This window comes from Alteromonas sp. ABH2_165 (assembly GCF_056159945.1).
The window spans coordinates 807241-922583 of the sequence record NZ_JBSWWF010000001.1 but is presented as its reverse complement, the minus strand read 5'-3'; the positions used below and the strand labels follow the sequence as shown (position 1 = coordinate 922583).

General features: G+C 46.7%; 103 protein-coding genes, 6 tRNA genes and 1 pseudogene (2 of these 110 only partly in view). 56 read left to right on the top strand and 54 right to left on the bottom strand.

Features of this window, described 5'->3' with window-relative positions:
- From uraH to ACXAFQ_RS04070, 5 genes are all read left to right on the top strand, one after another.
- Nucleotides 1-240, top strand: the 3' portion of a protein-coding gene (uraH, locus tag ACXAFQ_RS04090) for a hydroxyisourate hydrolase (RefSeq protein WP_474818281.1). Its footprint begins 84 nt before the window's first position; the window shows 240 of its 324 coding nt (coding positions 85-324); the start codon falls outside the window, past its left edge; its stop codon occupies nucleotides 238-240.
- A complete protein-coding gene (gene guaD / locus ACXAFQ_RS04085) occupies nucleotides 240-1556 on the top strand; it encodes a guanine deaminase (RefSeq protein ID WP_474818279.1) in 1317 nt (438 codons plus the stop codon). The genes uraH and guaD overlap by 1 nt, the downstream gene beginning before the upstream one ends.
- 3 nt (nucleotides 1557-1559) lie before the next feature.
- Nucleotides 1560-2795, top strand: a complete 1236-nt coding sequence (locus tag ACXAFQ_RS04080) for a urate hydroxylase PuuD (RefSeq protein WP_474818278.1) — start codon at nucleotides 1560-1562, stop codon at nucleotides 2793-2795.
- Between the two features lie 305 nt (nucleotides 2796-3100).
- Nucleotides 3101-3313 carry a transcription antiterminator/RNA stability regulator CspE gene (gene cspE / locus ACXAFQ_RS04075; protein WP_474818277.1) on the top strand — a complete coding sequence of 71 codons (213 nt, stop codon included), beginning with the start codon at nucleotides 3101-3103 and terminating at the stop codon, nucleotides 3311-3313.
- Nucleotides 3314-3652: 339 nt separating this feature from the next.
- Nucleotides 3653-4216 (top strand): hypothetical protein, encoded by a 564-nt coding sequence (locus tag ACXAFQ_RS04070; protein ID WP_474818276.1) that lies wholly within the window; start codon nucleotides 3653-3655, stop codon nucleotides 4214-4216.
- 118 nt (nucleotides 4217-4334) lie between these two features.
- On the opposite strand, the gene ACXAFQ_RS04065 is transcribed toward ACXAFQ_RS04070, so the two are convergent.
- The gene (locus tag ACXAFQ_RS04065) at nucleotides 4335-6632 is read right to left on the bottom strand and encodes a FepA family TonB-dependent siderophore receptor (RefSeq protein ID WP_474818275.1); all 2298 of its coding nucleotides are present in this window, start codon (nucleotides 6630-6632) and stop codon (nucleotides 4335-4337) included.
- Nucleotides 6633-6981: 349 nt separating this feature from the next.
- Between ACXAFQ_RS04065 and ACXAFQ_RS04060 the strand changes: the two genes are divergently transcribed.
- Together ACXAFQ_RS04060 and ACXAFQ_RS04055 are read left to right on the top strand one after the other, a co-directional pair.
- The gene (locus ACXAFQ_RS04060; RefSeq protein ID WP_070123598.1) at nucleotides 6982-7965 is read left to right on the top strand and encodes a putative oxygenase MesX; all 984 of its coding nucleotides are present in this window, start codon (nucleotides 6982-6984) and stop codon (nucleotides 7963-7965) included.
- Nucleotides 7966-7989: 24 nt separating this feature from the next.
- Entirely contained in the window at nucleotides 7990-9018 is a 1029-nt protein-coding gene (locus tag ACXAFQ_RS04055) for a methionine synthase (protein ID WP_474818274.1), read from the top strand.
- Nucleotides 9019-9101: 83 nt separating this feature from the next.
- On the opposite strand, the gene ACXAFQ_RS04050 is transcribed toward ACXAFQ_RS04055, so the two are convergent.
- From ACXAFQ_RS04050 to ACXAFQ_RS04035, 4 genes are read right to left on the bottom strand one after another with little or no spacing between them, the layout of a single operon-like run.
- Complete coding sequence (locus tag ACXAFQ_RS04050) at nucleotides 9102-10112, bottom strand: ABC transporter ATP-binding protein (protein WP_474818273.1); 1011 nt, start codon at nucleotides 10110-10112, stop codon at nucleotides 9102-9104.
- A complete protein-coding gene (locus ACXAFQ_RS04045; protein ID WP_474818272.1) occupies nucleotides 10112-11632 on the bottom strand; it encodes an ABC transporter permease in 1521 nt (506 codons plus the stop codon). The genes ACXAFQ_RS04050 and ACXAFQ_RS04045 overlap by 1 nt, the downstream gene beginning before the upstream one ends.
- Complete coding sequence (locus ACXAFQ_RS04040; RefSeq protein WP_474818271.1) at nucleotides 11629-12666, bottom strand: extracellular solute-binding protein; 1038 nt, start codon at nucleotides 12664-12666, stop codon at nucleotides 11629-11631. The genes ACXAFQ_RS04045 and ACXAFQ_RS04040 overlap by 4 nt, the downstream gene beginning before the upstream one ends.
- 9 nt (nucleotides 12667-12675) lie before the next feature.
- Nucleotides 12676-13488 carry a hypothetical protein gene (locus tag ACXAFQ_RS04035; RefSeq protein ID WP_474818270.1) on the bottom strand — a complete coding sequence of 271 codons (813 nt, stop codon included), beginning with the start codon at nucleotides 13486-13488 and terminating at the stop codon, nucleotides 12676-12678.
- On the opposite strand from ACXAFQ_RS04035, the gene ACXAFQ_RS04030 reads away from it, so the two are divergent.
- The 3 genes from ACXAFQ_RS04030 to ykgO all read left to right on the top strand — a co-directional run bounded on the left by ACXAFQ_RS04030 (nucleotide 13487) and on the right by ykgO (nucleotide 14711).
- A complete protein-coding gene (locus ACXAFQ_RS04030; protein WP_474818269.1) occupies nucleotides 13487-13702 on the top strand; it encodes a hypothetical protein in 216 nt (71 codons plus the stop codon). The genes ACXAFQ_RS04035 and ACXAFQ_RS04030 overlap by 2 nt on opposite strands.
- A 620-nt stretch (nucleotides 13703-14322) precedes the next feature.
- Nucleotides 14323-14583: a type B 50S ribosomal protein L31 gene (locus tag ACXAFQ_RS04025; RefSeq protein WP_474818267.1), complete on the top strand. Its 261-nt coding sequence runs from the start codon at nucleotides 14323-14325 to the stop codon at nucleotides 14581-14583.
- 2 nt (nucleotides 14584-14585) lie between these two features.
- Nucleotides 14586-14711: a type B 50S ribosomal protein L36 gene (ykgO, locus tag ACXAFQ_RS04020; RefSeq protein WP_474818266.1), complete on the top strand. Its 126-nt coding sequence runs from the start codon at nucleotides 14586-14588 to the stop codon at nucleotides 14709-14711.
- 108 nt (nucleotides 14712-14819) lie between these two features.
- On the opposite strand, the gene ACXAFQ_RS04015 is transcribed toward ykgO, so the two are convergent.
- The 4 genes from ACXAFQ_RS04015 to sdhC all read right to left on the bottom strand — a co-directional run bounded on the left by ACXAFQ_RS04015 (nucleotide 14820) and on the right by sdhC (nucleotide 18408).
- A complete protein-coding gene (locus ACXAFQ_RS04015; RefSeq protein WP_474818265.1) occupies nucleotides 14820-15758 on the bottom strand; it encodes a sensor histidine kinase in 939 nt (312 codons plus the stop codon).
- A complete protein-coding gene (locus tag ACXAFQ_RS04010) occupies nucleotides 15751-16893 on the bottom strand; it encodes an FIST N-terminal domain-containing protein (protein ID WP_474818264.1) in 1143 nt (380 codons plus the stop codon). The genes ACXAFQ_RS04015 and ACXAFQ_RS04010 overlap by 8 nt, the downstream gene beginning before the upstream one ends.
- A 784-nt stretch (nucleotides 16894-17677) precedes the next feature.
- Nucleotides 17678-18022: a succinate dehydrogenase, hydrophobic membrane anchor protein gene (gene sdhD / locus ACXAFQ_RS04005; protein ID WP_474818263.1), complete on the bottom strand. Its 345-nt coding sequence runs from the start codon at nucleotides 18020-18022 to the stop codon at nucleotides 17678-17680.
- Between the two features lie 5 nt (nucleotides 18023-18027).
- On the bottom strand, nucleotides 18028-18408 hold the full coding sequence (sdhC, locus tag ACXAFQ_RS04000; protein ID WP_474818262.1) for a succinate dehydrogenase, cytochrome b556 subunit: 381 nt from the start codon (nucleotides 18406-18408) through the stop codon (nucleotides 18028-18030).
- A gap of 170 nt (nucleotides 18409-18578) precedes the next feature.
- On the opposite strand from sdhC, the gene ACXAFQ_RS03995 reads away from it, so the two are divergent.
- Complete coding sequence (locus tag ACXAFQ_RS03995; protein WP_474818261.1) at nucleotides 18579-18953, top strand: hypothetical protein; 375 nt, start codon at nucleotides 18579-18581, stop codon at nucleotides 18951-18953.
- Between the two features lie 34 nt (nucleotides 18954-18987).
- On the opposite strand, the gene ACXAFQ_RS03990 is transcribed toward ACXAFQ_RS03995, so the two are convergent.
- The gene (locus ACXAFQ_RS03990; RefSeq protein ID WP_474818260.1) at nucleotides 18988-19596 is read right to left on the bottom strand and encodes a LysE family translocator; all 609 of its coding nucleotides are present in this window, start codon (nucleotides 19594-19596) and stop codon (nucleotides 18988-18990) included.
- 217 nt (nucleotides 19597-19813) lie between these two features.
- Here ACXAFQ_RS03990 and ACXAFQ_RS03985 point away from each other — a divergent pair, with 217 nt between their 5' ends.
- From ACXAFQ_RS03985 to ACXAFQ_RS03975, 3 genes are all read left to right on the top strand, one after another.
- Nucleotides 19814-21235 (top strand): aminotransferase-like domain-containing protein, encoded by a 1422-nt coding sequence (locus tag ACXAFQ_RS03985; protein WP_474818259.1) that lies wholly within the window; start codon nucleotides 19814-19816, stop codon nucleotides 21233-21235.
- 144 nt (nucleotides 21236-21379) lie between these two features.
- Nucleotides 21380-22582: a DUF6607 family protein gene (locus tag ACXAFQ_RS03980; RefSeq protein ID WP_474818258.1), complete on the top strand. Its 1203-nt coding sequence runs from the start codon at nucleotides 21380-21382 to the stop codon at nucleotides 22580-22582.
- 81 nt (nucleotides 22583-22663) lie between these two features.
- The gene (locus tag ACXAFQ_RS03975) at nucleotides 22664-23548 is read left to right on the top strand and encodes a dienelactone hydrolase family protein (RefSeq protein WP_474818257.1); all 885 of its coding nucleotides are present in this window, start codon (nucleotides 22664-22666) and stop codon (nucleotides 23546-23548) included.
- A gap of 143 nt (nucleotides 23549-23691) precedes the next feature.
- On the opposite strand, the gene ACXAFQ_RS03970 is transcribed toward ACXAFQ_RS03975, so the two are convergent.
- From ACXAFQ_RS03970 to ACXAFQ_RS03945, 6 genes are all read right to left on the bottom strand, one after another.
- Complete coding sequence (locus ACXAFQ_RS03970) at nucleotides 23692-27243, bottom strand: ABC transporter permease/M1 family aminopeptidase (RefSeq protein WP_474818256.1); 3552 nt, start codon at nucleotides 27241-27243, stop codon at nucleotides 23692-23694.
- Nucleotides 27244-27254: 11 nt separating this feature from the next.
- Entirely contained in the window at nucleotides 27255-28142 is an 888-nt protein-coding gene (locus ACXAFQ_RS03965) for an ABC transporter ATP-binding protein (RefSeq protein ID WP_474818255.1), read from the bottom strand.
- A gap of 146 nt (nucleotides 28143-28288) precedes the next feature.
- Nucleotides 28289-28849, bottom strand: coding sequence for a DUF3237 domain-containing protein (locus ACXAFQ_RS03960; protein ID WP_474818254.1), 561 nt, complete (start codon nucleotides 28847-28849; stop codon nucleotides 28289-28291).
- Nucleotides 28850-29107: 258 nt separating this feature from the next.
- Nucleotides 29108-30733 carry an amidase gene (locus tag ACXAFQ_RS03955; protein ID WP_474818253.1) on the bottom strand — a complete coding sequence of 542 codons (1626 nt, stop codon included), beginning with the start codon at nucleotides 30731-30733 and terminating at the stop codon, nucleotides 29108-29110.
- Nucleotides 30734-30844: 111 nt separating this feature from the next.
- Nucleotides 30845-30921: transfer RNA gene (locus ACXAFQ_RS03950), tRNA-Val, on the bottom strand.
- A gap of 182 nt (nucleotides 30922-31103) precedes the next feature.
- A complete protein-coding gene (locus ACXAFQ_RS03945; protein WP_474818252.1) occupies nucleotides 31104-33761 on the bottom strand; it encodes an ATP-binding protein in 2658 nt (885 codons plus the stop codon).
- A gap of 309 nt (nucleotides 33762-34070) precedes the next feature.
- On the opposite strand from ACXAFQ_RS03945, the gene ACXAFQ_RS03940 reads away from it, so the two are divergent.
- The gene (locus tag ACXAFQ_RS03940; RefSeq protein WP_474818251.1) at nucleotides 34071-35186 is read left to right on the top strand and encodes a mechanosensitive ion channel family protein; all 1116 of its coding nucleotides are present in this window, start codon (nucleotides 34071-34073) and stop codon (nucleotides 35184-35186) included.
- Nucleotides 35187-35210: 24 nt separating this feature from the next.
- On the opposite strand, the gene ACXAFQ_RS03935 is transcribed toward ACXAFQ_RS03940, so the two are convergent.
- Nucleotides 35211-36422 (bottom strand): MFS transporter, encoded by a 1212-nt coding sequence (locus ACXAFQ_RS03935; protein ID WP_474818249.1) that lies wholly within the window; start codon nucleotides 36420-36422, stop codon nucleotides 35211-35213.
- A gap of 543 nt (nucleotides 36423-36965) precedes the next feature.
- On the opposite strand from ACXAFQ_RS03935, the gene ACXAFQ_RS03930 reads away from it, so the two are divergent.
- Nucleotides 36966-38705, top strand: coding sequence for a GGDEF domain-containing protein (locus tag ACXAFQ_RS03930; RefSeq protein ID WP_474818247.1), 1740 nt, complete (start codon nucleotides 36966-36968; stop codon nucleotides 38703-38705).
- Nucleotides 38706-38748: 43 nt separating this feature from the next.
- Here ACXAFQ_RS03930 and ACXAFQ_RS03925 read toward each other — a convergent pair whose 3' ends face one another.
- Together ACXAFQ_RS03925 and ACXAFQ_RS03920 are read right to left on the bottom strand one after the other, a co-directional pair.
- Nucleotides 38749-39831 carry a patatin-like phospholipase family protein gene (locus tag ACXAFQ_RS03925; RefSeq protein ID WP_474818246.1) on the bottom strand — a complete coding sequence of 361 codons (1083 nt, stop codon included), beginning with the start codon at nucleotides 39829-39831 and terminating at the stop codon, nucleotides 38749-38751.
- Between the two features lie 80 nt (nucleotides 39832-39911).
- On the bottom strand, nucleotides 39912-40277 hold the full coding sequence (locus ACXAFQ_RS03920; RefSeq protein ID WP_474818245.1) for a VOC family protein: 366 nt from the start codon (nucleotides 40275-40277) through the stop codon (nucleotides 39912-39914).
- A 295-nt stretch (nucleotides 40278-40572) separates the two neighbouring features.
- Between ACXAFQ_RS03920 and ACXAFQ_RS03915 the strand changes: the two genes are divergently transcribed.
- From ACXAFQ_RS03915 to ACXAFQ_RS03905, 3 genes are all read left to right on the top strand, one after another.
- Nucleotides 40573-40959, top strand: coding sequence for an ACT domain-containing protein (locus ACXAFQ_RS03915; protein WP_474818244.1), 387 nt, complete (start codon nucleotides 40573-40575; stop codon nucleotides 40957-40959).
- Nucleotides 40960-40965: 6 nt separating this feature from the next.
- Nucleotides 40966-41466 (top strand): PTS glucose transporter subunit IIA, encoded by a 501-nt coding sequence (locus ACXAFQ_RS03910; RefSeq protein ID WP_474818243.1) that lies wholly within the window; start codon nucleotides 40966-40968, stop codon nucleotides 41464-41466.
- A gap of 97 nt (nucleotides 41467-41563) precedes the next feature.
- Nucleotides 41564-42634, top strand: a complete 1071-nt coding sequence (locus ACXAFQ_RS03905) for a zinc-binding metallopeptidase family protein (protein ID WP_474818242.1) — start codon at nucleotides 41564-41566, stop codon at nucleotides 42632-42634.
- A 51-nt stretch (nucleotides 42635-42685) separates the two neighbouring features.
- Here ACXAFQ_RS03905 and ACXAFQ_RS03900 read toward each other — a convergent pair whose 3' ends face one another.
- A complete protein-coding gene (locus tag ACXAFQ_RS03900) occupies nucleotides 42686-43429 on the bottom strand; it encodes a proteasome-type protease (RefSeq protein WP_474818241.1) in 744 nt (247 codons plus the stop codon).
- A 181-nt stretch (nucleotides 43430-43610) separates the two neighbouring features.
- On the opposite strand from ACXAFQ_RS03900, the gene ACXAFQ_RS03895 reads away from it, so the two are divergent.
- The 6 genes from ACXAFQ_RS03895 (at nucleotide 43611) to ACXAFQ_RS03870 (ending at nucleotide 48426) form a co-directional block, all read left to right on the top strand.
- Nucleotides 43611-45065, top strand: coding sequence for a circularly permuted type 2 ATP-grasp protein (locus tag ACXAFQ_RS03895; RefSeq protein WP_474818240.1), 1455 nt, complete (start codon nucleotides 43611-43613; stop codon nucleotides 45063-45065).
- Nucleotides 45066-45986, top strand: coding sequence for an alpha-E domain-containing protein (locus tag ACXAFQ_RS03890; protein ID WP_474818239.1), 921 nt, complete (start codon nucleotides 45066-45068; stop codon nucleotides 45984-45986).
- Nucleotides 45987-46140: 154 nt separating this feature from the next.
- A complete protein-coding gene (locus tag ACXAFQ_RS03885; RefSeq protein WP_474818238.1) occupies nucleotides 46141-46485 on the top strand; it encodes an ArsC family reductase in 345 nt (114 codons plus the stop codon).
- Nucleotides 46485-47612: a succinyl-diaminopimelate desuccinylase gene (dapE, locus tag ACXAFQ_RS03880; RefSeq protein WP_474818237.1), complete on the top strand. Its 1128-nt coding sequence runs from the start codon at nucleotides 46485-46487 to the stop codon at nucleotides 47610-47612. The genes ACXAFQ_RS03885 and dapE overlap by 1 nt, the downstream gene beginning before the upstream one ends.
- On the top strand, nucleotides 47609-48286 hold the full coding sequence (locus ACXAFQ_RS03875) for a M15 family metallopeptidase (RefSeq protein WP_474818236.1): 678 nt from the start codon (nucleotides 47609-47611) through the stop codon (nucleotides 48284-48286). The genes dapE and ACXAFQ_RS03875 overlap by 4 nt, the downstream gene beginning before the upstream one ends.
- On the top strand, nucleotides 48283-48426 hold the full coding sequence (locus ACXAFQ_RS03870; RefSeq protein ID WP_474818235.1) for a DUF2897 family protein: 144 nt from the start codon (nucleotides 48283-48285) through the stop codon (nucleotides 48424-48426). Before ACXAFQ_RS03875 ends, ACXAFQ_RS03870 begins: the two co-directional genes overlap by 4 nt.
- Before the next feature lie 26 nt (nucleotides 48427-48452).
- Here ACXAFQ_RS03870 and ACXAFQ_RS03865 read toward each other — a convergent pair whose 3' ends face one another.
- The 4 genes from ACXAFQ_RS03865 to ACXAFQ_RS03850 all read right to left on the bottom strand — a co-directional run bounded on the left by ACXAFQ_RS03865 (nucleotide 48453) and on the right by ACXAFQ_RS03850 (nucleotide 51604).
- The gene (locus ACXAFQ_RS03865) at nucleotides 48453-48776 is read right to left on the bottom strand and encodes a heavy metal-binding domain-containing protein (RefSeq protein WP_070123568.1); all 324 of its coding nucleotides are present in this window, start codon (nucleotides 48774-48776) and stop codon (nucleotides 48453-48455) included.
- Nucleotides 48773-49189 carry an HIT domain-containing protein gene (locus tag ACXAFQ_RS03860; protein WP_474818234.1) on the bottom strand — a complete coding sequence of 139 codons (417 nt, stop codon included), beginning with the start codon at nucleotides 49187-49189 and terminating at the stop codon, nucleotides 48773-48775. The genes ACXAFQ_RS03865 and ACXAFQ_RS03860 overlap by 4 nt, the downstream gene beginning before the upstream one ends.
- Nucleotides 49182-50219 (bottom strand): succinylglutamate desuccinylase, encoded by a 1038-nt coding sequence (gene astE / locus ACXAFQ_RS03855; protein WP_474818233.1) that lies wholly within the window; start codon nucleotides 50217-50219, stop codon nucleotides 49182-49184. The genes ACXAFQ_RS03860 and astE overlap by 8 nt, the downstream gene beginning before the upstream one ends.
- A gap of 74 nt (nucleotides 50220-50293) precedes the next feature.
- Nucleotides 50294-51604 carry a putative bifunctional diguanylate cyclase/phosphodiesterase gene (locus ACXAFQ_RS03850; RefSeq protein ID WP_474818231.1) on the bottom strand — a complete coding sequence of 437 codons (1311 nt, stop codon included), beginning with the start codon at nucleotides 51602-51604 and terminating at the stop codon, nucleotides 50294-50296.
- 300 nt (nucleotides 51605-51904) lie between these two features.
- On the opposite strand from ACXAFQ_RS03850, the gene iolB reads away from it, so the two are divergent.
- Nucleotides 51905-52720 carry a 5-deoxy-glucuronate isomerase gene (gene iolB / locus ACXAFQ_RS03845; RefSeq protein ID WP_474818230.1) on the top strand — a complete coding sequence of 272 codons (816 nt, stop codon included), beginning with the start codon at nucleotides 51905-51907 and terminating at the stop codon, nucleotides 52718-52720.
- 99 nt (nucleotides 52721-52819) lie between these two features.
- Here iolB and ACXAFQ_RS03840 read toward each other — a convergent pair whose 3' ends face one another.
- From ACXAFQ_RS03840 to ACXAFQ_RS03795, 10 genes are all read right to left on the bottom strand, one after another.
- A complete protein-coding gene (locus tag ACXAFQ_RS03840) occupies nucleotides 52820-53755 on the bottom strand; it encodes a DMT family transporter (protein ID WP_474818229.1) in 936 nt (311 codons plus the stop codon).
- Between the two features lie 66 nt (nucleotides 53756-53821).
- Entirely contained in the window at nucleotides 53822-54835 is a 1014-nt protein-coding gene (gene iolG / locus ACXAFQ_RS03835) for a bifunctional inositol 2-dehydrogenase/D-chiro-inositol 1-dehydrogenase (RefSeq protein ID WP_474818228.1), read from the bottom strand.
- A gap of 20 nt (nucleotides 54836-54855) precedes the next feature.
- The gene (locus ACXAFQ_RS03830) at nucleotides 54856-55752 is read right to left on the bottom strand and encodes a sugar phosphate isomerase/epimerase family protein (protein ID WP_474818227.1); all 897 of its coding nucleotides are present in this window, start codon (nucleotides 55750-55752) and stop codon (nucleotides 54856-54858) included.
- A gap of 37 nt (nucleotides 55753-55789) precedes the next feature.
- Entirely contained in the window at nucleotides 55790-56617 is an 828-nt protein-coding gene (locus ACXAFQ_RS03825) for a TIM barrel protein (protein ID WP_474818226.1), read from the bottom strand.
- Between the two features lie 50 nt (nucleotides 56618-56667).
- Complete coding sequence (locus ACXAFQ_RS03820; RefSeq protein WP_474818225.1) at nucleotides 56668-58173, bottom strand: CoA-acylating methylmalonate-semialdehyde dehydrogenase; 1506 nt, start codon at nucleotides 58171-58173, stop codon at nucleotides 56668-56670.
- Between the two features lie 40 nt (nucleotides 58174-58213).
- Nucleotides 58214-59104, bottom strand: coding sequence for a myo-inosose-2 dehydratase (iolE, locus tag ACXAFQ_RS03815; protein ID WP_474818224.1), 891 nt, complete (start codon nucleotides 59102-59104; stop codon nucleotides 58214-58216).
- A gap of 25 nt (nucleotides 59105-59129) precedes the next feature.
- A complete protein-coding gene (gene iolD, locus ACXAFQ_RS03810) occupies nucleotides 59130-60983 on the bottom strand; it encodes a 3D-(3,5/4)-trihydroxycyclohexane-1,2-dione acylhydrolase (decyclizing) (protein ID WP_474818223.1) in 1854 nt (617 codons plus the stop codon).
- Nucleotides 60984-61015: 32 nt separating this feature from the next.
- The gene (locus tag ACXAFQ_RS03805; protein WP_474818222.1) at nucleotides 61016-62926 is read right to left on the bottom strand and encodes a bifunctional 5-dehydro-2-deoxygluconokinase/5-dehydro-2-deoxyphosphogluconate aldolase; all 1911 of its coding nucleotides are present in this window, start codon (nucleotides 62924-62926) and stop codon (nucleotides 61016-61018) included.
- A gap of 249 nt (nucleotides 62927-63175) precedes the next feature.
- Nucleotides 63176-63868 carry a Fe2+-dependent dioxygenase gene (locus ACXAFQ_RS03800; protein ID WP_474818221.1) on the bottom strand — a complete coding sequence of 231 codons (693 nt, stop codon included), beginning with the start codon at nucleotides 63866-63868 and terminating at the stop codon, nucleotides 63176-63178.
- Nucleotides 63865-65610 (bottom strand): purine-cytosine permease family protein, encoded by a 1746-nt coding sequence (locus ACXAFQ_RS03795; RefSeq protein ID WP_474818220.1) that lies wholly within the window; start codon nucleotides 65608-65610, stop codon nucleotides 63865-63867. Before ACXAFQ_RS03795 ends, ACXAFQ_RS03800 begins: the two co-directional genes overlap by 4 nt.
- A 457-nt stretch (nucleotides 65611-66067) precedes the next feature.
- Here ACXAFQ_RS03795 and ACXAFQ_RS03790 point away from each other — a divergent pair, with 457 nt between their 5' ends.
- The 3 genes from ACXAFQ_RS03790 (at nucleotide 66068) to ACXAFQ_RS03780 (ending at nucleotide 70878) form a co-directional block, all read left to right on the top strand.
- Nucleotides 66068-68920, top strand: a complete 2853-nt coding sequence (locus tag ACXAFQ_RS03790; RefSeq protein ID WP_474818219.1) for a TonB-dependent receptor — start codon at nucleotides 66068-66070, stop codon at nucleotides 68918-68920.
- 111 nt (nucleotides 68921-69031) lie between these two features.
- Entirely contained in the window at nucleotides 69032-69973 is a 942-nt protein-coding gene (locus tag ACXAFQ_RS03785; RefSeq protein WP_474818218.1) for a sugar phosphate isomerase/epimerase family protein, read from the top strand.
- A gap of 32 nt (nucleotides 69974-70005) precedes the next feature.
- Complete coding sequence (locus ACXAFQ_RS03780; RefSeq protein WP_474818217.1) at nucleotides 70006-70878, top strand: MurR/RpiR family transcriptional regulator; 873 nt, start codon at nucleotides 70006-70008, stop codon at nucleotides 70876-70878.
- Here the strand turns inward: ACXAFQ_RS03780 and ACXAFQ_RS03775 are convergent.
- Nucleotides 70875-71753, bottom strand: a complete 879-nt coding sequence (locus ACXAFQ_RS03775) for a LysR substrate-binding domain-containing protein (RefSeq protein WP_474818216.1) — start codon at nucleotides 71751-71753, stop codon at nucleotides 70875-70877. The genes ACXAFQ_RS03780 and ACXAFQ_RS03775 overlap by 4 nt on opposite strands.
- A gap of 110 nt (nucleotides 71754-71863) precedes the next feature.
- On the opposite strand from ACXAFQ_RS03775, the gene ACXAFQ_RS03770 reads away from it, so the two are divergent.
- Nucleotides 71864-72778, top strand: coding sequence for a DMT family transporter (locus tag ACXAFQ_RS03770; RefSeq protein ID WP_474818215.1), 915 nt, complete (start codon nucleotides 71864-71866; stop codon nucleotides 72776-72778).
- 35 nt (nucleotides 72779-72813) lie between these two features.
- On the opposite strand, the gene ACXAFQ_RS03765 is transcribed toward ACXAFQ_RS03770, so the two are convergent.
- From ACXAFQ_RS03765 to seqA, 4 genes are all read right to left on the bottom strand, one after another.
- Complete coding sequence (locus ACXAFQ_RS03765; protein ID WP_474818214.1) at nucleotides 72814-73434, bottom strand: hypothetical protein; 621 nt, start codon at nucleotides 73432-73434, stop codon at nucleotides 72814-72816.
- A 240-nt stretch (nucleotides 73435-73674) separates the two neighbouring features.
- Nucleotides 73675-76164 carry a glycogen/starch/alpha-glucan phosphorylase gene (locus tag ACXAFQ_RS03760; protein WP_474818213.1) on the bottom strand — a complete coding sequence of 830 codons (2490 nt, stop codon included), beginning with the start codon at nucleotides 76162-76164 and terminating at the stop codon, nucleotides 73675-73677.
- 237 nt (nucleotides 76165-76401) lie between these two features.
- Nucleotides 76402-78054 (bottom strand): phosphoglucomutase (alpha-D-glucose-1,6-bisphosphate-dependent), encoded by a 1653-nt coding sequence (pgm, locus tag ACXAFQ_RS03755; protein ID WP_474818212.1) that lies wholly within the window; start codon nucleotides 78052-78054, stop codon nucleotides 76402-76404.
- 45 nt (nucleotides 78055-78099) lie between these two features.
- Entirely contained in the window at nucleotides 78100-78684 is a 585-nt protein-coding gene (gene seqA / locus ACXAFQ_RS03750) for a replication initiation negative regulator SeqA (protein ID WP_474818211.1), read from the bottom strand.
- 203 nt (nucleotides 78685-78887) lie between these two features.
- Between seqA and ACXAFQ_RS03745 the strand changes: the two genes are divergently transcribed.
- From ACXAFQ_RS03745 to ACXAFQ_RS03735, 3 genes are read left to right on the top strand one after another with little or no spacing between them, the layout of a single operon-like run.
- Nucleotides 78888-79805 (top strand): AAA family ATPase, encoded by a 918-nt coding sequence (locus ACXAFQ_RS03745; RefSeq protein ID WP_474818210.1) that lies wholly within the window; start codon nucleotides 78888-78890, stop codon nucleotides 79803-79805.
- 24 nt (nucleotides 79806-79829) lie between these two features.
- Nucleotides 79830-80789 (top strand): DUF58 domain-containing protein, encoded by a 960-nt coding sequence (locus tag ACXAFQ_RS03740; protein ID WP_474818209.1) that lies wholly within the window; start codon nucleotides 79830-79832, stop codon nucleotides 80787-80789.
- Nucleotides 80786-82801, top strand: a complete 2016-nt coding sequence (locus tag ACXAFQ_RS03735; protein ID WP_474818208.1) for a transglutaminase TgpA family protein — start codon at nucleotides 80786-80788, stop codon at nucleotides 82799-82801. The genes ACXAFQ_RS03740 and ACXAFQ_RS03735 overlap by 4 nt, the downstream gene beginning before the upstream one ends.
- 542 nt (nucleotides 82802-83343) lie before the next feature.
- Here the strand turns inward: ACXAFQ_RS03735 and fusA are convergent.
- The 5 genes from fusA to ACXAFQ_RS03710 form a co-directional block, all read right to left on the bottom strand.
- Nucleotides 83344-85431 carry an elongation factor G gene (gene fusA, locus ACXAFQ_RS03730; RefSeq protein WP_474818207.1) on the bottom strand — a complete coding sequence of 696 codons (2088 nt, stop codon included), beginning with the start codon at nucleotides 85429-85431 and terminating at the stop codon, nucleotides 83344-83346.
- Nucleotides 85432-85596: 165 nt separating this feature from the next.
- Nucleotides 85597-86673: a 23S rRNA (cytidine(2498)-2'-O)-methyltransferase RlmM gene (rlmM, locus tag ACXAFQ_RS03725; RefSeq protein WP_474818206.1), complete on the bottom strand. Its 1077-nt coding sequence runs from the start codon at nucleotides 86671-86673 to the stop codon at nucleotides 85597-85599.
- Complete coding sequence (locus tag ACXAFQ_RS03720; protein ID WP_474818205.1) at nucleotides 86666-87046, bottom strand: DUF423 domain-containing protein; 381 nt, start codon at nucleotides 87044-87046, stop codon at nucleotides 86666-86668. Before ACXAFQ_RS03720 ends, rlmM begins: the two co-directional genes overlap by 8 nt.
- Complete coding sequence (locus ACXAFQ_RS03715) at nucleotides 87039-87674, bottom strand: alpha/beta family hydrolase (RefSeq protein WP_474818204.1); 636 nt, start codon at nucleotides 87672-87674, stop codon at nucleotides 87039-87041. The genes ACXAFQ_RS03720 and ACXAFQ_RS03715 overlap by 8 nt, the downstream gene beginning before the upstream one ends.
- Nucleotides 87664-88563, bottom strand: coding sequence for a transcriptional regulator GcvA (locus ACXAFQ_RS03710; RefSeq protein WP_070123543.1), 900 nt, complete (start codon nucleotides 88561-88563; stop codon nucleotides 87664-87666). The genes ACXAFQ_RS03715 and ACXAFQ_RS03710 overlap by 11 nt, the downstream gene beginning before the upstream one ends.
- Before the next feature lie 214 nt (nucleotides 88564-88777).
- Between ACXAFQ_RS03710 and ACXAFQ_RS03705 the strand changes: the two genes are divergently transcribed.
- A complete protein-coding gene (locus ACXAFQ_RS03705) occupies nucleotides 88778-89041 on the top strand; it encodes a hypothetical protein (RefSeq protein ID WP_474818202.1) in 264 nt (87 codons plus the stop codon).
- Nucleotides 89042-89118: 77 nt separating this feature from the next.
- On the opposite strand, the gene kdsA is transcribed toward ACXAFQ_RS03705, so the two are convergent.
- The 6 genes and pseudogenes from kdsA to hemA all read right to left on the bottom strand — a co-directional run bounded on the left by kdsA (nucleotide 89119) and on the right by hemA (nucleotide 94652).
- Nucleotides 89119-89973: a 3-deoxy-8-phosphooctulonate synthase gene (gene kdsA, locus ACXAFQ_RS03700; protein WP_474818201.1), complete on the bottom strand. Its 855-nt coding sequence runs from the start codon at nucleotides 89971-89973 to the stop codon at nucleotides 89119-89121.
- 16 nt (nucleotides 89974-89989) lie between these two features.
- Entirely contained in the window at nucleotides 89990-90364 is a 375-nt protein-coding gene (locus tag ACXAFQ_RS03695) for a SirB2 family protein (RefSeq protein WP_474818200.1), read from the bottom strand.
- 50 nt (nucleotides 90365-90414) lie between these two features.
- Nucleotides 90415-91389 (bottom strand): annotated as a pseudogene (locus tag ACXAFQ_RS03690) (DUF3369 domain-containing protein); the annotation flags it as partial.
- A gap of 51 nt (nucleotides 91390-91440) precedes the next feature.
- Nucleotides 91441-92286, bottom strand: a complete 846-nt coding sequence (gene prmC / locus ACXAFQ_RS03685) for a peptide chain release factor N(5)-glutamine methyltransferase (RefSeq protein WP_474818199.1) — start codon at nucleotides 92284-92286, stop codon at nucleotides 91441-91443.
- Nucleotides 92286-93371 carry a peptide chain release factor 1 gene (gene prfA, locus ACXAFQ_RS03680; RefSeq protein WP_070123537.1) on the bottom strand — a complete coding sequence of 362 codons (1086 nt, stop codon included), beginning with the start codon at nucleotides 93369-93371 and terminating at the stop codon, nucleotides 92286-92288. Before prfA ends, prmC begins: the two co-directional genes overlap by 1 nt.
- A 9-nt stretch (nucleotides 93372-93380) precedes the next feature.
- Nucleotides 93381-94652 (bottom strand): glutamyl-tRNA reductase, encoded by a 1272-nt coding sequence (gene hemA, locus ACXAFQ_RS03675; RefSeq protein WP_474818198.1) that lies wholly within the window; start codon nucleotides 94650-94652, stop codon nucleotides 93381-93383.
- A gap of 141 nt (nucleotides 94653-94793) precedes the next feature.
- On the opposite strand from hemA, the gene lolB reads away from it, so the two are divergent.
- The 9 genes from lolB (at nucleotide 94794) to ychF (ending at nucleotide 101721) form a co-directional block, all read left to right on the top strand.
- The gene (gene lolB, locus ACXAFQ_RS03670; RefSeq protein ID WP_474818197.1) at nucleotides 94794-95399 is read left to right on the top strand and encodes a lipoprotein insertase outer membrane protein LolB; all 606 of its coding nucleotides are present in this window, start codon (nucleotides 94794-94796) and stop codon (nucleotides 95397-95399) included.
- The gene (gene ispE, locus ACXAFQ_RS03665) at nucleotides 95384-96241 is read left to right on the top strand and encodes a 4-(cytidine 5'-diphospho)-2-C-methyl-D-erythritol kinase (protein WP_474818196.1); all 858 of its coding nucleotides are present in this window, start codon (nucleotides 95384-95386) and stop codon (nucleotides 96239-96241) included. Before lolB ends, ispE begins: the two co-directional genes overlap by 16 nt.
- Nucleotides 96242-96269: 28 nt before the next feature.
- A tRNA-Gln gene (locus ACXAFQ_RS03660) sits at nucleotides 96270-96345 on the top strand.
- A gap of 31 nt (nucleotides 96346-96376) precedes the next feature.
- A complete protein-coding gene (locus ACXAFQ_RS03655; protein WP_070123533.1) occupies nucleotides 96377-97324 on the top strand; it encodes a ribose-phosphate pyrophosphokinase in 948 nt (315 codons plus the stop codon).
- A 184-nt stretch (nucleotides 97325-97508) separates the two neighbouring features.
- On the top strand, nucleotides 97509-98675 hold the full coding sequence (locus ACXAFQ_RS03650) for a serine hydrolase domain-containing protein (RefSeq protein WP_474818195.1): 1167 nt from the start codon (nucleotides 97509-97511) through the stop codon (nucleotides 98673-98675).
- Between the two features lie 142 nt (nucleotides 98676-98817).
- Entirely contained in the window at nucleotides 98818-99222 is a 405-nt protein-coding gene (locus tag ACXAFQ_RS03645) for a hypothetical protein (RefSeq protein ID WP_474818194.1), read from the top strand.
- 146 nt (nucleotides 99223-99368) lie between these two features.
- On the top strand, nucleotides 99369-100004 hold the full coding sequence (locus tag ACXAFQ_RS03640) for a 50S ribosomal protein L25/general stress protein Ctc (protein ID WP_474818193.1): 636 nt from the start codon (nucleotides 99369-99371) through the stop codon (nucleotides 100002-100004).
- Between the two features lie 5 nt (nucleotides 100005-100009).
- A complete protein-coding gene (gene pth / locus ACXAFQ_RS03635) occupies nucleotides 100010-100606 on the top strand; it encodes an aminoacyl-tRNA hydrolase (RefSeq protein ID WP_474818192.1) in 597 nt (198 codons plus the stop codon).
- 23 nt (nucleotides 100607-100629) lie between these two features.
- Entirely contained in the window at nucleotides 100630-101721 is a 1092-nt protein-coding gene (gene ychF, locus ACXAFQ_RS03630; protein ID WP_474818191.1) for a redox-regulated ATPase YchF, read from the top strand.
- A gap of 81 nt (nucleotides 101722-101802) precedes the next feature.
- Here the strand turns inward: ychF and ACXAFQ_RS03625 are convergent, their stop codons facing one another.
- Entirely contained in the window at nucleotides 101803-103110 is a 1308-nt protein-coding gene (locus ACXAFQ_RS03625) for a short-chain fatty acid transporter (protein ID WP_474818190.1), read from the bottom strand.
- 304 nt (nucleotides 103111-103414) lie between these two features.
- Between ACXAFQ_RS03625 and ACXAFQ_RS03620 the strand changes: the two genes are divergently transcribed.
- The 5 genes from ACXAFQ_RS03620 to ACXAFQ_RS03600 all read left to right on the top strand — a co-directional run bounded on the left by ACXAFQ_RS03620 (nucleotide 103415) and on the right by ACXAFQ_RS03600 (nucleotide 105404).
- Nucleotides 103415-103491: transfer RNA gene (locus tag ACXAFQ_RS03620), tRNA-Met, on the top strand.
- Between the two features lie 36 nt (nucleotides 103492-103527).
- Nucleotides 103528-103612, top strand: a tRNA-Leu gene (locus ACXAFQ_RS03615).
- 5 nt (nucleotides 103613-103617) lie between these two features.
- Nucleotides 103618-103693: transfer RNA gene (locus ACXAFQ_RS03610), tRNA-Gln, on the top strand.
- A 43-nt stretch (nucleotides 103694-103736) separates the two neighbouring features.
- Nucleotides 103737-103812: transfer RNA gene (locus ACXAFQ_RS03605), tRNA-Gln, on the top strand.
- Nucleotides 103813-104000: 188 nt separating this feature from the next.
- Complete coding sequence (locus ACXAFQ_RS03600) at nucleotides 104001-105404, top strand: alanine/glycine:cation symporter family protein (RefSeq protein WP_474818189.1); 1404 nt, start codon at nucleotides 104001-104003, stop codon at nucleotides 105402-105404.
- Nucleotides 105405-105443: 39 nt separating this feature from the next.
- Here ACXAFQ_RS03600 and ACXAFQ_RS03595 read toward each other — a convergent pair whose 3' ends face one another.
- The gene (locus tag ACXAFQ_RS03595) at nucleotides 105444-105998 is read right to left on the bottom strand and encodes a carboxymuconolactone decarboxylase family protein (protein ID WP_474818188.1); all 555 of its coding nucleotides are present in this window, start codon (nucleotides 105996-105998) and stop codon (nucleotides 105444-105446) included.
- Nucleotides 105999-106128: 130 nt separating this feature from the next.
- Here ACXAFQ_RS03595 and ACXAFQ_RS03590 point away from each other — a divergent pair, with 130 nt between their 5' ends.
- On the top strand, nucleotides 106129-106704 hold the full coding sequence (locus ACXAFQ_RS03590) for a TetR/AcrR family transcriptional regulator (RefSeq protein WP_474818187.1): 576 nt from the start codon (nucleotides 106129-106131) through the stop codon (nucleotides 106702-106704).
- 16 nt (nucleotides 106705-106720) lie between these two features.
- Here ACXAFQ_RS03590 and ACXAFQ_RS03585 read toward each other — a convergent pair whose 3' ends face one another.
- A complete protein-coding gene (locus ACXAFQ_RS03585) occupies nucleotides 106721-106900 on the bottom strand; it encodes a hypothetical protein (RefSeq protein ID WP_070123522.1) in 180 nt (59 codons plus the stop codon).
- Nucleotides 106888-108060: an FAD-dependent monooxygenase gene (locus tag ACXAFQ_RS03580; RefSeq protein ID WP_474818418.1), complete on the bottom strand. Its 1173-nt coding sequence runs from the start codon at nucleotides 108058-108060 to the stop codon at nucleotides 106888-106890. Before ACXAFQ_RS03580 ends, ACXAFQ_RS03585 begins: the two co-directional genes overlap by 13 nt.
- 267 nt (nucleotides 108061-108327) lie before the next feature.
- Here ACXAFQ_RS03580 and miaB point away from each other — a divergent pair, with 267 nt between their 5' ends.
- The 7 genes from miaB to ACXAFQ_RS03545 form a co-directional block, all read left to right on the top strand.
- Nucleotides 108328-109761: a tRNA (N6-isopentenyl adenosine(37)-C2)-methylthiotransferase MiaB gene (gene miaB, locus ACXAFQ_RS03575; protein WP_474818186.1), complete on the top strand. Its 1434-nt coding sequence runs from the start codon at nucleotides 108328-108330 to the stop codon at nucleotides 109759-109761.
- 30 nt (nucleotides 109762-109791) lie between these two features.
- On the top strand, nucleotides 109792-110880 hold the full coding sequence (locus tag ACXAFQ_RS03570) for a PhoH family protein (RefSeq protein WP_474818185.1): 1089 nt from the start codon (nucleotides 109792-109794) through the stop codon (nucleotides 110878-110880).
- Nucleotides 110877-111350, top strand: coding sequence for an rRNA maturation RNase YbeY (gene ybeY / locus ACXAFQ_RS03565; protein WP_474818184.1), 474 nt, complete (start codon nucleotides 110877-110879; stop codon nucleotides 111348-111350). The genes ACXAFQ_RS03570 and ybeY overlap by 4 nt, the downstream gene beginning before the upstream one ends.
- 33 nt (nucleotides 111351-111383) lie before the next feature.
- A complete protein-coding gene (corC, locus tag ACXAFQ_RS03560; protein WP_474818182.1) occupies nucleotides 111384-112241 on the top strand; it encodes a CNNM family magnesium/cobalt transport protein CorC in 858 nt (285 codons plus the stop codon).
- A gap of 6 nt (nucleotides 112242-112247) precedes the next feature.
- Nucleotides 112248-113744, top strand: a complete 1497-nt coding sequence (gene lnt, locus ACXAFQ_RS03555; protein WP_474818416.1) for an apolipoprotein N-acyltransferase — start codon at nucleotides 112248-112250, stop codon at nucleotides 113742-113744.
- 162 nt (nucleotides 113745-113906) lie between these two features.
- Complete coding sequence (locus ACXAFQ_RS03550; protein WP_474818181.1) at nucleotides 113907-115196, top strand: Xaa-Pro dipeptidase; 1290 nt, start codon at nucleotides 113907-113909, stop codon at nucleotides 115194-115196.
- 117 nt (nucleotides 115197-115313) lie between these two features.
- A protein-coding gene (locus ACXAFQ_RS03545; RefSeq protein WP_474818179.1) for an Hsp20 family protein crosses the window boundary here: on the top strand, nucleotides 115314-115343 show its 5' portion. The gene runs 414 nt beyond the window's last position; the window shows 30 of its 444 coding nt (coding positions 1-30); its start codon is at nucleotides 115314-115316; its stop codon lies beyond the right edge, outside the window.

Below are 115343 nucleotides of genomic sequence, written 5' to 3'. Positions count from 1 at the left end.
GGCACCACCGCAGAAGGTAAAACAGACGACGATGGCCGCTGCAAAACCTGGGGCGACGTGAGTTTTACGGCGGGCACCTATCAACTTCGATTCCACTGTGAAGCTTATCTTCTTGCTCATCATGGAGACAGTTTCTACCCCTTTGTCGATATTACTTTTGTGATGACCGAAGACGGCGGCCACTATCATGTGCCACTGTTGATATCTCCATTTGGCTTTAGCAGTTACCGGGGTAGTTAGTGAGCGAACCGTTGCAACATAAGATAATCCTTTTCCGGGCCAAAATACTGCATTTCCCGCAAGCTACCGACACCCCTCAACAGGATTTACAATGCTACGCCGATGGTGGTCTGGCCGTTCAGGGCGAGAAAATTCTCGCTATCGGTAATTTTGGTGACATCCGCGATGATTACCCTGAAGCCGTAATCCACGATCATAAGCATCGCTGGATCATGCCAGGACTCATTGACAGTCACCTGCACTTTCCGCAAACCGAGATGTTAGCGTGCTACGGCGAGCAGTTGTTAAGTTGGCTTGAAAATTACACCTTTCCCACCGAAAAGAAATTCAGCGATAGGGAATATGCCGCAGCCATGGCAGAGGTGTTTTTGCGTCAGCTTTTTAAAAATGGCACCACCACGGGATTAGTGTACCCCACCGTACACGCCGAGTCGGTTGACGCATTGTTCGAAGCGGCTAGCAACAAGAACATGGCCATAGTTACTGGTAAAGTGTGTATGGATCAGCATTGTCCAGACGGACTCATCGATACGCCTGAAACCTCCTACGCCGACAGCAAGGCGCTCATTGAAAGATGGCACGGAAAGGGCCGCAACCTTTATGCTATTACGCCTCGTTTTGCGCCAACTAGCAGTCGCGAACAATTGACTGCTCTGGGGAAATTGGCGAATGAACACCCGGACGTATTCATTCAAACCCACCTAAGTGAAAATCAAAAAGAAATCGACTGGGTGAAGCAATTGTTTCCCGAACGGGATGGTTACCTGGATGTATACGACCACTATGGTCTGGTGAGGGAACGTGCGGTATTTGGTCACTGTGTTCACCTTACCGATAGCGAATGGCAACGCATGGCTGACGCCAAGGCGACGATTGCGTTTTGTCCCACTTCAAACTTGTTCCTAGGCAGTGGCTTGTTTGATATGAATAAAGCTCGCACGCTTAAAGTGCCGGTTACACTGGCCACCGATGTCGGTGCGGGCACCACCTTCAATATGTTTCGTACTTATGGTGAAGGCTACAAAGTGTGTCAACTGCAACAAACTGCGCTGTCGCCCATTGAAGGCTTGTACCTAATGACGCAGGGCGCAGCCCATGCGCACAAACTTAGCGCCGAAATTGGTAACCTGAATCCCGGCACCTTCGCTGATTTTATTATTGTAGAGCCAGCCTTTGACGAACTCACCGAACACCGCCTGAATAACCGTGATACAGCCGAAGAAATGCTGTTTGCACTGAGTATGCTGGGTGACGATCGTACCATTGTGGAAACCTGGATTGCCGGGTCACCCCAATACAAAAAACAGGAGATTTAAACCATGCAGGGACTCGACTGGCTCTCGCTATTCGTACGCTGGTTTCACGTAATCGCCGGTGTCGCCTGGATTGGCGCATCATTTTATTTTATCTGGCTGGATAACAGCCTGCGTACACCGCCAGAGTGGAAACAGAAGAAAGGCATTAAAGGCGACTTATGGGCCATACATGGTGGCGGTTTCTACGAGGTCGCTAAATACGCCTACGGCCCTGAAACCATGCCCACCACGCTGCACTGGTTTAAATGGGAGGCGTACACCACCTGGTTAAGCGGCTTCGCACTATTGATTATTGTTTATTATTTCGGCGCATCCGCTTATCTCATTGATCCTTCAGTAAATGCACTTACACCACTAAGTGCAATTTTGTCTGGCCTCGGCGTAATTTTTGGTGGCCTGGCGATTTATGAATTAGCCTGTAGAAGCCCATTGGCGAAATCCCCGAAGGCCTTTGCAATCTTTTTAATTTCCCTACTCTGCTTTACCAGTTGGTTAACCAGCACATTATTCAGTGGCCGGGGCGCGTACATTCACGTGGGGGCACTGGTAGGCACCATCATGGTTGCGAATGTGTTTCTGAACATTATGCCGAATCAACGAAAGATGGTTGCTGCTGTTGCCAATAAAGGTGATATTGACCCCGCCTGGGGCGCAAGCGCTAAGCTGCGTTCAGTGCACAACAATTACCTTACGCTGCCATTGCTGTTCATCATGATAAGCAACCATTACCCGATGACCTACCAACATCCCCAAAACTGGTTGGTACTGATTGCGATTATGGCGCTATCTGCCTGGATACGTCACTTTTTCAACCTCAAACACCAGGATGTTAAAAAGCCTTCTATCTTAATTACTGGCGCTATCGGTATGTTGTTGTTAGCCATCTGGGTATCGATGCCTGTCACAACAAGCACGGCCAAAAGCCCGATAAGCCCGACGGCACAATCATCGCAGGAAAACACTTCGGATACGCTTCATCAGGATGGCAATGCACAAATCGTGTCGCTCATTGATAAACACTGCACAAGTTGCCATTCTTCGACACCTACAGACGATATATTTAAAGTGGCTCCCCTCGGTGTGAAGTTCGATAACTGGGCGGACATTCAGCGTTACGCACCACAGATATATCAACGTGCTGCGGTAACCAAAGATATGCCGTTTTTAAACAAAACCGGCATGACAGAAGAAGAGCGTCAGGCCATCGCAAACTGGTATCATCAAAGCACGAAAAAATAAAAAATGGTTTACCGGTGCAAAAGGCAGTTAGACGTTTATGTACCGGTAATTTTCTGTCTCAATTCATAAATGTTAAAAATAAATTAAAATAAAAGTATACATTTAAATTAAACCAGCGTACTCTTGTCTTGCTTTAGAAAAAGCGGCTTTATCTACTACTGTTCGATGCACCTCCTTTTCCTCTTTAATATATTTTCAAGATGAACTCGATTTAACATTGGCTCTAATGGTTAATGGTTTGTCTTAATTTCTATGGTATTTCCGATGAGACTTTTCATCACTAAAATAAATTAAAGGTATTAAATATGTCTAATTCAGTAAACGGTACAGTAAAGTGGTTCAACGAAGATAAAGGTTTCGGTTTTATCACTCCAGAAGACGGTGGCAAGGACGTATTCGTTCACTTCCGCTCTATCGTGTCAGAAGGTTATAAGTCTCTTTCTGAAGGCCAGCAGGTAGCATTTGTTATTGAGCAAGGCCAGAAAGGACCTCAGGCGAGCAACGTAGTTCCTGCGTAATCGACCTATGGAAAAGGGCCGCCCGGTCCTTTTCTAAAATATATTCTCCAGAAATGTTTTTTAGGGCAATTCAGCCCTCCACAGAAAGCTAAAACTCTCCCTTTCGTTTGAAAGAACCTTCGCTGTAGTAAATTTAAGTTCTCTTTACAATCTTATATTTCTTCTAGGTAGTTATTCTATGTATTAGATAACGTTAAAAATACCTGGAACCAACCTAACGATGATATTCAAACGACAGGCGCCTGCTGTAAAGGCCTGACAAGGGTGGTAGGGTAATTTTACAATTTTCTTGTATCTGACTCGGGTAACGTTAAAAACCACCTGATACCGGCTTTTAGATTGAAATTTATTATGATGTTTTACCCTGCTCTCAGCGTTTCCCTTCTTAGTTTAGCTATTGCAGGTTGTACTGCACCGCATTTCAGACCAGAAATCAGTAGCAGTGCACTCTCAAATGGTGGTGTGGTCTATTTTTCTACAGGCTCGGTGCAGGAGTGCACGGTTCATAATGTTTACTTAGCTCTTAAAGAGCTGAATGCTGAACAGAGCCTCAATAATGCAAAATCGCAATTCCTGGTTACGAACCGGTTTATAGAAAAGGACTTCCCGGAGTCTCGCGGTTTACTGCAGCTTATTGCGTTGCCGTCAGGAAGCTACAACTTCTGGTTCGAACAGCGTCATCCCTCACTCGACATAGATTACCCTCAAAGCCTGTCGTCATTTAACGTTTCCAGTGGCGATGTAAAATATCTGGGTGAAATCCTAGTCGACGGCTGTCTTGATTTCGTCGTTACCGTCAATAATAAATACGAACGCGATACAGCTGAACTTCGCAAATATTATCCTGACATAGCTCAGTCACAAATTACCTATTCACTGTTAAACACTAATACAAAAAACTAAAAACCCATACCATCATCAGACGGTATGGGTCATGGTTTAATTAAACAAAAATGGGGCCGCTGTTTCTATCTGAAACGCTTAGCGAATTTCTTGCCTCAAAAAAGTTTATTAATCATGATTAGAACGTGTAATTTGCAGACACCAAGTAGCTGCGACCAGGTTCATTGAAGGTATTTGCACCTGCGCTGGAAGCCTGTGTACCTTCACGGCGAACGTCAGTATTGATGAAATTCTTCACCGATAAATTGAAGCTCAGATTTTCGTTGAACTGGTACACCGCATTTAAGTTTGCGACGGTGTAAGCATCGCGGTCTTCACCGGTAATAGCCTGACCAGAATTCTGACTGAGTTCCGGGCTTTCCGTTTTACCGTAGTGTTGACCACTCAATACCAGCTGGATTTGTTCCGTAGCTTGCCAGGTAAGCATGGCATTAACGGTATAATCAGGCACGATCGAAAGCGGTACCCCGGTTTCTTTGTCTTTGGTTTCTAGCATAACCGTAAGGTTGGTAGACCATTGAATACTGTCGGTAAGGTTAAACTGCAGGTTACCTTCCAAACCCCGTATCACGGCTTCTGGAATGTTGTACCACTGGAAAACCTGCACATTTGATTCACCGCCCTCTTCGCTAGGTAATACATATTCAGGCGCCACATTACCTGTTCCAATACGATTTTTGTAATCGTTGTGGAAGTAAGTGATACCTGCGTTAACGCCGTCTTCGTTGGTATAGTTAATACCAATTTCTTTGTTCACCGATGTTTCGTGTTCAAGATCTGGGTTACCAATGATATGACAACCACCACCAATGCTTGGGAAGTCTAATGGGCAGCCACCGCCTCGGGTGTAATACACGTAGTTTGGATTAAGCTGATACAGATTAGGGGCTTTAAATGCACGGCTGATACCACCTTGAACAACGATGTTCTTTGTTGCCTGCCAGGATGCATTCAAGCTGGGTGACAAATTAGTGCCCGCTTCACTGTGGTTGTCAAAACGTACGCCTGGCGTCAGCGTTACTGTCTCGGAAAGCAAAATGTTGTCTTCAACATAAACACCAATCAATGTGGCATCCGTTTCTGACGGACGACTTTCAGGATCGGCATTCGCCCCTGGGATCTCGCTTTCATCGGCTACGTTTAATGTAAGCTGATTACTCACGGCATCGTCCAGGGTCTCACCGCGAAATTCAGCACCAAATGTGGCTGTTTGAGCGAACCCACCCAGTTCAAGGGGTACGTTCCACTCTGTCTTAGCAGTAATGTTAGACAGTTTTATGGTGGTTTTATCCAAACTGTTGATGGCACCTTCACCACCGCCAGCTGAACCTTCCCCTAAACGGCTGTTTGTAGTGCCTTCATATTGAATGTAGCTGAACGAATCCCCGAAATCATACTGACCGGTATGCGTAATACCTAGCGTGCGGCGGTACATCACCAGCGTTTCTTCCCCAATCAGGGCCAGCGCATCCGTTTCGCTAAGCTCATCTTCCGTGGGAATAATTGGATTATCATTTTCATCCACACTGTAGCGAATTCCCTGAAACGCGTTATCCCCTGCATATTCGTTACCTTGACGACTAAAAGCTGCCTCGAAATCCCAGCGATGTTCCTGACTTTGTTGAAAGCGTACAAGGGTACGGAAGTCGATATTTTCCACACCTTCGCGGCCTGCACCAACGGCTTTTGCTTCACCACCCCGCCCCGACGTGGTATCGGTAACGTCCAGGTTTAACTGCGGATCATCCGCTTCCTGCTTGTTATAGTTCACAATGGTGCGGTGAGAAAAGCGGTCAGACAGTGGTGCGCTGCTAACCAGATTGATGCGATGGTTCCCGCCTTCATAGTCGTTTTGTGGAATTTCTGTTTGCAGAGACACCGTTGTAGAAGCAACTTCTGGCGACTTGGTGATAATGTTAATCACACCACCTGACGCCCCTGAACCATAGCGCGCCGCCGCAGGGCCACGAATTACTTCGATGCTTTCAATGGCTTCAGGCGGCACCCAGTTACTGTCTCCGCGTGTATTTCGTTCACCTGAACGCCCCATTTTCACTGAGTTACGGGATAACACTGGCTTACCGTCAATCAAAATCAAGGTGTTTTCCGGGCCCATTCCGCGAATATCAATCTGACGTTTATTGCCGTATTGGCCTGAAGATGAGTTACCTGTCAGGTTAATACCTGGCATGGTACGCACAATTTCAGAGATATCATTGGTGACTGGACGGCGTTTGAAATCTTCTTCTGTTATAACAGACACACCTTGCGCTTGCTTCAGCTCTTCTGAAGCGGCTTTAACAACGGTGACATCTAGCGTTTCTGCCTCTTCTTGTGCAAGTGCCGAGACTGAAAATAGTGAGGTAATAGCAGCAGACACTGCCGTGCAGACAAACTTCCGGTTTGTTCTAAACATGCGAGATTCCTATTTAAGTATGTTTACTTTATGAGAATGATAATAGTTCTTATTTTTATTGTGTTGCGCATTATACTTAAGTCGCATCTTGAATCCACCCTTCAAAAGAAATTCTTTTTTGATTAAGGCATTAACCGGGGAAACCAGACTAGTTGAACGCTGGCCGTGGCAAAATTCGCCGAAGATGTAAAAAGGAATTGCGGAAAAATTCGGTTTTTCGCGCACAAACAATGAATGTTGTTCATGTAACCATTAAATAATATCAATATTCATCATAGTTAAGTCGTCCTAGAATTAGCTCATGACGTAAAACGTCAATTTAATTTCGATCTTGGGACTTTAGATTATTATGAGTAGCAAATTCACTTACACCATTAACACTGTTCGCTTTGATGAGCACTACTCTCCTGCGGACGACACTCGCCTTACTACAAACTTTGCTAACCTGGCCCGCGGTGAAGCCCGCCAGGAGAATCTCCGTAAAGCGATAAACATGATCAATAACAATTTTAATAGCCTGGCAAACTGGGATAACCCGCAAAAAGACCGTTATTCTGTAGAGCTCGATATTGTGCATGTTGATGTTGACGTTGAAGGCAACGGTGAGACGTTTCCAACGATTGAAGTGTTGAAAACCAGTATCGTAGATCACTATTCGAATAAGCGTATAGAAGGTATTGTGGGCAACAATTTTTCTTCTTATGTACGCGACTACGATTTCAGTGTGGTATTGCGCAAGCATAATGAAGGAAAAGACCATTTCTCAGTGCCGGAAAATTACGGTGAACTGCACGGTAAAATGTTTCAGGATTTTATCAATTCCTCAGCTTATGAGGAAAACTTCAGTAAACCGCCTGTCATTTGTTTAAGTGTTTCAGACAACAAAACGTATCATCGAACCAGTAATAAGCACCCTGTGTTAGGCACGGAATACAAACCCGATGACACATCTTTAACAGAGCAATACTTCAAAACAATGGGGATGAAAGTACGTTACTTCATGCCTGCGAATAGTTCAGCGCCCTACGCTTTCTTTTTCTTCGGCGATTTACTGAACGACTACAGCGTGTTGGAACTCATCAGTACGCTTAGCACAATGGAAACATTCCAGAAGATTTATCGACCAGAAATCTACAACACGAATTCTGTCGCTGGCGAGGTATACAAACCCAGCTTAAGAAATCACGACCACTCAGTTACGCAAGTGGTATACGACAAGGAAGAGCGCGCTCGTCTCGCCATTGAGCAAGGTAAATGGTGCGAAGAAAACTTCATTCAGAAACATGAAAATACGCTTAAGCAATGGGCCTCTGACATTGCGTCTGCATACTGATTTTACGCTACAGGTAGTATTATAATGACAAAATTATTCCCGACCTCCACCGCCGGAAGCCTGCCAAAGCCATCGTGGTTGGCACAACCTGAACAGCTTTGGTCTCCTTGGAAACTAGAAGGAGAAGCACTGATTGCAGGTAAAAATGATGCCCTTCGGGTAACGCTGCAAGAACAAGAAAAATCAGGTATCGATATTGTCAGCGACGGAGAGCAGACTCGACAGCACTTTGTCACAACCTTTATTGAAAACCTAAGTGGCGTTGACTTTGAAAATAAAAAGACAGTGAGAATTCGCAATCGCTACGATGCCAGCGTGCCCGGTATTGTCGGGCCGGTAAGCCGCCAGAAACCTGTGTTCATTGAAGATGCTAAGTTCCTGCGGGCGCAAACCGATCGCCCAATTAAATGGGCACTCCCCGGCCCGATGACCATGGTTGATACCCTTTATGACGATTATTATAAAGACCGTAAAACGTTAGCTTTTGAATTCGCAAAAGCGTTGAATGAAGAAGCTAAAGAGCTTGAAGCCGCCGGCGTGAATATTATTCAGTTTGATGAACCAGCTTTTAACGTGTTCCTCGATGACGTTAATGAATGGGGAATCAAAGCACTGGAAAAAGCATGTGAAGGCTTAAAATGCGAAACGGCAGTGCATATTTGTTATGGCTACGGCATTAAGGCTAATACAGACTGGAAAAAAACATTAGGCGAAGAATGGCGCCACTATGAAAAAACGTTCCCTGCTATCCAAAAATCGAGCATCGACATTATTTCATTGGAATGTCATAACGGGCGCGTGCCGTTTGAAGTGCTTGCGTTGCTCAAAGGCAAAAAAGTGATGGTTGGCGCTATCGATGTGGCTACCCCGGAAATAGAAAGTGCCGAGGACGTTGCAGCGACGATTCGAGAAGCCTTGAAGTACATTGATGCGGACAAACTCTACCCTTGCACCAACTGCGGCATGGCGCCCTTGTCTAGAGAAGTCGCCAGAGGCAAGCTTGCAGCATTGGCAGCAGGCGCTGATATCGTTAGAGAAGAGTTATCAGCCTAGATTACACCCGTGATTTAGTTGAAGCACATTGACCGCGTTGAAACGGAAAATGTGCTTCCAAATTTACTTTTATCCAGTGAAAATCATTGGCTGAATGCAGACAATGGATGGCTAGATTGCAACGTTAAATGTACCCGCTGATCAGGCATGACCTTAAGCTCATGAGATACTCTGGCACTCACCGTTTCACCAGAATCCAGCGCAGCAAACAGTAATCGGCTGCCCCCTTCAAAACGACTCCGCAATACGGTGGCATTGGCATGTTCTGGGCTGTGCGACACAATCACATCATCCGGCCTAACCAGTAACTCCACTAACTCTTGAGAATTATCTGCGGTATACACCGGTGCGTTGCCAATGGCTGTCTCAACGTTACTACCTGCAATACGGCCTTGTAAAAAACTGGCTTCGCCAAGAAAACGGGCGACAAATTTACTGGCCGGCTTTTCGAAACACTGCTCTGGCGTCTCCAGTTGTTCCAGTACACCTTTATTTAAAATACCCACTCTGTCACCAACCGAAAGGGCTTCGTCTTGATCGTGGGTTACCCAAATTGCCGGCACACCTGCCTTCTTAAGCGCATCGCGAATATCCCAGCGCAAGCTGTCTTTTAGTGCTGCATCCAAATTTGAAAGCGGTTCGTCGAGCAACACATAGCTTGGCTCATGTGCCAGCGTTCTGGCCAGCGCCACCCGCTGCTTTTGTCCACCAGATAATCGTGAAGGCTTAGCCTGTCGGAAGTCACTGAGCCCGAGTAATTCCAACCAGTGATCAGCCAGCGTATTGTCTTTCAATCTGAACTGAACATTTTGCTCTACAGTAAGATGAGGAAAAAGGGCAAAGTCCTGAAACACCATACCCACATTACGTTTTTCCGGCGGGACTGATTTTTCCGGCGTGGAGATCCATCCACCTTGTGCAATTTTCCCTTCAGCAACAGGGATCAAACCCGCCAGCGCTTGTAATACCGTTGTTTTGCCGCAACCAGTAGGTCCGACTAACATTAAGATCTCGCTTTCGTTAAGCTTAAGATCTAAATTTCGGACCACGCGATTAGATCCATAATCGACTGATAAACCATTAACTTCTAGCATCAGGAATGTTGACTCTCGTTAACTGAAAATTCTGCTTTTCGCTCGCCAGTGAGCATCAGGATCAACCCAAGCCCGGAAATGAACACTAAACATAAACCCGGCACCGCAGCACGACCGAAATAGCCAGCTTCATAAACGCGCCACAAATAGGTTGCTAGCGTTTCAAAACCGGTTGGACCTAGCATCAATGTTGCCGGTAATTCGCGCATAACTTCAAGGAACACCAATGCGGCGCCGGCAATCATGCCGCGGGCTGTAAGGGGTAAGGTAACACGAAAAAAAGCTTCTTTCGGCGAAGCGCCCAGCACCCGTGCTGCGTTTACCAGACCACCGTCCTGATTTTCAGTGGTACTACGAACCGTACTCACCGCTAGCGGCAAAAAGCGCAATACATAGGCAATCACCAGCAAGCCCAGCGTTTGATACAGAACCGGAATTTGTAATCCTAAATATACTAAGGCTGTGCCCATGACAATACCGGGCACACCGAACCCGAAATAAGTAATGCGCTCAAAGAACCGTCCTACACGACCTGCAATGGCAGCATGGGCCACGGGTATGGCCAGAATGACAGCAACAACAGCGGCTAGCATAGACGCATAGGCAGAATTCCACGCATAGGCAATATCAAACCCTTCGGCACCTTCCTGCAAAAGCCACAAGGTAAAAATGCCTAAAGGCAGAACCAAAGACATGAGAACAACTGGCGAAAACAGCCCCACGAAACTAAGACTTTTCGCTGGATGCATGTGTATTTGAATATGCTTACCCGGCCTCTCCTTTGCGCCTCGAATTTGTGATTCAATAAACAAAATCAATACCACGATAAGCATGAGTTGAAGCGATAACATGGCAGCCTGACTAAGGCCAAAGGCATTGTATTCAACAAAGATGACCCGGGTAAATGTGTCCAGCCCCATGATCGCCGGCGTACCAAAATCAGATAACGCATAAAGCGCAGCCAACAGCGCACCAGCGGCAATGCTGTTCACCACCCGGGGCAATACAATGCGCCAAATACTCGCGGCTAATGATAAACCTAACGTGCGTGCAGCATTTATCTGACTGGCATCCAGACTTAGCAGTGCCGAGCGGGTCGTCATCATCACAAACGGATAGGTGTACAATGTCATGACCAAGCCGGCTCCCCATACCCCTTCCAGAGAAGGCGTCGTTAAGCCAGTTAAACTTTCAATCTCGCCACCGCGGCCGAAGGAAAAATACAGGGTAAATGCACCGAGGTAACTCGGCATTGCAAGGGGTGCTGCAAATAGGATCAGCCACAAACGCTTTAGCGGGAGGTTCACGTAGGCGGTGAGCAATGCCAACGGCACGCCAATCAGCACCGCGCCAAGCACTGTAAGTCCCATTAATGCCAACGTATTTAACAATACGGTGATATTTCTGGTATCAAAAAAGGCGGTATTGTCAGAGGCAAGACTAAATAAAACGCCAACTGGCAAAATTGCAATCACCGCAATGATGATTGCAAAGGGATAAGATTTAGGCAGGTTTTTCACAGAACGCCAACATTCCTCATCAAATCTAATGTCGGTCTTATATCAGCTAATTTACGAAGATCCAAATCAGGAGGAGAAATACTGCTCAGTGGGGTAAGTCCAACAGGCGGCGCAACACCAGCAACCAATGGGATTTCGTTAGCCTCCGTTGCCAAATAAGACTGCACTTCCTTAGTAAGCAGGTAGCGAATAAAGTTTATCGGTAAATCACCCTCAGTGAGAGAAATAATGCCAGAGGCATTCACCAGACATCCGGCGTCATTCTTGGTATAGGCAATATCCACCTTGGCATCTGGCTTACCGGCTTTTAGTCGCAACGTGTAATAATGATTGGCAAAACCCAAATCGACTTCACCGCGTTCAACGCCCATTACCACACCCAGTTCGCCTGCATATTTCTTCGCCTTGCTATTCACACCTTTCAGCCAGTTGGCTGTGGCTTTTTCGCCCTCAAGAATGCGCATTGCGGTGACAAAAGACTGGAAAGACGCATAAGCAGGCGCCCAACCTAATTTCAGATCGGTGTCGGCAAGGGCCATCACACTGTCAGGAATCTGGTCTACGCGCACTCGCTCAGTATTATACGGTAAGGTGCGAATACGCCCGGTTACTGGCGACCACATGGGATACTGAAAGCCCGGTTTTAATTGATTAACCACATCATCAGGTAGGGGCTTGGCCAATCCCTGATTAGTGATCATACCAATAGAACCCGTATCTACCGCCCAGAACAAATCTGCTCGTTTAACACCGGCTTTAGCTTCGGCGACTAGCATATTGGCAAGCTCTGCCGTTGCACCGCGGCGAATTTGCAGATTCAATGCCGGGTTCTTTTTCTTTATCGCTTCAAGCACATTCTCGTAAAGTCCGCCCTCACCTCTGCCAAGATAAAGCGTGAGGTCACCTTTCAATTTGGGTAGTGAATCAACGGATACCGCATTAGCCGGATTGGCGAAGGACATGCCCGGTAACAGCCCCAGACCGCCAGCTAAGCCAGCCAGCCCTAAGCCCTGAACGAACGTTCTGCGTTGCATAATAAATCCTTAAAACACGCTTTTACGATTTTTTTCCGCTTCTGCCAGTAACGCATAGGCCTTATCTAACTTAACCTGCATGGCATTCACCACGTCACGCACCGCATCTACGCCTTTGTCTTGCTCAATAGCCTGCGGCAATAAAACATTGAAATCTTTCTCCAGATCTTCAACCAGTGGCGCATCGAGTTCAATTAACGCGCCCTCAATGCCTTCGAAGCGTTGCAGATAGGTATCAAAAACCAGTGTGGTTGCCACTTCAGACAATTGTTCTGCATACTTCGCGACAACACGGTCAAGACGCACTTTAATGTCATCAATCACTTCCGTTGGCGTTGTCGGTTCAGTTTCTGTGGTTTGAACCTGCTCAATTAGTCCTTTTTTCTGATATTGAGAAGCCAGTTTTACCGCGCCAAGGCCCTGCCATAAAGCATGCACCAGTTTTGCTTCTTCAGCACGAACGGCTGATGCATCTGCGCCCTTGTCGATCGCCGTTTTAACACCGTAAATACCTTGCCAAATGGTGGCGTAGACAGGCACATATTGAGTTTCAATGGCTGAATGGAAATCCACTTCTTCCCAGTACTCAATCATAACATCAGTATCAACTTTTCCTTTACCCTGCTTTTCATAAGCATCGACAACGGCACCGAATTTATCTTCCAGCCACTGTACTTCTTCTGCGTACTCGCCTAAATGCGCGTGAAGGTTGTTAACATGGTCTCCAATCGCACCATTAGCTGAAACCTGAAAAGAAAAACTACCAAAAGAAAGTGCCAGTATTAAGGCGATTTTACAACGGGCTGATCCTGAAAACGTCATGATTAATCCTTACGTATATAATTTTGCAAATGATACTTATTATCAATTAGCATGTAAAGTGATGGCTTCGTTGCTTATCCTTCGAACAGAGGCTTATGATGAAAAACAAATTGGGTTCAGCACACCGAAAAAAAATAACTTACCTTCACTCTACCAGTTGCCATCAGGCTTTAGCAAAAGAAGCATTTCTTTTAGAACAAATAATGGCGAATGAACTTGATCAAAGCTTGTTCTTATGGCGCTGTAACCAACCCACTATTGTATTTCCCGCAGGTCGGAAATGGATGATGAATGAGCAGTTATCAAACTGGCTCACTTCCCGTAACTGGCAATATATCTCTAGGAAAACAGGCGGTTCGCCGGTACCACAAACCAGAGGAATGATTAACATATCTCATCTATATCTGTGGTCGGAAAGTGGTACTAGCCCATGCCTGTATTCTTGTTGATGATGTGATTGAGCAAATTATTGAGCCTGTTAATGCATGCAACAGATTCAACGGAATACAGGATGAAATAGCAGAAACAGCACATACAAGTCTGAATACGCACCTCACCACAAAACAAACTTCAGAATCGCTGTTTCCCCGCATTACAGAGGCATTTATGCGACCCGGGGAATACGTGACAAATGCAAATATATAGCAATCAATCTTGTTTCATTGATGATGGACTTGCTATTCCTTGCAAACTACAAACCTCTCTGGATTCGCTCTCGAAAACTATTATTTGCTTTAGTGAACCCACCTGTTTTTTATTTTCACTTGACAAGAAAATGATAACAATTATCATTTGCATTAAATTGATATGATATAACATTGCTAGGAATGAATTATGAAAAGTGGCATACACCCAGAATATCGAGACGTTGTATTTCATGACACCAGTGTAGACGAATATTTCATCATCGGTTCTACCCTGAAAACGAGTCGTACTATCGATTGGAAAGACGGAAAAACGTACCCCTACTATCCGATTGAAACATCATCTGCTTCTCACCCTTATTACACCGGCAAACAAAAAGCGATTCAATCAGAGGGCCGAATCGCAAACTTCAACCGACGCTTTGGGCAATTATCAAAAAAAGGTAAGTGATAATGAAGGTGGTAAAATCTTTAAAAAGTGCGAAAAATCGGCATCCCGATTGTCAGGTGGTTAAACGACGCGGACGCGTGTATGTCATTTGCAAGTCTAATCCACGTTTTAAGGCCGTGCAGCACTAGTCTGCCGACTGGACTGTGCACGCCGAGAAAATCGTTCACCCTAGCTTGGTGAACGTTTAAGTACAACCTACCTTGAAACCTAAATTGGAAGGATTTTTCGATGTTTCCTTACCTATTTAGGTTGGGTAAAGACAAAACAAAGGTCGTGCCTTTGCCCAATTCACTCGTGCACTGTATATCTCCATTAAGTTGCTGAGTTATCAAATTATATAAAATGAACATTCCCAGACCCGTGTTACCATTGCTTCGATTTGTTGTGAAAAAAGGCTCAAATATGTTACTTGAAACATCAGCGCTCATGCCTTTGCCATTGTCTCTATACAGTAACTTTATTGATTCATCAGCTTGTTTGACTTCAATAATGATCTTTCCTGAACTATCTTCGTCAAACGCATAATCCAAAGACTTGGCTATAAGGTTACTTAATATTTTCGCTAAAGCATCAGGGTAGCTTGTTAATTCTATATTTTCATCACACTCGATACTGAATATAATATTTCTGCTTAAAAACTTATTAATATAGATGGAATTAACATCATCTAAAATTTCTTTTAAATTAAATTTTGTAATTTCCTCACTTGAATTACCCACACTTACCTGCTTGAAGTAGCTTATAAGTGTTGATGATCTTGACAAGTTATTCGCTATTAAATCTACTGTTTCATTAACAGATGAAAAGTACTCTATTAACTGAGACTCTGTTATTTCATTATCGCTAAGCGCAGTGTGTACTTCTTCCGTTATCTCTGTTATAAAAGACGCACTCGTAATACATATTCCAATCGGTGTATTAAGCTCGTGCGCAACGCCTGATACCAATCTACCTAGCGAGGCCATTTTTTCCGATTCTACTAGTTTTTTTTGAGTATCACGTAATTCTTCGGTTCTTTTCCTCACCTTTTCTTCTAGTGCTATCGTGGTTTGAAATAAAGAAAAGTCACTGGATTCACTATTAATACCTTGCTCAGCGCGCGTTGCCAGAACATCGATTATTTTATTCAAACGATTTATTTCACTAATATACTCTTGTTTTGATAAATCATTCATTTGAGAAGCCTATTGCTATTCCTGTGCAAGTTTGGTTTACATGTAAGCCATTTATTTGCTCGCCATAAGTACTAAACCCGACAGCATTATGTTTTACTAATAAATTGGAGACTTTTGATAAATTTTCAGTTTCTTTAAGCTCTAAGCGACGTAATATACAGTCAAAAGTAAGTAATCCTTGAATTTCTCCCATGTCGTTTTCAATACTTTCAATTGAGGCTTTCATACTGTCATGCAGGTCATTTCCCTGCGCAAGACGTAACACTATCCCGACATCAATAGCACAATAAAAAGTTAAACTGCCGTCATCATTAACGCATTTTATCGAACGTACAAATTCATCTTTCCCAATAACGACAACTGTGGGATGACTGGCAATTAATGCTTCGGTTAACTCTTCAGGCGAAGAAAGCCCAAGCATTCGAGCATATTCTTCAGCAGCAGGAAAACCATTCAATTCAGTAACAATACGATCTTTAGGTATTGCGTCAGTAACGATCATTCTCTTGCTCGTTGAATAAATATGTTGCGACTTCAATATGTTAAAAGGCAATGTAGTTGAAACTAACATAAGCGCCGCACAATCCACATGCATTTCACCTTTATAATATAAATAGGTAGCAACAAAATGTAGGTTATCGCCAGCAGAACCACCTACCAGTGGTACATTTGAAATAGCATTGGATACTGTTCTGACGAAGGGTTCTTCACAGCAAGAAACGCCATCAATAAGCAACAAAGAAAAAAGTTCACCGCTATTTTTTACATTATATAAATCGTTATGATTTCTATATAACCTCTGGGTTTTTTCATGCCAAACATTTAATTCCATTTTACTGATTGATGGGTAGATCAATGAACTTATCTTGAAATATTCCTTTGAAAAAGCGATAGCCGTTATGCTTTTTTCATCATAACCATTTAATCCTATTTCTCCTGATGTTGAACACCCAACTACTTCAACACAGGATAATGAGTTATTTATAGCCTTACTTAGTGAGCATCTGTTATATGAAATAGAAAAAAACAGCATAACAAACACGTTTGAATTCAAATCTAATTGCTCAGTTATTTCTTTTATCGCTGCATCTGCGTCGGTAAGTTTAGTTGAGGTAATCGTTATGCCACTACTCATAGATATTTACTGCCTTTAGTTTAAGGTGTACTAAGTTCAGAATTCTTGTGCCAGAACCACAGCTTTGTATGAATTACTGCTATTCTATAATTTAGTCAAACTTCGAACTTTATCCAGTCTCGAACTCATATAATAAGTACATCATTGATAGCTTAACGGTGAGCAAAGATCGTTTGAAATCTGTGAAGTCATCGAAGAGCCCTACAAACCGGTATCCTGACTGACTGCCGATGTGGGCAGCGTCATTTGGAATAGTCGACGGCCAATATGGCGTTTTGATGACGCCGATATCAATGCCTACAAAGCAAGCGGGTCAGCAAACACCGCTATCAAAGAGATGTGTATCAAATAAAATAGAGAAATATTGACTCGTCACTCATTAATGATAATAATTCTCAATATCATTAATGAGATGTAATTGAATTATGCTTAAACAACTTGTTGCCAGGAAATGCCCTTGTTGTAGGCATGAAGTCCCGCTTTCTCATCGTCTATTGTTTCTAATACGCGAACCCGTTACCTGCCGTTATTGCACAAAAACGCTGAGACCAGATATCCGAATTATGAGCGTTAATATGTTCTGGTTGAGTATAACGGTGGCGTGGGGAGTATTGAGATATACCGATTTGACGAATATGCCGGCTTTTCTGGTAGCCGTTTGCAGCGCGAATCTGCTCCTTCCTGCTCTCGATCTGCTATTTCCATTAGAAGAGAATTGATTAGCCCAAACGAGCAAACTGCGAGTTCGGGCTGTAAGAACCTAAAATTCAGCGTTATACGTTGTTTATGCCATACCCCAAAGTATGTACAAACCAAAGAGCAAAAAGCCTGCTGTCACAACAGAATAAAAGGTGTGGAAAACAGTGGCAAACCCGCCAATGGGTACTTTCTGCGTGTAGTCTGTTCCTATCTGCCATCCGGCAAGTAGCGAGTTCAGCATAACCACCACAAGCGTAATAGAGGCATACACTTTAAACCCCATTGATTGATGAAATGCAGTCCAGGTTTGATAGTCAACAGTGTCCATATTAAACACACTAAACAGGTAAAAAGCGGCAAAGATAAAAATCATTACATTGCTAATACGCTGAAAAATCCATTCTTTCACGCCATTGCGCTTAATATTCATTGTCGCTAACCCCACACCCAAAAACCGAACAACACACTTAAGAGAACGCCCGCGGCAATGGCTACCTGTGAAATGAGCTTACCGCCTTCCAATGTTTCGAAGTGACCAAATTCTTGGATAAGATGCTTGATCCCTCCCATGATGTAATAACCCAACGCAGTTAGAAATCCCCACAGGAAAAACTGCGCAATAAAATTATCTTGGATGAGCACCTTTGCACTACCAAAACTTTCTTCGCTTTGTAAAGAGACGAATAACAATGGCAAAAAATAGGCCAGTGAAAACCAGATAATCACTGCACATATCCGGTGTAAAATGGAGGCAAGACCCATAACCGGTAATTTAATTGTGGTTAAGTCCATATTTCGTGGACGTGTATCTTTCATTTAACAGTTCCTTTAGTTAAGGCACACTCGATAATAATTCTTATTTGCAATAAGATACTCCATTTTGCAAACGCCGACAATGTTAGCCAAAGGTGTACTACACAATTTTCACATATGAACTAAACTTCCCTCTCCGCTGTATCAGCAAAGTAGTCGCTCAGGAGAATTCAGTGAAACAACCTTTACCCATGCAGTTATTCGAGTTGTGGACACTGGCTCCCCAGGTCATCGCCAATCGTCTGTATCGAATGTCAACGTCAACCCGGTTACCGGCCAAATCTGATATCTGGGAAATGAATGAAATGTGGATTGAAAAAGTCATTGCAGCAGGTACGGCCATGCAGGCTGTTACTATGGATTCTGCGAAGTTTCAGGCCAAAGCCGTATCGGAGATGGTGGGCACGGCTTCGTCACCCGCTATGCTGCCTCAGGCGCTGTCTCAAATTATGTTTCGCTATGCACCTGCTGCCAGCATGAAAATGACAGAAAGTATGGTTAAACCGTTCCACAGTAAGGTTAAATCGAACGCAAAGCGCCTGCTCTAGGCGCTTTCAAGTCTTTTTGTATCTGAGTAACACCTCAAAACTCGACAATTAACAGCAATGTCGCCGCTGTTGCCGCGCCCATGGCCAAATTGAATCCGCGACGGCGGTTGGGGCTATTCAACCAATCTCGCAGTTTCGCTCCCGCCCCTGCCCAAAGAGAAATAGCAGGAAAACCGATAGCCGCAAATGTCAACATGATCATCGCCCCTGAAAGCACGTAATCGTCGCCAGGCAGTGAAAACGTACTCACACTTCCTAGCGCCATCATCCACGCTTTTGGGTTTACAAATTGGAATAGGGCCGCCTGCCACCAGCGCAAAGGCTGACTGTCGATGTCATCATTCTCACTGATTGCCGCGACGGGTCCGCTGGCAATTTTCCATGCCAGCCAGAGTAAATATGCCGAACCGGCAACATTTAGCACCGAATACAGCGACGGATACAATGTAAACAGGGCGCCAAGTCCTAGTAGAACACAAAACAACAGTATGGCTACGCCTATTACGATACCAATCATGTGCGGCAATGTGCGCGTAAAGCCAAACTGTGCACCTGATGCCAGTAACATCATGTTATTCGGGCCCGGAGTGACGGAGGTAACAAATGCAAAAGCTGCAATGCCAAATAATAAAGAAAGTTCCATGTTGTTTTCGCCGCTATATAAAGTTTTCAAATAAAGTGAATGCGTTATGACGTACTCTATTGAACTCGACTGTATTGTTTTATAGATAAATAAACAGGCAAATGACCATACACATTTTATGTTCTAGCACTGTATGGTCAAAAATCACCAAATCTGTATGGTTATTCTTACTAAAACTGTACGGTATATTACTGTGTATGTTTTTAAAGGATTGACTATGAGCCGATATCAGCAACTTGCTGCACGTCTGAAAGAGCAGATCCAATTGGGCTATTTCGCCCCGGCATCCCGTTTACCGTCTGTTCGCCAGCTTGCCAGCGAGCATGGTGTGAGTTTATCTACTGTTCAGGAAGCCTATCGCGTACTGGAACGAGACCAGCTTATTGTAGCGCGTCCGAAGTCTGGCTACTTTGTTGCTGAAGAGCGAAAAGCCATTAATCGGCCTGAACAGTCCAAACCTCCTCAACGCCCCATGGACGTCTCATTGTGGGAAGATGTTTTAGCCATGTTGTTGGGTCATGGTGTAGATGCTGTTTGTGAGTTTCAGCACGCCATGCCTGATATGGCTTCATCCACGCTCAAGCCGCTGTTAAAAAGCCTTTATGAGCTGAATCGTCATCGCCCACAAGATGGCATGAAATACGGTCACATTCAGGGTGATGCGGGACTTCGCGAACAACTTGCCCGGCTTACGGCATCGGCCGGTTGCCATTTAATGGCTGAAGATTTTGTGGTGACGTCGGGCTGTCAGGAGGCTTTATCGGTTTGTTTACGGGCTGTGGCTGAACCTGGCGATATTGTCGCGGTAGAATCACCCGGCTTTTATGGCGCCATGCAGGCGATAAAAGCCGCCAACCTGAAAGCACTGGAAATTCCCACCGATTCCCGGGATGGAATGAGCATTGATGCGCTGCGTCTTGCCATGGACCAATGGCCGGTAAAAACGATTCTGGTTACACCTACGGTAAATAATCCCCAGGGATATGTCATGCCGCTGGAAAAAAAGCAGGCCTTATATCAATTGGCCCAAGAATTTGATATCGCCATCATTGAAGACGATATTTATGGCGACATTGCCTTTGATTATCCGCGGCCTAAAACCCTAAAATCATTCGATGATGATGGCCGCGTTCTCCTTTGTTCCTCATTCTCTAAAACGCTGGCTCCCGGTTTTCGTGTGGGCTGGATTGCACCAGGCCGCTATCGTGACAAAGTCACCCATATTAAGTATGTCAGCAGTTCTATGTGCCCTACTTTGCCCCAGCTTGCTATTGGCAGGTTCATCCGCGAAGGGGGTTATGAACGGCACCTAAGCGCCATGCGACAGCACTATCGTAAGGCCAGAGATCTCATGCTAGAGGATATCAGACGGTTTTTCCCCGAGCAGACACGGGTAAGTTACCCGGAAGGTGGCTTTGTTTTATGGATGGAATTACCCAAAAAATACGACGCGGTAAAATTGGCGGAACGTGCCAAGCAAGCTGGCATTATTTTGGCCCCAGGCCAGATGTTTTCCGCAACGGGCAAATATCGTCATTGTCTTCGCTTTAATTTCATTGATAGAAACCATGCATCGAGGAAAACGGCGCTTCGCACCCTTTCTGAGTTTTTGCCTGAATGCCGGTTGTCGACGTCTTGATCCTCAGGACAACAAAAATATTGGCTTTCGTTGCCCGCCAAGACCACTATTTTCTCATCTACCACTTTTTGCCCTAACGCCTATCTGCTAACATCAATAAATGATAATGATTATCACTATCAAGGGATAAAAAAGGAGTGTAACATGATTTTAGGCAACCGATTTTCTAAACTAAGCCTATTTTGCTTAGGTTTTGCCACTGCAATGATTTCAGTTTCGGGTTGTGCTGCGGATAAGGCGAAAACCGAGAACACCTCAGCCCCTGCCCCTTGTCAGGCACCCAGTTATGTATTTGGATGGCAATTTATAGAAGAGAATTGCGACTTTTCGCCCCGGGGTGGCACGTCAACGGGCACGCAAACCACCAAAGATTCCACACCATCGGTGCATTGGCGTAACCTGCAAAAAGATGGCCTTTCAACTTATGAGCGCGACCGTGAAGCCATTCTGGCCATGTCGGGTTACTTCAGAGTGAGCTTTGATTTTATCGAAACCATGGGATTTTCTCCTGATTATCAGCCTTCAAAACCTTATCGCTCCTGGGGCACGGAATGGGTAGCCGTTGTCGAAGATAAACCTGATTTTATCAGTCTGCAGCATATCATGGTCATGGTTTTCGTAGATGAAAACGGTCAAGCCAGTGAGCCAATGGTGATGAAGCATTGGCGACAGGATTGGCAATATGAAAAGTCCAGCGAATTTGTGTATGCCGGAAATCAAACCTGGGAAAACCATCCGCTTGATGAACAACAAAATGCTGGCCACTGGTCTCAGTCAGTATTTCAAGTGGATGATTCTCCTCGCTATGAATCGCATGGAATATGGGAACACAAAGGCAATCGTTCGCAATGGGTGAGCGATGTTACCTGGCGGCCGTTGCCTCGTCGTGAAAGCAGTGTCAGAAGTGATTACCAAGTACTGGAGGGTGTAAACAAACACATTATTCTGCCTGATGGCTGGGTTCAGGAAGAGGAAAACTACAAGTTAGTGTTATCCGACAGTGGAAAGCCCTCGACCACTTCACCCTATATTGCTAAAGAATTTGGTATTGCCCGATATGAACGCATTAAAGATCACGATTTTTCACCTGGTGAAACCTACTGGGAAAAAACGGCGAATTACTGGCGAGATGTCAGAACGGTATGGCACGAACTGGCAGAACAAAACAAAGCGATAGTCATCAGTAAAAAAGCGAACGGTGTATCGATGTTTATGCCGTTCTTCGGTCGCGCCCAGAAAATCGCCGACGGCGGGCAATACGACAGTGATGAAGAAATAAAACAAATCCGAAGCACATTGGCGCCGTATTTAAAAATGGTGACTGATCCGCAGGAACAAACTCAGTGAATCAGTGACTAACCTTTTTAACAGGGTAAAGTGAACAGACACCGAAGGCTTTTTAGCAAACTCGTAAAAGGAAACCTGACTATGTGCGATCATCACACTGAAGCGGATGCAGATAACGCCGTAAAAAACGCAACGACATTGAGCCGCAGAAACTTCCATAAACTCGTTGCAGTAGGCTCATTAGCTACCGCGTTTCCGCAGTTTACTCAGGCACGAGGAAGCGTTAAAACTGAAGAAGTTTCGGTAAAAACGCCTGACGGCGAAGCGGATTGTTTACTTACCTATCCAGAAGGCGGTGCCTTTGCTGGCGTGGTGATGTGGCCAGACATCAAAGGCCGTCGCACAGCCTTTGATTTAATGGGGCAACGTCTGGCAGCGAAAGGTTATGCGGTGCTGGTAGTGAACCCATTTTATCGTGATGTGAAAGGCGCAGCCTTGCCTCAAGGCATCGAGTTTCCCTCTGAAGCGGCCTGGGGCGTACTTAGCCCTATGCGGGCCAAACTTACCCAACAAAATACAAACAATGACAACCGTGCATTCTTTAATTTTCTTAACCAGCAGGATGCCGTTGACGCCTCGAAACCCAAAGCGGTTATGGGCTACTGCATGAGTGGCAGCTTTACTATTTTTGCTGCCGCCGCATTCCCTGATGAAGTTGGCGCCATTGCGTCGTTCCATGGTGGCGGTTTGGCGACTGACGACGAAAATAGTCCACATCTGCTAGTGAAAGACAGCAAAGCAGTTGCAATACACGCCGTTGCTGAAAACGATGCACAAAGGAGTCCGGACATGACGCCCCTGTTATCCGAAGCTTATGAGGAAGCGGGCATTGACGCAGATATTGCCATTTACCCTGGCACTTTGCATGGCTGGACGCCACCGGATTCAAAAGTGTACAACGAGAAACAAGCCGACATCGCCTGGAACCGCATGCTAGAGGTATTTGAAAAAGGCCTTAAGGGCTAGTCATCGGCGTAAAGCATACAAGACGTTAAAAAGCCGACGTTTTTCAGTATTCATGCTCAAATATCTGGTTTAGATATCTGAGCCATTGAACCTGTAAACGCCGGCTTTTAAGTTTTCACCTTGTCACAATGACAAACATCTCGCTATAACGCTTTAATATTATCATTGCCGTCTCTGTCGATGAGCTTCACGAAGGGATCAACCCCGGCGTAAGCTGGCATCTCAGGCACCGTTATAGTTATTTTATTCTCACCACTTGTTAGTTTATGTTTCGCCTTGTAAAGGATCTGGTTGTCTTCCTGGAGCTTATCAGGGTTCACCGTAAACAATACAATATCGACCAACTCATTCAGCGGCTGTTCCGTTTCTCGCCCTTCACCATCCGCTTCATACTTCGCAGCGGTAATGGTTAGCGTTACTTCAAACTCTTCATTCACCTGGGCTGATTCTACATTGGTAATTTTAAGATCGTACAAAGTAATACGCGTGAACAAGTCTGCGATAAACCCTTGCTCTTCCGGGGTGGCAACGGCATTTAATTCTGACAACAAATCAAGCGTTGTCGGGAATGGGTTCGATTGATAACGGAATTTTTCCAGAAGTGACTGAAGGGCACTATTCAAACGCGACTCACCGAGTCTGTCTAACAGCGCCATCATCACCACAGAGCCTTTGCGATAGTGAATGTAATTCTGGTTCTGACTGCGCATAAATGGCATTTCTTCCAAGATCTCGTTACTTCTACCCATTAAGTAACGGTCTAGCTCATACTTCACAAACTTACGCATTTTGTTAGCGCCATAACGCTGTTGCAGCACCATCAATGCACTGTACTGCGATAAGCTCTCCGACAAAATTGCACTGCCCTGAACGTTCGCAGCGCCGAGCTGGTGTCCCCACCATTGGTGCGCCATTTCGTGGGCGGTAACATAGTACACATAATCAATATCATCAGGGTCACGCAGGTCAGCGGTAAACCCGATATCTTCAGAGTAAGGCACGGTATTAGCGAAACTTTGGGCAAAGGAACGGTAGCCTGGAAATTCAATAATACGCACCTGTCGATGCTGATAGGGGCCAAAGGCTGAGCCAAAATAATCCAGTGAATCTTTGACACTTTGCATCATAGTATCGAGGTTCCAGGTATGTTTTTCATCGTAGTAAATTTCGATGTTAATGCCTTTATACACTTCACGTTTTACTTCATGACTTGCAGACAAGAAAGAGTAAAAATTCACCATAGGCGCGTCCATTTTGTAATGGAAATAGTGACGCCCGTTTTCACTCCAATCTTTTTGAAGGTACCCCGGTGCAATGGCAATCTGCCCTTCCGACGTTGAAATCGTGGTTTCAAAATCGATGAAGTTGACGCCCTTGCCAAAGAAGCTTTCGGTGTATTTACTGGTATCTTCCAGTTTGGCTGCCACAGGCCGCTCAGGTAAATCTCGCTTGCGACGTTCATGGCGGTCGGTAATAACCCTATCACCACGGAAGCCCATGGTTGGAAACAGTTCATAATTATTAATAAACGTGCCATTTTCAGCCACCGTTACATCGGTATTCCGATCGCGGAAACCATTGTGATCTCGAACCACAGAAAGGGTGCCGGCTATGGTTGACCCAGGTAACATAGGCTCTGCAAATTCAAGCCAAGCCGAATCAAATTCGTCAATCTGTTCGACCACTGAGGCGCCAGGTAAATCAATCGCCCACTCCACGGTATTCGACGGCACAGTCAACAACACCCGCTTGATCGGGGTATCTGCACTATTCTCAAAAACAACATCGGCTTTGGCCTCTATGCGGCGCTGTTCAGGGAATATATCGACATGTGCATCAACCTTGGTAATGACAGGAATGTTGTCATCTTCATACTGAGCAAACTCAAGCTCATACGCAGCTTGTAAGTCTAACCTTTCATCCTGACCAACAAATTCATTTACCACCTTAGTGTTGTAATGAATAAAACCGCCTGTGAGGAAAAATACAATCAAACTGGCCGCTAGCAAACCCTTGCCGGTTCGTCCCATCTGATAACCCAACAAACGTAACCGATCTTTCAGTTTATTTTCTGGACCCCGTTGCCACAGACCAAAGCCAATAACAGATAGCGCCAGGCTCAGCGCACCCCAGTAGAGCATGTACCAATTAAACCCAGCTAAAAACCAGCCGAAACCGTTTAAATCTGAATACGGCACGGAAGGCCCCTGCCCGTAATGCCACATAGTGTGTTCAGCACCTAACTGACTCAGCACCATAGAACCAAGTAAATAGGCCGACGAAAGCAGCATACCAATGAACTTATTCGGGCTGAGTACCTGAATAAAAAAGGTGAGTACGCTAAGCCAAATAAATGGCATGAGTTTTACGTAAAATAACCCAACGGCGTACACATCAAACTCAAAGAGGGTATAGCCTTTTGATACCTGGAAGAAAAGCGTGAAAGCCATACCTATTAAACAAAGCACAACCAATACGGCCCACATGGAAAACAATTTGCTTACCCAGAATACGGCATTAAAAACTGGCGTTGACTCGATGATGTCACCCATACCACTGCCCCGTTCCCGCCACACGATTTCTGCGCTGTAATAGATAATCACGATGAGGAAGGTCAGGAAGAAGTTGTCGTAGATGGCATCAACCATGTAACGTGTCAAAGGCCAGTTTCCGGTACCGTACATTCCCTGAAAATCAACGGCATACATGCCACTTAGATTAAACAGGGTAAAAACCAGCAGTACGATCATGGCGGGGCTTAGTAGCACCTGACGCATCTCAAACTTTAAACACGTGATGAACTTATGCCATTGAAAGCCCCCAGAGGCTTTATACCTGATTTTATTATCGACAGGCGCAGGAACACGCGACGCTTTCGTTGGTTTCACTTTGCGGTTACTTTGCTGCCAGCGCAGTGAAAATAGCCCGCCAAATGCGAGTAAGACAATACTTCCCGCGGCAAGCCATATGAGTCGGTTCTGCAACAGTAAACCGCTAAATGAAATAAGCGAGGTGTTTTTGTCGAAGGCCGTCCAATATCGGCTTATTTCACCAAACGTTCTCACGGCAAAGGGGTCGAGCATGGCACCTATTTCTCGGTATTCAGGCTCATTGGTGAGTAAGCCACCCACCACGTAGGCAATAAATACGCCCATTGCTGTAAGGTAACTCGCCATGACAGAGCGGGTTCGATGGGCAACCGCGTAGAAAATCATGCCCATGGAAAAAAATCCAGGCACAATAATATAAAGATAAGGCGTAAGGTAGTAACTCAGTACCGTTGGCCCGAGGCGCTCAGGGTCGACCCACGGCATGAATGAACCAATGAGTACACCAATGGGCACCATGGCGAAAACGGTGAGGCTGACCAAAACCGCCCCCGTAAAACGACCTAATTGATACTGCAGAGGATTGACCGGCCGGGTATAGATGAGTTCGCTCATTTTCGATGTGTGGTTGCGGGTTGCGGTACCAGCAATAAAATTCACTAACAAAAATAGCGCGAAAATACCCATGATGATGGTGATCTGCGCAATGGCGTAACTGCCGTTGTACAACGAGTTAGCGCCTCCAATCCTTACGTTATCGGATACCGTCGCCAAAAACGGCAAAAGGAAAAACACTAAAGCAGTAACAGTAAATGAAGGCTGGCGTAAATAATAACGCCATTCAAAAGCAAGACTTTTCCAGAACATGATCCCGCCCCTTATGCAGCGTTAGCGGTGTGTTTACGTGACTGGTAAAGCGTTGAGAAATACACATCCTCAAGGTTTGCCGGTGCCGGAGAGAAACCGGCAGGTGCCTCATCAGCCATAACATGTACCACGTGTTTTCCAGCGATGAGACGTGATGAAATGAGCGCGAAATTTTGCTCTACTTCTTTGAACTCTTCCTGAGAAACCTGCTTACTCCAAATACGGCTGTCCAGTTGATGAGTCAGTTCAATTGGGTTGCCTTCCAAGAGTATTTTTCCCTGCCCCAATACAGCCATGTTAGGACATAACTCGGAAACATCGTCAACGATATGGGTGGAAAGAATGATGACTTTCTCTTCACCAAGACTCACTAGCAGATTATGAAACCGGTTGCGCTCTTCTGGATCAAGACCAGCGGTAGGTTCATCGACAATGATCAGATCAGGGTCGCCAAGCAATGCCTGCGCGATGCCAAATCGCTGACGCATGCCGCCAGAGTAGCCGCTCACCGCTTTATCACGGTGTTGCCATAAATTAGTGTGTACCAATAACCCTTCTACGGCTTCCTTACGTTCTGCTTTGTTGTTGAGTCCTTTCAGTATGGCTAAATGATCAAGCAGACGCTCTGCGCTTATTCGAGGATACACACCAAAGTCCTGTGGCAAGTAACCCAATCGCTGGCGCAATTCATTTGGCTGCGCCAATACGTCTACCCCATCAAATTCGATAGTGCCTTGATCGGGAGTCTGTAATGTGGAAATAGTGCGCATTAGAGAGGATTTGCCCGCACCGTTGGGGCCTAACAGGCCAAACATACCTTTTGGAATGGTCAAATTAATGCTGTCGAGGGCGCGAACGCCATTAGAATACGTTTTTGTAAGTTGGTTTATCGTTAGCATTGCAGTTCCATTTGCTTAGAGTTTTTCGTATTTTTTACTCTATACCAGCCCATTCATCATTGATTGCAGTAATTTGTAACCATTTATCTCAATCTAATGTATTTAACCCTAGTTGTTAGAGAGCTTTTAGAAAGCTGATTTAATTACTATTTAATACGATAAAAATGCAAAATCACGCTGTTTGCTTTTCGCATTCCAGTAGAAATGATCAGTGCCTTATTCAACCAGGCATGCTGGCTGTCCGAGGCTATTTCAAGTTTAGCCGCAGTTCGCATGTAGTATGCAGCGGCGGGTAAATCCTCTCCCTTAGCAAGTCGCGCCAGTACCTCTGGGCTCGCGGTTCTTAAGCCTTCGTTATGCACATAAATGATTTCACCATCACTGGTTTGTAGGCTGTAATCTGCCACAAGATCGGCCGTGCCGTCGGCGCGCACAGTCTGCCAATCTGCGCCACCGCTGAGTACCTTTCCGCTAAGCTGCGGTCCATGGAATGTTCCGCCGTTAATGCCGATAATACGACGCTTTCCGTAGCGTGTAGTACCCACCTCTCTGGGCGGATCTAGTGTGACTGTTGCTTCAAACAAAAACTCAAGCTCAGGCTCGGGGATATCCGCATAGACAGTGGAATCATCTGCCGCGCGGGTTGCGGCGGATAAACAGCAAAAGAAACAGCAAATGAGTGAGACCATACGCAAAACGGAAGGCATGACAGGCACCTTTGTTAATAATTTGTTTAATTTATTCCATACTGCCAGATTTCGGCTTTAAAGATAGTCTTTATCAAATGAATTAACCCGAATGTCGCTCAGCGCGCATCTAGTTTGCAGCACTGGCGGCGCCGGTCATTCACAGAAACAGGCAAACATACCGCCACCTTAACAGAGAAAATGAAGGTGGACTTGCTACCAAGCGCGACAAAAATAAAAGACAATACAACCTTATCCAGAATTTTAGCGCCACTGACTTTACATTGGATCAGCCTTGTTGCTCTTCGCGGGGCGAAACAGTGTTTCCACATCCGGGCTCTGAGCCCGGCTAGGATAAAATTGAGGTTTAAGAGCAAACTGATGCGATTTTTCAAACGCATTCGCCGCGCTGAGCACAACTGCATCCTGCCAGGCGCTACTGATAAAGCTTAACCCCAACGGTAAGCCTTTTTCCGCTCCCATCGGCACACTTACGTGGGGATAGCCTGCAATAGCGGCCATATAGCCGATGCCAGTGAAACCTTTCGGCGCGTGGTCGCCGTATACAGCATCAATCAGAAATGCGGGATTATTCGAGGGGGCTACCAGAATATCAACCTCGTTATCTGCCAGCAGTTGATCAATGCCCTCTTTGCCGGTAGCGTTCTGAACAAACGCGACAGCTGATTGATAAGCCTCTCCACTTGCGCCATTCGTTTCCTCTGACTTAATGAAAATGCTCTGGTCAAACAGCTGCATCTCCCGGTCATCATTTTGGTTAAACGCGATCAATGCCTTAAGGGAACGAGCGGGTAACTGCGCTGGCGAGTCTGCCAGATACGCGTTTATCGTGGTTTTAAATTCTGAAAGCAGCACGTAATACGATTTATCCCAAAACTCATCTGGCATGGAGAATTCATTAATATCTATTAGCACGGCGCCCTGTGCTTTGAGGGTGTTTAATGCCTGTTCATAGGCCTCATTCACACCGTCGACGCGACTTGGTGAAAATCGCACCACGCCAATTCGCTTACCTTTTAGCTTGCCTTCTCGCTCCCCGTTGAGCGAAGAAAATTGGTTTAAGTTTACATTATGCTCCGCAGCAACCTTTTTGTCCGCCATGACCGATGCCATCAAGCCAGCATCGGCAACCGTGGCAGTAATAGGACCTGCCGTATCCTGGCTGGAAGATATAGGAACAATGTAAGTTTGCGAAATAAGTCCTACCGTGGGCTTATAGCCCACAACCCCATTGAAAGATGCCGGGCAAATAATAGAGCCATTCGTCTCAGTACCGACTGTTAATGAAGCAAGATTTGCAGCCATTGCCGCACCGGAACCTGAAGATGAGCCACATGGCGTACGAGCAAGGTTATGCGGGTTGCGGGTTAGACCACCTACTGCACTCCAACCGCTGATGGAATCTTCAGAGCGAAAATTGGCCCATTCAGATAAATTGGTTTTTCCTAGAATAATCGCACCCGCTTCGCGTAAACCGGCCACCAGCGGAGAATCCCGGCCAGTATCATTATTGATTAACGCCATCGCACCTGCCGTTGTCGGCATGTCTTTGGTTTCAATATTGTCTTTCAACAGAACGGGAACACCATGAAGTGGGCCAAGCGGCTTACCGCTTTTGACATCAAGATCACGTTGCGCGGCAACCTTCATGGCTTCACCGTTCAGGCTCAGGATACTGTTAATTCGAGGATCGAGTGAGTCAATACGATTCAGGTAAGCAAAGACCAGCTGCTGAGAGGTAAGCTTTCCCTCGGCAATGGCTTTTGCTTGCTCACTGGCGTTGGCTTCTAGCCAGTTCTTCGGGCTAGCATCAGTTTGTGACTGGGCTTGAGCTTGAGCAACGTAAACGAAACAACATAAAAGAAGTGCGGTGAAAAATTGCATTTTTCTGTCTTTATTTGAATTTAATTCAAATTTTTATCATCAAACAACAGAAGATGCTACTTCGCTTGCGCAATTATTGGAAAGAAGGCAAATCATAAGAAGAAGAGAAAATGGTGCGTCTACCCTGATTCGAACAGGGGACCTCTACCATGTCAAGGTAGCGCTCTAACCAACTGAGCTATAGACGCATTTTCTTAAGATGTTCACCGCGATTGCTGTGAACGGCGCGTATAATAACGATGCCGCCCAAGGGGTGCAAGTGATTTTTTGCTTTTATCCACCGGTTGCAGTCCATTCGTTTGATTTACAATCAACAGGTGGCGAATTGGTTAGCAGTGGCCGAAAAAACTATCGGCCACGACCACTTAAATCAATATTCCACTGACGCTTTAATAATCTCTTTGGTAAGGGGTTTCACTAAATGTTTTTCGAAACCGGCTTTTTTTGAGTCTTCCAGGTAACGGTCGGTACCCCATCCACTTTGAGAATAGAATTTCACCTGCGCCGCTTCAGGCTGGATCTTTAATACTTTGCATAATTCGTAGCCATCTATATCGGGCATGCCGATATCGAGGAATACGCAGTTGGGTTTGAACGATTTAAATAACGCCAGGGCATTTTTAGGGTCAGAAACGCCTTGCGCCTTGTAACCCATTGATTCTGCAAGCATGCAATAGGTATCAACCAGGTCGGCGTTATCGTCGACAAACATCACCCGAGTTTCAGCCGTTGCCGCATGATCATCCGATCCCATCGTAGTTTGATCAAAGGCGACACGTGAAATAGGCAAACGAATAAAGAATGAGCTCCCCTTTCCTGCCCCATCACTTTCAACACGAATATCACCGTGATGCAGCGCCACGAGTTTACTCACCAATGTTAGTCCAATGCCTAAGCCACCTTTTGTGTGGGTAGAATGAGCCTCAATTTGCGTAAACATATTAAATACATCAGCCAGGCGTTCCTGCGGAATTCCCATACCGTTGTCGGCAATTTCTACCACCACCAATGAGCCTTCACCGCGAACACTAATTGCAATGTTGCCACCTTCTTCAGTGTACTTGGCTGCGTTGTGAATAATGTTGGAGAATATTTGGCTAAGACGCGCCTTGTCGCCGTAAACCGTTACGTGCTCTGCAGGATATTCCACGTCAATATGATGGCCTTTCTGCTGAATGTGTTCATCCACCATTTCCAGCGATTGCGATATGACATCGTGAATAAGCAGTTTTTCGAATTCCAGCTTTACTTTGCCCTGAGTAATACGGGACACGTCCATGAGGTCGTTGACCAGTTTTGACATGTAAGCAGCCTGACGACCAATGATTGAAGTGACCCGTTTGCGTGTCGCCTCGTCATCCACGCTTTCAAGGATTGCAGCCCCCGATGTGATTGGCCCCAATGGATTGCGTAATTCGTGGGCTAGGGTGGCTAAAAACTCGTTGCGGTAACGGTCTTGACGTTCCAACTCCTGAATACTGATATGCATTTTTTCCTGCACATCGAGGGCATAAACCAGAAACATGCGGTTTAGTCGGTTTGCCGTTTCGATATCAGCACGATCAAAGGGACTGGCGTAACCCATAATGGCCCGTTCGTTCACAGCAAACGAAGTGCGTGGTTTTAAACGTTCATCTTTCGGGGCATCTTCAGATTTTTCGTTTTCCACACCGACCCAACGCTGATAACGCGTATTCTCCTTTCGGAACCAGGCCGTGAAATAGCGCTTTTTCTCGAAAAGCGGAATAATCATAATACCCGCGATACCATGCTCTTTGGCCTCTGGCCACGCTTCAAACAGATTGTCACAGGTAAAGGGGAAACCATCGCTGTGACTTGCCTTCAAAAAGATGGCTTTTACCAGGTCGACAGGTAGCACATCGCCCAGAGAAATGGTCTCGTATTGAGAGAAATAGATAAACCCGTCTGAATTCAAAGCATTGAGAAACGCTTGTTCACCACTTTTCACTACCCGCCCAATGGGATTGGAAGGACCAATTTTATCCAGCATTAGATCGACGGCTTTATCGGTCTCTTCTTTTTTCACACGAGCGATTTCCTCTTCTTTTGCCCGCAAATGCCAGCTGAACAACTGGCTCAGGTTTTCGCACTGCAGTCTTACATCCTGAGGAATGTAGCAAGGCTCTCGGTGATGACAAGAAATCAAGCCGTATAGTTCACCTTCCGTCACCAGGGAAATAGAAAATGACGCCCGCAAACCCTGATTACGGATGTATTGTAAATGAATAGGAGAAAAACGGCGCAACAGTGAACGCGACAAATCCAGAGGCTCTCTTCCCATCTCTTCCTGAGTGGGAATAAGCTTCGACGGCGGTAATTCAGTATCAGGCGTTAGGCGAACCCAATTAGTCTTATAGAGCTCTCGCGCCTGACTCGGAATGTCAGAAGCCGGAAAATAAAGCCCTTCATAGGATGAAATATCATCGGCTTTTGCTTCTGCGATCACTTTTCCGGAAAAGTCTTCGTTGAATTTGTATAAAACAACGCGGTCCATGCCTGTCAGATAACGGATGGTTGAGACCATTTCAGCGGCCATCTCGTTCAACGACGTCATTTCTTTGAAACGCGGTGCCACAGACATGGCATATAACTTTATAAATTGCTCAGCACTGTAGGTATCACGAAATTCTGTGGCCGGCTCGAATTCGACTACGTAATAGCCACTGCTATCATACACCACAGCAAGGTAATCTTCGTCCTGATGTGATGCAAGTATGTCACGATTAAGGCGCAATTTAATGGGCAGACGTATCTTGCTTTTAGAAACACGGTCGAAGGTTTCTTGCAGAAACTGCTTTTCATCGGTTTCAGAAGACAACAAGGTGAGAAACTCCCGGCCTATCACCTCTTCAGTAAATAACTCTCTTACATTTTCACTGATTATTTGGATGGTGAGGTCTGATTTGTCGAAAGCGAGCAAAAATCCGTAACTCTGAATATTTTCAGGAATGTGAATAGGCTCATCTTCACACTTCTGATAAGGGAAGGATTTCGGGTCGTAACTCATTAATTTTTTTACCTTATTATTCGCTCGATACTTTCTCACAGACCGAGGTTTGTCGTTTCAGATGCTAACCTATCACACAACCAATGAGACTGATAAACTTAACAAACTGTGATTCATTAAATGCGTTAAACGACATATATCAGAGACCATTTACTCCTGGTCAGTTTTAGCAATCAGAAACGCATGAAAAGCAGGTTGATGATTTTATCTACGGGTAGTATCGAGCGAAGATCAGCTTGAACCTGGTGCACCTTTTGCTCGGTTAATCAGTAGTCAATATCATCTAGCTTTGTCAGAGAATCCTCAAAAATGACCATTCCCGCATTCTTAAAGACCCAGGAAGCGATTACCCTCGGTATTATTCTCGCCGTGATCGTGACGCTGTTCATTGCAAAGCGCATCATATTGGTGCGTCTGAAGCAAAAAGCCCGGTCTGAGTCTAGCTCTATGGCTGGCATATATCGAATTTTGGTGCTGTCACTCGATGCCCCTCTCACCCTGTTTATCTTTCTGGTGATGGTAGTGCTTGGCAAATTTCTGCTGGAATGGTTGTCGATTATTAACGACCGCACAGAGTTGATTATCGAACATGTGGTGAAAGCAGGCGTCATTCTCACTTTTTTCCTGTTTTTCGAACGCTTTTTTACCTACTCCTTGCGCCGGTATCAGAATGAATCCACATTAGTTAAGAATACCAGCAGCATAGCCGGCGGAGCCATGCGGGCAATTCTAGCTAGCCTGGCCATCCTGGTAATACTGAGTACGATGGGTGTTTCTATAACGCCAATCATTGCGTCGTTAGGTATCACCTCTTTGGCCGTAGCCCTTGCACTTCAGCCCACCCTTGAGAATTTCTTTTCAGGTATACAACTTATTATCGATAAGCCGATTCGCGTAGGCGACTTTATCGAACTGGATTCCGGCGAACAGGGATTTGTGGAGAAAATTGGCTGGCGGTCAACGTGGGTCAGAATGCTACCAAACAACATTGTGATCATGCCCAACAGTAAGTTATCTAACTCTAAATTGATAAATTATTATTACCCTGAACGAGAATTGTCTGTGCCAATCGAGGTGGGGGTGCACTACTCGTCAGATTTAGAGCTGGTTGAAAAAGTGTGCCTGGAAGTGGCGGAATACACCTTGCACAACCATGAATACGGAGTACCGACCTACGAACCTTTCGTGCTGTTTCACACCTTCGATAATTCCAGCATTAACCTTACCGTCATGCTGAGAACGCGTGAGTATTTTAACCGCTTTTTTATAAAAAGTGCGTTTATGAAGATGCTGAAGCAGCGCTTTGATGAAGAAGGTATTGTGATTCCATTTCCAATCACGGCCATTAATGTGGATCAGGAAGATGCGGCAAACATATTGGCTTCCAGTAAAGCCAAAGCCGTAGTGCGGGCGCAGAAAAATTAACTGCGCCACACACATGAAGCCGCTTTAGCAGCTTGCAGAGCTACAAACTTGAGGCGTACGATTTTTCTGACGCATCATCATGTAGCTTAATCCCCACATGACAAAGCCACCAGCAAAAAGCAATGCTGAGGCATAGCCTGTTTCGTTAAACGTTGCACCGGAAGCCAACAGGCTGCCTCCCACCCATGGACCAATAGCATTAGCCGTATTAAATGCGCACTGCACGAGTGCACCAATCATAGCGTGGCCGGTAGGCGACACATCGAGTAGCATCGACTGAATAACCGCAGCCAGCCCCACGGAAGCCCCCAGACAAAACACGCTGAGGTATAACCAATAGATATCGTGGGCGGCAAACACGTACATAATAGAAATGCCCACACTACAAACCAACGCAATACCGGTGGTAGTAAGGGGAGATTTGTCAGCCATACGTCCACATACCCAATTCCCAATGGTGGTACCCAAACCAAACATCATCATAGCAATGGAAATGGTGACTTCTGGCGCTTCTGTTACATTCATAATGGTGTCGGCAAGGTAAGTGTAAATACAAAACACACCACCAAAACCAACAAAGATGATCCCTGAAATTGTCCACACCAGTTTATTTTTAAGTACGCCGAATTCTTCACCCAAACGTGTTGGCTGAGTAATGGGGCAACTGGGTACAACAAAGCGAATCAGGATTGCAGCGGCCAAAGCCAGTACAGCGACGATAGCCATGCAAACGCGCCAACTCATCGCTTGGCCAACCAACGTTGCCATAGGTACACCTACGATGGTAGCGATAGTCAGGCCCATAAACACCATCGACATGTAGCTCGCACGCTTGCCTTTTGGTGCCATATCTGACGCAATCAATAACGCCGTACCGAAATAGGCACCGTGCGGCAGGCCACTGAGCACACGATAAAACACCATTTCCGGTAACGACGTCGCAATAGCGCTCAACCCATTGGCAATGAACATCATCGAAGCAAATAAGATCAGCGCTGTTCGTCGGTTCGTTTTATTGGTGAGCAACATAAATAGCGGTGCACCAATTACAACGCCAATGGCGTAACCGCTGATCACATTACCCGCCATGGCAGGTGAAACATCAAAAGATGCTGCAATGAGTGGCAGCATCGACATTGAAGCAAATTCAGTTAGCCCAAGCGTAAACGTACCGAGCGCCATGATCATAATTGGCCAGAACGGAGACGCCGACGTTGTCCCGTGGTGAGTTGTCATAAATACCTTCTGTCAGGAAAAATAAAAGCAATGTAACAACTGTTAGTGATCACCAAACGTTGTCCGGTGGATAAACCAACAATCATCATTTTAGAAAACAGGGTGTAAGGTTTTTTGCTGCGGGAATCTGAAATGCGCAATCTTTGATTGCTCAGATTTGGCCGTCGATGTTATTAGAATTTCACCAATCCCTTGGTAGGACTAAATTATAACGCACTGGTGCTGGGTTTGAACAACGCTACTTATCACACGATTAAGGTGTTTCATCAGACTAAAAACGGCGTGATCAGAGAAATAAATATGGCTGTAACAAGCGCTTAATAATATATACAAATTATTGAATTTATCAGCGGCTTTGAAATAAGGTTTAATAGCAGGGTAATACCAATTTGCTCGACATCGGCCGAGTTGCAGTATCACTTTTTCCGGCTACAAAAGTGAGAATGATAGTCATTCTCTGCTTTAGTGGTTACACTAATAGAAAAATTAGAAAGACGTATGAGAAGAACACCAATATACTGGCTTTTAGTATTCGGACTACTTATGCCAGTATCTGCATTCGCCAATGAAGATATCGACGCTGTCATACAAAAGGTACGAGCGCCCTCTTACGATTGCCCCAACGATAACCTCTTTACTGAGCTTGAAGCCACGCTGACCCGGGAGTCATTGACGACGATTCAGCGAAATGCATTAATCAGTGCCAAAGGGCAATTTCTGATTTGTCGAGGTGACTTCGAATCCGCACTGTCACTGCTTGAGGATCTTGTGGACCAGCCGGACATCGATAAGGCTTCCTATACTTACGTGTCTGCGATAAACCAGATCGGGTTTATTTACGATGCTCAGGAAAACCCAACGCGCTGTCAATACTATCGCCAAGCCCGCTCCTTATCATCGCCAGAAAAACACAGTGATATTTATATGAGCTCATCGTTGGGCATGATCAGCTACTGTTCAGAGTCAGACGATGTTTCAGAGCGGTTAGGAAAAATGTTCAATATCCTTGAACGTTTTTATGAAGACGGTTCTCCCGCTGAACTCGCACATATACACAACTCCATCGGCTTACTTTACGGCGGACTCGGACAACACGGGTTGGCAGCAGAACAATTCCTCAAAGCCCATGACATGGGCGTGCAATTTTACGAAGGAAGTAATAAGTTAAGCATGCTGATCAGTGCCATTGTTTCTCTGCAAAGCAGTGGTCAGAACGAAGAGGCTTATCGACGCATTGAAGAATATGCGGCGTTAAATGCAACCATAAACACACCGCTCACCAACTATTTTTACTATAACTCGCTGGTGTATTATTACCGAAAAAACCGAGATTTTGAGAATCTTGAAAAAACCCTGCCTGATTTCAAAACAGCAGTCTCCGCCGTATCCAGCTCATTCGGCACGCTAATTTATAAATGGCATGAAGCCGAAATTTGCCTCCACAACGGTAACCTTGTCTGTCTTGTCGACTATGTTCAACAATTTAAAGACGAGAAAAATAAAATACCACCAAGGCTCGCGACTAATCTGGACTATCTCAGCTTTAATCTGGCAATTTACCTGGCGCTGGGTGATGTTGAGAAAGCACGCGTTGCCAACGATGTATTCGCCATGGAAGCTGAGCGCAAGCGCATTAAACAACAAGATTCAGCTCGGGTGCTGAGTGCCGCAAACCTGTATAACCGTATTTATGGTTTGGAAGCAGAAGTTGAAGCTGAACAGCAAGCGCGTCAGAGAATTCTGTGGGCACTTCTTGCTGTATTTATCATTACCGGCAGTCTCGCCACTTATTTCTTGCGTCGCAAGTTCCTTGCCGCTAAAGCCATCGATCCTGTTACGCAGCTGTTGAATGCGGAAATCGCGATTAATCGCATTGGCAAGCTCAGTGCACCAGACAAAGGTCGCGCAATAGGCATTGCCGTCTTTGATATCAGTAATTTCAGGGAAATAACCCGATATCTCGGCCCGAGTAAAACTAACAGCGTACTTAAAGCCATTGCTCGAACACTACAAAACAACATTCGTGGAAGCGACATTCTGGGCCGATTTGGCACCGAGCAATTTATTATGTGTCTGCATAATGTTGAGGAAAGTAGTGCGCGTCCCTACTTTGAACGCATGCGAACCGCCATAGCCCAAGCGTTGGAAGAAGGCGATACAACCGGCAGTATTAAAGTGGAGTCGACGGTGAGTATCTTTATTACCAATGAAAAAATAACGGGATTGCATGATATTCTTGATGACATGGCGGCATCAATTGGCCTAAATCACCGGTCAGAATAACTCTGGCCGGTTGATTCCCTACAGTTAACCTTAAATTGGGTACTTAGCCATCCAAACAAGCAAACGGCAGCGGTTTTATTACATCCATCACGCTGCCATCTTCTGTTACCTTCATAAAGTATTCCCCTAACCGATCTGTTTCACTTAGCACGATTTGCCAATATTTAATGCGGGTTTTGGCATCCATGGTATTGAAGTCTTTACGGTCAGGGATTTTCCCGTAAGGCAAAGACTGAACAAACTCAGCAGACGGCACTAGCATCACCACATTGTCGTAACTACTACGATGAGGTAATCGTCGTTTCAAATTTTTATCAAACCACCCTGGTACGGGTTTATCGAAGAAATGAGGATAAAGTACCAGGCCCTTGCGGGGGCCAAACGATAAGTCAAAATGGTAGTCCACAATGCCGCCGTCTCGATACACGCCTTCAGGCACGCCAACAATTTTTTCCACGCCTTCTAACACCAGTGGAATTGAACCAGACGCGAGTAAGGCATCTTTCACATTAACAAACTGCAATTCGCTACGTTCAGTATTCAACTGATAAGGATCATGAATAGTGAGTTCGCTGCCCGGCGCTGAAAAGACATGACGGGTGTAAAACATATTCAGATTTTTTCGCCGTACCGCGTTTGTCGCGGCACTCATCAATAATCCGTTAAGCTGCGTATAACGGCCACGGCTTGCCATGGCTTTATGGCAACGTACGGCAAAGATGTGTGCTTTGAATCGTTCATTGCTGATGATTTCATAAGCCCCTTGTTTGCCTACAACATGGTGAAGCAATTCGCGGGCTTTGGTCGTGATTTCATTGGCAGTGGGCTTTTTGGAATAAACTGTAGTGGAATAGTGTTCTGCCAGTCGATTAATGGCCGCCAGCGGATCGTTTTGTACCGCACAAGCTGCACGAAACGCGCCTGCGGAAGAACCAATTACTTGCACCTGTCCGCCACGGGTATCGAACCATTCTGGAAACAATACCCTGTCGAGACCCGCAAGCACGAACCACTTCGGCCCCCCCGAGGCGCCGAGAAAATAATTAAACAGCAGAGGATAAAAGCCGTTTTCCTTAAGCGTTGCCAGCGCGCCTGGGCCAGCATAAATATTCAATGGCGCGGTCAACGTGATTTCCTTATTTCCGTTATATTTTTCTTATACTGACTTTATCAGCCATCATCGGGATTGTCATTGCCTTGGCGTTATTAACTCTCTGAATAAAGGGCAAAATAGGCACCAGACGGATCGCTCACGTACACGAACCGAGCGGTTCCATGTTCACGCACATCACAGAGCAGTCTGCCGCCCTGCTCCACCACTTGATTCACAGAAGCATCGAAATTTCGGGTCGTAAAATAAGGTAACCAACCCGCGGGAACATTTGCGTTTGCCCCCTTTCGGTGACAAATGCCCCCCATGACTTTGCCTTCACTGTCTTTAACGATGAAATCATTGTATTCCCCCATGGAAAGTGCTTCTTTTTGCCAGCCCAACACGGCAACATAAAAATCGCTCACGGCAACAGCATCGTCTACGGTTAAATCACGCCAATCGGAAGTGGAATCACTCATTTTCTGCTCCAGAGATAAAATGAAGAGTCAAGACGAACAGCTTAAAGAATTTCGCTTTTTTTTCACATTTTTTTTCGCACAGCGGTAGACACAGATTGTGGAAAATGCTTGGAAATTCGTAACAGTTATCCACTGAACATGTTTTAACCACCTTTTTTTAACGCTTAAAATCATGCGGTTACAAATTCCACACACACTACTCAACAAACTTATCCACAGATAAAGTGGATAACACGTGGAAGTTATTCAACGATAGTGATTTAATGAGTTTCTCTCAAAAACTGAATTTTAAGCGATGATCAAACAAACGCTTGCCGTGATTAAAAATGAATTTACCATTCATGCCTTTGACCCTCACTCTGCGATTCCTGCATCCGTTCTGAACAGCGACTATTATTTTATTGGTAAAACGGAAGACACGCTCTCTGTTGTAGTGCCCTCTTCGGTTAAGCTGATGTCTCTTGAATCAGATGAAGGCTGGCGCGCCCTTGAACTGCTTGGCCCATTGGAGTTGTCTATGGTGGGTATTATGGCAAACCTGGGAACTGTTCTGGCCAATGCAAAAGTGAGTATGTTCATTGTTTCTACTTTCGATACGGATTTTTTCCTGGTGAAAGCAGATAAACTCAACGACGCTGTTACCGCACTTAGTGAAGACGGTTACACCATTATCGAGCAGTAACGCAATATGACTCACGCATTTTCGACAACCGCCCCCCAACAATATCAACGGCAGTTTGTTGTAAACTCACCGGTAAATGGCAGCCGCATTGACCTGAGCGCCCTTGACCTTCCTTTGCATGAGGCTGGCATGTGGGGCGCAACAATGGCCTTTAGATATAGCGGACATACCGTATTTGCGCCAACAGATTGCTTAATCGAATCCATACCAGAGAGCGGTTATGACCTTAAGGTAAAAACCAGCTACGGACTCAAACTGTGGATTAACCTGCTACCACACCCTCACCACTTGATGGGAGAAAAATGCGAGCGTTTAGTAAAACGGGGCCAGAAAGTAAAAGCAGGTACACCACTGATGCACTTTCAGCCACAATGGTTGAAACAGCAGGGTTTTGAGCCTACTGGAGTACTCTGTGTTCTCAATGGCGATAAGTGCAAAGCCGTGGTCGCCACCCATCTTCAACAATTTATCGCTGTAGAAGATCCGTTAATCCACATTTACATTTAGTCCGTCTCAATCTGATAATCTTTAATAGCACTTCATACGTTATTCACGTAAACATGCTATAAACTTTCAAAAACACGTCGTCTATAAAGGGTTTAACGTGAAAAATTTCGTGTGTGAATGCGGCAATACGCTGTACTTTGCTAATTCAGAATGCCTGGCCTGTCACCGCCCGCTTGGTTTTATCAGCCAGGAAATGACCCTGACCGCTTGCGAGATAGACGAAAACGGCCATTGGGTAAGTTGCCTCAATGGTAAGCATTACCGTCCTTGCAGTAACTACAGTAGCAACAATGTCTGTAACTGGCTTATCCCTATAGATGACGAGTCGACGTATTGCGAGTCTTGTCGATTAACGGAAACTATTCCCGATCTGTCGAAGCCCGACAATTTGTCGCTATGGTTCAGCATGGAGCAAGCTAAACGTCGTTTGCTCTACACATTACGGAAATTAGGTTTGGATAATTGGGAACAAACCAGTACCAATGCCAATGATCTCAAGTTTCGTTTCTTAGAAGACGTTACTGAAGATGAATATGGTGAAGAGCTCACCGTGAAATCCACGGTAATTACCGGCCACTGTAACGGTGTAATTACGTTGAATTTGAAAGAAGCGGAAGACGAATCTCGTTTAAGAATGCGCGATGAACTTAACGAACGCTACCGCACGCTTATCGGTCATTTCAGGCATGAGTCAGGTCACTATTACTGGGATACATTAATCCGCGATACCCGTCACCTAGACCGATACCGAGAATTATTCGGCGATGAACGACTTAACTACACCGACGCCATGCAAACCTATTATGCCAATGGCCCAGTTCAAAACTGGCAGGCCACGTTTATCAGTGCATACGCCAGCATGCATCCCTGGGAAGATTGGGCTGAAACCTGGGCGCACTATTTACATATTGTGGATACGCTGGAAACCGCATCGGAATATGGCGTGAGTATTCTACAAAATCAGCTTAGCAACCCGCTGGCGGAAAGTTACCGGCGTAGTGCCGAAACGGATTTTCAAAAAATATTTGAAGATTGGTGCAGGTTAACTACCGTACTAAATGCGTTGAATAGAAGCATGGGCCAGGATGATGCCTATCCCTTTGTTATTCCCATGCCCTGTCTGCAAAAGCTTATCTTTATTCACGATCTGCTTCACGATCGTTTGTAAGCAAAGCCCTATAGTTTAAACAAATACAGCACCTTTCGGTGCCGTATTTGTTTATTCTTTATTCTTTTCCCACTCAAATCGGGGTAAACGATTAAACGCCCGTTTGAGGCCTTCCGTCCAATGCTTCTGCAGCGACTTGTACATGGTGCTATTCATGGTAAACGTTTGATGATAAGGATCTTCAATCATGTTCGCCGTATGAATCGCCAGTTCAATGGGCGGCCCCACCGAAATATTACTCCGGATAGTCGAATCTAATGACACCATGGCACAGCGTGCTGCATCTTCCAGAGAAGTGGCACCCGAAATAATGCGATCAAGAATCGGCTTGCCATATTTATTTTCACCAATCTGTAGGTACGGGGTGTCATCAGAGGCAGAAATATAATTACCCTGAGGGTAAATAAGAAAAATCTCCGGTGACTGACCCGCAATTTGCCCGCCAATGATAAAGTTTGACTCGTTACTACTTCCTGAACGCTCCATGGCTTCAGCGTGCTGCTTTTGTTCGGCCTGGCTGAGTTTACCTACGTATTCCGCCAATTCATGTAAATGTTTACCCGAACGCAGGTTGAATTTCGCAGCCGGGTTTTCCAAATCCCTTTTTATGGCATTGACGACGGCCTGAGAGGTAGCAAGACTGCCCGACGTCAGCAGCACAATACTGCGATCGCCTTCCCAGTTGAACCGCCACATTTTGCTGTAGGTAGCAATGTAGTCCACACCCGCGTTAGTCCGTGAATCTGAAGCAAATACCAGCCCTTTATTCACTTTTATAGCAACACAATAAGTCACAACTCACCTTTCGTAACAGTAGAAAAACAAGGATTTAACTCCGCTGCCAAGCATGCATCCACACGCGTTTGAACGCAATCAAAAACTGTACTAAACGTTATTATTAGCGATTGATTTTTGGTCAAAAAGCGAGTTAGATAAGTATTATTGGATTCTTGTAATAAAACTGAAGGAATAGCCCATGGCAATCAGATGGGGAAACTATGCTACGGGCCCATTTTATGACGAGCTGATCAAGGGCAGAAATAAGCCAAGAGAAGCAGCGGTAGATTTGTGCTCATACCTCAGGGGATTATCCGACAAAGATATCGAAGAGTACCGGGTGGCGGCCAACACAGCCATTCACGTGATGGGCATTACATTCACCGTGTACACCGAAGAAGAAGGCTCCATCGACAGAGCCTGGCCTTTCGATATCATCCCTCGCATTATTGACAAGAAAGAATGGCAACAAATTGAGCTTGGCCTGAAACAACGGGTAAAAGCGCTCAACATGTTCATCGACGATTTGTATAACGAGCAGCGGATTTTGGGTGCTGGTATTGTGCCTGAAGACATTCTCATTAATTCCAAAAACTTCCTGCCGGAGTGTCTGGGCGTAAAACCCAAACACGGCGTATGGGCGCATATTTGTGGCTCTGACTTAGTGCGCGATCAGCATGGTACGGTTTACGTGCTGGAAGACAACCTGCGGGTGCCTTCAGGTGTGTCTTACATGCTGGAAAATCGTCATGTAATGAAGCGCGTTTTTCCGGACATGTTTGAGAAATACAACATTCTTCCGGTCGATGACTACCCTTCAGAACTTTATGACATGCTTTGTCAGTTATCGCCCCGTGATGTGGCGCAACCAGAGATTGTGGTGCTCACACCGGGTATCTATAACTCTGCCTATTTTGAACACGCTTATCTGGCGCAACAAATGGGTGCAGAGTTGGTTGTGGGAAGCGATCTCGTGGTAGATGACGATGACATTGTGTATATGCGCACCGTCGAAGGGTTATCACGGGTCGACGTTATTTATCGTCGCATCGATGACGCCTTCCTCGACCCGGAAGTATTTCGAGAAGATTCCATGTTAGGTGTGCCCGGCCTAATGCGTGCCTGGAAAGCCGGAAATGTTGGCCTAGCGAATGCCCCTGGTGCCGGCGTGGCCGACGACAAAGTGGTGTATGCCTTCGTGCCAGATATTATTCGCTTCTATCTGAATGAAGAACCGCTGCTGCAAAATGTGCCTACCTACAAGTGCATCAATAAAGATGAGCGGGATTATGTCATTGAACACATTGATGAAATGGTAGTAAAGCCCGCTAACGAATCCGGTGGCTACGGCATGTTGATTGGCCCACACGCCACCAAAGCAGAGCGTGAAAAATTTGTACGTCTGATACGCCGTGATCCGCGTAACTACGTGGCTCAGCCTATGTTGCTGCTATCCACAGCGCCGACATTGATTGGCAATAAAGCCGAAGCACGCCACCTCGACCTACGCCCCTTTATTTTATCTGGAGATGATATTTCTGTGACCACCGGAGGACTGACCCGGGTTGCCATGCGAAAAGGCTCTACCGTTGTCAACTCGTCTCAAGGTGGTGGCAGCAAAGACACCTGGATTGTTGACATGGAGGGCGAATAGATGTTGTCCCGTGTAGCAAATCACATTTACTGGATGGCCCGTTATCTTGAGCGCGCCGAAAATACAGCTCGCCTCATACAAGTAAATACACACCTACTGTTAGATTTACCTCGCAGCGTGCCGCTTGGCTGGGAACCTATCGTGGATATGTTATCAATCCGCGAAAACTTCTACGCCAACTATGAATCAGCTGATGAAAAAAGCGTTATTCGTTTTATGGTGACCGACCCGAGCAATCCGGGATCTATTATTAATTCACTGGCTGCCGCTCGTGAAAATGCCCGCATTGTGCGTGAAATTATTCCTTCTGAAGCCTGGGAGGAAATAAACAACATTCACTTGCAAGCCAAAGCCGATGGCCAAAGCGTGCTTACCCGCCGTCACCGCTTTAATTGTCTTAATAAAATAATTAAAGGTAACCAAACCATTACCGGTCTGGTGGGCGGCACAATGAACCGTGATGACGCTTATGCCTTTCTGCGCTTGGGCAGACACCTGGAACGCTGCGACATGACCTCCCGTATCATTGATGTGCGCTCAGCATCCTTGCTACCTCAAATGGCTGACGAACACCCGGCTTTTGAGAATATTCAGTGGATTGGCGTGCTTAAATCACTGTCGGCCTATCAAATGTACCGCCAGGAAATGCGTTTACGGGTAAACCGTACCGACGTGCTGGAATTTTTACTCAAGCGCCATTCCTTTCCGCGAAGTATTTGCCATTCTGTCCATCAGATAAAAAAATGTCTGGAAGAACTACCACAGTCTAATGCTGTCTGTGACCAGTTTGAGCAGCTCTCTACTATCGTAGAAAAACTCGATATCCATACGTTGACCCAAGAGTCTCTGCATCATGTCATTGATGAAATACAAGCGGGTTTGATGGACATTCATCTGGCAGTAAATAAAGCGTACTTCTAGATAACGTTGTAAGCTGCGGCTCCCCAAGTAATTCGGGAGCCGTAAATATCTTCTACACTCCGCCCATCAATCCAACCATTCTACGTTGCGTAGTTGCACCCTTGCTTGCAGTTAATTAGACTGACCGCCATTCTCCCTTCGATGTTGAACTACTATGACCAAGCTATTCGGTATCAGCAATTGCGATACGATTAAAAAAGCCAAAAAGTGGCTGGAACAGAATGATATTTCCTTTACCTTCCACGATTACCGTAAAGATGGCCTGGAAGGAAGCTGGCTGGCAGAAACTGAAGCCGCCCTTGGTTGGGAAAGCCTGCTGAATAAGCGAGGCACCACCTTCAGGCAGCTAACAGACGAACAGAAAAACAACCTGAATAAAGACAATGCGCTAGGATTGATGCTGGAATACCCAGCCATGATCAAGCGTCCTGTGCTTATTCATAACGGCAATTATTTTTTAGGCTTCAAGCCTTCACAATATGAGGAGATATTTGCCTGATGAGCCTGGTCATTGATGTCGCAAAAAATCTGATAAATCGTCGTTCCGTTACCCCTGAAGATGCCGGGTGTCAGGAATACATGAAAGCCTGGCTGGACGAGTCTGGCTTTAGCCACGAAGACATGGTGTTTGAAGATACCACTAACCTGTGGTCTCGCCGTGGTTCAGACGGTCCATTATTGTGCTTTGCCGGCCACACTGACGTGGTGCCCAGTGGCCCAGAAGATGCCTGGCAGACTCCCCCCTTTGTTGCCACCGAGAAAGACGGTTATCTGCACGGCCGCGGCGCTGCCGATATGAAAGGCAGCCTGGCAGCCATGATGGTAGCAACCCGCCGCTTCGTTGCCGACTACCCCGATCATAAAGGCAGTATTGCTTATCTCATCACCAGTGATGAAGAAGGTCCGTTTATTAACGGGACTACCCGGGTTATCGACACCCTGGAAGCCCGTAACGAAAAAATCACCTGGTGTATTGTGGGCGAACCATCGTCGACTACCGAAGTGGGCGACGTGGTAAAAAACGGCCGTCGTGGTTCATTAACCGGCGATTTAACGGTGAAAGGTATTCAGGGCCACGTGGCTTATCCGCACCTTGCCAAAAATCCGGTGCATGACGCCGCCCCAGCGTTAGCAGAATTGAGCCAGTCTCATTGGGACAACGGCAATGATTTCTTTCCGCCCACCAGCTTTCAGATCTCCAACATTAACGCTGGCACCGGTGCCGGTAACGTGATCCCTGGCTCTTGCAAGGTGTGCTTTAACTTCCGTTTTTCTACCGAAGTGACTGATCAGCAACTCATTGAGCGCGTGACCACCATTCTGGACAAGCACAATCTTGATTATGACATCGACTGGACTTTCAACGGTCAGCCGTTTCTTACCGACTCTGGTGCGTTGGTAGAGGCCACTCAGGCGGCCATTTCGTCGGTAACCGGTCGCGAAACAGAGCTTTCCACGGCAGGTGGCACTTCGGATGGTCGTTTTATCGCACCTACCGGTGCACAAGTTGTCGAACTTGGACCGGTAAACGCAACAATCCATAAAATCGATGAATGCGTATCTATGAAAGACTTAGAAACGTTAACAGAGATCTATTACGCGATGATGGTGCGTTTATTAGCATGAGTATAAATTCTGCGTGGCTCGGCATCGACAATCCGTTTCTTACCCCGGTGGATGACAAATTTGTTATTCACCAGGATGTTGCCGCGCCCTGGCGGGCCATGCAACAAGCGGCAAAAGATGACGGTATTGATTGTCAGTTAGTGAGCAGCCACCGGGACTTTTATCGGCAGTTAGCGATATGGAATCGCAAGTGGCGTGGTGAGGCAACGCTGTACGATGCCAGTGGTGTTGCCCTTGATTTTGCAGCCCTTGATGATAACCAAAAAATTGATGCCATCCTCACCTGGTCTGCCCTGCCTGGCGGCAGTCGCCATCATTGGGGTACAGATATTGATGTGTTCGACCGTAAATCGGTGCAGCACTGGGGGCAAAATTTTGAATTAGTCGATGCAGAATACCGCGAAAAAGGTCCGTGCTTTGAACTAGCCTGCTGGCTGGAAAAACACCTCACCGTTTTTGGCTTTCACCGCCCGTTTCTGGAAAATAAAGGCGGCGTAGCTGTTGAGCTATGGCATCTGAGCTATACCGAAACAGCGGTGCAGTTTGAACAGCAGCGCAGTGTGGACTCATTGCGTTCAGCCCTTGAAAAAGCTGACATGGAAGGCAAGGATGCGGTACTGAATCGTATTGATGAATTGTTCGAACGTTACGTGCTAAATGAGGGAATAAAATGAGTACAACCTGGCTGATTGTCATTATCGTACTGGTTATCGGCTTTATTGCAGGCAATATCCTACTACTGCGATCATCGAAGAAATTCAACGTACCGAAAGATTTTACGCCCCGTAAATGGAATGATGAAGACGACAAGTAAAATCGTCTTCATTTCTCATATTCGCACTAGTCAGTGATACGCACTGCAGTTCCACTGATACTCACCATCAACATGCTGCCCTTATCACCAATCACCTGATAATCGATATCGATACCCACAACCGCATTTGCGCCCATTTGTCTGGCTTCTTGCTCAAGCTCAGCAAACGCCAATTTCCGGGCTCGTGTTAGCTCGTCTTCATACGAGCCTGAGCGACCGCCTACAATATCACGAATAGAAGCAAAGAGATCTTTGAAGATGTTTGCGCCCATTACCGCTTCGCCGATGACGATACCGTGGTACTGGGTGATGGTTTTGCCTTCGATACCTGGTGTTGTCGTTAAAATCATAATTTTTCCTCCATTGAAAATGCAGATTGTAATTGTTCCAGATTTGCCGCCAACGCTTCAGCGCTATACGGAACTGTTGCCTGGCGCCCCCAAACAGGTGCAGGCCATGCTACATCAGTTTCAAAACGGGCCACGTGATGAATGTGCAACTGACGCACGACGTTCCCCAACGCTGCCACATTGAGCTTATAAGGTGTAAAGACATTTTGCAGCACCCGACTGGTGAGACGAGACTCTGCCACATATTGGGCTGTTTGCGCATCGTCCAGTTCGTGTAATTCTGCTAAGTCGTTAATCCGGGGCACTAGAATGAGCCAAGGAAACTGACTGTCATTCATCAGCAATACCCGGCAAAGCGGTAAATCGGTTACCAGAGCCGTATCGTTCTGTAAGCGCGCATCGAGTTTAAACATTTATGTACTCCAGTGAAGCCGGTACGACCGTAAGAATGGCACGTTGTCCGATAGCCACATTGGCATTGGGAAACACCACGGCTTCGCCATCTTGTTCAGCAAAATACTCCATGCCGGTTTCTGACGCCAGTTTATCGCCTTTTTTGAAATCCATAAAATTGGGGGTATCGTCAGCAAAATGCAGCACGAAATCGTCAGCCTGCTTGTTAATCACCTGATTAACCCGATAAATCACCATGTCTGATAAGTCATCATTCAGCGATAAATGTCGTTCGCAAACCAACGAGGTGAGTGTATTTCTCGCCTCTTCAAACCGCGCCATGTCGTTCTGACCAAAAGGCTGCACTTTCCCCAGTTCAACGGTAAAAGAATGGGCGCCATGGTTCAAAGATGAGTGATAACTGTATGTGGTGGTGGCCGACTCCGAAAGTAAAATCGTTTTCACGCCACAGGCTTTCATGAAAGACAGTTGCTCGCGGCTATAGGGCTTGCCATGCAGGAAAGGATAAACCGCGAATTTCTCGTTTTTTGATTCACGTATGGCGGTGTGAAGATCGTAGTGTAGTTTCTCTGCGTTATCTCCGGCATCGGCGAAAAACGCTGCCATGGTATCTTCAAGTTGCTTTGCCCTGATACGCTCATCGTTCACCCGTCCTTCCACGGCAGAATGTGCGCCACAAAACAGCCGGTTCATATTTTCTTCGGTGAAGCGTTTTGCAATCGCCATAGCGTCCAGGTTACCGAATTGGAACAATACAGCATGAGCAGGAACAAGCGAGCCGGTGAACAGGCGTTTTACCAGGTCGTCACAGATTTCAATGGGGGCCGTTTCATTGCCGTGGACGCCAGAAGAAAGCACAATATATTTGCTTTCAGGATTAAGGACTTGCGGATAAAAAGCGACAATTCCTTGTGCAATAATGTGCACCCGCACACCGTTTTCGAGCTGCAACGTCTGCGGCTTCACGGCGTCAGGGGAAAAGCGGGATAAATTGAGAAAATCGCCATGGGCGAGCAAACGGCTAAGCATGAAGATCCTGAAAATGGTTTACGAGGAAACAGGATCTTATCGGGTTCGCAGTTAAAAACCAACTTTGTCGACAATTACACCAAAAGGCGGCGTAAAGGTGAGCCACCAATCATGATTTCTTTGCGCGCCAGCTCTACAAAATCGTTAAGTGGAACGGCCTTCGAAAACAAGTAGCCCTGCCCGGTCAAAATACCAATTTCACGCAGCTCGTGAAGCTGTTCCGTGGTTTCCACGCCCTCGGCAATCACCTGGCAATGCTTGGCTTTACCGATAATTTTGGCTGCTTCGATAATGGCTCGGTTAACCGGGTTATGACTCAGTTCCATTACAAAGGATTTATCAATTTTTAGTGCATTAATCGACAATTCGCGGATGAATGCCAGGTTTGAATAGCCTTTACCAAAATCATCTACCGCAATTGCAACGCCTAACGCACTGAGCTCGTTAAGCTGCTTTTTCACCATTAATGAATTCGACAACGCCACATCTTCGGTCAGCTCCAGTTCAAATCGCGACAAACTTAGACTGTACTTATCGCGCAAACGCACCAACGTAGGGATGAGCTTGCTGTCGTAGAGCTGAGTTGGCGAAATGTTTACCGACAACGAGATATCCAATCCGTAGGCATCTAGCCGCGCCATGTTTTGAAATGCCTGCTCGAAGGTCCAGTAAGCCAGCTCGTTCATCATGTTATACGACTCGGCCGCTTCAATGAGCGGACCGGGAAATAACACGCCATCCAGTGGATGATTCCAACGCAGCAGACACTCGGCACCAACGATTTTTAAGGTATTGAGATTAACCTGAGGCTGAAAATACAGCTCAAGTTCATTCTGTTGCAAAGCACGTTTAAGATCGGCCTTTAGCGCCAAACTACGACCAGTTTGCGCCTTTTCTGACATCGACATCGCATGGAAATTTTCGTATTTATTTTCTTTAGCTTGTTTAAGCGCCGCTTCGCCCCGAGACACGAACGCCGTAATCTCAAAATTTTCCTGGGTGCCACTTACCACGCCCACATTGAAGTCAGCAATAAACGCGTTATTCTCGTGTTGCATGGGCGTTTTAAAATGTTCGACCAGATGCTCGTAGGCGGCGTGAAGATCTTTCTTGCGGATTTTATTCGGCAGCACAATCCCGAATACATCGCCACTGATACGCCCAAACTGTACGTTGTCATCGAACAACAGCACAATACGGTTGGCAATTTCCAAAAGGAACTGGTCGGCAACTTTAATGCCCAGACTGGTGGTGACATCGGAGAATCGCACTACATCAACCAGCATGAGTGAAAATTGCTTATGACGACCCGCACACTGCTCTATAGTGTCGATAAATGCATATCGATTGGGGATCGTGGCCAGGCTTTTATGTAGTCGGCTCATTGAGGGCGTTCCGAATTTCTGTGCGTTTTTATACATTTATTATCGCAGAATAAAACCATGTGGCGGAAGACTGCGCAATTATTCTTTTGTATTGCAAATCATAACATAAGCCCTCTAGAGTAATACGCTTATTCAGCGCCTTGTCGGAGTAGTTACTCCTGCTAACTGAAAAGAATTACCCCCTACACCACCAATTTAACGAAAAATATAAACCTAAATAACTTTTTATGGAATTTTTATTTCATTTGCGATATCGTGTTTTTCATTAAGACTGAAATAATCAGCAGATAAGGATGAGCAATGCCTGAACTACTCTCGAAATATCGCGCACCTGAAACCGATGCCTGTACCCAGGAGATTTCTCCTGAATCTGCGGGTTGGAAGTACGTTGGCTTTGAAGTTTTTGAACTGAAAGCCGGTGAAATACTTTCCCAACAAACTGAAGATAAAGAAGTATGCCTGGTACTAGTGGGTGGTAAAGCCAACATAAAATCAAAAACACTTGATCTGAACAACATTGGCGACCGCATGAGCCCGTTTGAGCGAAAAAAACCTTATGCCGTCTATCTGCCTAACGACGATGAGTTTACCTTAACCGCCACCACAGATGTTGAAGTAGCGGTATGTAAAGCGCCCGGCAAAGGTGGCGTAAAAGCACGCCTAATTACGCCGGATGATATTGGATCAGAATCCCGCGGGAAGGGATTCAATAAGCGACACGTACATAACATCTTGCCAGAAACAGAGCCCGCTGACAGCCTGCTGGTAGTAGAGGTGTACACCGACGAAGGCAATACCAGCTCTTATCCGTCGCATAAACACGATCAAGATAATGCCCCACACGAAACCTACCTGGAAGAAACCTATTATCATCGTATTGACCCGCCCCAGGGCTTTGTATTCCAGCGTGTTTACACTGAAGATGGTGAGATTGATGAATCCATGGCTGCTTATAATAAAGATGTAGTCATGGTGCCTAAAGGCTACCACCCTGTTGCTACACTAGCCGGCTACAACAGCTATTACCTGAACGTGATGGCGGGCCCCGACAGACGTTGGTGTTTTGTCTGGGAAGACGCGCATAACTGGGTCAATTCGCCCGCTTACGGAGAATAAATTCGGTAAGTACCTTGTCATCCGTTGCGGTTGGGTACAGACGGATGATTTTATGGCCTGCTCATTTGAGCAGGCCTCTTTTATATTCCCATGCCGACTCTATTTTATTTTCAGTTCTGAACCAGCTGACGCGCTTTGACGTCTGTCAGACGCTTTCAATTTGCGGCTTGCTCTTACACTGCCTAATGCGTTTACCATAAGGGCTGCAAAGATTAAGGCCATGCCGGACAAAGCCATCAGACTCAGTTTTTCATCCAGCCACCACGCACTGAGCACGGCAACCCAGACAGGTTCCAGGGTCATAATAATAGCCCCCTGTCCTTCCGGTGCCATACTTTGCGCTTTTAATAAAAGGAAAAAGCGCAGGCAGGTAGCAAGTACGATACTCAATGCCAGATAATGCCAGATACCATGAACGGATTGAGGCTCATCAACTTCAAGAAAGAGGAAGAAGATGAAACAGACGCTTCCGGCCGCTATCAACTGATAGCTTGTTTGTACTACGGCAGGAATACCGGCACATAGCCTGCCGTTAATATTAAAGTACAAAGCATATAACACGGCTGAAATAAGAAACAGGATGTCAGAATCCTGCAAAGCAAAGCCATGACGAAGCGCCAGTAAGCCGAGGCCAGGCATTGCGATTGCTACCGCCAGCCAGGTGTGAGACTGAGCACGATAGCCAAAAAGCAGACCAGTAACCGGGATCAACAAAAAACTCAGACTGATAAGAAAGGCTCCCACTCCGAGCCCTTCGGATAACATGAGTGCCAGCCCCCACAGCGCAGTCTGGCAACCCAGAATCGCCCCTGTCATTAACGATCTGAGCTTCTGCTGCAAGGGTGCACGCACTACGTTTTTCGGTTGCATGCCACCCACCATCACACCGGAACCGACAAAACGGATAGCCAGAAAAAACATGGGGGTCATGGCAACCAGGACAAACTTAGAGAACAGCCAGCCAGAGGCCGCCAGCAATGTTACTGCCAGCAAGAGTAAGTTTGCCGTCAGGTCAGAGTTGGTTTTCTGCTGCATTAACAATAAATCTCCTGAAATAAAAACCCCCGCGTGATGCGGGGGTCTGTAATAGATGCTTTGCGATTAACCGTAAAATGCGGGTCGCGGTGGCATATCAACCGGCACAATTTCACCTGTCTCCTGCGCTTTGACACACGCATCGCTGGCTACAGAAGCTGCGAAGCCGTCCCATGCCGTCGGCCCGGTAATTTCACGAATGGTAACACCATCGATGAAATCCTGTAATTCCACATCGTAGGAATCAATGAAGCGCTTTTTCCAATCGGTCATAATTGACGTAGACAGTGCACCTTCCTGACGTTTCAGCACGCTCATCGGCTCTGGCAGGTTAGCAACACCCTCTTCACCAACAACAGAGCACTGAATGTCGTAACCGTACTTACAGTTCACAAAAATTTCCACGTCGATACGGATACCCTTTGCAGTTTCCAGCAGTACAATCTGCGGATCGGCCAGCTTCGCGTGGGTATGACGGGTTGAGCGCGGAAATACCACCTGTGCAGTTACATAATCATCGTTCAGCAGCCAGCGCAGTACATCCAGTTCGTGTACCAGGGTGTCCTGAATCGCCATTGAGGTAACATAGGATTCTGGCACTTCCGGGTTACGGTGAGCACAATGTACCATTAGCGGGTCGCCGATTTCGCCTTCATCGATAGCCTTCTTCAGCATACGGTAACCTGCATCATAAGGACGCATGAAACCAACCTGTACAAGGCGTTTACCGTGTGCGATCTCAGCATCAACAATTCGACGACAACCTTCTGCGGTGGTAGCCAGAGGCTTTTCACAGAATACATACTTGCCAGCCTCGATGGCGGCCAACACGTATTCTTCGTGGGTAGGTCCCCACGAGGCAACCAATATAGCGTCTACATCACCAGCGTCGATAAGCTCATGACCATCGTTATAAATTTCTGCATTCAGCAGTTCCAGATCTGCTTTTACTTTTTCTGCGCTCTGGCGATTCACATCCGTTAAAGCAACTACTTCTGCGCCGGTCAGTACTTTCGACAGGCGACGTGCATGGTCTGCACCGATGGCACCGGTTCCGATAACTCCGATTCTTACATTCATGTCTTTATTCTCCAAAACGATTAGCGCCAGTACTTGTCGACGTAGCGCTGAATTTCTTCACGCATGAATTTAGAAGATGCCTCTGCACTTTCTTCCCATGCAAATACACAGCTGGACAGCACGCCGTCGAAACCAATTTCGTGCAGCGTTTTAAAGAATACATCCCAGTCAAGTTCACCTTCACCCATGTTCAGATGCTGATGCACCCGCGCATTGGATCCTGGTGGATTAACGATGTATCGCAGTTGTGACGACGCTTTATGGTTAAACGTATCAGCAACACGGGCATGAACCAGTTCGCCTTCAGTAGCGCGAATGGTGTCGGCAAGATCGTCACCGTAATAAAAAGAATGTGGAGCGATATAAGAGGCTTTAACTGCTTTGGAGTTGATCGTTTTGATCACGTCCATAGCAGGATTAATTTCTTCAACCCAGTCTTCCGGGTGTGGCTCTACGCTAAGGGTAAGACCTTCACGCTCAAGAATAGGTACCAGTACATCCATTGAGCGCCAGAACGCATTTTCACAGGCTTCAGGCGTGTGAATACCCTGGGTGCAGGCGTTAGAACGCTCAGGAGATGCACCACGGCCAAATTCAGAAATCAGCAGCTCACAGTCCATTTCCACGGCAACCTGAATACAGCGTTTCCAGTTATCCATGGCCATTTCCCACTCGTCTTTGTAAGGTGATGACCAGCGGTACATAGGCTGCAAAGTAGCAAGCTCACAATTTGCACTTTTCATTGCTTGCTTGAACGCTTTTGCGCGGGCAGGAAAAACGCGGGGACGGGTCCACCACTGCAGAAAATCTGCACGGGGAGAAAGCTCAATGTAGTCATATCCCATCTCTTTTACAAAGCCAGGCAGTTGCTCAAGAGGAATATGGCGACTCATATAAGGATCGAGGGCAATTTTCATTATATTAATCCTTGCTGTTCTGTCGGGTTAACGGCGTTCAGGCCGTCAGCGCTTGTTTCATGTATTCCATACTTTTACGGATTTCTGCGACTGGATCGTCAAGATCCCACAGTCCGGCAAAGAATGGTTCGAATGAGATGTAGCCGTTATAGCCACCGTCAAACAGGGCTTTCACCTGTGAAACGCTGTCTAGTCGGTCACCCTCCATAACAAACTCACGGTGTCCGTCGAGCATGTCGGTAAATGTAATGTCGTTATCCACTACGGCAGATACGTGAACCAAACCGGTTTTATGCGGATACATATTCGGATCGCTGGAACCTACGTGGTGAAAAGTATCGTGCACTAAACCGAATATTTCATTGCCATCAACATCTGTAATGGCCTCTACCGCTTCGTTTTTGAAACGCAGAGTAGAAATCGGGAATCCCAACGCTTCCACATATCCCTCAAGGCCATGCTTGCTCAGAATCACCTTGAGATCGGTAAGCGCAGCACGCAAATCAGACGCGCGCTGTTCATCAGAACGGTTGTCGTTTGCATCGACCAGCGGACAACACACCAGACCTTTAGCTCCAGCGGCGGCAGCCACTTCGGCCATCTGTTCAGCCTGCGCTTTACGCTCGTCGTTCCATACGTTAAACGGATAAAGTGCATTAATACTGAGGACTGTAATCCCGGCAGCATCAGCGGCTTTTTTTACCGCGCGAGCAGTATCAACATCGGTAACACTGTTTTCTTTCACGTCGTTGCGTAACTCTACCGCAACCATGCCAAGGTCTTTTGCTGCACTGATTAACTCAAGCGGGCTCAGTGACGGGCACGCCATGTGATTCAGGGCAAATGATACAGATTGATTCGACATGTGATGTATCCTGAAAAAGTCCCCGGTGAAAACCCACCGGGGAGTCCGGTTTAGTCCATAGTTGGCATAACGAACGCAGAACCGCCTTCGCGAATTCCGGTAGGCCAACGGGTAGTCACAGTTTTAAGTTTGGTGTAGAAACGCACACCCTCAGGGCCATGCATATGATGATCACCAAACAGTGATGCTTTCCAGCCACCAAAGCTATGGAAAGCCATCGGTACAGGAATAGGCACGTTCACGCCTACCATGCCGACCTGAATCTCGTTGGTGAAGGTACGCGCAGCATCACCATCGCGGGTAAAGATTGCTGTACCATTACCAAATTCATGGTCGTTAATCATTTGTACCGCTTCATCAAAGGTTTTCGCACGAACCATTGCCAGTACCGGACCAAAGATTTCTTCTTTGTAGATGGTCATGTCTGTAGTGACGTTATCGAACAGCGTACCGCCAATGAAGAAACCCTTTTCGTAGCCTTCGCGGGTCATTTTAAAATCACGACCGTCAACAACCAGATCAGCACCTTCTTCGGCACCTTTAGCAATGTAGCCAGACACCTTATCAAGGTGAGCCTGGGTTACCAGAGGTCCCATATCGGCATCTGCATCGGTACCCGGCGCTACTTTCAGTTTTGCCAGTTCTTCTACCAGTCGGGTTTTGAGCTTTTCAGCTACTTCATCACCAACAGGCACAACAACCGAAATTGCCATACAGCGTTCGCCGGCTGAGCCGTACGCTGCGCCCATCAGTGCAGAAACCGTTTTTTCAACGTCTGCATCAGGCATAACCACCATATGGTTTTTCGCGCCACCCAGGGCCTGAACACGTTTGCCAAAAGAGGCACCGCGCTCGTAGATGTATTTCGCAATTGGTGTTGAACCAACGAAGCTCAGCGCCGGGATATCCTGATGCTCAATCAGTGCATCAACCACGTGTTTGCCACCGTGAACGATGTTGAAAACACCCGCTGGGAAACCAGCCTGCTTGATAAGGTCTGCGTAGAAAAGCGTTGCAGACGGATCACGCTCTGAAGGCTTAAGAATAAAGGTGTTACCCGTTGCCAGTGCCACTGGGAACATCCACATTGGAACCATGGCCGGGAAGTTAAACGGTGTAATACCTGCAACAACACCCAGAGGCTGACGCAGCGCATGGCTGTCAATTGAGGTACCTACGTTTTCAGTCATGTCAGTTTTAAGCAGGTTCGGACCGCCACAAGCAAATTCCACCACTTCCAGGCCACGAATTACTTCACCTTTGGCATCGGATTCTACCTTGCCGTGTTCCCGTGAAATAATGGCGGCCAGTTCGTCCAGGTTATCTTCCAGTAACTGACGGAATTTGTTCATGATGCGCGAACGCTTCAAAGGCGACGTATTTGCCCACGCAGGGAAAGCGGCTTTCGCTGCGGCAACAGCCGCTTCAATATCAGCATCAGTAGACTGCACTACTTCAGCAATGACTTCACCGGTGGCCGGATTGTATACAGGTGTAAACTCTGTACTTTCACTTTCAACGATTTCACCGTTGATAAAATTATGAATCTTATTCATGTTAATTCTCCGTTTTGACGGTTTACGCGAAAAACGCGTATTACATCAGGCCCGCTTTAGTGGCCATTGCTTGTAAGTTTTTATGTCCAAGGGTGGCGTAAGTCAGTGGATCAGCCACAGAGGGATCCTGTTCAGCTTCAACAACCAGCCAGCCTTCGTAATTAATTTCCTTGAGCACTGCGAACAGCGCCGGATAATCCACACAACCATCAGCTGGTACAGTGAATACACCGTTTAACACCGCGTTTAAAAAGCTGATGTTTCGATTTTTGGCATCAATCATGACGTTTTTGCGGATATCTTTGCAATGCACATGATTAATGCGGTTTGCCCAACGTTTTGCCAGCTCCACAGGGTTGCCACCAGCCAGCAGGCAATGCCCGCTGTCGAGCAGTAAACCAAGCTCTGGGCCGGTGCGCTTCATCAGTTCGTCAACTTCGGCTTCCGTCTGGATAACCGTACCCATATGATGGTGATAGGCAAGCTGAACGCCATGATTAAGCGCGTGCCTGGCAACCACACCCAACTTATCTGTATATTCCTGCCAGCGCGCGGCAGGAAAAGGTCGACGTAGGGACAGAGGTTTGGATTGATCACCATGCACGCAGTCGGTGACTTCACAGCACACCATCACTTTACAACCGCTATCGCGGAGCAACTCAAGATGTGGCTGCATAGCCGCAATTTCTTCTTCTGCAGAGCGTTCCAGCAACTGCAGTGAATACCAGCCAGACACGGCTTTCAAGTCGTGCGCTGCCAGAACAGTATTCAGTTTGTCCGCATCGCGGGGGAACTTGTGTCCTAATTCAAAACCTGTAAAACCCGCTTGCTTGCCTTCACTCAGACACACCTCCAGCGGCGTGTCGCCACCCAGCGAAGGTAAGTCATCGTTGGTCCAGGTTAATGGGTTAATACCCAGTTGTACGGCCATCGTCTTTCTCCTAAGCAAAGCCTGCTTACAGGTTCTTGAATTGTTTATTTTTTTGCGATTCGTAGAATTCGCGGGCTTGTCGTACTTCTTCACGCGGAGACACTTCAGGCACCGCTACATCCCACCAGAATCCGCCTTCTTTGGTTACTTTCAGCGGATCAGTATCCAGTGTGATGATGTAAGTTTTATCTGCCGCTTTGGCACGCTCCAGTGCCGCTTCCAGTTCGCTGATGCTTTCTACTTTCTCAGCCTCAGCGCCCAGAGAACGGGCGTGAGCAGCAAAGTCAGTTTTCGGTGCGCCTTCCGGCACAGTGAGGCAATCGTCCAGCAGGTTGTTGAAACCCGGGCCGCCACAGAACTCCTGTAAACGGTGAATACAGCCGTAGCCACGGTTATCCAGTACAACCATAATCATCTTGTAGCCAAGCATTACAGAAGTGGCGATTTCAGAGTTCAGCATCAGGTAAGAACCATCACCTACCATCACGTACACTTCTGAATCCGGCTTGGCCATTTTCGCGCCCAGGCCACCAGCAATTTCATAGCCCATGCAAGAGAAGCCGTATTCCATGTGGTAACCGCGGTTGAAACGGGTACGCCATAGCTTCTGGAGCTCACCCGGTAAACCACCTGCCGCACAAACCACTATCGCATCTTCTGCTGCAGCGCGGTTTACTGCACCTACGGCTTCAGGATCGGTAAGCGGCAGCGTGTTTTTATTGGCAGTCGCTTCATCGACATAAGCATCCCATGCGGCTTTCACCTTCTGATTTTTCTGCTGCCACTCACTGTCAGAACTCCAGTTGCCCAGTGCTTCAGTAAGTGCCGGCAAGGTGATTTTGGCATCGCCAAGCAAAGGCTTAGCATAGTGTTTAACCGTATCAAATGGTGCTACGTTCACCGACACCAGACGGGCATCAGGATTTATCATAGTGCGGGAGCCGGATGCGAAGTCACCCAGTCTGGTCCCAACCGCAATGACCAGGTCACATTCCGCAGCCAGCTCGTTCGTTGAGCCTGCACCGGTTACACCGATGCTGCCCATGTTCTGAGGATGGTCCCATGCCAGAGCGCCCTTCCCTGCCTGGGTCTCACCCAAAGGAATGCGACACTGACTAACCAGCGCTTCAAGCTCTTCAAGCGCGCCAGAATAATGCACACCACCACCCGCAATCAGTAGCGGCTTTTTGCTCTGCTTAATAAGTTCAACAGCTTCTTCGAGCTCTACCGTATCAGCTTGCTGACGGCGCAGACGATGCACTTTTTCAGCGAAGAAATGCTCAGGGTAATCCCAGGCAAAGGTCTGAATATCCTGCGGCAGCGCCAGTGTTACCGGGCCACAGTCAACCGGGTCAGTCAGCACGCGCATAGCCTGAGGCAGCGACGTAAGCAACTGTTCAGGACGGGTAATACGATCAAAAAAGCGACTGACCGGTTTGAAACAGTCATTGGTGGTCATCGTATGATCGTGATACGTCTCCAGCTGCTGAAGAACCGGATCCGGCATACGAGTCGCAAAGGTATCTCCCGGCAGGAAAAGCACAGGAATACGGTTTACGTGGGCGACTGCCGCTGCAGTGACCATATTCGTGGAACCCGGCCCCGCTGAGGCAGTACACGCCATCATCTGCTGACGATTCAGGGTTTTCGCGTAGGCAATGGCAGAATGCGCCATGGCTTGCTCGTTGTGCGCACGGTAGGTCGGCATATCTTCTTTGACCTGATACAGTGCTTCACCGAGACCGGCAACGTTACCGTGGCCGAAAATCGCCCAGACACCAGCGAACATAGGCTTGATTTCGCCATCCATCTCGACTTTCTGAGCCATCATATATTTGACCACAGCCTGTGCCATGGTCAGGCGGATAGTGTTTGACATCGTTACACTCCTCGAAGCAATTCAGGGCGCGGTTAAACCGCGCGCTTATTCCAGACGCTGACAAGATGGCCGTAATTGGCTTTGATACCGGCAATCAGTTCATCATCGTTGATGCTACCGGCCAGCCACGCTTTGGAAGGCTCAGAGAAAATAGAGCGTCCAACTGCAAAGCCTTTAACCATAGTGCTGTTTGCAGCCTGATTAAAGCCAGCTTCCAGTTCATCCATTGGCGCATCCAGACCAAGAATAACCACACCGTGACAATGGGGGTCGTTGGTGTTTACCAGATCTTCAACCACAGTCCATGATTCAGCGCTCAGCGGCGGCAGTTTCCACCAGTCAGGCTTGATACCCAGATTATAGAAGCGCTTCAGCGTGCGAATATAGTTTTCATCGTTGCGTGGCATACTGGCTGGAAGAATGATTTCAAGCAGCAGCTCGTGGCCTGACTGACAGCAGGCTTCGTAGACTTCGCGAATCAATGCTTCTTGCTCTAAACGCATTTCGACTGAATCGTCCGGATGATAGAAAACCAGGCACTTAACGATTTGTTCCACTGGCCAGCTCACCAGCTGACTGCCGATATTGCCGTGCTCCAGACGAAGTGGACGGGAACCAGGCAATTCAATAGGACGGGCTACCCACCAGCCTTTACCTGTGGCTTCGTTAAGCGCGGCCTGGCCATAGGTACCGTCGATGAAACAACCAATTTTGCCTTGCAGAGAAAGTTCTTCGCGAGACTCTTCAGCAGCACGCAGAATCAGGTTTTTCAGTTCAGGGATTTTTGACAGCTCAGCGCCGGCGTCGATAGCCATTTTTTCAAGCTGACTGCGGTGGTCGAACGCCAGAATATTAAGTTCATTCCAGCTACGGTCACGTGTAGTAACGCGGTGCAAGTGCTGCAGACGCTCGTCTAAATCAGGACGAGGCACCGACTCAGCGCGGCTCAGGTAATCATCAAGCTCTTCAGCACTTGGCATCGCTGGTGCACAGCCGTGACGTGAAACAACAAGCGCACCACATGCGTTGCCGTAATCACAGGCTTTTTTCCAGCCCTCGCCGTTCAGATACCCACGTAACAAACCAGACATAAACGCATCGCCGGCACCCAGTACATTCATAACCTGTACACGTACACCGGTAACATTTAATCCATCATCAAGACTGTCCGGGATATCGCCTTCGAATACCGCACAGCCCAGAGGGCCGCGTTTGCAAACCAGTGCTGCATCAGTAAATTTACGTACAGTGCGCAGTGCCTCAACGGTATCTTCAGAACCACCAGCAATATGAAATTCTTCTTCAGTGCCCACGATCAGTTCAAATGAACCCAGTACATCCTGCATTTGTTTGGTTACAGTTTCGTCAGCAATAAAGCGCGTCTCACCGTCACCAGGGTTCGTCAGTCCCCACAGCACCGGACGATAATCAATGTCCAGCGCACGTTTAACATCGTGCTTGCCAGCATATTCCAGTGCAGTAAGCACAGCTTCCCGGGTTTTGGGGTTAGACAGATGTGTTCCGGTGATGGCGAGACAGCGTGCAGAAGCGATATAGTCTTCTTTTACATCTTCTGGCGTAATCGCCATATCTGCGCAGTTATCACGGTAGAAAATCAGCGGAAAGGTGTCTTCATCTTTAAGACCCAGAATCACTAGTGCAGTCAGTCGGCCGGGGTCTGTGATAAGGTTGCTGGTATCCACACCCACGCGGTTCAGCTCTTCGCGAAGAAAGCGACCCATGTGCTCGTTACCTACTCTCGCCAGCATGGACGACTTAAGGCCCATTCGCGCAGTGCCGTAAGCAACGTTACCGGATGAACCACCAAGATACTTGGCAAATGTCGCTTCATCTTCCAGGCGAGCGCCGATTTGCTGTCCATATAAATCAACAGCCACGCGTCCCATACAAATCAGATCAAGTTTTTTGTTCGTAGTACTCATTTTCTTGTCCTCTTTTCACGCGTTTTTCAATGACTGGCCGACGCGTTTTTCAGGAGTTCCCAGGTTACTTTGTTAAATTTTCGATAAGCTTAAATAAATGAAATATATATTTCAAGATTTAATTTCCGAAATTTAAATTTCATTAGAAAACCAGCGAGAACCCACTCTAAAAAAATATAACAATCAATAGCTTAAATTAGAAATACAAATTGAAAATTTTATTTCATTTGCATTTCATTTGGAGGTATTTCAGTTCTTCCACCACAAACGGAAAAGATTATGTTTAACATTTAGTGCACGAGTGTGGTGCTCAGTCAGCGCCAGCTCTTCGTCTTCCATCATGTAATCACACAACGTGGTTACTTCAGATAAAAGATCCCGCTTCTGAGGGTCCTGGATATGCGATTCAACCCAGCCTACAAACGCGATTCTTTCTCCTGATGTGACTGGCAGAACCTGATGCATAACGCCCGAGGGGTAAAACAGTAAGGTACCTTTCGGCTCCTTCAGTTTCATCACCTCACCGCTGGGGTATGAAAGTTCCAGTTCTCCCCCTTCGTATTCATCGGGATCACTCATAAACAGCGTCAGTGAATAATCAGATCGCACCTGCTGATGGCCATTGCCGAGAAATGCAGAGTCGGCATGTTTGCCGTAAAAGCCACCATTGCGGTAACGGTTGAACCTGGGGTTTACCAGACTCTTTGGAAACATACGCTTGCGGATAAAACTGCTGTCCATGATGGCCTGCGTAATTTCACGCATCAATTCATCAGCAATCACCGTAGCGGTATCCATCTGAAACGCAATTTCTTCATTGCCCTTTACTTTTTCCCGGTAAAGCTTGCCGGGCGCCAGCCCGGCAGACCATTTCAGCTTTCCCAGCTTCCCGCAGAAGGCATCACACGTTTCTGGTGTGAACAGCGAGACCCGGGAAATCATCCCCGACTCTCCTGCATGCGAGCTTTCACCGCTGACGAAGTCTCAGTAAAATGCTCGGTTTCTTCTGTTTCGGTGGATTCACGCTTAATAAACCAGTAGCTACCCGTGATGAAATACAGCACGGTAGGCACCATCAGCCACTCCTTAAATTGAGGGAGTGCTGCTGTACCTGCGGTATACACCCACACGGTTAAAGCGGCACAGGCAATCAAAGACGATATCGCAATAAATTTTGCCGCACTGACAATTTTGCTTCTGCCCAAATCCTGTGTTGTAGCCGCATTTATCTCGGCATCGTGGGAGAAGAACTCTTCTTCTTCCTGACGACGTGCCTGGAACGCCGCTTTTTCGGCGGCCTGAAGTTCAGGATAGGCAACTTTGGCCCCGGCAAACGCCGCGCCGGCAATATAAGTAACGGTTGCAGTTATCCAGGTAGGCAGTAACAGGAAGAACAGATGTACATCAGCAGCAGTATTCAGAATAAAGGCGAATACCAGTGAGCCCACCCAAGCTGCCAGTGCAGGGCCATTAATTTTTGCGCCACGATAGTGGTTCCAGTATTGCGTCATGCCCAGCTTTGGTAACAGCCAGTGTTCGGCTACCAGGATTGCACCAATAGGCGAAATTGCCAGACCCATGATGCCGAGGAAGTCGAGCATTTGGGAGAATACAAACGGGAAGCAGGCAATAATTGTAGTAAATACCCCGACTACCATAGTGACTTTAACCCGCGACCACTTAGGATTCAGAGACTGGAAAGCCAGACCTGCACGGTAGATAGTAGGGTTTGAAGTCGTCCAGCCAGCGATAATCACTGCCAGAATACCTGCCCAACCCAGTGCCTGATAAGCTACTTCACCTGCATCCAACTGGGTAATGGACGTTTTCAGAATTAATGCCGCCGCCGCGCCCATAATTCCCGCGCAAATCCAGGCCATATAGTGACCAATGAAAACACCCAGGGAAGAGAGATAGCCATATGACGACTTACGAGCGTAACGCAGAATACTCATATCAGACATTGCTCCGTGCATTGGCAGGTTACATACCCATGCGAACGCAGCTATGTGCCAAATGTTAATGCCGTTATCTTTTTCCTGCCATATAAAGGTATCCCCTACTTTAACGAAATCAGAAAAACTATTAATAGAGGAAAGATCCGGCATGCTCGCCAGTAGTACAGGTATAGCTGCGATACCACCGATCAGGAACATCAGGATCATCCATGGCGCGCACACAGCAGCAAACTGTGCAACCTTCTTGAAACCATTTATAGCGACATAACCGATAACTGCACCCACACAAACCGCGACCAATACAAAACTGGCACTGTTTGGATACCAGGTTACCTGTGGAGGAATATCAAAAGGAATACGAACCGCTGAGGCGGATACGGTAATCATTGCACCAGCAATAATAACGAAGAGAACACCATTTATTACGCTGTATATTTTAACGATGCCCGGCCCAGCCACCTTTTCAAGATATGCATATAAAGTGAGACGGGTTCTTACTGCAATAGGTGCACAAATCCACGCCCAGGTGAGTACTGCAAAGAAATTACCAATAAGCAGACCAACGAAAATATCGTAAGTAGACACGCCCAGAGAAACAAACAGTGCGCCGATAACAAATTCTGTGCCGGCAACATGTTCACCTGCGTAAGCAGCCGCAAAATGTCTGGCAGGTTCCAGTTTGTTTGCAGCTACCGGCTGATTTTCAAATTCTTGTACTTCGCTCACGGTGGCGACCTCCAATGTAGGTTTTGCTGGGAGATACAGCGCCATAAATTATTTTTTAGATGTTACTTATAAGTATGGCGAATACTCTGTATCTATCAGTATTGTCGTATATCGACATTTTTTAATGTTAAAATGACATTTGATTAACCTTAAGCAAAATAACTCACTTCAAATCCCATTTCAAACGAAATTTTTATTTCATTTTATATTCTATTAATGCATCTAAAGTATAAATGACACCGAAAAACACCCATTTATGTAATAAAAACGCTGCTTTAGTCTCGCCTTCTCATAAATATCGTTAAACTTTAGTGAAATATTTATTTCTTTTTGTTTGACTATTGAAATTTTATTTTGTAAAAATATTGTTAGCTGATGGACACCCTACACATAAGACCGTCAGGACACGCAAGTAATTTAACCAAAAATTTACAAGAAACATTCTGGAGACACGCACATGAGAGTCGCTTACAGAAAAACGTTATTGGCCTGTTGTATAACCAGTGCTTTAAGCCCTATTGCCTTTGCCCAGCAGGCCCCTGCTCAGGATCAGGCCGCACAGGACGCTGAAGTTATTGAAGTTCGTGGTATTCGCCGCAGCCTGAGTGAAGCTCAGGACATTAAACGCTCAGCTCCGGGCGTGGTTGATGCCATTTCTGCTGAAGATTTAGGTAAATTCCCTGACACTAACATTGCTGAGTCTCTCCAGCGTATCCCCGGGATTGCCATCGACCGTAATGGTGGCGAAGGCCAGTTTGTTACTGTCCGTGGTTTCGGCCCTAGCTTCAACACTGTATTAGTTAACGGTCGCCGAATTGTTTCTGAAACAGGTGGTCGTGAATTTAGTTTCGACCTGTACCCTGCAGAACTGATTTCTGGTGCTGAAATATACAAAACTGGTGTAGCTTCACTACAGGAAGGTGGCATCGGCGCCACGGTTAATCTGAAAACAGCACGCCCTTTCTCGCTGGCAGATGACACCATGCTGGTTACTGCTAAAGCACTGTATGATGATAATAGTGGTGAAACCACGCCACAGTTGTTCGGCCTTTATTCCACCAGCTTTAACGATGGCGCTACCGGCTTGCTGATTTCTGGTTCCTACCAGAACCGGAAGTCACAGGAAGATTTCACCAATACCAACGGTTGGTTACCTACTGATGTAGATAACATTAACTTTGCAGAAGGTGTGGATGCAAACCCTGGTAACGTGTCTACGGCTTTTATCCCACGTGAAACCCAGACAGGTCGCCGCCTGCAGGAACGTGAACGTATGAATGTGCAGGCCGTGTTCCAGCATTATCTGAAAGATGAATTACTGCTGACGGTAGATGGTTTCTATAACAAATTTGAAGTGAACTCCAACGCGACGATGCTGGGTTCATGGTTTGGTACGCCAGCGGCAACCAATGACGTTATTCTGAATGAAAATGGTACCGTTCTGGAACAGGACATTTCTTCAGAGGTAGGTATTCTGAATCGTCTGGAAGGTCGCCCTACAGAAACCCGTGCTATTGGTTTTAACCTGAAGTGGCTGGCTACCGACGAACTGACCACAGTATTTGACTTTGGATACTCAGACTCCGAGGCAAAACAAGGTACAGGTAATGGTCAGGCGGTAATGGGCTTCACTGATGATCCGAATGATCCAACCGATGATTTCCACTTCGATAATTACGGTAGCGAAGCACAGATCATCTACCCTGATTCAATTATTGCCCGTTTACAGGACCGTGACAGCTACCGCTCTCACGTTGCCCAGTACGGCGATCAGGCGGGTGACGGTACTGGCGGTAACTCTGTAGAAGCCAGCATTTATCAGTTTGCTATTGATAACGTATACGAACCGTACGACGGCGGTATGCTCAGAAACATCAAGTTTGGTGCAAACTACTCTAAAGAAGACAAAACGGTTGACGTAATTCGTCCAAGTTTCGACGTATTCTGTCAGTACTGCTTCTTTATCACTGATGTGCCTAACGACCTGATCCTTGATTTTGATACCAGCGGCTTGTTAGATGGCGTATCACCAGATACCTTCCGCGATATCTACACTTTTAACCTGAATGACTATATCGACTGGCAAAAATCGCCTGAAGGTTTCGCAGCCCGCGATGCATACTACGGCTATGAGCCAGGCACATCCCAGGCCTTCTTTGAAGCACAGCCAGGTGGATTCTTAGGTATAAAACAACCAGACAGCTATGAAGTCAGTGAAACTATCTTCGCAGCCTATGCAGACATGCTGTTCGAAGGTTCATTCAGCGATATGGAATGGAAACTGAACACGGGTGCTCGCCTGGTATATACCAAAGATGAAGCTACCGGTTCACAGCAGAATCTGATCAATCTGTCACAAACAACTGCAACCCAGTATAACCCTGGTTTCGATACATCAGGTACCGGCTTTCAGTCAGAAACTAACGACTACCTGAAACTGCTGCCGAATATCAGCTTCACCATTAATCCTACTGAAGATTTCGTGGTACGCCTTGCCGTATCTGAAACCATGACCCGTCCGGAATTGAAAGATCTGGCCCCTCGCCTGTCTTACCTGGACTTACGTCCTGGCTCATTGAATGCAGTTGCAGGTAACGTTAACCTGAAGCCTTACACATCTATTAACCTGGATGCTTCTTTCGAATACTACTGGGGCGACATCAACTACGTAAGCCTGGCATTATTCCAGAAAGAGGTGCAGAACTTCATCGTTACTGATAATGAAGTGGTTACCATTTCAGGTGTAGATATCCAGCAGCCTTTGCTTGCTGACGATGCCGCTATCAATGCCGATGCAGGTACTATCGATTTCAATGTTCAGCGTCCGCTTAACAGTGAAACGGCTGACGTGAAAGGTTTGGAACTGGCAGCGCAATATGCATTTGACAGCGGTGTACTGGAAGGCTTAGGCTTCTCGGCAAATGCTACATTCCTCGACTCGAATGCAGAAATCGCAGCGAACTCTGATGTTAGCACCCTGTTTGCGATTCCCGGACTGGGCAACTCAATGAACGCGACCATGTTTTATGAAAATGGTCCCATTGAAGCACGTATTTCCTGGAGTAAACGTGACGAGTTCCTTGAATATCTGATTAACCCGAAAGCCGGTGTTGAACCAGTATTTACTGAGGAGTTCTCGCAGGTAGACTTCCAACTGACCTACCGAATCAATGATGATTTCTCTGTCTTCGTGGAAGGCACAAACATCACTGATGAAGCCATCCGTAAGCACGGACGTTATGACGAGCAGTTCATTCTGTATCGTAATACCGGACCTCGCTACGCCCTTGGTTTCCGTGGTCAATTCTGATAAATCCTCCGGGTCAAATCCGGGTGGGGCTTAGCCCCGCCCGTCTTTGTTTAGGCGTGAAATAAATATTTCACTATAGTTATATTCATTTATTTTTAATGGAACCTGAACATGAAACTGTCCTGTTGCACAGACGTACTTGGCAAACTTTCGTTCGAAGATATGCTCGACACCCTCAAACTGAAAGGGGTCAATGCCATCGAAATTACAACCGGAGGCTGGTCTTCTGCCCCTCACATGGATATGGCAACACTGATCAGTGATGCCGGCGCGCGCGAAGCTTTCCAAAGCGCACTGAGTAAACGCGGTATGACGATTGCTGCGCTTAACTGCTCGGGAAATCCACTGGATCCAGGCCCGATGGGACAAGCGCATAAAAAGGCCGCCTTCGACACCATGGAACTGGCCGGACTGTTAGGCGTGAAGAAAATTGTAATGATGAGTGGCCTTCCGCCGGCGTCACCGGAAGACACGGTACCTAACTGGATCACGTACACAATAAGCTGGCCTGCTGACCTGAAAGAAAAGCTGGATTATCAGTGGAACGATGTGGCAATTCCTTTCTGGAAGGATTTGGTGGCGCACGCAGAAAAACATGGTGTGGAGAAAATCGCACTGGAAAATTTCAGTGCGCAACTGGTCTGGAATCCTGAAACCTTATTCCGTCTGCGCAACGCGGTAGGCCCGATGGTTGGTCTGAATGTGGACCCAAGCCACATGATTTGGATGGGAATGGATCCGATTGCCGTTGTGCGTGAGCTTGGCGATGCAATCCACCACGTACATGGTAAAGATGTGCGCCTGGAACGCACCATGGTTGAAAAAAATGGCCTGCTGGAGACCAAAGTGGTTGAAGATGTGACTAACCGCACTTGGAACTATGTTGCAGTAGGATGTGGTCGTGACCTGCAATGGTGGAAGGAATTTTTCTCAGTGATTAGGATGACCGGCTACAACGGCTTCGTTTCACTGGAAATGGAAGATCTGACCATGTCTGTTGAAGCAGGACTGGACACGTCAATTGCAGCGCTGAAGCAGACGATTAGTCAGTGAAAACAAGGTAATAATGCGTTAGAGTAGCGAGCATGAATAACGATAAAGATAAAGATGTGGATACTGAAAAAAGTCTGAACTGGGGTGAATTGCAGGAGCTGATTAAATCCCGTTATCCTCAGATGAGCAAGCGTCTGAAGCAAGTCGCCAAATTTGTACTGGAAAATCCCGATGCAGTGGCATTTGAAACCATTGCTGTGATTTCTGAACGAATTAACGTACCGCCATCAACGCTTATCCGTTTTGCTTCTGCCCTTGATTTCAGTGGTTTTAATGAAATCAAACAGGTCATAAAGGAAGTAAAGCTGGAGAACACCAGTAACTACAGTAATCGTATTCAGCTCGTACGCAGTCAGCAAAGCTGGGAGAGCGACGAACTGCTCCCCCGCTTTGCCAAAGCTAACCGCGACGCACTTCGCCATCTCGAAGACACGGTCACCCGTGATGAGATAAAAAAAGCCGTAGAACTGATGCGCAAGGCCCGGCATATCTTTTTGCTGGGTAACGGGCGTGCGCACACCGTTGCTACCTATCTGCATTACGCACTGAATCATATCGACAAGAAAATATTCATGATCAGCGGTACAGGCGGCATGTTCCAGGAACAGATGTCTAATGTTGAGCGCGGTGATTTACTGCTGGCTATAAGCTTTAGCCCTTACTCCTCAAATACCTGTGAGCTGGCGGCAAAGGCGGCTGACCGGGGGGTTACTGTATTATCAATTACTGACAGCCCGATTTCTCCGCTGGCAAACACCAGTCAGCAATCGTTTATCGTTCAGGAAGCCCGGGTGGATGCCTTCCGTTCGCTCTCAGCATCTTTGCTGTTATCACAGGTGCTGGCCATTGGCCTGGCAGACAGCCGATCCGAAGATGGCTTCACGACTACCTTTGCACCAGATTAATTCGGTGTCCCGGCGCTTAACGCTCCGGGAGACTCCAGCGCAGTGCGGATAAACGCACTGATTGCACTGGACGGATTGTCCTTGCGATGAATAAGATACGTGGGTGCCTGCGCAATATCGTCATCCACCACCTGTATACTCAGCCCTTCTGTCTTATGCAGAGCTAATACAGCCCTTGGCACCATTCCGAGCCCCATCCCGGCAATCACACAACCAATCATGGTAAAGTGACTCGGTATTTCCGTCACCTTTTCGCACAGGTGATTATGCCTCGCCAGCCATTTTTCCAACCGGTGCCGATACGAACAGCCTTTGCTGTAACCCACCATGGTGATGGGATCGGGCAGCGAGGCCTTGTTTCCCCATTCTTCAGGCATGATAAGCACCAGTTCTTCGTCAAAACACTTCACACAGGTTAGGCGTGGATCATCAGGCGGGTCGGAAGCCATGACTAAGTCGAGCTCTCCAGCCAGTACCCGCTCAATCAGCGGCATAGAGGCGTTGGCAGTCAACTCCAGCTGTACAGCGGCATAATGTTGGTGAAAGCGTGCCAGAATACCAGGTAATCTGGCGGCCGCACTGCTTTCCATCGACCCCAGTCGTAGCAAGCCTGCTGGCTCAGCATCGGTGAGTTCCGCGATAGCCTGTTTTTGCAGATTAAGGATTTTATCGGTGTATTCGAGTAAACGAAGGCCAGCTGACGTCACCGACAACCGGTTACCCTCGCGCAAAAATAAATCGATATTGAGTTCAGCTTCCAGTTTCTTAAGCCTGGCAGTAACGTTCGACGGCACTCGGTGCAATATCTCCGCCGCCCGGCTGACACCGTTTTGTTCAACAACGGTTTTGAAAACCAACAGATCTGAAATATCCAATACTTACCCACATTTTCACTTTTAATGAAATAAATCTTCTCATTTATTCATTATTATTGAAAGTTAATTTTCTTTATACTTTCCGCTATAGTGAATGAAAGGAGAAATATATGACCTCAGCCCACACCGAAAACCAGTCTCTGGTGACTAAAGGGTTAATTTATGCCCTGGCCGCCGTGATGATATGGACGGGCTTTATTCTAATTACCAAAGCTGGCGCCCTCGCTGCTCTGGCCATCCCTGATATGATGATGGTGCGTTTTGGTACCGCGTTCATTTTGTTCTCTCCCTTCATCTGGAAACATCGACGGGTTATATTTCAGCGAAGAATGCTGGCACTGGGTGCAATAGGAGGTCTGGCCTACGGATTAACGGTATTCAATGGCTTTTCCTTAGCCCCGGCTACTCATGCGGCTTTATTACTTCCGGGGCTGATGCCCATCATGATTGCAGTGCTTGCATACTTCCTTGCCGGAGAGCGACACACCCGTCAGGCGTGGACAGGCATTCTATTTAGCAGCGCAGGCATCATTGCCCTGCTAATCGAAACCCTGCTAATGGATACGTCCTATCTGGCTGGCGACATGAGCTTTATTATGGCCTGTGTATTCTGGGGGATATTTACTGTATTACTGCGCCGCTGGGGATTTGCCCCGTGGCATGCGACACTCGGCATCATCACCTTTACTACGCTACTTTTTGCACCGGTTTACGCGCTGTTTCTTCCCCACCATATTGTCGACAGCAGCTGGGAAATGATTGCCCTACAGGCCTTCTATCAGGGCGTAATGGCCACTACAGTACAAATGGTACTCTATGCCAGAGCGGTACATATTCTCGGCGCAACCCGTATGGGCGGACTCATGGCGCTGGTGCCGATTTTTGCCAGTGTGATTGCAGTACCATTATTTGATGAGGTGTGGACCACGGGACTTTCTATTGCCATAGCAATGATTCTGACAGGGACACTCATAAGTAATAATCCGGTACAGGCGCTAAGCGGACGGAATCGTCAGGCTGCTTGATACACGCACTCCCTGCATGTTAATGCACCACAGCGTTAGTGATGTGACGCCCAGTACCAGTTATCGGCATATTTTATTATTTGCGTCACATCATCTTCATTCAAATCTGAGTAGTTCCTGGGATCACCACCGTCAGGGACAAACAGAAAACCAGAGTAATTGTCCAGTATGCCTCTGTAGGTAAAAAAGAAAACGTAAACCAACCCGTCAATATCCTGAACCACTATCTCATTTCCGCCCATTGATAGTTTTGAATACTCGGCGCCAAGGGCAATCAGTGATGAGTTATGCCTGACGTTTGGGACAAGTTCGCCTGAGTAAACTTTTTCGACAACCTCCTGGCGTTGAGATTCATACAAATGAAAGTCTGCATCTATCCAGAGATTTGTAAAAGGAACAAATAATACTATGGCAAAGGCAGATAACTGAATTGCGGCGGGAATGGTTGCCCGCCATCGAATTTCTCTGAACTTTAATAAACAAGAAAGGCTGAAGCCTGCTCCCGTAATGAACAGAACCATTACCAACCACATCAGCGGTAACATCAAAAAAGGCGTTATCCAGTCAACGATTGTCCACTGAAAGGCGATAACCAAAATCGTAAACGCTGACACTCCAACAGCCAGTATTGTTCTTTTCCCTATTTCTTTAACCATAAAATTCCCTGTTGCTATCTCTAACACTCTATCCAGAGTGAATTGGTAAAATATCGTTAATAGTCGGTTTTGGACATACTATCAGGCTTATATGCTGATGTGCCTGATTTATACTACGCTGGTATCTCTGGTAGCCCCTCCAAACCATTGGCTCAGTGAAAATAAAAAGGGGACCTACCCGCGTAGGTCCCCTCTTTCTATTTGTCAGGTAAAACCAGACTTAACTTTCGGCTTTCCGTTTTACTTTACAGAACAGGAATCCAGCTTCCAGATACGATCAACGTAATCTTTAATGGAACGGTCTGAAGTGAACTTACCCATCTTCGCGGTATTGATAATGGCCATTTTCGCCCAGCGCTCTTTATCGCGATACGCTTCGTCTACCAAAATCTGCGCATCAGAATAAGCACGGAAATCAGCCAGTACCATGTACGGGTCGCCGTTATCTAACAAGCTTTGTTTAATAGACACCAGTGCGCCTGGTTTGCCTGGCGTGAAGTAATCTGTCTCTAACCAGTCCAGAACGGCTTTGATTTCAGGGTCGCGATAGTAGTAGTCCAGCGGCTTGTAGCCTTTTGCCTGCAACGCGTGCACTTCATCAACATCCATACCAAAGATAAAGATATTCTCGTCACCTACTTCCTCGGCAATCTCGATGTTTGCACCATCCAATGTACCAATGGTAAGCGCACCGTTCAGGGCCAGCTTCATGTTACCGGTGCCTGACGCTTCTTTACCGGCCGTACTGATCTGCTCAGACAGATCTGACGCAGGAATCATTTTTTCAGCCAGTGATACCCGATAGTTGGGCAGGAACACAACTTTGATTTTGCCCTTCACGCGAGGATCATTATTCACCTTATCAGCCACTTTGTTGATGGCATAAATAATGTCTTTCGCCAGTTTGTAACCCGGCGCAGCCTTAGCACCAAAGATAAACACCCGTGGATGCATATCGTAATCTGGGTTTTCAAGAAGTCGACGGTACAGCGCCATGATGTGCAGCAGGTTAAGATGCTGACGCTTATACTCGTGCAGACGCTTAATTTGTACGTCGAAAATAGCATTCACATCTACGTCGATATCAAGCGACTGCTTAATTTCTTGTGCTAACAATTTTTTGTTTTCCAGTTTCACTTTCATGAACTGTTTCTGGAAGGTTTTATTGTCAGCAAACTTAGCCAGCCCTTCGAGTTTCTTGAGATCGGTAGGCCAATCGCTGCCAATCTTCTTATCAATTAACGCAGACAATGGTGGGTTACACGCTTTCAGCCAACGTCGTGGCGTAATGCCGTTGGTCACGTTAGTCAGCTTGCCCGGCCACATTTCGTCAAATTCAGGGAACAGATCTTTCTTCACCAGACGAGAGTGAATTTCTGCTACGCCGTTAACTGCAAAAGAGCCAATCACAGACAAGTTGCCCATACGTACCATTTTCTCGTTACCTTCTTCGATAATCGAAAGTTTGGCTTTTTTGGCATTGTCGCCTGGCCACATTGCATCCACTTCAGCCATGAAACGATGGTTAATTTCGTAGATGATTTCCAGGTGGCGCGGAAGAATCTTTTCAATCATTCGCGCAGGCCATTTTTCAAGCGCTTCTGGCAGCAAAGTATGGTTGGTGTAAGCGAACACTTTAGTACAGATATTCCATGCGGTATCCCAGTCAAGCTCAGCACGGTCTACCAGAATACGCATCAGTTCCGGAATGGCGATAGCCGGGTGCGTATCATTGAGCTGAATAACTACCTGATCGACAAAACGACTCCAATCGTCACCGTGAGCACGCTTATAACGGCGAATGATGTCTTTCAGTGAACAGGAACTAAAGAAGTATTGCTGAATAAGACGCAGCTCTTTACCCGCTTCCGTTTCGTCGTTGGGGTAAAGCACTTTAGAGATGGTGTCGGCCTGCACGTTTTCACGCTGAGCATCCACATAACCACCGGCATTAAACACGTCCCAATTGAAGTACTGGGATGATTGGCTCTTCCATAAACGCAGAACGTTTACGGTTTTACCGCCGTAACCCACTACCGGAATATCCCAAGGTACACCTTTAACAATAGAACCTGGGTGCCATTCTTTCTGAATGCGGCCGTTCTCACCATATTTGGTTTCTACATAACCGTATAAAGAGACTTGCTGAATAGATTCTGGGCGGCAGATCTCCCAAGGGTTGCCAAAGTCACGCCAGCTGTCCGGGCGCTCAATTTGCGCACCGTTTTGAATTTCCTGGCGGAATAAACCATGTTCATAGTGAATGCCATAACCAATTGCGGGCAATTCCATCGTGGCCAGAGAATCGATAAAACACGCTGCCAGGCGACCCAAGCCACCGTTACCCAGGGCCATATCGGGCTCTTCTTCCATTACATCCGCCAGTTCAATGCCCAACTCTTTCAAGGCTTCATTGGCTACGTCGTAAAGTCCAAAATTCTGCAGATTGTTGGAGAGCAAACGGCCCATCAAAAACTCAGCAGAAAAATAATGCACGGCGCGGGTATCATTTAAATAGTGGGTTTTCTGCGTTTTACGAAGTCCTTCAAGTACCTGTTCTTGCATGGCAGCACAAGTTGCTTTCCACCAGGCATGATTATTGGCTTTGTTTTCGTCGGTGCCTAAAGTGCAGTGTAAATGACGAATGACAGCAGATTTAAATTCGTTCTTATCGTCTGCGGTAACCGCAACAGGTGCAGAAGATTTTGCACTGGTTGATTTTGCGTTCATATCAGTTCTCACTTAACAATGTGGTCAACCATATTGACCAAAGATGGTTAAAACTAACCCAATGTGTAATTTAATTACATCGGTAAAAATCAAGATGACAGCAATATAGCAGTGTTAAAAACAACTTTTTGTAAAAGTTTTGTTAATTTTCAAAAAAAATGGGCTGCATTTTTAAATGTAGCCCATTTATTAACATTAAATTTACAATATTTTGATATTAATGCAACATGTGCGTTTTTACTTAATGATCTTCGCTACTAATTCTTCAGCTTCTTTAATAAGTGACTGTAAGTGAGTTTCACCATTAAAGCTCTCAGCATAAATTTTGTAAATCTGCTCAGTACCTGAAGGGCGTGCTGCAAACCAGCCGTTTTCAGTAGAGACTTTCACGCCACCAATAGCAGCATTGTTACCTGGCGCGTGGGTTTGCACCGCTGTAATGGGCTCTCCGGCCAGCGAATCACTGGTTACTACAGAGGCATCCATCGCAGACAGTTTTTGTTTCTCTTCAAGTGTAGCTGCTACATCGACACGCTGGTAAACCGGTGCGCTAAATTTTTCTGTTAGAGCAGCATAATGTTCGCCAGGATCTTTCCCCGTTACCGCGAGAATCTCAGCGGCTAGCAGACACATAATAAAACCGTCTTTATCTGTCGCCCAGGTTGTGCCATTACGTTGGAGGAAAATTCCCCCCGCACTTTCTTCACCAGCAAAAGCGATTTCGCCGTTAGATAAGCCACCCACGAACCACTTAAAACCGACAGGCATTTCTGCCAGCTCGCGTCCAAGACTGTCGGCGACACGGTCGATCATGGAACTCGATACCAGGGTTTTACCCACTTTGAGTGAGCTTGGCCAGTTCGGTCGATGTTGGTACAGGTAATTAATGGCAACAGCCAAATAATGATTCGGGTTCATCAAGCCAGAGCTTGGGCAAACAATACCATGGCGGTCAAAATCAGGATCGTTCCCCCACGCCAAGTCGAACTTATCCTTCAACTCAATCAAACCCGCCATGGCATAAGCCGATGAGCAATCCATACGAAGTTTGCCGTCTTTATCGCGACGCATAAAACCAAACTGCGGGTCAACTTTGTCGTTTACTACCGTAATGTCTAGACCATATTTTTCGGCAATACGCTCCCAGTAACCAACACCGGCGCCGCCAAGAGGATCCGTGCCCAATTTCAAGCCCGCTTTGGCAATGGCTTCCATATCAACCACACTCGCCAGGTCATCGATATACGCTTCCATAAAGTCCGCTTCCTGAACTTTACCTTCTGCTCTCGCTGCCTGGATATTGATACGTTTAACGTCTTTATTGCCATCGGCGATAAGCGCGTTAGCGCGCTTTTGAATAACTGACGTGACGTCGCCATCTGCCGGACCACCGTGGGGAGGATTGTATTTGAAACCACCATCGCTTGGCGGATTATGAGATGGCGTAATCACGATACCGTCTGCCAGGTTTTCACTTCGCTGACGGTTATAACGGATAATGGTGCGTGAAATGACTGGCGTTGGCGTGTAGCCGCGGCTCGCGTTGTCGGCTAATTGAATTACCACTTCAACACCATTGGCGGTAAGTACTTCAATCGCCGTTATCATTGCGGGTTCAGATAACGCGTGGGTATCTTTACCAATATAAAGTGGACCATCTATGCCCTGTGCTTCACGGTATTCAGCAAGCGCCTGACAGATCGCGGCGATATGGACATCGGTAAACGTGGTATTTGCTGCAGTTCCGCGGTGTCCTGAAGTACCAAAACTTACCGCTTCAGCAGGCTTACTCACATCGGGCTGAAAGGTAAAATACTGCGTTATTAACTCAGCAACATTGATAAGTTGCTCCGGCGCTGCGGGTTCTCCTGCATGGGGGTGTAATGCCATTTTTCGTCCTTTTCCTTTATAAGCATCTTGCTGACCAAGACTAAACTAAGCGAATTTTGCGATAACCGATCCCGTCGCCTCATCACCATAACCCAGGGTTTTCATGACTTGTTCTAACATCGCGACTTTTTTAGCCGTGTTATTATTCGTCACTACCCAGTACGGTGAATCTGGAATAAGTTTCGGATTAGTACTACTTCCGGTGCTCAGAAGTGCTTCTTTACTCGTTGCGAAGTAAATACGATTCTTACCCTTGATTTGTTCAACCTGAGCAAACGCATCTGAATGCAAATCATGGAGTTCAGAAAGGATAAACAAAAACAGATCAACGCGTTTGGTATATTGGGCAAGTACTGAGGCATCCAGTCTGGCTTCTATTTCACCACTACCATGTTGCACCTTTTCTACCACAGTGGGCGTTTTTTTCGTTGCTGGTTGGCGCGCTTTAACAGGCGTGCTTTTGGCCACGCTTTTTTCTGCGGGCTTTGGCTCTGCCTTTGGTGTAGTTTGTGGTGCTGGCGATTCCGGTAACAGCAGACGGCGAAGGATATCAGAAGCATTCTCGCCGATATGCTTGGTTTGAGCTGCAATAAACGTATACAACTCGTCATCAATTTCTATGGTTTTCATTAGATACTTCCTTTATTAGCCGCATCATTATAGACAACCCGGAAATTGAAAACAGCACAAAATCAAACACAGATTGCGATTTACAGATAATCTGCCCTATGATGTATGCCAGCTGTCTATACTTAGGTATCAACAGCATAACCGCATTTCTCTGTGAAATTGCTAGCATCTGTGAAATCTGAACAATGTTTGCGGGACAACTTATGCGCAAAGAGTTTAAAACGGTCATAGATACCTTGTCAGAGCATATCATTGGTAAGCCTCACCAGCTTAAGCTGGCGGTAACCTGTTTGCTAGCCAAAGGGCATCTTCTTATTGAAGATTTACCTGGTATGGGAAAAACCACTCTTTCACACGCGCTTGCCCATGTTTTTACACTGTCATATTCACGCATCCAATTTACCTCTGATTTGTTACCTGCTGATATGCTGGGCGTGAATATATTTGACCAGCAGAGCCACGAATTCCGTTTTCACCCCGGTCCAGTATTTAATGAACTGGTGTTAGCAGATGAAGTAAATCGCGCATCACCCAAAACGCAAAGCGCATTACTTGAAGCAATGGAAGAGCACCAGGTGAGCGTGGATGGCACAACCTATTCTTTACCCTCACCATTTTTCGTTGTGGCAACTCAGAACCCCAGTCATCAAAGCGGAACGTATCCATTGCCAGAGTCACAACTCGATCGATTCCTCATGCGCATATCGTTAGGCTACCCGTCGTGGGAAGCAGAAAAAGCCATGCTGCAGCAGTCACAAGGCAGAGACAAAGACCCCTTGTCTTCTTGTATCAGTGTTGAAGATTTACTTAAACACCAACAAGCCGTTGCTGACCTTCGATGTAGTGATGCCGTGTTGACCTATGTGCTGAACCTGGTGAACCAAAGTCGTGAAGAAAGTGGTTACCCACAACCGCTCTCTCCTCGTGCCAGTCGCGCTTTACTCGGGGCTGCGAAAGCCTGGGCCTATATTCACGATCGCGATTATGTGATTCCAGAAGATGTTCAGGCGGTTTTTGCTGCTGTTGCAGAACATAGACTTCGGGGACATCAGCAGGAGCAATTTGAAGAAAGCACACTTAGCCAGAGACTGCTCAACAGTGTTGACCCACTTGCAGCCTGATCGCCTTTTTACTGTTGTAATTACATGAAAGCTGCCTTTGAGTCTTTGTCATTAAAATGGCTGGCTTCCCGAATGCCACCGGAGCCTTCACATCGCCTGAGCCATGGAAATATATTTATTTTTCCCGGCGTATTCGGCGTGTTTTATTTAGTGATGACGTTGTGCCTTTTTCTGCTGGCCATCAATTATCAAAATAACCTGTTGCTCTTTTTAAGTCAGTTTCTGATCAGTCTTGTACTTATTGCTCTTTTCAGCGCCTACAAAAATGTGGCCGGCATGCTGCTTACCGCCTACGAGGTAAAACCGGTATTTGCTGGAGAAAACAGTTATCTTGAAATCAGAATAGAAGAAAACGATAAGCCCCTGCACGGACAAATAGAGATTAAGTGGTATGGCGACAAAAATCGTCACATGCTCGATTTAGAAATGGAAAAGAAACTTCACCACCTACCATTTCCCACTGCGTCGAGAGGTTTTCATCGACTGCCCCGCGTTACGGTTACCTGTTCATGGCCCCTGGGCCTCATAAAATGTTGGACCCATTTAGACTTCGGCCACAAACTCCTTGTTTACCCCTCGCAAAAAGCTGAACAAATATTGTTGGCGGAATGGCATTCAGAGAATGGCAAAGGCCGCAAAAACCAGTCAGGTACCGACGATTTTTATGCGCTTTACCCTTGGCAGGCCGGTGAATCGTTAAGTCGGGTCGCTTGGAAACGTGTGGCCAAAGGCGATGACTGGTTAAATAAAGTGTTTACTGAGCAGCAGGCAACCAGCGGTTATCTGGATATTGATTCGGTATCTAATCTCGATACAGAAACCGCCCTTTCGGTGTTGTGCTGGCAAATTGTTCAGTTATCTGCGGCGGGCAGTGAGTACGGCCTTAAACTGGGCAACATTATTATTCCACCATCGGTGGGGCCGGCGCATCGCAGCACATGCCTAAAAGCGCTGGCATTGTACCAGCGAGGTGATGCCTTATGATGGCGCCATCACTTCCTGTAGCAGGTAACCGCGACAGCTTACTTATTTCGTTGTTTTTTTTAGTGCTTTCCCTCTCGCTTTTCGGTCAAATTCACTTGTGGGTTCTGCTCTTGTGTATTTGCGCAGCCGTGGTGAGAATATGCCTTTATAGTGGCCTTTATAACCATATGCCAGGCCGGCGAATGGTAAACTTACTGGCACTTTTAGCCGGTGTCGCCCTGGTAACAACCAGTAATAACGTAGATTTTCTCCGTGTTATGGTTAACTTGCTGTTGATGGCAAGCTCACTGAAACTCATGCTCCTTTCCAAGCGCAGGGATTTTTTCCAGTTATTTATCTGCGGAATATTCTTACTCGCGTGTGGCTTTATTTTCTACCAATCGCTAGGCCGAACACTCTTTTATGCCGCGATGCTTATCGTACTGCTTTTTATTCTGTTCTCTGCGCACAATCCCTCCGCAGGCTTTGCTTTTCGAAGAAATAAAAGTACGATTTTAATGCTGCAGGCCCTGCCCATTGCTCTTATGCTTTTCGTTTTTATGCCCAGAATTCCGCCACTGTGGAAAATGCCTGAGGGTAAATCTACGGAAACTGGATTAACCGATAAAATTACCCCGGGCGACATCGCTAATTTAGCGCAATCAGAAGATTTAGCTTTCAGTGCAACATTTACCACCGCCCTGCCAGCACAACAATCACGTTATTGGCGGGCAATGACATTGGAGTACTTTGATGGCAAATCGTGGTCGGCCAGTGAAACCCGCCTCTATGCGCAAGTACAACTCCAGCAAATGCGCAGGGAGTTTTATCCGGCTGTAAGCGGGGAGGCATTGCGGTACGAGGTTGTTACAGAGCCTACACAAAAAACCTGGTTGTATGCTCTAGATACCGCGGTACCGGATTCTGCCGCGAGCAGTCAGGAACTTTGGCAAGGTTGGAATTATCAACTATCCGCACTTCAACCCGTTTATAGCCGCTTCGCTTACCAGGTTGCATCCTACCCTCAAACGCAAAGGGTTTCTTCAAACCGGGCCTTGGATAAAGCCATTAATACCCAGGTTCCAGAACGTGGCAACCCGCAAACACGCGAATGGGTCAATTCACTTCGACAGCAGCACCCCCAGGACAACGATTTTGCCGTAGCGTTGATGGATTACTTTGCAGATGAAGGTTTCGAGTACACACTCACCCCTCCTGCAATGCTGGTTGATCCTGTTGACCGTTTTTTATTTGAGGCTAGAGTTGGCTTTTGCGCCCACTATGCCAGTGCAATGTCCTATGCATTTCGCCTTGCTGGCATTCCAGCGCGTGTAGTATCAGGCTATCAAGGTGGTACACCAATAAACGATAATACCATCAACGTCTATCAGTACGACGCACACGCATGGGTAGAAGCATTGATTGATGGGTATTGGCGTACCTTTGACCCTACTACTGTTGTCGCGCCTTCCCGAATCCTCGAAGGTTTTGAGCATGCCGCTCGCTTTTCAAATGAGATGCAGGGTGAACACCCTTTAAATGGTATTAATCAGTGGCAAGTGTTTGAATATTTGAGAACTTTGAATGCGAGAATGGATTACTTGTGGAATCGCTGGGTACTAGGCTTCGATAATAATGACCAAACCGACGTATTCAAACGCTTGTTAGGTGATATATCCACGTTAAAAATGAGTATTCTATCTTTTGGTCTTTTTGCTTTAACTGCACTGCTGCTCACACTTTACTTTGTGCCTTCCTGGCGCAGGAAGGCGATCTCCAAACATCAAAAGCGCTACCTCACAACCATCGGAAGTATTGAGAAACAATTTAACATACGGCGCGACAATCGAAGCCCCCGGCAGTTTTACGAACATTACAAAGCTATTTTTCCTCCACGTCTGTCGCAGGCGCTTCTTGCTCTGACTCAGGAATATGAGGCAATAGAGTATGGGGGTCATTCTCAGGGAGTTGAAAAAATAAATCAAAGATGTCGTCTTGTGTATCAAGCACTTCGTGATACTTACCCCCGCTAAAGGTGTTAAACCTCAAACCAAAATAACTATGCTCAACTTTCTCGACATGTTCAGCGGGAAAGAAAGGTTGATATTCGATAGATGCATGAGGGCAGCGGCTCTCTAACTCTTGTGCAATGCCATCGATCTGCCATTTCAGCATCCATACTTCAGCAATTTTGTATGGGCCAGTGAAAAACAATAGGCAGTGCTTCGTTACCAATACTCTAGAAAGGCTGTATGCTGGAATACTAATCGGCTTAGATAGCCTCAGCCAAGACATAATATCAGGATAGATAGTGATGGTGTCTTTATTTCCTTGACGTCTTTTTATCACACAATTTCGCCACCAGGTTTGTTTAAACCAAAGGTGGTAACACAACAATCCTAGCGGAAAAATTGTAGCCGCAACCTGCAACAATATTTGCATTGTTTATCTCCTTGTTTGGGCTCACTTTATCAGCCTTATTCCACCTCGCAAGTACAGGTCTGGTACAGGTTTGCTATTTAAAAAGTAAAAAAAACCCGCCGGATGGCGGGTTATTCAAAGCTTTAGAGAAGAATTACTTAGCAGCTTTACGCGCTTTCGCTTCTTCCATTACTTTTTCAGCTACGTTCTGTGGACATGCTGAGTAGTGGCTGAACTCCATAGAGAACTGACCACGACCAGATGTAATAGTACGCAAGTGACCGATGTAACCGAACATTTCAGACAGAGGTACATCTGCTTTAATGCGTACGCCGGTAGCACCAGCTTCCTGGTCTTTGATCATACCACGACGACGGTTAAGGTCACCGATTACGTCACCTACGTTGTCTTCAGGGCTGAACACGTCAACTTTCATCACTGGCTCAAGCAGTTGAGGACCCGCTTTAGGCATAGACTGACGGAATGCACCTTTCGCTGCAATTTCAAACGCGATAGCTGATGAGTCAACGGCGTGGAAACCACCGTCGTACAGTTCAACTTCAACGTCCAGTACCGGATAACCAGCCAGTGGACCTTCTTCCATCATACCTTTAAAGCCCTTCTCGATAGCCGGGAAGAATTCTTTAGGTACGTTACCACCAACAACGGTAGATTTGAAAGTGAAGCCAGAGTTAGTTTCACCAGGACGGATGCGGTAATCAATCTTACCGAACTGACCAGAACCACCAGACTGTTTCTTGTGCGTGTAGCTGTCTTCTACCGGAGTAGTGATAGTTTCACGGTAAGCAACCTGTGGCTGACCAACTTCCAGCTCAACGCCGTAAGTACGCTTCAGGATGTCTACTTTAATGTCTAAGTGAAGCTCACCCATACCTTTCAGGATGGTTTCGCCAGAATCTTCATCAGTTTCAACCTGGAACGAAGGATCTTCTGCAACCAGTTTACCGATAGCGATAGACATCTTCTCGTTAGCGCCTTTATCTTTAGGCTTAACAGCGATAGAGATTACCGGCTCAGGGAAGATCATTGGCTCTAGGGTACAAGGGTTCTTAGGATCACACAGGGTGTGACCAGTCTGAACGTTCTTCATACCTACAACAGCCAGAATGTCACCTGCCTGCGCAGAAGTCAGTTCTGTACGCTCATCGGCGTGCATTTCTACCATACGACCAATACGCTCAGTCTTACCAGTAGCAGAGTTCAGGATGGTGTCACCCTTGTTCAGCTTACCAGAGTAGATACGGATAAAGGTCAGCGCACCGAAGCGGTCGTCCATGATTTTGAACGCCAGAGCACGGAACGGCTCGTCAACAGATACTGTTGCAACTTCACCAGTAGGTTCACCTGTTTCTTCGTCAGTCAGATCCTGTGGATCAACTTCTGTAGGAGAAGGCAGGAAGTCTACTACTGCGTCCAGAACCAGCTGGATACCTTTGTTTTTAAATGCAGAACCACAGTAAGTCGGGAAGAATGACATATCGCGAGTACCTTTACGGATACAGCGCTTGATGTCTTCCAGAGAAGGCTCTTCGCCGTCCATGTAAGCCATCATCAGGTCGTCGTCCTGCTCAACAGCAGTTTCAACCAGTTGCTCACGGTATTCGTTCGCTTTTTCAACCATGTCAGCAGGGATATCTACTACTTCGTAGTTTTCTGGCAGGCCAGAGTCGTCCCAGATGTACGCTTTCATGTCCAGCAGGTTAACAACACCTGTGAATTCGTCTTCGATGCCGATTGGCAGGGTCATTACCAGTGGGTTAGCAGCAAGTACTTTCTTAACCTGGCCAACAACACGGTAGAAATCTGCACCCATACGGTCCAGTTTGTTAACGAAGATTACACGGGCAACTTCTGATTCGTTAGCATAACGCCAGTTAGTTTCAGACTGTGGCTCAACACCGCCTGAACCACAGAAAACACCGATACCACCATCGAGTACTTTCAGAGAACGATAAACTTCAACAGTGAAGTCAACGTGTCCCGGAGTATCGATGATGTTCATGCGGTGATCTTTCCAGAAACAAGTAGTCGCAGCAGACTGGATAGTAATACCGCGCTCAGCTTCCTGTTCCATGAAGTCAGTAGTTGACTCACCGTCGTGTACCTCACCGGTTTTATGAATTTTACCGGTAAGCTTCAAAATACGTTCTGTAGTAGTAGTTTTACCCGCATCTACGTGGGCAAAAATACCAATGTTTCTGTAATGAGATAAGTCTGACATTAGTTCACTTTCGTTGGTTCAGAGTAAAAAAACGGCGGGATTATAAAGGATTTCAATACCAGATTTATAGTCCTTTGCGAAAAAAGTCTAAAACTTATTCAGCGATTCCACGCCAAGCCTTTAATTTTATATTTAAAATCATAAAGATACCACCACAAATGCGATTTACGCTTTTATGGCAGTAACAGTAACTTCATCGCGATCGTGGTATAGGTGCCTGACCTTTATTCTATAGTCAGACGCTTTCTTACCCAGTCGCGTATGTATTTCCCCCAGTGCGGCCGTCACTGTGTCATAACGTTTTTTCATCGGGAGCTTCAGATTAAATATGGCATGGTCTGCCCAGCCTTTATCTAACCACTCACTCATCAGCACCGCCACCCTGTCGGGGCGCTCTATCATATCACACACGAGCAAATCTACACGGCCATATTTTGGCTTATAAGTAAATCCGTCTGCCGCATAATGATCCACCAGCCCGGTAGCCATTAAATGGTCATCAATGGCGCCATTATCAATGGCCTCCACAGACATTTCACGAATCACCAGTTGATAGGTCCAACCGCCAGGACACGCTCCCAAATCCACAGCCCGGGCCCCCTCACGGAAAACCGTGGTGCGGTCGTTCTCCTCCAGCATGGTAAGAATAGCTTCTTCGAGTTTCAGTGTAGAACGGCTGGGCGCCTTGGGCGGAAACTTTAACCGGCAGATACCATTAATAAACTGGCTGCGGTAATCGGGATAGGAATGGCCTACATAACAGCTATCGTAATCGGTAAAGAATACATGCAGTGCACGGCCGTCATTACGTTCTTTGAAGGTTAGCGCATTCTGCTTACGCAAGCCCTGTCTCAAAGGCACAGTAAATTTCTTGCAGAATTTCGCCAGCACCTTGCCGTCTTCGGTATCGGCATGCTCAACAAACAGCAACGTATTTTTCCATTCATCGGTATCAGCCTGGCTAATGGCGTCAAGCACAGGCCCTGCCCGGTTGGTTTTATCTAAACCTTCCAAATGTGCGGTAACCACCACAATTTGCCGTGAAAAAATGGTTTCGCTTACCGCAAGGCGACCACCTAGGCGGTCGGCATCACCGGGCTGATAAAAATGGAACAGAATATAGCCCTGCTCTGACTTAAATTCTGGGTAACCATAGACTTCAAACTGGGTACTTAACGCCGTTAACTCGTTAGCGGTGTCTGCCTCGTAACCAGGGCGACAATAAACCAGTAAACTATTCATGCCACTGCCCCTTTACTATGCCAGCGATAAGACAACCCCAACCAATCATAAAACACAGGCCACCCAAAGGCGTAACAGGGCCTACAAAGCGCCATTCCAATAACGTAAGCAAATAAATACTGCCACTAAAAAATACAATTCCTACAGAAAAGAACACACCGCAGAGTAATAAAAGTCGTTCGCTGATGATATTGCGAAATGCCACTAATCCCAGCAGCGCGAGGGCATGATAAAACTGATAATCCACCGCGGTGTGATACGCAGAAAGTTGCGTAGCAGACAACACCGACTTGAGTGCGTGTGCGCCGAATGCGCCAAAGATCACACTGCAAAGCGCAGCCAGTGCACCGATTAAAGCAAATGATTTAGTCATGAAGATGCCTGTTTATAAACGTCACTGTGGCCGATACGGCAGCGGCCATGTTGTCATCAAAAGTAATACCGCTCGCTTTTCGTGGCTTAAAACTATGATCACCGTCCTGCAGGAAGACGGTTTCGATTGAGGAAGACAGCGGATACTGAGCAACTTCACCTTGTGTTCCGAAGGTATCCCGTTCCCCCTGAATAATGCATAGCGGCTTAGATAATGCCTCAAGATGTGCAGTACGTAATTTCTCTGGCTTTCCTGGTGGATGAAACGGGTAACCATAAGCAATAGCACCGCTAACGTCTGCCTGCTCTAGAATGCGTGTTGATACCCTGCCCCCCATTGACTTACCACCAATAAATAGCGGGCTAGAAACTGATGCTCGCAACGCATCAATTTGGGCTAGAAAATGTGCTTCTAGCTTTTCAACTTTCTCCGGCGGACGACGCTTGCCGGTTTGAGTCATGATTTGCATGTAAGGAAAATCAAAACGAATAACGGTGAGTTTATGCTTAGCCAGCCGCATCGCCATGTCGGCCATGAAATCGGAATGCATACCGGCGCCGGCGCCGTGAGCCAGAATCAAGGTGGCGGCTTCATTTTCTGCTGGGGTAATCTGGGTGCTAAAGGTCATTCTGTTCCTCTTCTACCTGAGCCAAAATCCAGGCTCTAAAGGCGGCAATTTTACCTAATTCTGCCTGCGCTTCATCACATACCAAATAAAAAGCATCCCGACTGGCGACTTTTTCTTCGAAAGGCATAATAAGACGACCTGCATCCAATTCAGGCCGGGCAAGTATCGTATTACCTAGCGCGATGCCCTGCCCGAGTGCCGCAGCCTGCAAAACCAACATTGAGTGGCTGAATACCGGCCCTTGGTTCACATTCACACCCGCTACACCCACACTCTTTAACCAATTCTTCCACGCCTCGCGACTTAAATCATGTAGCAGTACGTGATGACGCAAGTCACTCAGACTTTCTAGTGGTTTCGGGCCATTAAACAATAGTGGCGAGCAAAGCGGTGTAAGGAATTCAGTATGCAGCTTATCCGCTTTAACCCCGCTCCAGCGGCCTTTTCCGTAATAAATCGCCACGTCGACATCGTCTTCGAGAAAACCCTCGTCGAAATCCACCGCTTTAATGCGAACATCAATATCCGGATGTTCAATACTAAAGCGGCTTATCCGCGGCACTAACCACTGACTGGCGAAACTTGGCGGCATGGCCACCGTAATCGCCCCTTTGCTGCCTTTCGCTAATAAGCGCTCTGTCGCCTCCTGCAAGTTTTTGAAGATATCTTTCAGTTCAAGAAAATAGGCTTGCCCTTCTTCGGTAAGCAACAATGTTCGGTTACGCCGCAGAAACAATTTCATCGATAAAAATTCTTCTAAGGCTTTTATCTGATGGCTTACCGCAGCCTGAGTGACAAACAACTCTTCCGCAGCTTTGGTGAAGCTAAGATGACGTGCAGCGGCCTCAAAGGCTTTGAGAGCATTAAGTGGAGGAAGGCGTCGTTGCAAGGGAAGGTACCGGGTTATGAAACTTGCGTGAAATATACATTAGTTTTTCTAATCAATAAACCCTATTTAAACTCGTTTTAAAGGCACCTTAAAACTGTTTATTATTCGCCCGCATTCAAAACAGAGCCCATTTTTTCAATAAGTTATGGCGCAGAATTGTTAAACAATGTAAAAAAATGTTAATGAATTTAAAGTTAAATTAATTAGGTGTGATATGACTAAGTTTAAAAAATTCTTCAGCCAGATGGCTGTTATCCTGGCGGCAACTACCGCTTACCCAACACTTTCGCAAGAACTGCCTGCTTCAGCGGCAGTTACCCCGCTTATCAGCGCCATCGAACTGAACATTGAGAAAATTAATGTACAGGAACAGGTCAAAGCCGTACTAGTAACAGAAATGCAGCAACAGCTCGCTGCTACGCTACTTGCTATGAATGAAGAAGAACAATCGCAAGCGGAGAATACGCAAGGCGAATAACCTCTCATTCCACACCTGATTCGGATGCCGGTGGCTGGCAATGGCCGGCCACTGGCATTCGTCTTCAGCGTTCTGAATTAATTCGCGCTGGTATCCAGAGGCGCAAACCCCTTCACCAATTCATCTAATGCTTTCATTTGTTGCAAATACGGTTCAAGTTTAGACAGCGGCAATGCACAAGGACCATCACATTTCGCTTCATCCGGATTCGGATGCGCTTCAATAAACAGGCCAGCCAAACCTAATGCCATGCCACTGCGCGCTAATTGTGCTGCTTGTGCACGACGACCATCTGCCGACGTTGCCCGGCCACCAGGCATTTGCAACGCATGTGTTGCGTCGAAAATCACCGGTGCATATTCTTTCATGGCATCCATGCCCAGCATATCTACGACCAGGTTGTTATAGCCAAAACTGGTTCCACGCTCACAAAGGATCACTTTATCGTTCCCTGCTTCACCAATTTTCTTGATGATGTGGCGCATTTCATGGGGTGCAAGGAACTGAGGTTTCTTCACGTTGATCACAGCGCCGGTTTCTGCCATAGCGACAACTAAATCAGTCTGGCGGGCAAGAAATGCCGGCAATTGAATAACATCAACGACTTCAGCCACAGGCGTGGCCTGATGGGGTTCGTGCACATCGGTGATAAGTGGTACGTTGAACGTCTTTTTGATTTCTTCAAAAATTTTAAGACCTTCATCCATACCCGGGCCACGGTAAGAGGTGACTGATGAACGATTCGCTTTATCGAAAGACGCTTTAAATACGTAAGGAATACCCAACTTGGTGGTGACTTCCACGTAATGTTCAGCAATTTTCATTGCCAAATCACGAGATTCCAGCACATTCATGCCGCCGAATAAAACAAAAGCTTTGTCGTTTGCTACAGTGATATCGCCTAACGCGATTTCACTTAAAGATTGTGTCATTTGAGCATTTCCAACTTCAGAATAATAAAGGCTGTTTGGTAACGGCAACATTGGCAATCAGGCCAATCCAGACCAGTGCGCCAACAAAGCCAATCCAGCGTAACGGCGCGTTACGCCCCCATTTCAGGGCAAACATACCCATAAGAATATAAGCAATCAGTCCCACAACTTTGAAGGTTAACCACCCCTGTACAAAAGGAAACTGACCAAGAATAAAGCATAACCAAATTGCGCTGGCTAATAGGAACGTATCGACAACGTGAGGCAGTATTTTCAGCCACTTTTTACTGAGCAATTCGCTATTGAACTGACTCAGCATAAAGCGAAAGATAAACAGAAATACGCTAATCCCCACTGCGGTTAAATGAAGATGTTTCGCCATCATGTACATAAAAGAACCTCTTATTTTTTATCGTTATTTTCTGCCTGGCGCAGTTGATTAATCTCGTTTTTCGTAGACTCAAACTGCTGGCTTAGCAGCACATTATCGAAGGCAAGTTGTACATTTTTAGCAAACATATTCAGTAGCCGAACATTGGCTTGGGTTAATTTTCCGGGCACGCCAGACAAATATAACAATGAGCCCTGAAAGGTTTTACCTGAACAATAAGCAACGATGTAGTCGTCTGCGAAAATAATGCGTTTCTCTTCAAGTGCCTGACGGCATAACACATAGGCCTCGGCTGGTAGTGCTTTGTTTAATGGCTGACCTTCTTGCCCAGCATACTCACCATTCCCCGCAAACACGTATAATTCGTCGGGTTGCGTATTGGTAACAGGTTTCGGCGCGGCTACCGCACTGGTAATGTAAGCAGCATGCTGCGAAAAACCCATGATCGAGGTTAACTGCTGAATGATACCGCGCATAAACTGCTCGACAGAACGAATGGAAAACAAATCGGCAGACGCATCGATAATCTTCTCGAGCCCGGCCCGGCTTTCTTCAATCACCATTATATCGCGATAGCTGCGAAGTGCGGCGATCATCACCGTGAACAGTTTTTGCGCAGTGAGCTCAGTTTTCGATTTGTAATCATTAATGTCGTAATTAATGATAACTTCCCGTTCAGGCGCTTGCCCGGGCTGTCCGGTGCGTAGAATAATTCGGGTAAAATGGTTATGCAGTTGCTCTCGAATATACTCAGCCACTTCTAACCCGGCTTCGTCGGTTTCCATTACGACATCGAGTAAAACCACTGCCACATCGTTGTGTTGCCTGAAGTAGCTTTTTGCTTCCTCGCCACTGTAAACGCTGACAAACTCGAGACATTTATCATCAAGAATAAAGTCATTCAATGCGAGTTTGGTGACCGCATGCACCTCAGGTTCATCGTCGACAATCAGTATTTTCCAACTACCCAACTCTTCAATGATTTCTTCGTCTTCATCTTCGGCAAACAGAAAGTCGTCACTCATCCATTTCATTCCATTATTGAGAAAGCCAGTCAAAGCATACTGGATGGGAGATTAATCGCAAGCGGGCATTCTGGCCACAGTAATACGGTGGTGATCGGCGAGATCGCGGAAAGTCTCTGCATCGGTATATCCTGCCTGTTTATACAAATGACAAATTGCAGAGCCCTGCTCAAAACCATGTTCAATAAGCAGCCAACCACCGGGTTTTAAATAACCACGGGCCTGCGAGATGATGAAACGAATATCATCCAAACCATCTTCGCCTGCAGTAAGCGCAGAACGGGGTTCAAACCGCACATCGCCAAGTTTGAGAAACTCGCTACTTGTTTCCACATAGGGTGGATTGGTCACCAACATATCAAATTGCTTTCCCGTTAAAGAGGAAAACCAGTGACTTTCAAGAAATTGGGCGTTGGCAACGTTATTAAGAAGCGCATTAGCCTTAGCCAACGCGACAGCGTCAGCAATTCTGTCAACGCCATAAACGTCGAGACCTGGTCGCTCGCTGGCAATTGCCAGTGCAACAGCGCCGGTGCCGGTACCGAGATCACACAAACTCTCAGCCGTCTCAGGCAATAGCTCAAGGGCTTTTTCTACCAGTAGTTCGGTTTCCGGACGGGGAATGAGCGTGCTGGGATTCACCTGTAATCGCAGAGTCCAGAAATCACGATAACCCGTGAGATGAGCCACAGGGTGACCATTTTTACGTTGTGAGACAAGCTGGAGAAATTGCTCTTGCTGGGTTTCTGAGAGCGTTTTGTCGCTCCAGGTAAATAAATAGGTTTGCGATTGCCCGAGAACGTGAGCCAATAACACCTTCGCATCGGCGACAGGAGACTCGCCGCCAGCTAACATTTCTCGCGCCAGGGCAAGCGCCCCGGCAATGCTTAATAACATTATTCGTCTGCCAGTGAAGCCAGCAAGTCGGCCTGATGTTCCTGGCGTATTGGGTCTAGCAATGCGGCTAAATCCCCTGCTATCACTTCATCCAAACGATAAAGCGTTAAGTTGATACGGTGGTCGGTCACTCGTCCCTGCGGGAAGTTATAGGTGCGGATACGCTCGGAGCGATCACCACTGCCCACCAGGTTACGGCGCGTCGTTGCTTCTTCTTTCGCACGCTTCTCCTCTTCCATTTGGTTCAGGCGTGCTTGCAATACCGACATGGCTTTAGCGCGGTTCTTGTGCTGCGAACGTTCGTCCTGACACTCTACCACTAAGCCCGTAGGTAAGTGAGTAATACGAATGGCAGAATCGGTTTTGTTAACGTGCTGACCACCGGCGCCCGACGCACGGAAAGTATCCACTTTCAGATCAGCCGAGTTAATCTCGATGGCTTCCGATTCTGGAATTTCAGGCAGTACGGCAACCGTACAGGCTGAGGTGTGAATACGGCCCTGCGATTCGGTTTCAGGTACACGTTGAACCCGGTGACCACCCGATTCAAATTTCATCACGCCATAAACGCCTTCACCGCTCATATTCGCAATCACTTCTTTGAAACCGCCATGCTCGCCTTCGTTCTGGCTAACAATTTCTACGCGCCAGCCTTTCGTCTCTGCGTAACGGCTATACATGCGGAATAAATCACCGGCAAAAATCGCTGCTTCATCACCACCTGCACCAGCACGAATTTCCAGGAAGCAGTTGTGGTCATCGTTGGGATCTTTCGGCAGCAGCAGAATTTGCAGCTCGCTTTCCAGCGTAGTCAGTTCTTCTTTTGCAGACTTCATTTCTTCCTGCGCCATTTCGCGCATCTCGGCATCGTCTTCCTGCAACATCTCTTGTGCTGATGCCAGGTTCTCTTCTGCTTGCTGATAAGCGTTAAAACCTTTTACCACGTCTTCCAACTGGCTAAATTCCTTCGACAGTGCGCGGAATTTTTCCTGATTGGAAATTGTGTCCGGATCGCCGAGTAATGCCTGCACCTCGTCAAAGCGTTCTACCAGGTGCTCCAGCTTTCTCTTCACCGATTCTTTCATATGCGTTGTTTACCTTTCTTTGTCCTGCTCTTCAGGAGCAAGATCCATCGCCTGTCCCAGCCATTGAGACAGCGCGCTATTTTTATCTTGTGCCGCTTCACGTAGCACCCGTGTGGGTCCGTGCATCAGAGTATTAGCCAGTTTATACGCCAATTCCTGAATGATTGCTTCAGGCTCTCGGCCTTCAGACAGTTGATTCACGGCTTTGGCAACCAATTCATCTCTGGAAGCCGTGCTCTTCTGACGGTATTGGCGAACTAAATCAATGGATTTTTGCGCCCGTTTCCAATTCAGGAAAACCAACGCTTGTTCGCTGATAATTTTTTCTGCTTCTTGCGCCGCCAATTCCCGTGACGCCAGATTTTGCTCGACAATGTGCTGAAGATCATCAACCGTGTAGAGGTAAGCATCCCCCAGCTCATTCACTTGCGGCTCTATGTCTCTGGGAACAGCCAGATCCACCATAAACATTGGGGTATTCCGGCGCTGCTTCAGCGCTCGTTCTACCATACCTTTACCGATTAATGGTAACTGACTCGCAGTAGAACTAATAACAATATCAAACTGGTGCAAATGATCAGGGAGTTGCGATAACGTCAACACTTCGGCCCCAAGATTTTCGGCCAGTTTCTCTGCCCGGGCTACAGTGCGATTTGCGACAGCAAGACGTTGTACGCCCTGCTCTTTTAAATGCTGAGCAACCAGCTCGATGGTTTCTCCTGCCCCAACCAACAACACTGCGCGTTTCGGTAGGGCACTGAAGATATGTTTGGCCAGTTGCACAGCGGCGAACGCCACCGACACGGCATTGGCGCCAATCTCGGTTTCAGAACGGACTTTTTTCGCGACTGAAAACGTATGTTGAAACAGGCGCTCAAACTCACTGCCCACAGTACCGGAATGCTTGGCATCATTGAATGCTTGTTTGATTTGCCCGAGGATCTGTGGCTCGCCCAGTATTAACGAATCGAGGCCGCTGGCTACTCGCATAACGTGTCGAACTGCGTCTTCCTGATGATAAAGATAGCTGTTATCCGAGATATCCTTTTCAGAAACCCCATGAAATTCCGCTAACCATTTCAATAATAACGCGGCTTCATCCACCCCTTTCACATACACTTCTGTGCGATTACACGTGGAAACAATGACAGACTCGTCTATGCCGTTCATCTGTTTCAACGAGGCGAGCGCAGACACCAGAGAATCCGGTGTGAATGCAACTTTTTCGCGAAGTGCTACAGGTGCTGTTTTGTGATTAATTCCGAGGGCAGTAAGGGTCATTGAAATTCATGGTGGCATCAATGGAGCGGCATTGTACGAAAAACGCAAAATGATTGAAAGTACTCCTGAAACTGTGTTCCCATTAGTCGTGGTTGATTTGCAACATTCGCGACTCTTTTTTGTGGGGGATCATACTCTTTTATGTTTTGGCGAATAATTACACTGGCGATATTTTTTCTCGCCCTCTCTGCCTGTACCACTTTACCCGACGGCCCGGAAACCGCGGTTAACCTGCCTTCGCAGCTGCAACAACTAACAACCGTGGATCACTGGCAGATAAAAGGGAAGATGGCTATTCGAAACGATAAAGAAGCCGTGAGTGCCCATTTAAACTGGAAAACTGATGCACCCGATTTTGATTTCCGATTAACCAATATGCTGGGAATCACATTGGCTACTTTATCAGTGAACGATGGCATGGCGAGCCTTGAAGCCGATGATAAGCACTATGAGGATACCAATCCGTCTCGCCTTATTTATCAAACAACAGGTTGGGACATACCGGTGAATCGGTTACTCAACTGGATAAAAGGCTTACCTCTAGCAGGCGATGACTACCAACTGAACGACAAACAACTGCTGGCATCGCTGTCTCCGGCCTGTGATAATTGTGGCAACTGGAAAGTGATTTACAGCAACTACGGTAATGTCGATGGCATTTGGTTACCTCACCAGTTAACCCTTACCCAAACGAACAATAGTAAAATGCTGATTAAAATCCGAATTGATGAATGGACAATACAGTAATGCAACCTTATGACTGGTGGCCCAGTCCCGCGAAACTCAACCTTTTCCTGCATATTCTTGGCCGATACGAGAATGGTTATCACCAATTGCAGACATTATTTCAAATTCTGGACCGCGGTGATGAACTGGCGTTTGAATTAGTGTCATCGAATGACATTACGCTGTCACCGTCAATTCCTGGTGTGAATGACGAAGATAATTTGATCATTAAAGCGGCAAAGTTATTAAGAGAGCACTGTGGTGTTAATCACGGCGTAAATATTTATTTGCGAAAAAACCTTCCCATGGGCGGTGGTATTGGAGGCGGTTCTTCAAACGCTGCAACGGTACTTGTGGCACTGAACGCGCTTTGGAATTGCAAACTGGATACCAGTGAATTAGCAGCATTAGGCCTCAAGTTAGGTGCAGATGTTCCCATATTCGTGGAAGGTCACACGGGTTTCGCTGGCGGTGTTGGCGAGGCAATTACTGCTACAGAACTGAACGAACAATGGTATTTGGTTGTTAACCCCGGTATTCATGTAGGTACTGCTGATATTTTCCGCGAATCGTCCCTGCCCCGCAACACACCTGCCATTGAGTGGGACAATTATACTTTTGATGCAACACATAATGATTGTCAGACAATTGTCTGTGATCGCCATCCCGAAGTTGCATTATTATTACAGTGGTTGCTACAATTCGCCCCGTCGCGGATGACGGGCACAGGCGCGTGTGTTTTTGCTATATTTAGTGATGAAATTTCAGCCAGGCGTGTTCTTGATACCTTGCCCGGAAAATGGACTGGTTTTGTTGCTAAAGGTGTAAACACCTCGCCCTTATTACAAAAACTAAAACCGTGAACGAAGCATCGGACATGAATTAAATTTTTGGGGTATAGCCAAGTTGGTAAGGCAGCGGGTTTTGATCCCGCCATCCGTTGGTTCGAGTCCAGCTACCCCAGCCACCACCTTTATCAATGCACTGAGGAAACACTTGTGCCAGATATGAAGCTCTTTGCAGGCAATGCTGTCCCGGAACTTGCCCATAAAGTCGCCGAACGCCTTTATACTAAACTTGGTAACGCCAGTGTTGGTCGCTTTAGCGACGGTGAAATCAGCGTAGAAATTCATGAAAACGTCCGTGGCTCGGACGTTTTTATTATCCAGTCTACCTGTGCACCAACCAACGACAACCTGATGGAACTGATCGTGATGATTGACGCCCTGCGTCGCGCATCAGCCGGTCGTATCACCGCTGTTATCCCCTACTTTGGTTATGCTAGACAAGACCGTCGTGTACGTTCTGCTCGTGTGCCGATTACCGCTCGTGTTGTTGCAGATTTTCTGTCTAACGTGGGTGTTGACCGCGTTCTGACCATCGATTTACACGCCGAGCAAATCCAGGGCTTCTTCGATGTGCCTGTAGACAACGCATTCGGTACCCCAATCCTGCTTGCCGATATGGTGCAGCGTGATTTTGTAGACCCAATCGTAGTATCTCCAGACATCGGCGGTGTTGTGCGTGCCCGCGCAACAGCAAAACTGCTGAACGATGCCGATTTGGCAATTATCGATAAGCGTCGTCCAAAAGCCAATGTGTCTCAGGTTATGAACATTATCGGTGACGTTAACGGCCGCGACTGTATCATCGTAGATGACATGATCGACACCGGCGGTACACTAGCAAAGGCTGCGGAAGCACTGAAAAACCATGGTGCGCGAAAAGTGTATGCCTACGCTACTCACGCCATTTTCTCAGGCAACGCGCCGAAAAACCTGAAAGAATCTGTCATTGATGAAATCATCATTACCGACAGTATTCCACTGTCGAAAGACATGAAAGCCACAGGTAAGGTTAAGCAACTTACGCTTTCTGAAATGCTGGCGGAAACCATTCGCCGTATCAGCAATGAAGAATCTATTTCGGCAATGTTTGAATACTAATATTCAACTTGTTTGAGCCTATCCAAAGCCGGCGCCGCAATGCGCCGGCTTTTTTTTACTTTAAACAGCGATTAGGAATTTTTAGATAGGCAACAGGTAATTCATTGTTTTTTCTGTGTGGACACTTAAAGGTTGATTGCCGACTATGTTACGGTAGAAATCGAATACTGATATGGATATCGCCATGAAATTAAACAAAGTCTTGTTGCCGCTAGCCCTGTGCTTACCCAGCTTTCAAAGTAATGCGGAAGATGCGCTCAGGCAACTCGAAGTAAAAATGGATGCCATTGCCACTGCAATGATAGAACCGAGCGATCCGGGATGTTCCGTGGGTATCATTCAGCAAGGGGAATTTATTTTCCAAAAGCATTACGGGCTGGCCAACGTTGAGCACAGCGTGCCCATTTCAGCTTCTACTCGCTTCAGAATGGCATCGGTATCGAAACAGTTTACTGCTATGGCAGTGTTACTTCTGGCCGATGATGGATTAATCAATCTTGATGACGACATCCGTAAGTACATTCCGGATCTCTATGAGTACCAGCACGAAGTCACTATCAACGCTATGTTGGGGCATTTTGCCGGTATGGGCGACTATGACACGCTGAACGAATTGCTGTCCGAACCATTACATTCCGTATCCGGTAAGCCTTTCAGACTAGGCGATGAGGATTATCTCTCCAACGATGAATATTATGACTTACTCAAGACCTTACCTTTGCTTACTGCACCGGAAAAGGAACAGCGTTACAGCAATTTCGCTTACAACCTTCTGACCTTACTGGTTGAAAATGTAAGTGGCCAAACATTCAGAGCATTTACCACCGCCCGAATCTTTACCCCTTTAGGAATGAAACACACCTTCTTTGCTGATGATAAACGTGAAGTTATTCCACACAGGGCTTACGGCTACATCAGCACAAAAAACGAAACAAGCGGAAAAGCGAAACTTGAAGTCAACATGACAAACCTCTATGTGACCGGGGATGGTGGCTTATTTACTACCCTTGAAGATATGCGTTTGTGGAACAACCAGTTTAGCAATCCAATTTTAGGTAAAAAGCCCGCCGAGCTTATCGCATTAATGAATACACCCAACGGCGATTTCCCTGATCGCGATGAACACAAATGGTACTACGCCAATGGTCAATACACAGACGGCCGCTATTACTTCCACAACGGTGGCTGGCTCGGAACAAGTACCAGTTTCATTCGCCGACCAGATACACACACTTCCGTGGTTGCCATGTGCAACAGTAATTCACTTGATACGAATGCCCTCACCTATCCAGTGTTCCAGATACTAACGGATCTAGGTTTGTGGCATGGTGAAGATCCATCGGTGTTTTAGATACAACATACTCTTTTGTTTGGTTTGTATGTTGGAAATAAAACAACAAAAACTATACTTACTGCGCTTGCGTGTTCATTCATTGTCCGTTCAGACTTTACACGGCACAATGGCCTTTTGAAATTGTTGTTAAGGATGCACCATGATTCGTCAGATTATGATGATTGCGGTTTTTGTTACTTGCGCCGCTTGCAGTGATACCACTGCATCAGTCAGCGAGCCTGTTTCACCGAAGACTAATGTTGAGGAGAGTAAAATGACGGAAGCAAAAAATAAAAACCTCTCTAAAATCAGTGGTCAGCTTCAGTATCAGGACATGGAAGGCGGTTTCCTAGGCTTCATCGCAGACAATGGCGAAAAATATACTCTTCGAGGCCTCGATAAACACTACCGTCAAAATGGTATGCGTTTGGTAGTCACTGCCGTACCCGTGGATGTCATGACCATCACGCAGTTTGGTAAAGTCATGCAAATTCAGGAAGTACTTAGTGCTGACGACAGTGAAGTTAAGCCCATCCCGCGCAAACCCGGCACTAGCCTCATGTAATGTAACATTTAAGTTTGTAACTCGAAGGGCGCAGTGGTAGAATTCGCCGCCCTTTTATTTCGGGGCCTGGCATAAATGCCAGATACGCGTGGGTTTTGGTCGCAAAAACTCACAAACGATAAACTTAAATTTTTGGAGACATTTCAATGTCTGAAGGTATTTTTAACCTGGATGCAGTAGTACGTACTGACCTGGGGAAAGGTGCGAGCCGCCGCCTGCGTCATGCTGACAAAGTTCCTGCAATCCTGTACGGTGGCGAAGAAGCCCCTGTTGCACTGACTCTTGAGCACAACAAAGTAAACAACGCTGCTGATTTTGAAGCGTTCTACTCTCACGTTCTGACTCTGAACATTGACGGTCAGAAAGTTGAAGCGTTAGTTAAAGACATGCAACGTCACCCGTATAAGCCTAAAATCACTCACATCGATTTCCAACGTGTTATCGCGGGTGAAGAGCTGCACACGAGCATCCCTGTTCACTTCATCAATGAAGACAAAAACGCAGCGATCAAAGCTGGCGGTATCGCAGAGCACCTGGTAACTGAAATTGAAGTTACTTGTCTGCCTAAAGACCTGCCTGAGTTCGTTGAAGTAGACATGGCTGACCTGGACATGGAAACAACTCTGCACCTGTCTGACCTGACTCTGCCTGCTGGCGTTAGCTCTGTAGAACTGGCGAAAGGCGACGACGCGCACAACCTGGCCGTTGTTACTATCAAGCCTTCACGCGCTTCTGTTGAAAGCAGCGATGACGAAGGCGAAGAAGGCACAGCTGAGGAATAATCAGCTTGTCATCAGATATTCGTCTGATTGTGGGCCTGGGAAATCCAGGCCCAGAATATGAAAACACGCGACACAACGCTGGCGTCTGGTTTCTTAATGAACTGGCGGCACGTTTCAATACCTCCCTCACGCCCGAAAGTAAGTTTTACGGTTTAACTGGCCGTATTACCATAGGCACACAAGATATTCGTCTGCTCTACCCTACAACTTTTATGAATAAAAGTGGTCAGGCCGTTGCTGCGATGGCAAACTTTTATCGCATCCCCGCAGAGAATATGTTGGTTGCTTTCGACGAACTCGATTTACCCCCAGGTATTGCCAAATTCAAAATGGGTGGTAGTTCCAGTCAAAATGGAATTCGAGATATCGTCGCCAGAATGGGCAATAATAAAAATTTCTTACGTTTACGCATTGGCATCGGTCATCCGGGCCATAAAAGTAAAGTAACCGGCCATGTACTTGGCAAACCACCGGCAAATGAAAAAGCCGCCATCGATGATGTCATTGATGAAGCTGTCCGGTGTACAGAAATGCTAATCAAAAACGACTTAAAGCAAGCTCAGAACCGACTGCATAGTTTTAAAGCTGACGTTCAGGGCTAATCAACCAAACAAGGGTCCAGCACATGGGTTTTAAATGTGGCATCGTTGGTCTGCCAAATGTGGGTAAATCTACCCTGTTCAACGCTCTTACCAAAGCCGGCATTGAAGCGGCGAACTTTCCGTTCTGTACAATTGAACCGAACACAGGTGTCGTCCCCGTACCGGATCTGCGTTTAGATAAGCTGGCAGAGATTGTGAATCCTCAACGTGTTATTCCTACTACCATGGAGTTCGTCGATATTGCGGGTCTGGTTGAAGGTGCATCGAAAGGTGAAGGTTTAGGTAACAAATTCTTAGCAAATATCCGTGAAACCGATGCGATTGGCCACGTAGTACGTTGCTTTGAAAACGACAACATTGTTCACGTTGCTGGTAAGGTGAGTCCAAAGGACGATATCGACGTTATCAATACGGAACTTGCACTGGCTGATCTGGAGACCACAGAAAAAGCCATTCATCGTGTTGCAAAACGCGCTAAAGGCGGCGATGCCGATGCGAAGTACGAATTAAAAGTACTGGAAAAAATTAAGCCGCATCTGGACGAAGGTAATCTGTTGCGCTCTTTGGAACTGACCAAAGAAGAAATGGCAGCGATTAGCTACATGAACATGTTAACGCTGAAACCAACTATGTACATCGCTAACGTGAACGATGACGGTTTTGAGAACAATCCATTCCTTGATCAGGTGAAAGAAATTGCAGCGGGCGAAAATGCAGTAGTCGTTGCGGTTTGTGCCGAAATTGAAGCTGAAATCGCAGAACTGGATGATGACGAGCGTGAAGAATTCATGCAGGACATGGGATTAGAAGAACCAGGTCTAAATCGTGTAATTCGTGCTGGCTACAACCTGCTAACCCTGCAAACGTATTTTACTGCGGGCGTAAAAGAAGTACGTGCATGGACTTTCCCAGAAGGTTCAACCGCGCCACAAGCGGCTGGTAAAATCCACACCGACTTTGAGAAAGGCTTTATCCGTGCTGAAATCGTTGGCTACGATAACTTTATTGAGTTTGGTGGCGAACAAGGCGCCAAGGATGCCGGTAAATGGCGTCTGGAAGGTAAAGACTACATCGTTAAAGATGGTGACGTAATTCACTTCCGCTTTAACGTGTAAAGCATAGCTTTATAAGCATGTAAAAACACCGCCTGATGGCGGTGTTTTTGTTTTTACAGCCTGTGAAAGAAGGTTTGCCTTTTATAAGAACCGCAGTACCAGCCCAATAATGACGCCGGTTAAAATAAGCTGCACCAAACAAAAGCCCATGATGTCTTTTGCTTTTAGGCCAGCAATGGCTAAAACAGGTAAGGCCCAGAACGGCTGAATAAGGTTAGTCCAAGCATCCCCCCAGGCTACGCCCATGGCAACACGGTTAATATCTGCACCCAATTCCAGCGCCGCAGGCAGCACCACCGGCGCCTGAACAGCCCACTGTCCACCACCGGAAGGCACAAAAATATTCACAATGCCCGCACTGATAAAGCTCCACACCGGTAGGGACTCTGCGGTTGCTAAACTAATCAGCCACTCTGACAGGCTCTGAGCAAGCCCTGACTGCACCATTACCGCCATAATGCCAGCATAAAACGGAAACTGGATAACAATTCCTGCTCCGCCTTTTACAGCCTGATGTAAACTGAACAATAAGCGCCGTGGCGTTTTGTGCAGAATAATAGCCAGAAACAAAAACAAGGCATTTACCACGTTCAAATTCAGCGTGCCGCCACCAACAAAGTACATGACTAAGTATCCCATTCCCGCAAAGCCAATTAACTGCGCCAGAATAGTACTGTTCTCGAGTTTATCTGCGGGTCGGGTATTGGCTTCATCGACGGTGTGTTTATCTTCCAGCTTTTCAGCCGGCACGATCACGCTATCTTCCGGTTTTGGCATCATAAGACGGTTTACCAACGGCATGACGATAAACAAAATGACTACCAGAATAAGATTAAAGGTTGCGAAGATGGTTTCTGATGTATCAATAACACCAATTTGATCTACAGAAAAATGTCCCGGTGTAGCAATGGTTAAAGGTACAGAACCTGCAAGCCCACCATGCCAGACAACAAAACCAGAATATGCGCTGGCCACCAGCAGGCGATAATCCACCTCAATGCGTTTCGCCAGCGCTTTGGCAAATAATGCCCCTACCACTAATCCAAAGCCCCAGTTTAGCCAGCTCGCCATTAACGAGACCAGGGTAACCAAAATAATGGCTTTTCCTGCGGAATTTGCCCGCGCGGCTAGACTTTCCAGGCACTTTTTCACCAGAGGCGTACTTGCCAACATATAGCCGGTTACTAAAACCAGTAACATTTGCATGGAAAAGCTGAGTAATCCCCACAAACCACTCCCCCATTGTTCGACGACCACGGTCAACGAATGGCTTTCTATTAACATTGCTGCGGAAAAAACCACCAGCGTAAGCAATAAAACGAAGATATAGGGATCGGGTAGGTAGCGTTCGACGAGTTTTACAAAAGGTGTTGCCACGCGATTCAGCATAGTTTTGATTATTCCTTAAACAATTAGTTAACACCTTACCGAAAAAAGTCGAAAATTAAAGGAAATAAATTTTGAAAAAAGTGATTTTGAGGGGCTAAATCAGGGGTAACTCCCCCTTCAATACACAGAAAATATCGTTGAAAATCATGGATTCCTGTATTCTTATTAACCATTTTGCTGATAAATCCGGCATTTCGGTACACATTGTGACCACTTAGAAAAAGTTAGTAAAAAAGGGGTTGACGGTGCCCCGTCATATCCGCATAATACGCGCCACTTCCTGAGAGGGAAGAGAAAAAGAAGAGGCTACGTAGCTCAGTTGGTTAGAGCACATCACTCATAATGATGGGGTCGCAAGTTCGAATCTCGCCGTAGCCACCACTCTTCTTATTTATCTCTCAGGTATGTCCTAGTTGCGCGGAAGTGGTGGAATTGGTAGACACGCTGGATTTAGGTTCCAGTGCTTCACGGCGTGAGAGTTCAAGTCTCTCCTTCCGCACCATCTGTTGGGGTATAGCCAAGTTGGTAAGGCAGCGGGTTTTGATCCCGCCATCCGTAGGTTCGAGTCCTGCTACCCCAGCCATTATTTCGTTACGTTGAATCCTTTCAGCTAACACCCAGTTGATTGGGGTATAGCCAAGTTGGTAAGGCAGCGGGTTTTGATCCCGCCATCCGTAGGTTCGAGTCCTGCTACCCCAGCCATATTAAGAAAAGCCAGTCTTTTGACTGGCTTTTTTTATTTCCGCTTCCCTACCCGGCAAGCATTATTTTTCATTCAGAAAAATAAGATAATTATTCAGAACAGGTGATGAATCACTTTTCCCGTTCGTCTGTTCTGATAAGATAAATAACAACACACAATCATAAGAACAAAATAAACAGGAATTCATGTGATTAACGATATTGTATCGGCCGTAAATAACGTGCTGTGGGGTGACGGCCAGGTGCTTATCGTCATGCTGCTCGGATGTGGACTCTGGTTCACATGGAAGCTAGGCGCAGTTCAGCTTCGCCACTTCACGCACATGTTCAAATTAATGAAAGGCAGTACCTCTTCTACCAAGGAAGGTATTAGTTCATTTCAAGCGTTGTGCACTAGCCTGTCAGCTCGAGTAGGTACCGGCAATCTCGCTGGCGTAGCTGTGGCCATTTCATTAGGTGGCGCAGGCGCTATTTTTTGGATGTGGGTGATTGCCTTCTTAGGCATGGCTACTGGTTTTGCCGAAAGTGTCCTAGGACAATTATATAAAGTCCGCGACGAGAACGGCGAATACCGTGGTGGACCGGCTTATTATATCAAGCAAGGGTTGAACAAAACCTGGCTTGCCGTTGCCTTTTCGCTTTGTCTCTTCTTTGGTTATGGTTTCGTATTCAGTGCAGTACAGGCCAACACGATTACCGATGCACTGAACAATGCTTACAGTTTTAATCCACTCTATTCTGGCCTGGTGATAATTGGCCTGGCGTCGTTGATTGTCGTTGGCGGATTACGCGGTATCGCTCGCTTCGCTGAATGGATTGTGCCGTTCATGGCCATTGGCTACGTACTGGCTGCCATCATTATTGTGGTGCTCAATATTACCGAGTTGCCCGCGGTGTTGATGTCTATTATTAAATCGGCATTTGGCTTACAAGAAGCCGGTGCGGGCATGCTAGGAGCCGCCATTAAAAACGGTATTCAGCGCGGGCTGTATTCTAACGAAGCAGGCTCAGGTAGTGTGCCCCACGCAGCTGCCAGTGCCGCGCCTAATCCGAATCACCCGGTATCGCAAGGATATGTACAAATGCTTGGTGTGTTTGTTGATACCATGATTTTATGTACGGCTACGGCGTTTATCATCTTATTGGCAGGCGGCGAAGCTACCGGTCACATGGAAGGGATTGGCATGACCCAGGCGGCCATGACCAAACATATCGGTATGGGCGGTGAAGACTTTGTTGCCGCTGCAATCTGTCTGTTCTCATTCACTTCCGTGGTAGCGAATTATGCCTATGGTGAAAGTAACCTGCATATGTTCAAACTGGACAATAAAGCGGGAAGACTGGCTTACACCGTAGGTTACCTCGGCATGATTTTATGGGGTTCACAGGCCGCACTACCAACCGTATGGGCCATGGCCGATATGGCGCTGGGTTTGATGTCTGTGATCAATATCATTGCTATTGTGTGGATGACACCAACCATTGTTTCTATCAGCAAAGATTACTTTAGCAAACACGACCGTGGTGGCGATATGGAGTACAAAACTGGCGACTGTGAGATCCAGGGAAAAACTGAAGACGGTATCTGGTAAACGAATTACGGCTATCTGCTTAAGATAGCCGTTTTTGTTTTACTTCATCGGCGACCACGCAAACTTTTCGAATGCCGCATCTACAGGCGTTTCAGCAAGATGATTGGTATAATTACTCATCACTTTCTGAGCTAGAATTAATATAATATCTAACATATTTCTTGATGTGTAACCCGCATCAGTAAAGCCTTTCATCGCCGCATCGTCAATGTGTCCACGACCTCGGGTGACAGAGAGGACTGCATTTCTCAGGGCATTTAACTTTGCATCTTCAAGCTCTTCATTATTACGCAATGCATCAATGAGTTTATCATCAACTTTCATGCTTTTAGCAATGCCTGTATGCGCAGGGACGCAATAGTGGCACTGGTGTTCCACGTTTACCGTTTGCCAGACCACGGTTAATTCATCTGCAGAAAAATCTGTTTTCTGAGCTAAATCATGAAGCACCTGATAACCTTCCAGTAATTCAGGAGATGATGCCATGACCGCATGTAAATTGGGGATCATTCCGAAAGACTTCTTTGAATTTTCCAGTAATGGCTTAGCTTTATCGGGAGCAGTATCTTGAGTATGTAATGTATAAGTAGTCATAAAATTCTCCTTTAAGTAAAATAATCAACGCAATGTGGTTGCTCTATAACTATGATATAGGGGCTTTGAACGATCGTTCAACCACCAATTTGAACATTTGTTCAAAAAAATAATTTTTAGGCTATGTTTCATGAAATTAACCAATGAAGAACTGATTAAGAGTGCGACTGCAGTATTCTGGAAAAAAGGCTATAGCGCTGTGGGCATGCGTGAGTTGCAAACCGCATTGGATATGCGGCCAGGAAGCATTTACCACCGATTTAAAAGTAAAGATGGCTTGTTTCAGCTGGTGATAGAAACGTACGTAGAGGATAGTAAAAGTGATATAGAGGCCTGTTCCACCTTTCCGGATACGCTTGCAGAGTTAGAAAAATATTTTGTCAGTGTGACGACGTGTCCCGGAGACTTGCAGTACCAACGTCAATGTCTGCTGGTCAGAACACTTTCTGATATGGAACAATTGCCGGAAGCGATCAGGCAGGTAGTAGTTGAAGGGATGGCGGCGCTGAAATCAGCATTTTTGTTGGTGTTGAAGAATGCTCAGCAGCAAGGCGACATATCACAAGAAGCTGATCTCAATGAGCTGGCCGCCTGGCTTCAATGTCAATTCGTTGGTCTTAGAACACAGGCTTTTGTCTGTGATGACGATGAACAAACTAGACGACTGATAAGCAGAGCGATGAGCGAATTAAATAGCGCCGCCTGAGATGACACAGGCTGAATTAACCCTGCATCATCATCCGAATAAGCTGTATTACCAGTGATATCATCACCAACGGCCAAATCCAGCGGCTGATTTTTCCCGCGGTTTCCGGACTTACCCGCATATTCGAACGTTCAATCAGTGGCACTATGATAAACAGCGCTGCGAAAAGCACACCCAGTAAGATCAGAACTTCCATTCATCCATCCCCATCGCATATTTGAGTATCTTGTGTTTTATCGGTTCCGCCATATCAGCGCCTTTCAACATCAGGTTTCTAATCCATTTAACTGGGGGTATTTCATTACTAAACAAGAGGTAGAAACTGTCCATAGCCGACATCATCATTAAGTTGTCCCGCTTACGAGGTGCTTCATAAGCTGTCTTAAGCTGATGGTGAAATTCTGGCTGCTCCGGTTTACAGGTTGCAGTAACAGCCAACAACGCGGCCACATCTTTGAAACCGAGATTCACGCCCTGCCCGGCCAACGGGTTAATGGTATGAGCGGCATCCCCTACCAGAATAACGCCGGGACGCACGTAGTCTGATGCGTGGGAACGGGTGAGCACAAAGGACGCTTTATCCAGTATGGAAAATGGACCTATCCGATCTGGAAAATGTGATTGGATTTCTTCAGTGAGTTGTTGCTTGCTTAAACTTTTCAGCTGTTTGATGCGCGTTGCATCGTCGTACCAAATTAATGAGGCATAATTGCCGTACATTGGCAACAGCGCCCTGGGGCCACTCGGGTAAAACTGCTGCCAGGTTTCAGAACCGGGATCACTTTGCAATTCTACCGTAATGCCCATAGCTTGTTGGCCATATTGCCATCCTGTGGTGCCGATTTGTGCAAGCGCCCTCACCTGACTGCGAGCACCGTCAGCACCAATAAGGTAACGACATTGCAATACCTCATGATTGTCCAGTTCAACCGCGGTAATGCCTTCAGTTACTCGGTATCCAAGCAGTTTTGTCTGATTAATCCAGGTCACATCATAATCGGCAAGCGCCTGATGACAGCCAAGTTGTATCAGGCGGTTTTCAACAAAGTAACCTAAAAGCGACTGACCGATACTCTGTGCGTCAAATTCGGTGGCCATTGATGGCTGTTCCCACACCGACAATTTACTGTAAGGTTTCACCCGGTAATTCTCAATAAATGACCATGCCCCCAGCGCCCGCAGTAAATCCACCGAAGTGAGACTAATGGCTGAAAGTCGCAGGTCCGGCTTCTGGCCTGGGTCGAAAGCTTGCGGCATGGCTGTTTCAATAATAGCCACCTTATAGCCCTGTTGCGTAAGCCCCAACGCGAGCGCCGCACCCACCATGCCGCCGCCATTTATACAAAAATCGAACATATCTGATATTCCGGACATAACAACTCCCTGAGTAAGGCCGCATTATGACGCAAACTGTTTTTAACTACCAACCACCATGATTTCTGCCTTGCGTTAGATCAGCCAGCTATACTTAACCACATTAAAGTGCCTAACAGATTTAACGAATCACTGGGCAAACCGCACCACAAAATGTAAAATACGCGGCTATTTTGAACACATGCCGGCCATTTATCGTGATTACCCTTTGGTGGTCCCTGCCGGAAAACCTGAAATCGTGATGTGAATATGACCAAGAAGCTGTATATCAAAACCTGGGGCTGTCAGATGAACGAGTACGACTCGGAGAAGATGGCAGATCTATTGGACTCTACCCATGGTTATTCGCTTGCGCAGGAAGCTGAGGAAGCGGACGTTATCCTCCTGAACACCTGTTCGATCCGTGAGAAAGCACAGGAAAAGGTGTTCCACCAACTAGGCCGCTGGAAAAACCTGAAGAAAGACAAGCCAGAACTCATTATTGGCGTAGGCGGCTGCGTGGCCTCACAGGAAGGTGACCATATTCGTCAACGCGCGCCATTTGTAGACATCGTATTTGGCCCGCAAACCCTGCACCGCTTACCAGAAATGATTAAACAACTGCACGGCGGCGCATCGTCAGTGGTTGACGTGAGCTTCCCCGAAATCGAAAAATTCGATTCACTGCCCGAGCCGCGTGCAGAAGGACCTACAGCCTTTGTATCTATTATGGAAGGTTGCTCCAAGTACTGTACATTCTGCGTTGTACCTTACACCCGAGGCGAGGAAGTGAGCCGTCCGGTGGATGATGTCATTCTGGAAATTGCCCAATTGGCCGAACAAGGTGTGCGTGAAGTCAACCTGCTAGGTCAGAACGTAAACGCGTTCCGTGGTGAACACCACGACGGTACTATCTGTCGCTTCGCCGAACTGCTTGAGCTGGTTGCAGCTATCGACGGTATCGACCGCATTCGCTATACCACGTCGCATCCGGTTGAATTTACTGACGACATCATCGCGGCTTATGAAAGCATTCCGGAGCTGGTTGATCATCTGCATTTGCCGGTACAAAGTGGTTCAGACCGTATTCTGAATATGATGAAGCGTGGTCACACGGCATTGGAATACAAATCAAAAATCAGAAAGCTGAAGAAAGTGCGTCCTAATATCTGTATGTCGTCTGACTTTATCATTGGCTATCCGGGTGAAACCGATGCTGATTTTGAAGCCACCATGGATCTCATCCAGGCCATTGATTACGACCTGAGCTTTAGCTTCATTTATAGTGCCCGTCCGGGTACACCCGCGGCAGACGCCGTTGATGACGTGAGTGAAGAAGTGAAAAAGCAACGTCTACACCTTCTACAGCAACGTATTACACAACAAGCACTGCGCATTGCCCGTCACATGGTAGGCACCGAACAGCGTATTTTGGTGGAAGGACCATCGAAAAAGAACCCAATGGAACTGTCTGGCCGCACTGAAAATAACCGTGTTGTGAATTTCGAAGGTATGCCTGACATGATTGGTGAATTCGTTGATGTGAAGATAACAGACGTATTCACTAATTCACTGCGTGGTGAAGTGGTTCGCCGAGAGAAAGATATGGGCTTGCGTGTGGCAGTTTCGCCCCAATCTATCATGGCAAAGCATCAGAACGACGTTCCCGATGCACTTGGCGTGGGTCAATACGTCCCCGCCTAATTTAATTTAAGAAGTGAGGAATAACAGAACTTGAGTACTCTGGTAAGCAACGAAGTAATTTTAGAACCTGCAGACAATAAACGTTTATCCAGCCTGTGCGGCCCGTTTGACGACAATATCAAACAAATTGAACGCAGATTGGGCGTTGAAATCAGCTATCGCAACAATGAATTTAAAATATTGGGCGAAGCACTTCAGGCCAACGGTGCTGCTGAGCTACTCAAGCTCCTCTACATTGAAACACAGCCGGTAAAGGGCTTAGTACCGCAACTCGAACCTGAACAAGTCCACCTGGCCATTCAGGAAGCCCGATGCCTTGAGCGTGAAGAGACCACCGTGTACGGTAAAGAGATTAATATCCGTACCAAACGTGGCGTCATCAAGCCCCGCAATCCCAATCAGGCACAGTATGTTGCCAACGTCGTTAATCACGATATTACCTTTGGTATTGGCCCAGCCGGTACGGGTAAAACCTATCTGGCGGTTGCCTGCGCGGTTGATGCATTAGAGCGTCAGGAAGTTCGCCGTATTCTGCTTACCCGTCCTGCGGTTGAAGCGGGCGAAAAACTGGGTTTCCTACCTGGTGATTTGTCTCAGAAAGTCGATCCGTATTTGCGCCCACTCTACGATGCGCTCTTTGAGATGCTGGGGTTCGAGAAAGTCGAGAAGTTAATGGAGCGCAATGTCATTGAAGTTGCCCCACTGGCTTATATGCGTGGTCGTACGCTGAATGATGCGTTTATCATTCTGGATGAGTCGCAAAATACAACCACCGAACAGATGAAAATGTTCCTCACCCGTATCGGCTTTAACTCCAAGGCTGTGATTACCGGCGATATCACGCAGGTTGATTTACCGCGCGGTGTGCGCTCAGGCTTGCGTAACGCCATTGAAGTGCTGGAGAACGTGAACGATATTTCGTTTAATTTCTTTAAAGCAGAAGACGTGGTGCGTCACCCTGTGGTTGCCCGTATTGTTACCGCTTATGAAAAGCACGACAGTGAACAGGAAAAAGTGCGTTTAGCAAAAAAAGTGGCCGCAGAACAGGAAAAACAGAATCAAGCTGCCGCCTCCGATACCGCAAATAAAGAGGCTGGTGACGCCGGGAACAAACCGTGACCGCCATCATCGACCTTCAGCAAGCTTATACTCCGCAAGATGCAATTGCGGCGCGCATTCCCGATGAATCCATGCTTACCACTTGGGCTAATGCTGTGCTCGCGGCATTAGAAACCGAGGAGAAAGAAATCACGGTTCGCTTCGTTGATGAAGAGGAATCCCACGAACTGAATCATCAGTACCGTGGCAAAGATAAACCTACCAATGTGCTGTCTTTTCCGTTTGAATGCCCTCCGGGCGTGCCATTGAATTTGCTGGGTGACTTAGTGATATGCGCCCCTGTCATCGAGAAAGAAGCCAGTGAGCAAAACAAAATGGTGAACCACCATTATGCCCATATGGTCGTGCATGGAATCTTGCACTTACTGGGTTATGATCACATTGAAGACGATGAAGCAGAAAAAATGGAAGCGCTTGAAATTAAAATTTTAGCGCAATTATCCATTGACGACCCGTATCAAGAGCTTTAACTTTTACTAAAACACTCAATATTTAAGAGATTTATGAGCGAAGACAACCCTCACTCTACCAACGGCTCGACGAGCAAAGGTTGGTTCGATAAGCTACGAACGACATTTTCCGGCGAGCCGAGAAGTAAAGAAGATCTGGTGGATGTAATCACCGAAGCCGAGCACCGTGAACTGATTGATCCCCAAACCCGGGAAATGATTGAAGGCGTCATCGGTGTTAACGAGATGCGGGTAAGGGACATAATGATCCCCCGCACTCAAATGGCCACCATTGATATCAACCAGAAGGTAGACGAGTTTCTTCCTATTATCCTTGATACCGCGCATTCCCGGTTCCCGGTAATAAGCGAAGATAAGGACCACATTGAAGGTATTCTGTTAGCAAAAGACTTGCTGCTTTATGCTTTTACCCCCGATAAAGCGTTTGAGCTGAAAGACGTGATACGCCCGGCGGTTATCGTTCCTGAGAGTAAACGTGTGGATGTTCTGCTTAAAGAGTTTCGACAGCAGCGTTATCACATGGCTATCGTGGTCGATGAATACGGTGGTGTTTCTGGTCTGGTTACTATTGAAGATATTCTCGAACTCATTGTGGGCGAGATTGAAGATGAATACGACACCGACGAAGACGGCACTGACGACATCAAGCCGCTGAACAAGTCTACCTATACGGTGAAAGCACTCACACCGGTGGAGGACTTTAACGACTTCTTCAAAACCACGTTCAGTGAAGAAGAAGCCGACACCATCGGCGGTATTGTGCTGAAGGCTTTCGGGCACATGCCTGAAACCAATGATGAAATTACCATCAGTGATATTCATTTCAAAATTACTAACTCAGACAAACGTCGTTTGGTTCAACTCAAAGTGACAGTTCCCTCCATGGAGTAACGCGTTCTGAAAACGTTTGTTCCCTATTTACTGGCGCTCCTTAGTGGCGCCAGTGTTACATTTGCCTACGCCCCATTTTCTCTATGGCCTGTAACCTTTCTGGCCGTTGTGCTTGGTATCCGTCAGCTGACAAAAACCCGTCGCCCGTTTCTCACCGCTTGGTTGTTCGGCCTTGGCTGGTTTGGCGCTGGGATCAGTTGGGTACATGTCAGTATTGCTGATTTTGGTGGCCTACCTATTATTCTCTCAGTTGGGCTCATGCTCATACTTTGCAGCTATCTGGCGCTTTATCCCGCGTTAGCACTGTGGCTGAGCCAAAAGTACTTCCCACCTCGTTTATGGCCACTGGCGCTGCCATTTTTCTGGACATTCACTGAGTTTCTTCGAAGCTGGATGCTATCTGGATTTCCCTGGTTATCACTGGGGTACAGCCAAATAAACAGCCCTTTGGAAGGCTGGGTTCCGTTAATTGGAGAAACCGGCGTCACTGCCATTGTTATTGCGCTGTGCGCGGCTTTGGCGGTATATCGATTTAGCAAGCAGTATGTTGCGCTAGCGGCCCTGTTTATTGCTGCCTTTGTTCCCGGTTGGATACTTACTGGCAAATCGTGGACGCAACCTGCAGCTACCTACAAAATAGCGATGGTACAGGGCAATATTGCCCAGTCACTGCGTTGGGTACCAGAACAAGACATGCCCACCATGGAGAAATATCGCGCCTTGAGTGAGCCGCTATGGGACAGTGATTTGGTAGTATGGCCTGAGGCCGCCGTGCCGAAATTGGAATTGCTGGCCAGTGATTATCTAGTAGAAATGGATAATTTAGCGCTGAACACAGACTCTGCGCTTATCACCGGCATTGTGAATTACAACTTTGAATCTGATGAAGCCTGGAATAACTTGCTCGTGCTGGGTAAACGTAAGCCTGACGATACGTACGGCAGCTATCATTATTTTCATAACAATCGTTATGCCAAGCACCATCTGTTACCCATTGGCGAGTTTGTGCCCTTTGAAGATATTTTAAGGCCATTAGCCCCGTTATTTGACTTACCCATGTCGTCATTTTCTCGGGGGGATTTTGTACAGACAAACCTGGTAGCAAATGGTATTCATTTGGCGCCGGCAATTTGTTTTGAAATCGCCTTTCCCCATCAGGTCGCCGCAAACGTACACAACGATACCGATATGATTATTACCGTGAGTAACGATGCCTGGTTTGGTCATTCCCACGGTCCGGCGCAGCATTTAGACATCGCCAGAATGCGGGCCCTAGAACTCGGTAGACCGGTATTGCGCGCCACCAATAATGGGATCACTGCGTTTATCAACGAAAAAGGTGACGTTACGTCAATACTTCCCCAGTTTGAGGCTGGCAGTTTGTCGCAAATCGTTCAGGCCCGTAAAGGGATGACGCCCTACAAAAAGTTTGGCGATATTATGCTTTGGTTACTGACAACGGCTTTCTTAGCAGCCGCTTTTTTTATCAAGCGTAAACAATAACTTAACAAAAAAAGATATTACACTACCTGGAAAGCCAGTCGTCTTTTAATCAGGCTGGCTTTTTCGCGATTTGCCACCGATTTTTTGCGATAACCGTAATTCTATCTGTGCTCTGATTGAGTAAAGTATTCTGTTCTAAGAATAAATCAGGGAATACCCAAAATGAAAACCAGAATATTTAAAACCGGTTTGCTTGTGAGCGCCCTCGCCCTTTCTAGCGCCCTCGCGTTTGCCAAGCCTTTAGTCATTACCGCCGATCGCATGATTGATGTGAAATCAGGTAAAGTGATTAACGCCGCCGCAGTGATTATCGACAATGACATGATTATCGACGCTGGCGCACGCAAAGCACTGGACCTTCCCGCCGATGCTGAAACCATGGCACTGGGCGACTACACGCTAATGCCTGGCCTAATGGATATGCACGTTCACCTTGTCGGTGATTCCGACCATCATGGTTATGCCACCTTGGGGACATCAGTATCCCGCTCACTACTGTATGGCGTAAAGCATGCCGAGAAAACCCTGATGGCAGGCTTTACCACCGTGCGGAATGTTGGCGCGCCGGGCTTTACCGATGTAGCCCTGCGTGATGCCATCAACGATGGGGATATTAAAGGCCCACGTATGTTTGTATCAGGGCCCGCATTGGGTGTTACTGGCGGCCACTGTGACAATAACCTGCTGCCATACGACGCGCACGCGAAGAGTGAAGGTATAGCGGATGGTCCGTGGGAAGTGCGTCAACGAGTGCGTGAGAACATCAAATACGGTGCGGATGTCATCAAGTTCTGCGCGACCGGTGGTGTACTTTCTAAGGGCACAAAAGTGGGCGCGCAACAATATTCTGAAGAAGAAATGAAAGCACTCATCACCGAAGCCCACCTGCGTGGCCTGACTGTGGCCAGCCACGCACACGGCACCAGTGGCATCAAAGCCGCAATTCGCTCAGGAGTAGATTCAGTAGAACACGTGAGCCTGTTAGATGATGAAGCCATTGAACTAGCAAAAGCGCACGGTACTTACTTCTCCATGGATGTATACGTAACGGAATATATTTTAGGCGAAGGTGCCAAAGCGGGTATTCTGGAAGAGAGCCTGGCGAAAGAACGTATGGTGGGCAGCGTACAGCGGGAGAACTTTCGTAAAGCTGTTAAGGCCGGTGTAAAAATGGTATTCGGCACCGATGCCGGCGTATATCCTCACGGTGATAACGGCAAACAATTCGCTCGTATGGTGAAATTTGGTATGACGCCCATGCAGGCCATCCAGGCGGCAACCATCAATTCAGCTACCCTGTTGAAGCAGGAAAATAACCTGGGCACCCTGGAAGCAGGTCGTAAAGCCGATGTGGTAGCCGTAAAAGGCAACCCCCTTGATGACATGTCGCTTATGGAAGAAATTGGCCTGGTGATTAAAGACGGCCACGTTGTAAAACAACTGGCGATGTAACCGCCAAGGGCGATACGACTCTCGTATCGCCCGAATCCTTCTGGCATACTGTCGCCGAACACGTGTTGTTGCCCAGGTTGGGGACAACCAAACCATATTGCTTAACTGGATATGCCCATGCCTTCTATCGATCTGACACCACTCTAC

What these genes read in the sequence shown, in the direction of transcription:
- ACXAFQ_RS03650 (WP_474818195.1), top strand. Translation starts at nt 97,509, where the DNA reads ATGAAATTAAACAAAGTCTTGTTGCCGCTAGCCCTGTGCTTACCCAGC.
- ACXAFQ_RS03895 (WP_474818240.1), top strand. Translation starts at nt 43,611, where the DNA reads ATGGCAATCAGATGGGGAAACTATGCTACGGGCCCATTTTATGACGAG.
- ACXAFQ_RS03820 (WP_474818225.1), bottom strand. Translation starts at nt 58,173, where the DNA reads ATGAATAAGATTCATAATTTTATCAACGGTGAAATCGTTGAAAGTGAA.
- rlmM (WP_474818206.1), bottom strand. Translation starts at nt 86,673, where the DNA reads ATGAATAGTTTACTGGTTTATTGTCGCCCTGGTTACGAGGCAGACACC.
- ACXAFQ_RS03760 (WP_474818213.1), bottom strand. Translation starts at nt 76,164, where the DNA reads ATGAACGCAAAATCAACCAGTGCAAAATCTTCTGCACCTGTTGCGGTT.
- ACXAFQ_RS03625 (WP_474818190.1), bottom strand. Translation starts at nt 103,110, where the DNA reads ATGCTGAATCGCGTGGCAACACCTTTTGTAAAACTCGTCGAACGCTAC.
- ACXAFQ_RS03790 (WP_474818219.1), top strand. Translation starts at nt 66,068, where the DNA reads ATGAGAGTCGCTTACAGAAAAACGTTATTGGCCTGTTGTATAACCAGT.
- ACXAFQ_RS03720 (WP_474818205.1), bottom strand. Translation starts at nt 87,046, where the DNA reads ATGACTAAATCATTTGCTTTAATCGGTGCACTGGCTGCGCTTTGCAGT.
- ACXAFQ_RS04035 (WP_474818270.1), bottom strand. Translation starts at nt 13,488, where the DNA reads ATGACGTTTTCAGGATCAGCCCGTTGTAAAATCGCCTTAATACTGGCA.
- ACXAFQ_RS03640 (WP_474818193.1), top strand. Translation starts at nt 99,369, where the DNA reads ATGTCTGAAGGTATTTTTAACCTGGATGCAGTAGTACGTACTGACCTG.
- cspE (WP_474818277.1), top strand. Translation starts at nt 3,101, where the DNA reads ATGTCTAATTCAGTAAACGGTACAGTAAAGTGGTTCAACGAAGATAAA.
- prmC (WP_474818199.1), bottom strand. Translation starts at nt 92,286, where the DNA reads ATGTTATTAAGCATTGCCGGGGCGCTTGCCCTGGCGCGAGAAATGTTA.
- pgm (WP_474818212.1), bottom strand. Translation starts at nt 78,054, where the DNA reads ATGGCATTACACCCCCATGCAGGAGAACCCGCAGCGCCGGAGCAACTT.
- seqA (WP_474818211.1), bottom strand. Translation starts at nt 78,684, where the DNA reads ATGAAAACCATAGAAATTGATGACGAGTTGTATACGTTTATTGCAGCT.
- miaB (WP_474818186.1), top strand. Translation starts at nt 108,328, where the DNA reads ATGACCAAGAAGCTGTATATCAAAACCTGGGGCTGTCAGATGAACGAG.
- ACXAFQ_RS04010 (WP_474818264.1), bottom strand. Translation starts at nt 16,893, where the DNA reads ATGAGTAGTGGCATAACGATTACCTCAACTAAACTTACCGACGCAGAT.
- ACXAFQ_RS03805 (WP_474818222.1), bottom strand. Translation starts at nt 62,926, where the DNA reads ATGAGTACTACGAACAAAAAACTTGATCTGATTTGTATGGGACGCGTG.
- ACXAFQ_RS03875 (WP_474818236.1), top strand. Translation starts at nt 47,609, where the DNA reads ATGAGTATAAATTCTGCGTGGCTCGGCATCGACAATCCGTTTCTTACC.
- ACXAFQ_RS03935 (WP_474818249.1), bottom strand. Translation starts at nt 36,422, where the DNA reads ATGACAACTCACCACGGGACAACGTCGGCGTCTCCGTTCTGGCCAATT.
- ACXAFQ_RS03945 (WP_474818252.1), bottom strand. Translation starts at nt 33,761, where the DNA reads ATGAGTTACGACCCGAAATCCTTCCCTTATCAGAAGTGTGAAGATGAG.
- ACXAFQ_RS04030 (WP_474818269.1), top strand. Translation starts at nt 13,487, where the DNA reads ATGATTAATCCTTACGTATATAATTTTGCAAATGATACTTATTATCAA.
- ACXAFQ_RS04080 (WP_474818278.1), top strand. Translation starts at nt 1,560, where the DNA reads ATGCAGGGACTCGACTGGCTCTCGCTATTCGTACGCTGGTTTCACGTA.
- ACXAFQ_RS03740 (WP_474818209.1), top strand. Translation starts at nt 79,830, where the DNA reads ATGAAAGCTGCCTTTGAGTCTTTGTCATTAAAATGGCTGGCTTCCCGA.
- ACXAFQ_RS04060 (WP_070123598.1), top strand. Translation starts at nt 6,982, where the DNA reads ATGAGTAGCAAATTCACTTACACCATTAACACTGTTCGCTTTGATGAG.
- iolB (WP_474818230.1), top strand. Translation starts at nt 51,905, where the DNA reads ATGCCTGAACTACTCTCGAAATATCGCGCACCTGAAACCGATGCCTGT.
- ACXAFQ_RS03770 (WP_474818215.1), top strand. Translation starts at nt 71,864, where the DNA reads ATGACCTCAGCCCACACCGAAAACCAGTCTCTGGTGACTAAAGGGTTA.
- ACXAFQ_RS04025 (WP_474818267.1), top strand. Translation starts at nt 14,323, where the DNA reads ATGAAAAGTGGCATACACCCAGAATATCGAGACGTTGTATTTCATGAC.
- ACXAFQ_RS03965 (WP_474818255.1), bottom strand. Translation starts at nt 28,142, where the DNA reads ATGCTAACGATAAACCAACTTACAAAAACGTATTCTAATGGCGTTCGC.
- ACXAFQ_RS03920 (WP_474818245.1), bottom strand. Translation starts at nt 40,277, where the DNA reads ATGAGTGATTCCACTTCCGATTGGCGTGATTTAACCGTAGACGATGCT.
- ACXAFQ_RS04055 (WP_474818274.1), top strand. Translation starts at nt 7,990, where the DNA reads ATGACAAAATTATTCCCGACCTCCACCGCCGGAAGCCTGCCAAAGCCA.
- ACXAFQ_RS03980 (WP_474818258.1), top strand. Translation starts at nt 21,380, where the DNA reads ATGATTTTAGGCAACCGATTTTCTAAACTAAGCCTATTTTGCTTAGGT.
- ACXAFQ_RS03890 (WP_474818239.1), top strand. Translation starts at nt 45,066, where the DNA reads ATGTTGTCCCGTGTAGCAAATCACATTTACTGGATGGCCCGTTATCTT.
- prfA (WP_070123537.1), bottom strand. Translation starts at nt 93,371, where the DNA reads ATGAAAGAATCGGTGAAGAGAAAGCTGGAGCACCTGGTAGAACGCTTT.
- hemA (WP_474818198.1), bottom strand. Translation starts at nt 94,652, where the DNA reads ATGACCCTTACTGCCCTCGGAATTAATCACAAAACAGCACCTGTAGCA.
- kdsA (WP_474818201.1), bottom strand. Translation starts at nt 89,973, where the DNA reads ATGACACAATCTTTAAGTGAAATCGCGTTAGGCGATATCACTGTAGCA.
- ACXAFQ_RS04015 (WP_474818265.1), bottom strand. Translation starts at nt 15,758, where the DNA reads ATGAATGATTTATCAAAACAAGAGTATATTAGTGAAATAAATCGTTTG.
- ykgO (WP_474818266.1), top strand. Translation starts at nt 14,586, where the DNA reads ATGAAGGTGGTAAAATCTTTAAAAAGTGCGAAAAATCGGCATCCCGAT.
- iolG (WP_474818228.1), bottom strand. Translation starts at nt 54,835, where the DNA reads ATGAATGTAAGAATCGGAGTTATCGGAACCGGTGCCATCGGTGCAGAC.
- fusA (WP_474818207.1), bottom strand. Translation starts at nt 85,431, where the DNA reads ATGTCAGACTTATCTCATTACAGAAACATTGGTATTTTTGCCCACGTA.
- ACXAFQ_RS03765 (WP_474818214.1), bottom strand. Translation starts at nt 73,434, where the DNA reads ATGGTTAAAGAAATAGGGAAAAGAACAATACTGGCTGTTGGAGTGTCA.
- ACXAFQ_RS03735 (WP_474818208.1), top strand. Translation starts at nt 80,786, where the DNA reads ATGATGGCGCCATCACTTCCTGTAGCAGGTAACCGCGACAGCTTACTT.
- ACXAFQ_RS03990 (WP_474818260.1), bottom strand. Translation starts at nt 19,596, where the DNA reads ATGGAACTTTCTTTATTATTTGGCATTGCAGCTTTTGCATTTGTTACC.
- ACXAFQ_RS03585 (WP_070123522.1), bottom strand. Translation starts at nt 106,900, where the DNA reads ATGGAAGTTCTGATCTTACTGGGTGTGCTTTTCGCAGCGCTGTTTATC.
- dapE (WP_474818237.1), top strand. Translation starts at nt 46,485, where the DNA reads ATGAGCCTGGTCATTGATGTCGCAAAAAATCTGATAAATCGTCGTTCC.
- iolD (WP_474818223.1), bottom strand. Translation starts at nt 60,983, where the DNA reads ATGTCAAACACTATCCGCCTGACCATGGCACAGGCTGTGGTCAAATAT.
- ACXAFQ_RS04065 (WP_474818275.1), bottom strand. Translation starts at nt 6,632, where the DNA reads ATGTTTAGAACAAACCGGAAGTTTGTCTGCACGGCAGTGTCTGCTGCT.
- ACXAFQ_RS04040 (WP_474818271.1), bottom strand. Translation starts at nt 12,666, where the DNA reads ATGCAACGCAGAACGTTCGTTCAGGGCTTAGGGCTGGCTGGCTTAGCT.
- lolB (WP_474818197.1), top strand. Translation starts at nt 94,794, where the DNA reads ATGTTTTGGCGAATAATTACACTGGCGATATTTTTTCTCGCCCTCTCT.
- ACXAFQ_RS03695 (WP_474818200.1), bottom strand. Translation starts at nt 90,364, where the DNA reads ATGTACATGATGGCGAAACATCTTCATTTAACCGCAGTGGGGATTAGC.
- ACXAFQ_RS03915 (WP_474818244.1), top strand. Translation starts at nt 40,573, where the DNA reads ATGATCAAACAAACGCTTGCCGTGATTAAAAATGAATTTACCATTCAT.
- ACXAFQ_RS03550 (WP_474818181.1), top strand. Translation starts at nt 113,907, where the DNA reads ATGAAAACCAGAATATTTAAAACCGGTTTGCTTGTGAGCGCCCTCGCC.
- ACXAFQ_RS03865 (WP_070123568.1), bottom strand. Translation starts at nt 48,776, where the DNA reads ATGATTTTAACGACAACACCAGGTATCGAAGGCAAAACCATCACCCAG.
- ACXAFQ_RS03955 (WP_474818253.1), bottom strand. Translation starts at nt 30,733, where the DNA reads ATGCAATTTTTCACCGCACTTCTTTTATGTTGTTTCGTTTACGTTGCT.
- ychF (WP_474818191.1), top strand. Translation starts at nt 100,630, where the DNA reads ATGGGTTTTAAATGTGGCATCGTTGGTCTGCCAAATGTGGGTAAATCT.
- sdhC (WP_474818262.1), bottom strand. Translation starts at nt 18,408, where the DNA reads ATGAAAGATACACGTCCACGAAATATGGACTTAACCACAATTAAATTA.
- corC (WP_474818182.1), top strand. Translation starts at nt 111,384, where the DNA reads ATGAGCGAAGACAACCCTCACTCTACCAACGGCTCGACGAGCAAAGGT.
- ACXAFQ_RS03970 (WP_474818256.1), bottom strand. Translation starts at nt 27,243, where the DNA reads ATGTTCTGGAAAAGTCTTGCTTTTGAATGGCGTTATTATTTACGCCAG.
- ACXAFQ_RS03705 (WP_474818202.1), top strand. Translation starts at nt 88,778, where the DNA reads ATGACTAAGTTTAAAAAATTCTTCAGCCAGATGGCTGTTATCCTGGCG.
- ACXAFQ_RS03850 (WP_474818231.1), bottom strand. Translation starts at nt 51,604, where the DNA reads ATGAGCCGACTACATAAAAGCCTGGCCACGATCCCCAATCGATATGCA.
- ACXAFQ_RS03715 (WP_474818204.1), bottom strand. Translation starts at nt 87,674, where the DNA reads ATGACCTTTAGCACCCAGATTACCCCAGCAGAAAATGAAGCCGCCACC.
- ACXAFQ_RS03940 (WP_474818251.1), top strand. Translation starts at nt 34,071, where the DNA reads ATGACCATTCCCGCATTCTTAAAGACCCAGGAAGCGATTACCCTCGGT.
- ACXAFQ_RS03985 (WP_474818259.1), top strand. Translation starts at nt 19,814, where the DNA reads ATGAGCCGATATCAGCAACTTGCTGCACGTCTGAAAGAGCAGATCCAA.
- ACXAFQ_RS03910 (WP_474818243.1), top strand. Translation starts at nt 40,966, where the DNA reads ATGACTCACGCATTTTCGACAACCGCCCCCCAACAATATCAACGGCAG.
- ACXAFQ_RS03885 (WP_474818238.1), top strand. Translation starts at nt 46,141, where the DNA reads ATGACCAAGCTATTCGGTATCAGCAATTGCGATACGATTAAAAAAGCC.
- iolE (WP_474818224.1), bottom strand. Translation starts at nt 59,104, where the DNA reads ATGGCCGTACAACTGGGTATTAACCCATTAACCTGGACCAACGATGAC.
- ACXAFQ_RS03595 (WP_474818188.1), bottom strand. Translation starts at nt 105,998, where the DNA reads ATGACTACTTATACATTACATACTCAAGATACTGCTCCCGATAAAGCT.
- astE (WP_474818233.1), bottom strand. Translation starts at nt 50,219, where the DNA reads ATGCTTAGCCGTTTGCTCGCCCATGGCGATTTTCTCAATTTATCCCGC.
- ACXAFQ_RS03870 (WP_474818235.1), top strand. Translation starts at nt 48,283, where the DNA reads ATGAGTACAACCTGGCTGATTGTCATTATCGTACTGGTTATCGGCTTT.
- ispE (WP_474818196.1), top strand. Translation starts at nt 95,384, where the DNA reads ATGGACAATACAGTAATGCAACCTTATGACTGGTGGCCCAGTCCCGCG.
- ACXAFQ_RS03825 (WP_474818226.1), bottom strand. Translation starts at nt 56,617, where the DNA reads ATGTCGAATCAATCTGTATCATTTGCCCTGAATCACATGGCGTGCCCG.
- ACXAFQ_RS04050 (WP_474818273.1), bottom strand. Translation starts at nt 10,112, where the DNA reads ATGCTAGAAGTTAATGGTTTATCAGTCGATTATGGATCTAATCGCGTG.
- ACXAFQ_RS03745 (WP_474818210.1), top strand. Translation starts at nt 78,888, where the DNA reads ATGCGCAAAGAGTTTAAAACGGTCATAGATACCTTGTCAGAGCATATC.
- ACXAFQ_RS03930 (WP_474818247.1), top strand. Translation starts at nt 36,966, where the DNA reads ATGCCAGTATCTGCATTCGCCAATGAAGATATCGACGCTGTCATACAA.
- ACXAFQ_RS03830 (WP_474818227.1), bottom strand. Translation starts at nt 55,752, where the DNA reads ATGAAAATTGCCCTCGATCCTTATATGAGTCGCCATATTCCTCTTGAG.
- ACXAFQ_RS03785 (WP_474818218.1), top strand. Translation starts at nt 69,032, where the DNA reads ATGAAACTGTCCTGTTGCACAGACGTACTTGGCAAACTTTCGTTCGAA.
- ACXAFQ_RS03975 (WP_474818257.1), top strand. Translation starts at nt 22,664, where the DNA reads ATGTGCGATCATCACACTGAAGCGGATGCAGATAACGCCGTAAAAAAC.
- ACXAFQ_RS03860 (WP_474818234.1), bottom strand. Translation starts at nt 49,189, where the DNA reads ATGTTTAAACTCGATGCGCGCTTACAGAACGATACGGCTCTGGTAACC.
- ACXAFQ_RS03580 (WP_474818418.1), bottom strand. Translation starts at nt 108,060, where the DNA reads ATGTTCGATTTTTGTATAAATGGCGGCGGCATGGTGGGTGCGGCGCTC.
- ACXAFQ_RS03780 (WP_474818217.1), top strand. Translation starts at nt 70,006, where the DNA reads ATGAATAACGATAAAGATAAAGATGTGGATACTGAAAAAAGTCTGAAC.
- ACXAFQ_RS03645 (WP_474818194.1), top strand. Translation starts at nt 98,818, where the DNA reads ATGATTCGTCAGATTATGATGATTGCGGTTTTTGTTACTTGCGCCGCT.
- ACXAFQ_RS03800 (WP_474818221.1), bottom strand. Translation starts at nt 63,868, where the DNA reads ATGATTTCCCGGGTCTCGCTGTTCACACCAGAAACGTGTGATGCCTTC.
- ACXAFQ_RS03590 (WP_474818187.1), top strand. Translation starts at nt 106,129, where the DNA reads ATGAAATTAACCAATGAAGAACTGATTAAGAGTGCGACTGCAGTATTC.
- sdhD (WP_474818263.1), bottom strand. Translation starts at nt 18,022, where the DNA reads ATGAATATTAAGCGCAATGGCGTGAAAGAATGGATTTTTCAGCGTATT.
- ACXAFQ_RS03960 (WP_474818254.1), bottom strand. Translation starts at nt 28,849, where the DNA reads ATGCCTTCCGTTTTGCGTATGGTCTCACTCATTTGCTGTTTCTTTTGC.
- ACXAFQ_RS03840 (WP_474818229.1), bottom strand. Translation starts at nt 53,755, where the DNA reads ATGCAGCAGAAAACCAACTCTGACCTGACGGCAAACTTACTCTTGCTG.